Origin of the sequence: uncultured Roseibium sp., from assembly GCF_947496995.1 — a bacterium.
Taxonomy (GTDB): domain Bacteria; phylum Pseudomonadota; class Alphaproteobacteria; order Rhizobiales; family Stappiaceae; genus Roseibium.
Map to the genome: position 1 here is coordinate 57,027 of NZ_CANMFD010000005.1, position 110,446 is coordinate 167,472.

The 110,446-nt window shown below is 60.5% G+C and carries 108 protein-coding genes, 2 tRNA genes and 1 pseudogene (2 of these 111 only partly in view); 48 read left to right on the forward strand and 63 right to left on the reverse strand.

Features of this window, described 5'->3' with window-relative positions; translation table 11 throughout:
• The 3 genes from argC to Q1B40_RS19235 all read left to right on the forward strand — a co-directional run.
• On the forward strand, positions 1-605 hold the 3' portion of the coding sequence (gene argC / locus Q1B40_RS19225; protein ID WP_299817944.1) for an N-acetyl-gamma-glutamyl-phosphate reductase. Its footprint begins 343 nt before the window's first position; 605 of the gene's 948 nt are visible here — the last part of the coding sequence; the start codon falls outside the window, past its left edge; the stop codon is at positions 603-605.
• Between the two features lie 37 nt (positions 606-642).
• A complete protein-coding gene (gene leuD, locus Q1B40_RS19230; protein ID WP_299817947.1) occupies positions 643-1,248 on the forward strand; it encodes a 3-isopropylmalate dehydratase small subunit in 606 nt (201 codons plus the stop codon).
• A gap of 171 nt (positions 1,249-1,419) precedes the next feature.
• Positions 1,420-2,301 carry a sulfite oxidase heme-binding subunit YedZ gene (locus tag Q1B40_RS19235; protein ID WP_299817950.1) on the forward strand — a complete coding sequence of 294 codons (882 nt, stop codon included), beginning with the start codon at positions 1,420-1,422 and terminating at the stop codon, positions 2,299-2,301.
• 9 nt (positions 2,302-2,310) lie between these two features.
• Here Q1B40_RS19235 and Q1B40_RS19240 read toward each other — a convergent pair whose 3' ends face one another.
• The gene (locus Q1B40_RS19240) at positions 2,311-2,775 is read right to left on the reverse strand and encodes a Crp/Fnr family transcriptional regulator (protein WP_299817954.1); all 465 of its coding nucleotides are present in this window, start codon (positions 2,773-2,775) and stop codon (positions 2,311-2,313) included.
• Between the two features lie 67 nt (positions 2,776-2,842).
• Positions 2,843-3,526: a response regulator transcription factor gene (locus tag Q1B40_RS19245; RefSeq protein ID WP_299817957.1), complete on the reverse strand. Its 684-nt coding sequence runs from the start codon at positions 3,524-3,526 to the stop codon at positions 2,843-2,845.
• Positions 3,527-3,839: 313 nt separating this feature from the next.
• On the opposite strand from Q1B40_RS19245, the gene Q1B40_RS19250 reads away from it, so the two are divergent.
• Entirely contained in the window at positions 3,840-4,259 is a 420-nt protein-coding gene (locus tag Q1B40_RS19250; RefSeq protein WP_299817960.1) for a L,D-transpeptidase family protein, read from the forward strand.
• A 21-nt stretch (positions 4,260-4,280) separates the two neighbouring features.
• On the opposite strand, the gene Q1B40_RS19255 is transcribed toward Q1B40_RS19250, so the two are convergent.
• On the reverse strand, positions 4,281-4,760 hold the full coding sequence (locus Q1B40_RS19255; protein ID WP_299817963.1) for a hypothetical protein: 480 nt from the start codon (positions 4,758-4,760) through the stop codon (positions 4,281-4,283).
• 188 nt (positions 4,761-4,948) lie between these two features.
• On the opposite strand from Q1B40_RS19255, the gene Q1B40_RS19260 reads away from it, so the two are divergent.
• The 5 genes from Q1B40_RS19260 (at position 4,949) to Q1B40_RS19280 (ending at position 10,992) form a co-directional block, all read left to right on the forward strand.
• Positions 4,949-5,830: a neutral zinc metallopeptidase gene (locus Q1B40_RS19260; RefSeq protein ID WP_299817966.1), complete on the forward strand. Its 882-nt coding sequence runs from the start codon at positions 4,949-4,951 to the stop codon at positions 5,828-5,830.
• 157 nt (positions 5,831-5,987) lie between these two features.
• Positions 5,988-6,902 carry a diaminopimelate epimerase gene (dapF, locus tag Q1B40_RS19265; RefSeq protein ID WP_299817969.1) on the forward strand — a complete coding sequence of 305 codons (915 nt, stop codon included), beginning with the start codon at positions 5,988-5,990 and terminating at the stop codon, positions 6,900-6,902.
• The gene (gene mtaB / locus Q1B40_RS19270) at positions 6,899-8,167 is read left to right on the forward strand and encodes a tRNA (N(6)-L-threonylcarbamoyladenosine(37)-C(2))-methylthiotransferase MtaB (RefSeq protein WP_299817972.1); all 1,269 of its coding nucleotides are present in this window, start codon (positions 6,899-6,901) and stop codon (positions 8,165-8,167) included. Before dapF ends, mtaB begins: the two co-directional genes overlap by 4 nt.
• A gap of 30 nt (positions 8,168-8,197) precedes the next feature.
• Positions 8,198-9,484 carry a signal recognition particle-docking protein FtsY gene (ftsY, locus tag Q1B40_RS19275; protein ID WP_299817975.1) on the forward strand — a complete coding sequence of 429 codons (1,287 nt, stop codon included), beginning with the start codon at positions 8,198-8,200 and terminating at the stop codon, positions 9,482-9,484.
• Positions 9,485-9,564: 80 nt separating this feature from the next.
• Entirely contained in the window at positions 9,565-10,992 is a 1,428-nt protein-coding gene (locus Q1B40_RS19280) for a mechanosensitive ion channel family protein (protein WP_299817978.1), read from the forward strand.
• A gap of 458 nt (positions 10,993-11,450) precedes the next feature.
• Here Q1B40_RS19280 and Q1B40_RS19285 read toward each other — a convergent pair whose 3' ends face one another.
• From Q1B40_RS19285 to gloB, 3 genes are all read right to left on the reverse strand, one after another.
• Complete coding sequence (locus Q1B40_RS19285; protein WP_299817981.1) at positions 11,451-11,894, reverse strand: cupin domain-containing protein; 444 nt, start codon at positions 11,892-11,894, stop codon at positions 11,451-11,453.
• 44 nt (positions 11,895-11,938) lie between these two features.
• Complete coding sequence (locus Q1B40_RS19290; RefSeq protein WP_299817984.1) at positions 11,939-12,154, reverse strand: hypothetical protein; 216 nt, start codon at positions 12,152-12,154, stop codon at positions 11,939-11,941.
• Positions 12,155-12,271: 117 nt separating this feature from the next.
• Positions 12,272-13,054: a hydroxyacylglutathione hydrolase gene (gloB, locus tag Q1B40_RS19295; protein ID WP_299817987.1), complete on the reverse strand. Its 783-nt coding sequence runs from the start codon at positions 13,052-13,054 to the stop codon at positions 12,272-12,274.
• 150 nt (positions 13,055-13,204) lie between these two features.
• Between gloB and Q1B40_RS19300 the strand changes: the two genes are divergently transcribed.
• Positions 13,205-14,017, forward strand: coding sequence for a class I SAM-dependent methyltransferase (locus tag Q1B40_RS19300; RefSeq protein ID WP_299817990.1), 813 nt, complete (start codon positions 13,205-13,207; stop codon positions 14,015-14,017).
• A gap of 9 nt (positions 14,018-14,026) precedes the next feature.
• Here the strand turns inward: Q1B40_RS19300 and metW are convergent, their stop codons facing one another.
• Both metW and Q1B40_RS19310 read right to left on the reverse strand, forming a co-directional pair.
• Positions 14,027-14,659: a methionine biosynthesis protein MetW gene (gene metW / locus Q1B40_RS19305; protein ID WP_299817994.1), complete on the reverse strand. Its 633-nt coding sequence runs from the start codon at positions 14,657-14,659 to the stop codon at positions 14,027-14,029.
• A complete protein-coding gene (locus tag Q1B40_RS19310; protein ID WP_299817997.1) occupies positions 14,656-15,870 on the reverse strand; it encodes a homoserine O-acetyltransferase in 1,215 nt (404 codons plus the stop codon). The genes metW and Q1B40_RS19310 overlap by 4 nt, the downstream gene beginning before the upstream one ends.
• 197 nt (positions 15,871-16,067) lie before the next feature.
• Between Q1B40_RS19310 and Q1B40_RS19315 the strand changes: the two genes are divergently transcribed.
• The 3 genes from Q1B40_RS19315 to Q1B40_RS19325 are packed head-to-tail and all read left to right on the forward strand — an operon-like array spanning position 16,068 to position 19,032.
• Complete coding sequence (locus Q1B40_RS19315) at positions 16,068-16,958, forward strand: chorismate mutase (protein ID WP_299818000.1); 891 nt, start codon at positions 16,068-16,070, stop codon at positions 16,956-16,958.
• Positions 16,955-18,091 (forward strand): histidinol-phosphate transaminase, encoded by a 1,137-nt coding sequence (hisC, locus tag Q1B40_RS19320; protein WP_299818003.1) that lies wholly within the window; start codon positions 16,955-16,957, stop codon positions 18,089-18,091. Before Q1B40_RS19315 ends, hisC begins: the two co-directional genes overlap by 4 nt.
• A gap of 17 nt (positions 18,092-18,108) precedes the next feature.
• Positions 18,109-19,032 (forward strand): prephenate/arogenate dehydrogenase family protein, encoded by a 924-nt coding sequence (locus tag Q1B40_RS19325; protein WP_299818006.1) that lies wholly within the window; start codon positions 18,109-18,111, stop codon positions 19,030-19,032.
• A gap of 209 nt (positions 19,033-19,241) precedes the next feature.
• Here the strand turns inward: Q1B40_RS19325 and Q1B40_RS19330 are convergent, their stop codons facing one another.
• Positions 19,242-20,102, reverse strand: coding sequence for a polyprenyl synthetase family protein (locus Q1B40_RS19330; protein ID WP_299819104.1), 861 nt, complete (start codon positions 20,100-20,102; stop codon positions 19,242-19,244).
• Positions 20,103-20,296: 194 nt separating this feature from the next.
• Between Q1B40_RS19330 and Q1B40_RS19335 the strand changes: the two genes are divergently transcribed.
• From Q1B40_RS19335 to Q1B40_RS19350, 4 genes are all read left to right on the forward strand, one after another.
• Positions 20,297-21,517, forward strand: a complete 1,221-nt coding sequence (locus tag Q1B40_RS19335) for a cyclopropane-fatty-acyl-phospholipid synthase family protein (RefSeq protein WP_299818009.1) — start codon at positions 20,297-20,299, stop codon at positions 21,515-21,517.
• Complete coding sequence (gene mtgA, locus Q1B40_RS19340; protein WP_299818012.1) at positions 21,504-22,247, forward strand: monofunctional biosynthetic peptidoglycan transglycosylase; 744 nt, start codon at positions 21,504-21,506, stop codon at positions 22,245-22,247. The genes Q1B40_RS19335 and mtgA overlap by 14 nt, the downstream gene beginning before the upstream one ends.
• A 179-nt stretch (positions 22,248-22,426) precedes the next feature.
• Positions 22,427-22,612, forward strand: a complete 186-nt coding sequence (gene rpmF, locus Q1B40_RS19345; RefSeq protein ID WP_068408258.1) for a 50S ribosomal protein L32 — start codon at positions 22,427-22,429, stop codon at positions 22,610-22,612.
• Positions 22,613-22,823: 211 nt separating this feature from the next.
• Positions 22,824-23,246 (forward strand): hypothetical protein, encoded by a 423-nt coding sequence (locus Q1B40_RS19350; RefSeq protein ID WP_299818016.1) that lies wholly within the window; start codon positions 22,824-22,826, stop codon positions 23,244-23,246.
• 48 nt (positions 23,247-23,294) lie between these two features.
• Here Q1B40_RS19350 and Q1B40_RS19355 read toward each other — a convergent pair whose 3' ends face one another.
• From Q1B40_RS19355 to Q1B40_RS19365, 3 genes are all read right to left on the reverse strand, one after another.
• The gene (locus Q1B40_RS19355; protein ID WP_299818019.1) at positions 23,295-23,936 is read right to left on the reverse strand and encodes a septation protein A; all 642 of its coding nucleotides are present in this window, start codon (positions 23,934-23,936) and stop codon (positions 23,295-23,297) included.
• Positions 23,937-24,131: 195 nt separating this feature from the next.
• Positions 24,132-24,860 (reverse strand): acetoacetyl-CoA reductase, encoded by a 729-nt coding sequence (gene phbB / locus Q1B40_RS19360; RefSeq protein WP_299818022.1) that lies wholly within the window; start codon positions 24,858-24,860, stop codon positions 24,132-24,134.
• A 268-nt stretch (positions 24,861-25,128) separates the two neighbouring features.
• Positions 25,129-26,310 (reverse strand): acetyl-CoA C-acetyltransferase, encoded by a 1,182-nt coding sequence (locus tag Q1B40_RS19365; protein ID WP_299818025.1) that lies wholly within the window; start codon positions 26,308-26,310, stop codon positions 25,129-25,131.
• A 297-nt stretch (positions 26,311-26,607) separates the two neighbouring features.
• On the opposite strand from Q1B40_RS19365, the gene phaR reads away from it, so the two are divergent.
• Positions 26,608-27,195: a polyhydroxyalkanoate synthesis repressor PhaR gene (phaR, locus tag Q1B40_RS19370; RefSeq protein WP_299818028.1), complete on the forward strand. Its 588-nt coding sequence runs from the start codon at positions 26,608-26,610 to the stop codon at positions 27,193-27,195.
• 105 nt (positions 27,196-27,300) lie between these two features.
• Here the strand turns inward: phaR and Q1B40_RS19375 are convergent, their stop codons facing one another.
• Positions 27,301-27,732, reverse strand: a complete 432-nt coding sequence (locus Q1B40_RS19375) for a heme-binding protein (protein WP_299818030.1) — start codon at positions 27,730-27,732, stop codon at positions 27,301-27,303.
• A 116-nt stretch (positions 27,733-27,848) separates the two neighbouring features.
• Between Q1B40_RS19375 and ggt the strand changes: the two genes are divergently transcribed.
• On the forward strand, positions 27,849-29,453 hold the full coding sequence (gene ggt, locus Q1B40_RS19380; RefSeq protein ID WP_299818033.1) for a gamma-glutamyltransferase: 1,605 nt from the start codon (positions 27,849-27,851) through the stop codon (positions 29,451-29,453).
• A 103-nt stretch (positions 29,454-29,556) separates the two neighbouring features.
• Positions 29,557-30,942: a multicopper oxidase family protein gene (locus Q1B40_RS19385; protein WP_299818036.1), complete on the forward strand. Its 1,386-nt coding sequence runs from the start codon at positions 29,557-29,559 to the stop codon at positions 30,940-30,942.
• 43 nt (positions 30,943-30,985) lie between these two features.
• On the opposite strand, the gene Q1B40_RS19390 is transcribed toward Q1B40_RS19385, so the two are convergent.
• From Q1B40_RS19390 to rpmI, 7 genes are all read right to left on the reverse strand, one after another.
• Positions 30,986-31,297, reverse strand: a complete 312-nt coding sequence (locus Q1B40_RS19390) for a hypothetical protein (RefSeq protein ID WP_299818039.1) — start codon at positions 31,295-31,297, stop codon at positions 30,986-30,988.
• 207 nt (positions 31,298-31,504) lie between these two features.
• Positions 31,505-31,837 carry a hypothetical protein gene (locus Q1B40_RS19395; RefSeq protein WP_299818042.1) on the reverse strand — a complete coding sequence of 111 codons (333 nt, stop codon included), beginning with the start codon at positions 31,835-31,837 and terminating at the stop codon, positions 31,505-31,507.
• Between the two features lie 247 nt (positions 31,838-32,084).
• Complete coding sequence (locus Q1B40_RS19400; RefSeq protein WP_299818045.1) at positions 32,085-32,741, reverse strand: 3'-5' exonuclease; 657 nt, start codon at positions 32,739-32,741, stop codon at positions 32,085-32,087.
• Positions 32,742-32,746: 5 nt separating this feature from the next.
• A complete protein-coding gene (locus Q1B40_RS19405) occupies positions 32,747-33,301 on the reverse strand; it encodes an MAPEG family protein (protein WP_299818048.1) in 555 nt (184 codons plus the stop codon).
• Positions 33,302-33,391: 90 nt separating this feature from the next.
• Complete coding sequence (locus Q1B40_RS19410) at positions 33,392-34,822, reverse strand: sodium:alanine symporter family protein (protein ID WP_299818051.1); 1,431 nt, start codon at positions 34,820-34,822, stop codon at positions 33,392-33,394.
• Between the two features lie 346 nt (positions 34,823-35,168).
• A complete protein-coding gene (gene rplT, locus Q1B40_RS19415) occupies positions 35,169-35,528 on the reverse strand; it encodes a 50S ribosomal protein L20 (protein ID WP_299818054.1) in 360 nt (119 codons plus the stop codon).
• A 24-nt stretch (positions 35,529-35,552) separates the two neighbouring features.
• Positions 35,553-35,750 carry a 50S ribosomal protein L35 gene (gene rpmI / locus Q1B40_RS19420; RefSeq protein WP_068408237.1) on the reverse strand — a complete coding sequence of 66 codons (198 nt, stop codon included), beginning with the start codon at positions 35,748-35,750 and terminating at the stop codon, positions 35,553-35,555.
• A 336-nt stretch (positions 35,751-36,086) separates the two neighbouring features.
• Between rpmI and Q1B40_RS19425 the strand changes: the two genes are divergently transcribed.
• Positions 36,087-36,986: a LysR family transcriptional regulator gene (locus tag Q1B40_RS19425; protein ID WP_299818079.1), complete on the forward strand. Its 900-nt coding sequence runs from the start codon at positions 36,087-36,089 to the stop codon at positions 36,984-36,986.
• Between the two features lie 14 nt (positions 36,987-37,000).
• Here Q1B40_RS19425 and Q1B40_RS19430 read toward each other — a convergent pair whose 3' ends face one another.
• The 4 genes from Q1B40_RS19430 to Q1B40_RS19445 are packed head-to-tail and all read right to left on the reverse strand — an operon-like array spanning position 37,001 to position 39,762.
• Entirely contained in the window at positions 37,001-37,993 is a 993-nt protein-coding gene (locus Q1B40_RS19430) for an MDR family oxidoreductase (RefSeq protein WP_299818081.1), read from the reverse strand.
• Positions 37,990-38,274 carry a hypothetical protein gene (locus tag Q1B40_RS19435; RefSeq protein WP_299818083.1) on the reverse strand — a complete coding sequence of 95 codons (285 nt, stop codon included), beginning with the start codon at positions 38,272-38,274 and terminating at the stop codon, positions 37,990-37,992. The genes Q1B40_RS19430 and Q1B40_RS19435 overlap by 4 nt, the downstream gene beginning before the upstream one ends.
• An 11-nt stretch (positions 38,275-38,285) precedes the next feature.
• Positions 38,286-38,912: a DUF1326 domain-containing protein gene (locus tag Q1B40_RS19440; protein WP_299818086.1), complete on the reverse strand. Its 627-nt coding sequence runs from the start codon at positions 38,910-38,912 to the stop codon at positions 38,286-38,288.
• 16 nt (positions 38,913-38,928) lie between these two features.
• Entirely contained in the window at positions 38,929-39,762 is an 834-nt protein-coding gene (locus Q1B40_RS19445) for a DUF2182 domain-containing protein (protein ID WP_299818089.1), read from the reverse strand.
• Positions 39,763-40,019: 257 nt separating this feature from the next.
• Between Q1B40_RS19445 and Q1B40_RS19450 the strand changes: the two genes are divergently transcribed.
• Together Q1B40_RS19450 and Q1B40_RS19455 are read left to right on the forward strand one after the other, a co-directional pair.
• Positions 40,020-40,751, forward strand: coding sequence for a GntR family transcriptional regulator (locus Q1B40_RS19450; RefSeq protein WP_299818093.1), 732 nt, complete (start codon positions 40,020-40,022; stop codon positions 40,749-40,751).
• A 254-nt stretch (positions 40,752-41,005) separates the two neighbouring features.
• Complete coding sequence (locus tag Q1B40_RS19455) at positions 41,006-41,152, forward strand: hypothetical protein (protein ID WP_156510395.1); 147 nt, start codon at positions 41,006-41,008, stop codon at positions 41,150-41,152.
• A 153-nt stretch (positions 41,153-41,305) separates the two neighbouring features.
• Here the strand turns inward: Q1B40_RS19455 and Q1B40_RS19460 are convergent, their stop codons facing one another.
• The 4 genes from Q1B40_RS19460 to Q1B40_RS19475 form a co-directional block, all read right to left on the reverse strand.
• The gene (locus tag Q1B40_RS19460) at positions 41,306-41,839 is read right to left on the reverse strand and encodes a 2,4'-dihydroxyacetophenone dioxygenase family protein (RefSeq protein WP_299818102.1); all 534 of its coding nucleotides are present in this window, start codon (positions 41,837-41,839) and stop codon (positions 41,306-41,308) included.
• Positions 41,840-42,135: 296 nt separating this feature from the next.
• Entirely contained in the window at positions 42,136-42,996 is an 861-nt protein-coding gene (locus Q1B40_RS19465) for a dienelactone hydrolase family protein (RefSeq protein ID WP_299818105.1), read from the reverse strand.
• A 12-nt stretch (positions 42,997-43,008) separates the two neighbouring features.
• Positions 43,009-44,673: an alpha/beta-hydrolase family protein gene (locus tag Q1B40_RS19470; protein ID WP_299818108.1), complete on the reverse strand. Its 1,665-nt coding sequence runs from the start codon at positions 44,671-44,673 to the stop codon at positions 43,009-43,011.
• Positions 44,674-44,881: 208 nt separating this feature from the next.
• A tRNA-Arg gene (locus Q1B40_RS19475) sits at positions 44,882-44,958 on the reverse strand.
• Positions 44,959-45,371: 413 nt separating this feature from the next.
• Between Q1B40_RS19475 and Q1B40_RS19480 the strand changes: the two genes are divergently transcribed.
• Both Q1B40_RS19480 and Q1B40_RS19485 read left to right on the forward strand, forming a co-directional pair.
• Positions 45,372-46,193, forward strand: coding sequence for a hypothetical protein (locus tag Q1B40_RS19480; RefSeq protein ID WP_299818111.1), 822 nt, complete (start codon positions 45,372-45,374; stop codon positions 46,191-46,193).
• 201 nt (positions 46,194-46,394) lie between these two features.
• Entirely contained in the window at positions 46,395-47,816 is a 1,422-nt protein-coding gene (locus Q1B40_RS19485; protein ID WP_299819106.1) for a M48 family metalloprotease, read from the forward strand.
• 204 nt (positions 47,817-48,020) lie between these two features.
• On the opposite strand, the gene Q1B40_RS19490 is transcribed toward Q1B40_RS19485, so the two are convergent.
• The 5 genes from Q1B40_RS19490 to Q1B40_RS19510 all read right to left on the reverse strand — a co-directional run bounded on the left by Q1B40_RS19490 (position 48,021) and on the right by Q1B40_RS19510 (position 54,330).
• Entirely contained in the window at positions 48,021-48,887 is an 867-nt protein-coding gene (locus Q1B40_RS19490; RefSeq protein ID WP_299818114.1) for an RNA polymerase factor sigma-32, read from the reverse strand.
• Between the two features lie 202 nt (positions 48,888-49,089).
• Entirely contained in the window at positions 49,090-49,689 is a 600-nt protein-coding gene (locus Q1B40_RS19495) for a CarD family transcriptional regulator (protein WP_068408186.1), read from the reverse strand.
• 458 nt (positions 49,690-50,147) lie between these two features.
• Entirely contained in the window at positions 50,148-50,480 is a 333-nt protein-coding gene (gene fdxA / locus Q1B40_RS19500) for a ferredoxin FdxA (protein WP_299818120.1), read from the reverse strand.
• Between the two features lie 221 nt (positions 50,481-50,701).
• Positions 50,702-51,100, reverse strand: a complete 399-nt coding sequence (locus Q1B40_RS19505; protein WP_299819109.1) for an RNA-binding S4 domain-containing protein — start codon at positions 51,098-51,100, stop codon at positions 50,702-50,704.
• Positions 51,100-54,330: a helicase-related protein gene (locus tag Q1B40_RS19510; protein ID WP_299818123.1), complete on the reverse strand. Its 3,231-nt coding sequence runs from the start codon at positions 54,328-54,330 to the stop codon at positions 51,100-51,102. Before Q1B40_RS19510 ends, Q1B40_RS19505 begins: the two co-directional genes overlap by 1 nt.
• Positions 54,331-55,140: 810 nt before the next feature.
• Here Q1B40_RS19510 and pyc point away from each other — a divergent pair.
• Positions 55,141-58,584, forward strand: a complete 3,444-nt coding sequence (pyc, locus tag Q1B40_RS19515) for a pyruvate carboxylase (protein ID WP_299818126.1) — start codon at positions 55,141-55,143, stop codon at positions 58,582-58,584.
• Positions 58,585-58,947: 363 nt separating this feature from the next.
• Here the strand turns inward: pyc and Q1B40_RS19520 are convergent, their stop codons facing one another.
• Positions 58,948-59,703: a glutamine amidotransferase gene (locus Q1B40_RS19520; protein ID WP_299818129.1), complete on the reverse strand. Its 756-nt coding sequence runs from the start codon at positions 59,701-59,703 to the stop codon at positions 58,948-58,950.
• A 94-nt stretch (positions 59,704-59,797) separates the two neighbouring features.
• A complete protein-coding gene (locus Q1B40_RS19525) occupies positions 59,798-60,274 on the reverse strand; it encodes a TerB family tellurite resistance protein (protein ID WP_299818132.1) in 477 nt (158 codons plus the stop codon).
• A gap of 411 nt (positions 60,275-60,685) precedes the next feature.
• Here Q1B40_RS19525 and Q1B40_RS19530 point away from each other — a divergent pair, with 411 nt between their 5' ends.
• The 5 genes from Q1B40_RS19530 to Q1B40_RS19550 all read left to right on the forward strand — a co-directional run bounded on the left by Q1B40_RS19530 (position 60,686) and on the right by Q1B40_RS19550 (position 68,802).
• On the forward strand, positions 60,686-61,948 hold the full coding sequence (locus Q1B40_RS19530; protein ID WP_299818135.1) for an imelysin family protein: 1,263 nt from the start codon (positions 60,686-60,688) through the stop codon (positions 61,946-61,948).
• An 87-nt stretch (positions 61,949-62,035) separates the two neighbouring features.
• Positions 62,036-63,559: a di-heme oxidoredictase family protein gene (locus tag Q1B40_RS19535; RefSeq protein WP_299818137.1), complete on the forward strand. Its 1,524-nt coding sequence runs from the start codon at positions 62,036-62,038 to the stop codon at positions 63,557-63,559.
• Positions 63,559-64,632: an imelysin family protein gene (locus tag Q1B40_RS19540; RefSeq protein ID WP_299818140.1), complete on the forward strand. Its 1,074-nt coding sequence runs from the start codon at positions 63,559-63,561 to the stop codon at positions 64,630-64,632. The genes Q1B40_RS19535 and Q1B40_RS19540 overlap by 1 nt, the downstream gene beginning before the upstream one ends.
• A 6-nt stretch (positions 64,633-64,638) precedes the next feature.
• Positions 64,639-65,802: a DUF1513 domain-containing protein gene (locus Q1B40_RS19545; RefSeq protein ID WP_299818143.1), complete on the forward strand. Its 1,164-nt coding sequence runs from the start codon at positions 64,639-64,641 to the stop codon at positions 65,800-65,802.
• Between the two features lie 111 nt (positions 65,803-65,913).
• A complete protein-coding gene (locus tag Q1B40_RS19550) occupies positions 65,914-68,802 on the forward strand; it encodes an AsmA family protein (RefSeq protein ID WP_299818146.1) in 2,889 nt (962 codons plus the stop codon).
• Positions 68,803-68,824: 22 nt separating this feature from the next.
• Here Q1B40_RS19550 and phnN read toward each other — a convergent pair whose 3' ends face one another.
• From phnN to phnG, 9 genes are all read right to left on the reverse strand, one after another.
• Positions 68,825-69,391: a phosphonate metabolism protein/1,5-bisphosphokinase (PRPP-forming) PhnN gene (phnN, locus tag Q1B40_RS19555; RefSeq protein WP_299818148.1), complete on the reverse strand. Its 567-nt coding sequence runs from the start codon at positions 69,389-69,391 to the stop codon at positions 68,825-68,827.
• Positions 69,384-70,529 carry an alpha-D-ribose 1-methylphosphonate 5-triphosphate diphosphatase gene (locus tag Q1B40_RS19560; RefSeq protein ID WP_299818150.1) on the reverse strand — a complete coding sequence of 382 codons (1,146 nt, stop codon included), beginning with the start codon at positions 70,527-70,529 and terminating at the stop codon, positions 69,384-69,386. Before Q1B40_RS19560 ends, phnN begins: the two co-directional genes overlap by 8 nt.
• Entirely contained in the window at positions 70,526-71,275 is a 750-nt protein-coding gene (locus tag Q1B40_RS19565; RefSeq protein WP_299818152.1) for a DUF1045 domain-containing protein, read from the reverse strand. Before Q1B40_RS19565 ends, Q1B40_RS19560 begins: the two co-directional genes overlap by 4 nt.
• A 127-nt stretch (positions 71,276-71,402) precedes the next feature.
• Positions 71,403-72,107, reverse strand: coding sequence for a phosphonate C-P lyase system protein PhnL (phnL, locus tag Q1B40_RS19570; protein ID WP_299818155.1), 705 nt, complete (start codon positions 72,105-72,107; stop codon positions 71,403-71,405).
• Between the two features lie 12 nt (positions 72,108-72,119).
• Positions 72,120-72,908 (reverse strand): phosphonate C-P lyase system protein PhnK, encoded by a 789-nt coding sequence (gene phnK / locus Q1B40_RS19575; protein ID WP_299818158.1) that lies wholly within the window; start codon positions 72,906-72,908, stop codon positions 72,120-72,122.
• Positions 72,905-73,846 (reverse strand): alpha-D-ribose 1-methylphosphonate 5-phosphate C-P-lyase PhnJ, encoded by a 942-nt coding sequence (locus Q1B40_RS19580; protein ID WP_299818161.1) that lies wholly within the window; start codon positions 73,844-73,846, stop codon positions 72,905-72,907. Before Q1B40_RS19580 ends, phnK begins: the two co-directional genes overlap by 4 nt.
• Complete coding sequence (locus Q1B40_RS19585) at positions 73,843-74,964, reverse strand: carbon-phosphorus lyase complex subunit PhnI (RefSeq protein WP_299818163.1); 1,122 nt, start codon at positions 74,962-74,964, stop codon at positions 73,843-73,845. The genes Q1B40_RS19580 and Q1B40_RS19585 overlap by 4 nt, the downstream gene beginning before the upstream one ends.
• A gap of 4 nt (positions 74,965-74,968) precedes the next feature.
• Positions 74,969-75,619: a phosphonate C-P lyase system protein PhnH gene (gene phnH / locus Q1B40_RS19590; protein ID WP_299818166.1), complete on the reverse strand. Its 651-nt coding sequence runs from the start codon at positions 75,617-75,619 to the stop codon at positions 74,969-74,971.
• Complete coding sequence (gene phnG, locus Q1B40_RS19595) at positions 75,619-76,032, reverse strand: phosphonate C-P lyase system protein PhnG (RefSeq protein ID WP_299819112.1); 414 nt, start codon at positions 76,030-76,032, stop codon at positions 75,619-75,621. Before phnG ends, phnH begins: the two co-directional genes overlap by 1 nt.
• A 248-nt stretch (positions 76,033-76,280) precedes the next feature.
• Here phnG and phnF point away from each other — a divergent pair, with 248 nt between their 5' ends.
• Both phnF and Q1B40_RS19605 read left to right on the forward strand, forming a co-directional pair.
• A complete protein-coding gene (phnF, locus tag Q1B40_RS19600; protein WP_299818169.1) occupies positions 76,281-77,021 on the forward strand; it encodes a phosphonate metabolism transcriptional regulator PhnF in 741 nt (246 codons plus the stop codon).
• 177 nt (positions 77,022-77,198) lie between these two features.
• Positions 77,199-77,978: a hypothetical protein gene (locus Q1B40_RS19605; RefSeq protein ID WP_299818172.1), complete on the forward strand. Its 780-nt coding sequence runs from the start codon at positions 77,199-77,201 to the stop codon at positions 77,976-77,978.
• A 155-nt stretch (positions 77,979-78,133) separates the two neighbouring features.
• On the opposite strand, the gene Q1B40_RS19610 is transcribed toward Q1B40_RS19605, so the two are convergent.
• Positions 78,134-78,748: a TetR/AcrR family transcriptional regulator gene (locus Q1B40_RS19610; protein ID WP_299818175.1), complete on the reverse strand. Its 615-nt coding sequence runs from the start codon at positions 78,746-78,748 to the stop codon at positions 78,134-78,136.
• 191 nt (positions 78,749-78,939) lie between these two features.
• On the opposite strand from Q1B40_RS19610, the gene Q1B40_RS19615 reads away from it, so the two are divergent.
• Positions 78,940-79,503 carry a carboxymuconolactone decarboxylase family protein gene (locus tag Q1B40_RS19615; RefSeq protein WP_299818178.1) on the forward strand — a complete coding sequence of 188 codons (564 nt, stop codon included), beginning with the start codon at positions 78,940-78,942 and terminating at the stop codon, positions 79,501-79,503.
• 152 nt (positions 79,504-79,655) lie between these two features.
• Here the strand turns inward: Q1B40_RS19615 and Q1B40_RS19620 are convergent, their stop codons facing one another.
• Positions 79,656-81,221 (reverse strand): CYTH and CHAD domain-containing protein, encoded by a 1,566-nt coding sequence (locus tag Q1B40_RS19620; protein WP_299818181.1) that lies wholly within the window; start codon positions 81,219-81,221, stop codon positions 79,656-79,658.
• 122 nt (positions 81,222-81,343) lie between these two features.
• Positions 81,344-81,877, reverse strand: coding sequence for a cupin domain-containing protein (locus Q1B40_RS19625; RefSeq protein WP_299818185.1), 534 nt, complete (start codon positions 81,875-81,877; stop codon positions 81,344-81,346).
• Between the two features lie 275 nt (positions 81,878-82,152).
• On the opposite strand from Q1B40_RS19625, the gene Q1B40_RS19630 reads away from it, so the two are divergent.
• From Q1B40_RS19630 to Q1B40_RS19640, 3 genes and pseudogenes are all read left to right on the forward strand, one after another.
• Positions 82,153-82,237: transfer RNA gene (locus tag Q1B40_RS19630), tRNA-Leu, on the forward strand.
• Between the two features lie 478 nt (positions 82,238-82,715).
• Positions 82,716-83,498, forward strand: coding sequence for an IS5 family transposase (locus Q1B40_RS19635; RefSeq protein WP_299818188.1), 783 nt, complete (start codon positions 82,716-82,718; stop codon positions 83,496-83,498).
• Between the two features lie 43 nt (positions 83,499-83,541).
• Positions 83,542-83,658 (forward strand): annotated as a pseudogene (locus Q1B40_RS19640) (helix-turn-helix domain-containing protein); the annotation flags it as partial.
• 13 nt (positions 83,659-83,671) lie between these two features.
• Here Q1B40_RS19640 and Q1B40_RS19645 read toward each other — a convergent pair.
• Genes Q1B40_RS19645 through Q1B40_RS19660 form a run of 4 tightly spaced genes read right to left on the reverse strand, consistent with a single transcriptional unit; the run spans position 83,672 to position 88,006 of the window.
• A complete protein-coding gene (locus tag Q1B40_RS19645; protein ID WP_299818191.1) occupies positions 83,672-84,541 on the reverse strand; it encodes a hypothetical protein in 870 nt (289 codons plus the stop codon).
• Positions 84,528-86,171: an AAA family ATPase gene (locus tag Q1B40_RS19650; protein ID WP_299818194.1), complete on the reverse strand. Its 1,644-nt coding sequence runs from the start codon at positions 86,169-86,171 to the stop codon at positions 84,528-84,530. The genes Q1B40_RS19645 and Q1B40_RS19650 overlap by 14 nt, the downstream gene beginning before the upstream one ends.
• A gap of 59 nt (positions 86,172-86,230) precedes the next feature.
• Positions 86,231-87,295 (reverse strand): macro domain-containing protein, encoded by a 1,065-nt coding sequence (locus Q1B40_RS19655; protein WP_299818197.1) that lies wholly within the window; start codon positions 87,293-87,295, stop codon positions 86,231-86,233.
• Positions 87,296-88,006 carry a DUF4433 domain-containing protein gene (locus tag Q1B40_RS19660; RefSeq protein WP_299818200.1) on the reverse strand — a complete coding sequence of 237 codons (711 nt, stop codon included), beginning with the start codon at positions 88,004-88,006 and terminating at the stop codon, positions 87,296-87,298.
• A 549-nt stretch (positions 88,007-88,555) separates the two neighbouring features.
• Here Q1B40_RS19660 and Q1B40_RS19665 point away from each other — a divergent pair.
• Genes Q1B40_RS19665 through Q1B40_RS19680 form a run of 4 tightly spaced genes read left to right on the forward strand, consistent with a single transcriptional unit; the run spans position 88,556 to position 90,453 of the window.
• Positions 88,556-89,134, forward strand: a complete 579-nt coding sequence (locus tag Q1B40_RS19665) for a YqaA family protein (RefSeq protein WP_299818203.1) — start codon at positions 88,556-88,558, stop codon at positions 89,132-89,134.
• 15 nt (positions 89,135-89,149) lie between these two features.
• Positions 89,150-89,674, forward strand: a complete 525-nt coding sequence (locus Q1B40_RS19670) for a disulfide bond formation protein B (protein ID WP_299818206.1) — start codon at positions 89,150-89,152, stop codon at positions 89,672-89,674.
• Positions 89,671-89,979: a hypothetical protein gene (locus tag Q1B40_RS19675; protein ID WP_299818209.1), complete on the forward strand. Its 309-nt coding sequence runs from the start codon at positions 89,671-89,673 to the stop codon at positions 89,977-89,979. Before Q1B40_RS19670 ends, Q1B40_RS19675 begins: the two co-directional genes overlap by 4 nt.
• Before the next feature lie 30 nt (positions 89,980-90,009).
• Positions 90,010-90,453, forward strand: a complete 444-nt coding sequence (locus tag Q1B40_RS19680; protein WP_299818212.1) for a metallopeptidase family protein — start codon at positions 90,010-90,012, stop codon at positions 90,451-90,453.
• A gap of 18 nt (positions 90,454-90,471) precedes the next feature.
• On the opposite strand, the gene ppa is transcribed toward Q1B40_RS19680, so the two are convergent.
• On the reverse strand, positions 90,472-91,011 hold the full coding sequence (gene ppa, locus Q1B40_RS19685) for an inorganic diphosphatase (protein WP_299818215.1): 540 nt from the start codon (positions 91,009-91,011) through the stop codon (positions 90,472-90,474).
• A 131-nt stretch (positions 91,012-91,142) separates the two neighbouring features.
• Here ppa and Q1B40_RS19690 point away from each other — a divergent pair, with 131 nt between their 5' ends.
• On the forward strand, positions 91,143-91,727 hold the full coding sequence (locus Q1B40_RS19690; RefSeq protein ID WP_299818218.1) for a hypothetical protein: 585 nt from the start codon (positions 91,143-91,145) through the stop codon (positions 91,725-91,727).
• Between the two features lie 52 nt (positions 91,728-91,779).
• On the opposite strand, the gene Q1B40_RS19695 is transcribed toward Q1B40_RS19690, so the two are convergent.
• The 5 genes from Q1B40_RS19695 to dctP form a co-directional block, all read right to left on the reverse strand.
• A complete protein-coding gene (locus Q1B40_RS19695; RefSeq protein WP_299818221.1) occupies positions 91,780-92,298 on the reverse strand; it encodes a GNAT family N-acetyltransferase in 519 nt (172 codons plus the stop codon).
• A 152-nt stretch (positions 92,299-92,450) separates the two neighbouring features.
• Positions 92,451-93,728, reverse strand: coding sequence for a hydroxymethylglutaryl-CoA reductase, degradative (locus tag Q1B40_RS19700; RefSeq protein WP_299818224.1), 1,278 nt, complete (start codon positions 93,726-93,728; stop codon positions 92,451-92,453).
• Positions 93,729-93,743: 15 nt separating this feature from the next.
• Complete coding sequence (locus Q1B40_RS19705; RefSeq protein WP_299818227.1) at positions 93,744-95,057, reverse strand: TRAP transporter large permease subunit; 1,314 nt, start codon at positions 95,055-95,057, stop codon at positions 93,744-93,746.
• The gene (locus Q1B40_RS19710; protein ID WP_299818230.1) at positions 95,054-95,560 is read right to left on the reverse strand and encodes a TRAP transporter small permease subunit; all 507 of its coding nucleotides are present in this window, start codon (positions 95,558-95,560) and stop codon (positions 95,054-95,056) included. The genes Q1B40_RS19705 and Q1B40_RS19710 overlap by 4 nt, the downstream gene beginning before the upstream one ends.
• A gap of 80 nt (positions 95,561-95,640) precedes the next feature.
• Entirely contained in the window at positions 95,641-96,681 is a 1,041-nt protein-coding gene (dctP, locus tag Q1B40_RS19715) for a TRAP transporter substrate-binding protein DctP (RefSeq protein WP_299818234.1), read from the reverse strand.
• 133 nt (positions 96,682-96,814) lie between these two features.
• On the opposite strand from dctP, the gene Q1B40_RS19720 reads away from it, so the two are divergent.
• Positions 96,815-98,227, forward strand: coding sequence for a PLP-dependent aminotransferase family protein (locus Q1B40_RS19720; RefSeq protein WP_299818237.1), 1,413 nt, complete (start codon positions 96,815-96,817; stop codon positions 98,225-98,227).
• A gap of 499 nt (positions 98,228-98,726) precedes the next feature.
• Positions 98,727-99,116, forward strand: a complete 390-nt coding sequence (locus Q1B40_RS19725; protein WP_299818240.1) for a DUF2794 domain-containing protein — start codon at positions 98,727-98,729, stop codon at positions 99,114-99,116.
• A gap of 10 nt (positions 99,117-99,126) precedes the next feature.
• Here Q1B40_RS19725 and Q1B40_RS19730 read toward each other — a convergent pair whose 3' ends face one another.
• The 5 genes from Q1B40_RS19730 to Q1B40_RS19750 form a co-directional block, all read right to left on the reverse strand.
• Positions 99,127-99,780 (reverse strand): AAA family ATPase, encoded by a 654-nt coding sequence (locus Q1B40_RS19730; RefSeq protein ID WP_299818243.1) that lies wholly within the window; start codon positions 99,778-99,780, stop codon positions 99,127-99,129.
• An 88-nt stretch (positions 99,781-99,868) separates the two neighbouring features.
• Entirely contained in the window at positions 99,869-101,911 is a 2,043-nt protein-coding gene (locus Q1B40_RS19735) for a S8 family serine peptidase (protein WP_299818246.1), read from the reverse strand.
• Between the two features lie 151 nt (positions 101,912-102,062).
• Positions 102,063-102,845, reverse strand: coding sequence for a Bax inhibitor-1/YccA family protein (locus tag Q1B40_RS19740; protein WP_299818249.1), 783 nt, complete (start codon positions 102,843-102,845; stop codon positions 102,063-102,065).
• Between the two features lie 174 nt (positions 102,846-103,019).
• Positions 103,020-105,602, reverse strand: coding sequence for an ABC transporter permease (locus tag Q1B40_RS19745; protein WP_299818252.1), 2,583 nt, complete (start codon positions 105,600-105,602; stop codon positions 103,020-103,022).
• On the reverse strand, positions 105,599-106,315 hold the full coding sequence (locus Q1B40_RS19750; protein ID WP_299818256.1) for an ABC transporter ATP-binding protein: 717 nt from the start codon (positions 106,313-106,315) through the stop codon (positions 105,599-105,601). The genes Q1B40_RS19745 and Q1B40_RS19750 overlap by 4 nt, the downstream gene beginning before the upstream one ends.
• Before the next feature lie 123 nt (positions 106,316-106,438).
• Here Q1B40_RS19750 and Q1B40_RS19755 point away from each other — a divergent pair, with 123 nt between their 5' ends.
• The 3 genes from Q1B40_RS19755 (at position 106,439) to thpR (ending at position 108,930) form a co-directional block, all read left to right on the forward strand.
• On the forward strand, positions 106,439-107,068 hold the full coding sequence (locus tag Q1B40_RS19755; RefSeq protein WP_299818259.1) for an arylesterase: 630 nt from the start codon (positions 106,439-106,441) through the stop codon (positions 107,066-107,068).
• 68 nt (positions 107,069-107,136) lie between these two features.
• Entirely contained in the window at positions 107,137-108,189 is a 1,053-nt protein-coding gene (locus tag Q1B40_RS19760) for an NADP(H)-dependent aldo-keto reductase (protein WP_299818262.1), read from the forward strand.
• A gap of 204 nt (positions 108,190-108,393) precedes the next feature.
• The gene (thpR, locus tag Q1B40_RS19765; protein WP_299818265.1) at positions 108,394-108,930 is read left to right on the forward strand and encodes an RNA 2',3'-cyclic phosphodiesterase; all 537 of its coding nucleotides are present in this window, start codon (positions 108,394-108,396) and stop codon (positions 108,928-108,930) included.
• On the opposite strand, the gene Q1B40_RS19770 is transcribed toward thpR, so the two are convergent.
• On the reverse strand, positions 108,912-110,099 hold the full coding sequence (locus Q1B40_RS19770) for a glycosyltransferase family 4 protein (protein ID WP_299818268.1): 1,188 nt from the start codon (positions 110,097-110,099) through the stop codon (positions 108,912-108,914). The genes thpR and Q1B40_RS19770 overlap by 19 nt on opposite strands.
• Positions 110,100-110,184: 85 nt before the next feature.
• Here Q1B40_RS19770 and Q1B40_RS19775 point away from each other — a divergent pair, with 85 nt between their 5' ends.
• Positions 110,185-110,446, forward strand: partial view of an alpha/beta hydrolase gene (locus tag Q1B40_RS19775; RefSeq protein WP_299818273.1) — the 5' end (the start) only. The gene runs 512 nt beyond the window's last position; 262 of the gene's 774 nt are visible here — the first part of the coding sequence; it begins with the start codon at positions 110,185-110,187; its stop codon lies beyond the right edge, outside the window.

Sequence of the window (110,446 nt, forward strand, 5' to 3'; positions counted from 1 at the left end):
GCTGCTGGCCGCAGGGCCTGATCGCGGCGGCCCGTCCGCTCGTCGCCGCAGGCCTGATTCCGGCCGATTTTCCGCTCAGCTATCACGGCATTTCCGGTTATTCCGGCGGCGGCAAGACGATGATTGCCGATTACGAAGCCGCAGGAAACGGCGCCAGCGCCTACACGCCCTATGCGCTCGGCTTCAATCACAAGCATCTGCCGGAAATGGGCGAATACGCGCTGCTGGACACCGCGCCGCTGTTCACACCGTCGGTCGGCAACTACTACAAGGGCATGCTCACGGTTCTGCCGCTGAATCTCGCGGGATTGGACAAGGTGCCGACCGGTAAACAGCTTCACGATGCGCTGGCCGATCATTTTGCCGGCCCCGACGGGTTTGTCGATGTCGCCCCGCTGGAAGCCCTGGACCGGGCCGAACAGCTCGACCCGCAGGCGCTCAACGACACCAACCGTCTGCGCCTGCACGTGTTCGCCAATGACGCCCGAGCCCAGGCGGCGATCCTTGCGGTCTACGACAATCTGGGCAAGGGCGCGTCCGGCGCAGCGGTCCAGAACCTCAATCTGATGCTCGGCGTTGACCAGGCCACCAGCCTGGCCGCCTGAGCCCCTCTTCGCCTTCCGGCCTTTCAGGAGATACATAATGGAAAAATTCGAGACCCTGACCGGTGTCGCGGCCCCCATGCCGATCGTCAACATCGACACGGACATGATTATCCCGAAGCAGTTTTTGAAGACGATCAAGCGCACGGGTCTTGGAACCGCGCTGTTTCACGAAATGCGCACCAATGACGACGGCTCCGAAAATCCGGACTTCGTGCTCAACAAGCCTGCCTACCGCAACGCCAAGATCCTGATCGCCGGCGACAACTTCGGCTGCGGCTCGTCGCGCGAACACGCTCCGTGGGCGCTTCTTGATTTCGGCATTCGCTGCGTGATCGCGACGTCTTTCGCAGATATTTTCTACAACAACTGCTTCAAGAACGGCATTCTGCCGATCCAGGTGAACGAAGACGAGCTGGACTCGCTGATGCAGGCGTCCGAACGCGGCGCCAATTTCACGCTGACCATCGATCTGGAAAACCAGAAGATCCAGGGCCTGGAAAGCGGCGATATCACCTTCGATATCGACCAGTTCCGCAAGCATTGCCTGATGAACGGCCTCGACGATATCGGCCTGACGATGGCCAAGGCGGAGCAGATCGAAACCTACGAAGGCAAGCTGGACGAAAACCGTCCCTGGGTGTGATCCGGCCGAAAACCAGGATCCCCACATCTTCCTCAGCGCTGTCCCGGCCTCGGGCCGGGATATGCCGGAAGGCCGTCGCTCGTGATCGTCGCCGCTTGCCTTTCTTCACACAGGCTTGAAAAGCTGTGCAGTGAAAGGCGCCGGGCGGCGGGTTAAATCCGGAAGATGGCATTGTCTACCAACAAATCCTTCGTGATTCGGCAATACGCACCCTGGACCGACCGGCGGGGAACGCTCTCCGGTTTGCGGCTGGCTGTCTTTCTGCTGTTGCTGCTTCCGGCCGCGTGGATCCTTTTCGATCTGGCGTTCGGGCCGGTTTATCCGGAGCCCTATGAACTGGCGCTGCATGAGAGCGGCACCTGGGCCGTCCGGTTCCTGCTGCTGACGCTTGCAGTCACCCCGCTCAGGCGGATTTTCCATTGGAACAGGGTCATAGGTCTCCGGCGCATGATCGGCGTCTCGGTTCTCGCCTATGCACTCCTGCATCTGGGACTTTACGCCGCCTCTGAACACTGGAACCTGTCCAAGGTCGTGTCGGAGATCTTTGTCAGGTTCTATCTGATTGTCGGCTTTAGCGCCCTCGCCGGACTTGCGGTGCTGGGGGCAACGTCCTTCGACAGTGCTGTCCGCCGGCTCGGACCCAACTGGAACAGGCTTCACCTGCTGGTTTATCCGGTTGCGGTGCTTGCCCTCTTCCATTTCTTCCTGCAGTCGAAATCCGATGTCAGCCAGGCAACGCTGATGGCGGGGATCTTCGCGCTGCTGATGATATACCGGCTGGCGGTGAAACTCGGTTTCCCGCTGTCGAACTTTCTCGTGCTGGCGGCCTGCGCGCTGCTGGGCGCGGCAGCGACGGCGGCAATTGAATATGCCTGGTATGCGCTTGCGACCGGCATTCCCGCCGAGAGGGTGTTTCAGGCGAATTTCAATGTGGCCGGCAGCATTCGCCCGGCTGTCTGGCTGGGGATCTGCGGATTGGCCGTCAGCGCGGCGGCGCTCCTGCAGACCGCGGGCAAACATGCAGGCAACAGGCTGCGCCTGAAAAAGGTGTAAGGCCGGGACTTACGACTGCGATTCGTCGTTGCGCCGGCGCCGTTCGGCGTTGATCTGTTCCAGTTCCGCCATCTTCTCGCCAATCGGGCGAAGCGCGGCGACAGTCTGCCGGTAGCGGGCGGCATGAACGTCGAGCAGACGCTGAGCGAGCTCGGGATATTCCTGGATCATGCGTTTGAAAAGTGCCCGGCGAATGCGGATGATGCGCACCAGGCCAACGGCCTCGGCACGGCAGGGACGCTTGTTTTCGGCAAGCAGCGCGGTTTCTCCCAGCAGGGTTCCCTCGCTGACGCGATCGACCTCGTCGAAACCGTCCTTGCTCCGTTTCTGAAGGCTGACAGTCCCGCTGGTGATCACCAGCCCGCCGTCGGCCCGCTCGCCCTCGTCGAACAAGCGCTGGCCGTTACCGTAATCCATGCTTTCGGCACTGAAGGCGAGCAGGCGGAGCTGATCGTCAGCGAAGTCCGAAAGCATCGGGATTTGTTTGAGAATCGCTATGTCTTGGGCAAGGCTCATGCCCCAGATTTACGATGATTATCCGCTAGGGCACAAGCTTATATCCACCGGCTTCTGTCACCAGAAGCTCGGCATTGGACGGATCGCGTTCGATTTTCTGCCTGAGACGGTAAATGTGGGTTTCCAGCGTATGGGTGGTCACGCCGGAATTATACCCCCAGACCTCATGCAAGAGCACATCCCGCGTCACCGGTTTTTCACCGGCGCGATACAGGAACTTGAGGATGGAGGTCTCCTTTTCCGTCAGGCGCACCTTGGAGCCGGCATCGTCCTGCATGATCTTTGCCGCCGGGCGGAAGGAATAGCGGCCGATGGCGAATGTGGCGTCCTCGCTCTGCTCGTGCTGGCGCAGATGCGCCCGCACCCGGGCAAGCAACACCGCGAACTTGAACGGCTTGGTAACGTAGTCGTTGGCCCCGGCCTCAAGGCCGAGGATCGTGTCGCTGTCACCGTCGTGCCCGGTCAACATGATGATCGGCGACTTGAAACCGTTCTTGCGCAACAGTTTGACCGCTTCGCGGCCATCGATATCCGGCAGGCCGACATCCATCAGCAGAAGGTCGATGTGCTCGTCCTTCGCCAGGGCTATGCCGGCACTTGCCGAATCCGCCTGAATGGTCTCGAACTCGTCGTAAAGGGAAAGCTGTTCAACCAGCGCCTCGCGCAGTTCGGTATCGTCGTCGACAATCAAGATTGTGCGGGCGGTCATCGTTGCTGTCCTCGCCAAATGCTGAATACTGTTCACGCCGATTTGTGTGAATGACACAAGCGTGTTCCTGACCTCTATGTGCGCGGGAAATACGCACCATACAAGCATTGCTTCGTCAATTCTTCTTCACGCGGGGTTTAGGACCGGTTTATCAATGGGTTCCACGGTGAGGGGCGAATGTGACGGGACCATGATGAGGAAACAGCAAAAATCGGCGGATTGCCTTGAAGTCCGGGCTCTGCCGCGCGACCGTTGCAAGGGTATATTGCGCCTCGGCGGGATCACGGTTCCGTGTGCCCTGGGCCGATCCGGCGTGCTGACTCGCAAAAAGGAAGGCGACGGGGGAACCCCGGCAGGCCGTTTCGGTTTGCTTCATGTCTATTATCGGCCGGACAGGCAGCTGCCTCCGGCAACGCGTTTGCCGGTCGAACCGCTGACGCCCCGCTCGGGCTGGTGCGACGATCCCGGACACGGCCGCTATAACCGCCCGGTCGAGCTGCCTTTCGCCGCCAGTCACGAGAAGATGTGGCGTGAGGACAGGCTCTACGACATTGTCGTGGTTCTGGATTGCAATCTTTATCCCGCGGTGAAGGGCAAGGGCAGCGCCATCTTCTTTCATATCGCACGGGAGGATTACCGCCCGACAGAGGGTTGTGTCGCCGTGGCGCCGGACCACATGCGGCTGATCCTTTCCCGGATCGGGCCGGGCGCGGACATGCTGATCCACGCCTGAGAAACCTGCTGCGATACGGTCTTATTCCGAAATCTGTGGCCGGTAGATCGTGAAGGACCCGCTGACGCGAATGCTTGTCCGCTCGCCGCCTTCCTCGATATCCGCCGTTCTGACGTGGAAGCGGTTGCGCTGGACGTCGAAGCTGTCGTTGACATTGCTTTCCAGGAACGTGGCGAGGCCGTTCGCGTCGATACTTTCCAGTATAGCGGTGTGACGCGGCGCGCCCCGAGCCTCGCTGCTTTCGGTCCAGCTGCCGTCGGAGCTGTCGGACCTGACGGCCACCCGGAAATTGGAGAACTGGAAAACGTCGCCCGGCCGGGCGCTGGACAGCTGTTCCACGACACGTCCCCAGCGATAGGTTGATGAGGGCTTGTGAAAGCCGAGACTGCGAAAGCCATTGTCGACCAGCGTCCAGCACTGACCGTTTCCTTCCACCTGTCCCATCCGCTGGACCGCGAAAGCGATCAAGCGGCCGGCCTGCTGTTCGGTAACGTCGGGCATCTGCATCATCCTTGTTGTGCCTGGTTGGTACCAGCGCCTTTCGAACCTGCCGCAATCCTGGCTCGGAAGCTGTAACCGGCATCACATAACTGCGGATTTCTCTTGCTGCGCGGCGTCTTTTGCGTTGGGTGTTGTCCTTGAGGTCTGCTATTCACAAAATCAGATCGATCAGACGAAATGGACAAGACATGCGCTGGAAAGGCCGTCGCGGCAGCAGCAACATCGATGACAGACGTGGCTCGGGCCGGCGCATGCGCATACCGTCCGGCCGACGGGCGCGTGCCGGTGGCGGACTGGGCCTGACCGGCATTGTCGTCGTCGCCGGGATAGCCTGGTTCCTGGGTATCAATCCGCTGACGCTGCTCGGGCAACTTGACGGTGGCGGTTTCCAGGCTCCGCAGAGCCAGGCGCCACGGTCGGCGGCGGATGACGAGACGGCGCAATTCGTTTCGGTCGTCCTTGCCGACACCGAAAATACCTGGGGACAGCTGCTCGACCGGCACGGAGCTGATTATCCCGAGCCGACGCTTGTGCTGTTTTCCGGCTCGGTGTCTTCCGCCTGCGGCTACGCCAGTTCGGCCACCGGCCCGTTCTATTGCGGCGCGGACAGCAAGCTTTACATCGATCTGGCCTTTTATCAGGAACTTGCCTCGCAGCTGAACGCCCCGGGCGATTTCGCCCAGGCCTATGTTCTGGCGCATGAGGTCGGTCATCATATCCAGAACGTGCTCGGCATTCTGCCGGAGTTCCACAAGGCGAAGCGGACAATGAGCAAGGAGGAAGGCAATGCGCTTTCCGTGCGTGTCGAACTTCAGGCGGACTGCTTTGCCGGAATCTGGGCGCATTATGCGGCCCGCCAGCAAGGGTTCGTCGAGGAGGGGGACATAGACGAGGCGCTGAACGCGGCAAGCCGGATCGGTGACGATACGCTGCAGCGGCAGTCGCAGGGTTACGTGGTCCCCGAAAGCTTCAACCATGGCACATCGGCGCAGCGCGCCAGGTGGTTCAAGAAGGGTTTCCAGTCCGGCCGCATCGAAGCTTGCGACACGTTCAGGGCGGAAAGCCTCTGATCCTCGCCGGATTGGCCGCGTCACATTGCGCGATACGGCCTGGCAATCCGGAATTCGTACCACTGGTAATTTCAGGTGTTTTCCGCCATATAAGGGCGATTGTCCGCCAAGGAGCGGGCTCGCTATCCAACAACCCCAGGAACGAAGTGCACCCGGTATGGCGTCGGACACCAGACCCTTTTTGAAAATGAACGGCCTCGGCAACGATTTCGTGGTCTGGGACGCGCGCGAAAAGCCGCTGCGTCTTGCCAGGGAAGCGATTGCCGGGCTGGGCGACCGGGCGGGCGGCATCGGCTTCGACCAGATGATCACCGTGGAACGCTCGTCCCTCGGGGTCGATGCATTCATGCGCATTCACAACCGGGATGGCGGCGAAGTGTCCGCCTGCGGCAACGCCACGCGCTGCATCGGGCGTCTCCTGATGGAGGAAACCGGCAAGGACGTGGTGACGATCGAGACAAGCGCCGGGCTTCTTCATGCCTTCGATGCTGCCGGGGTGCACAACGTCACGGTGGACATGGGCGTGCCGCGCCTTGAGTGGGATCAGATTCCGCTGGCGGAGCAATTTGCCGACACGCGCGCAATCGAACTGCAGATCGGTCCGATCGACGAGCCGATCCTGCACACGCCTGCAGTTGCCAACATGGGAAATCCCCATGCGATCTTCTGGGTGGACGACGTGGAGGCCTATGACCTCGAACGGGCAGGTCCGCTGCTCGAGCATCATCCGATCTTCCCGGAAGGCGCCAATATCTCGCTTGCGCATGTCTTTGGCGAGGACGAGATCCGCGTCAAAGTGTGGGAACGCGGCGTCGGGCTGACGCTTGCCTGCGGTACGGCGGCCTGCGCCGTCGGGGTTGCTGCAGCGCGCGACGGCAAGACGGGCCGCAAGAGCACGATCCACCTGCCGGGCGGTCCGCTGGTCATCGAGTGGCGCGAAACCGACGGTCACGTCCTGATGACCGGCCCGACGGAAGTGGAATTCGAAGGCGAGGTCGATCTTGAAACTCTTTCCTGGCGCAGGACCGCCGGGGGCGATGTGGCGCCGGAAACTGCCGGAGCCGCGTCATGAGCATCGATGTGGTCACATTCGGTTGCCGGCTCAATTCCTACGAGTCGGAAGTCATGAAACGCGAGGCGGAAGCGGCCGGTCTCAAGGACGCGATCCTCATCAACACCTGCGCGGTGACCAGCGAAGCCGTGCGTCAGGCGCGTCAGGCTGTGCGCAGGGCCCGGCGCGACAATCCGCAGGCCAGGGTCATCGTGACGGGCTGCGCCGCCCAGACCGAGGCCGAGACTTTCTCTTCGATGGAGGAAGTCGACCTGGTGCTCGGCAACACGGAGAAGCTGGAGCGCAAGTCCTATCAGGATGTTGCCGCCTTCGGCATCTCGGAAACCGAGAAGGTACGCGTCAACGACATCATGAGCGTCGAGGAGACGGCGGGTCATCTGATCGACGGACTGGCCGGGCGCGCCCGCGCCTTCGTTCAGGTGCAGAACGGCTGCGACCACCGTTGCACTTTCTGCATCATTCCCTTTGGTCGTGGAAACTCCCGTTCGGTGCCGATGGGCGTGGTGATCGACCAGATCTCGCGTCTCGTCGCCAACGGCTACAATGAAATCGTTCTGACCGGCGTCGATATTACCTCCTACGGCGCCGATCTGCCGGGGACGCCGAAGCTGGGCACCTTGAGCGCCAAGATCTTGAAAATGGTGCCGGAGCTGAAGCGGCTGCGGCTTTCCTCCATCGATTCCATCGAGGCGGATGACGATCTGATGCGGGTGATCGCCGAAGACGAGCGCCTGATGCCGCATTTCCATCTGTCGCTGCAGGCGGGTGACGACATGATCCTCAAGCGGATGAAGCGGCGGCACCTGCGCGCCGATACCATCCGCTTTTGCGAGGATGTGCGCCGCATGCGGCCGGATGTGGTTTTCGGGGCCGATATCATTGCCGGGTTCCCGACGGAAACCGAGGAAATGTTCAAGAATTCCCTGAAGATCGTTGATGAATGCGGTCTGACGCATCTGCACGTGTTTCCGTTCTCTCCGCGCCCGGGCACGCCAGCCGCGCGCATGCCGCAACTTGACCGTTCCATCGTCAAGGAACGCGGCGCGCGTCTGAGGGCCAAGGGCGAAGACGCGCTTGGCCGGCATCTGGCGGGCGAGGTCGGCAAGATCCGGCCGGTGCTGATCGAAAAGGAAGGTCTCGGCCGCACGGAGCAGTTCACACAGGTGGAACTGAGTGACGGACAGGCCGGCGAGATTGTCGAAACCCGGATTATCGGCCATACCGGACGCCACCTTCTGGGCGAAGCCCTTTCCAAAGCCGCCTGAGCGGCTGAGTCGAATTCTAGAGGCGATTTCATGAGCGAGAAAAAGCGCGGGTTTCTGGGTCGGCTCTTCGGCGGCAAAGAGACAGCGGACGGACAGGAACAGGCGCCAGTTGAACCGACCGCGGCCGAGACCAGCTCTCTTGAGTCCTCCGGGGATGAACCCGAACTAGATGTGCAAATGGACGTCAGGCCGGCTGCTGCCATCAATGATCCTTTCCGGCCGATCCAGATGGACGCAGGTCTCGGCCATATGCCGGACGTTCCGCCGCCGGTTCCGGTCCCTATCAAGGAACCGGTCTCGACCGATCTGGCGCCTGAACCCGTGGCCGAGCCGGAAAATGAGCCGGACAAGCCGGGCGGCGAAACTGTGCCGAACCTGGCACCCGCAAAAGAAGAACCGAAAATCTCCTGGGTGCAGCGGCTGAAGAAGGGCCTTTCCCGGTCCTCGTCGTCGCTGACGGAGGGAATTTCGTCGATCTTCACCAAGCGCAAGCTGGATGCCTCCATGCTGGAGGAACTGGAAGATGTGCTGATCCAGGCGGATCTCGGTGTCGATACGGCGATGGCAATCACGGAACGACTGTCGCAAGGCCGGTTCGACAAGGAAATCTCGACAGAGGAAGTGCGGATCGTTCTCGCTGAGGAAGTCGAGAAGGTTCTGGAACCGGTGGCCCGACCGCTGGATCTTGGCACCGGCAAGAAGCCGCATGTGGTGCTGATGGTCGGGGTGAACGGCACCGGCAAGACCACCACCATCGGCAAGCTGTCGCAGAAACTGCGCTCGGAAGGCAAGAAGGTGATGATGGCGGCGGGAGACACATTCCGCGCGGCCGCCGTCGAACAGCTCAGGATCTGGGCGGAGCGGACCGGTGCGCTCGTCGTTTCGCGGGATACTGGCGCCGATGCTGCCGGGCTTGCCTATGATGCCATGAAGGAGGCCGTGGAAAAGGACATCGATGTCCTCCTGATCGACACGGCCGGGCGTCTGCAGAACAGGGCCGAACTGATGGATGAGCTGGAAAAGGTCATCCGCGTGATCCGCAAACTCGACCCGGACGCCCCGCATACGGTTCTTCTCACCCTGGATGCAACGACCGGCCAGAACGCCCTCAACCAGGTCGAGATCTTCGGCAAGGTCGCCGGTGTCACAGGTCTGGTGATGACCAAGCTCGACGGCACCGCGCGCGGTGGCATCCTGGTGGCGATTGCCGCCAAACACGGCCTGCCGGTGCATTTCATCGGTGTCGGAGAAGGGGTTGCCGATCTGGAAGCGTTTTCCGCAAAGGATTTCGCCGGCGCGATCGCCGGCATGGCGTGAGGATTTCCGTCGGCGGTCTGCGCTCGCACCCCTCCCGGTTCTCGGTTAACGTCATGCGGATCGTTCAGGAGCTGCAATTGATGTTTTCAAAAAAGGCATTTTCGACCGGACGTGTTGAAACCCCTGCGGTCGGCAAGTTGCTCATGCTGGCGGTGGTGACGTGCTGTCTCGCTGCCGTCCCGCGGCAAGCAGCGGCCCAGTCGGAGACGCAGCCGGCACCGATCGCCGCGGAAACGAATGCGTCCGACGACCGTGCCATTCAGCGCCGCATCCACGGCATATTCGAGGAGCTGGAAGGTCTGGAGAAAATCACGGTTTCCGTCAAATCAGGCGTTGTGACCCTGCAGGGAACCGTCGCGGAGGCCTCGCTGGCCAATCAGGCGAGGGAACTGGCCGAACGTGTCGACGGTGTGGTGGCCATCAGGAACGAACTGCAGGAGGAAACCGCGCTCGAGGAGCGGCTGGTTCCCGCGTACGAGCGCCTGCAGGCGCGCGCGTTTCAAGCGCTCAATTACATTCCGCTCGTGCTGGTTTCAGGAGCCTTGTGGTTTCTCGTCAGCTTTGTCGGCTATCTGGTCGCCGGACTGCAATGGCCGTGGAACCGGCTGGCGCCGAACGCCTTCATTGCCGATCTGCTCAGACAGATCATCCGGATTGTGTTTTTCATCATCGGTATCGTTCTGGCGCTCGACGTGCTGGGAGCAACGGCTGTAATCGGAACATTGCTCGGCGCAGCCGGCATCGTGGGTCTGGCGGTGGGGTTTGCGGTCCGCGATACGGTGGAAAATTATATCGCCAGTATCATGCTGAGTATCCGGCAGCCTTTCAGCCCGAAGGATTTCGTGAAAATCGAAAATTTCGAAGGAAGCGTGATCCGGCTTACGTCGCGGGCAACCATCCTGATGGAAATGGACGGCAATCACATTCGCATTCCGAATGCGATCGTCTTCAAGAGCACGATCATCAACTACACGGTAAACCCGCAGCGCCGCTTCACTTTCGAGCTTGGCGTCGATGCGGACAGCGAGTTGGACAGGGCTCTGCAGATCGGTCTGGAAACCGTCGCCTTGCAGGATTTCGTGCTGAAAGACCCCTCGCCGGACGCCTGGATCGACAGGGTTGGGGATTCGAACGTGCTTCTGACGTTCGCCGGATGGATCGACCAGAACAAAACCGATTTTCTGAGAGCCCGTTCCGAGGCGATGCGGCTGGTCAAGCAGGCGCTTGAATCCAGTGGCTTTTCATTGCCGGAGCCGATTTATCGCCTGCGCTTCGACAGCGATGCTGCTCTCCCGCACACTCTGCAAGAAGCGGGAAAACAAGCTGTGCCGGACCGGAAAAAGCAGCCGAAAAGACCACTTACGCCGAAAGCGGGCAAGGCGAAGGCTACGGATGCCGACAAGGATCTGGAAAAGCGCATCGATGAAGAACGCATGGCTTCGGGATCCGAAGATCTTCTCGACGAAGCTGCGCCGAAGGAATTCGGATCCAATTCTCCGCAATCATGACGGGTTTTGATCCTTTGAGCCCGGGCACGACAGTGCGGGTCGCAGGCGCAGTGCGTTCGTATTCGTGAAAGCTGGAATGTATTGAAGAAATCTCAGGCCGGGTGCTGATTTTACGGTTGGGAGGAAACCGTTGGATTTTTTTGTTCAGCACCCGGCCAGGCGGTCGCGGGGCAGGTAGAGGGATAACGCGATCAGGCCAGTCCGATGAAGGACAGGATCGCACCGACGACGACGATGAGGCCGACGAGATAAATGATGTTGTGCATTTCTGTCTCCTTGTTCCGAGAAGTGAACGTGCCAGCCGGAAATTGGTTCCACGGCGGCAGGTTTTTTTTCCGAAAAAAGAAGATTGGTGACCTTCGGCGGGTCAATACGAGCGGAAAGAGCTCTCGAGCATGCCGGGTTGAATTGAGTTCAGGAAATCGCCTGAACCCATCAATCCGCTTGTACGCGACAGGCTAGCTTCCCGGTTCCCAGCCTTCCGGAGCCATTTCAAATCCTTCAAACTGAAAACCCGGCGCCACGGTGCAGCCTACGAGTGTCCAGGATCCGAGCGAACGCGCCTGCTGCCAGGCGTCACGGGGGACCACGCCTTGCGGGCGTTGCCCGGCTGCGAGATCGTTTCCGACGGCAAGGACCTGTTTTGCCCGGCCATCCGTGCTGATGGAGAGCTCCAGGGGAGCGCCCGCGTACCAGTGCCAGGTCTCGACCGCATCGACCTTGTGCCAGCGGGAGAGCACACCTTCCGGCAGCAGGAAATAGATCAGCGTCGAAGCCGCGCGGCCGTTCTCGTCACTTACCTCGTCGCGGAAGGTCTCGGCATAAAAGCCGCCCTCGGGATGAGGCTGCATTTGCAGAAGGGCGACAATCTGCTCGGCGGTCAAATCTGGGCTGACGGGCATCTGGCCTCCTTGAATCGGAGAGCGGGCTTCGGGTCGCGCTCCGCTCAACTGGATTTGTTTTCGCTGCAAAAGGCGAGATCGTCAATGGTTTCGCGCAAGGCCGCGACCACTTCCTCGTAGAGCAGTTGCATGTCCAGCTTGTGTCCGCCGCCCTGTTGAAGCGGGATCGGTTCAGCCTGGTGAACGATGCGGCTGACCACGTCCTTCGCCCGTTGTTCGGCCGATCGCGAAAGATGATTTTCGCTGGTCGAAAGTGTCATGGTATCTGCCCCTTCATGATCACGATAACAGTGCATATGGGGGCAAAGACCGGGGTTTTAAGACTCAGGTTGCATAAAAGATGCCTTCGCGGTCCGGCTGATAACAGCCGGGGATGATCAGGCGTTGTCCTTGCGGGTGCGGATTTCGGCGAAGATCTCGGCGGCGGACTTGCCTGTCATGCCAAGTGCGGCAGCCACGGAAGGCTCGGCAGCGCGCAAAAAGGGGTTGGTTGCTTTTTCCCGGCCCATCGTGGTCGGCAGCGTCGCCGCGCTTCTGGAGCGCAATTCCGCGACTTCCTGTGCGCGTGCCTTCAGGTCTGCATTTTCAGGTTCGATGGTAAGGGCGAACCTGGCATTGGCCTCGGTATATTCATGGCCGCAGTAGATGACGGTGTCGTCCGGCAGTTTTCGGGCCAGCTTGGAAAGCGACGACCACATCATCTCCATGTCGCCTTCGAAGACCCGGCCGCAGCCCAGCGAGAACAACGTGTCGCCGGTATGGGCGAAGCCGAGGGCGGGGATATACCAGGAGATCTGGTCGAGCGTGTGCCCGGGTGTCGCAAGCGCCATCACCTCATAGGGACCGCACAACACACCGTCTCCGTCTTCAACGGTGCGGTCGAGTTCAGCGATCTTCTGGCGGGAGCGCTCGGGCCCGATCACTCGCGCCCCGGTTTTTTGCTTGAGCTCTCCAAGTCCCTGCACATGATCCCAATGGTGATGGGTGATGAGAATGTGGGTAAGTTTCCAGCCCTTCTCCTCCAGCGCCTTCTCATAGGCGCCCGCATCGGGCACGTCGAACGCGATGGTCGTGCCGCTGTCCGTGTCATGAAGGAGCACGCCGAAATTTGCCTCCAGGCAGGTGAACTGATGGATTTGCGTGGTGTCGTTCACGGCCATGAGAAGGCTCCTGCAATGGTTGGCTTGTTGAAACCTACAGTGTCAAAGAGATGCCTGCAGGGCAAGGCGAGAGAGCTTGCGCTTTTGCCTCGTTCCCTGTTCAATCGCGACCGGCTGTAACCTCAAGGGCATGGATAGGTCCACGACCTGATGTATCTCGACGTTGTCCACCTGCGCGCTTTTTACGATTTGCCTCTTGGACGGCTGCTGCGGGGCCTGATCGGGACGCCTATTCGCAAGATGTGGCCCGACCTGAAGGGGCAGAGCGTTCTGGGCATCGGTTACGCCGGACCGTTCATGCGGCCCTATCTCGACAAGGCCGAGCGGGTGATTGCAGCGATGCCCGCGCCACAGGGCGCCGTTCCATGGCCCCGTGAAAAGAACAGCAGCGCCTGCGCGCTTGTCGAAGACGACGCCCTGCCGTTTCCCGATGCCTATTTCGACCGGATCATGCTGGTACATGCGCTCGACCACTGTGCGGATCCGGCGGCTCTCCTGCGAGAGGCCTGGCGGGTACTCGCGCCCGGCGGGCGGCTGATCGCCGTCGTTCCGAACCGGCGCGGGCTGTGGGCACAGTCGGAGCTGTCGCCGTTCGGCTACGGACGCCCTTATTCGGGCAGCCAGCTCAAGGAGCTTCTGAAGACCAGCCAGTTCAATGTCTTGCAGGACAGGGAAGCCCTGTTCATGCCGCCTTCCAGAGCCCGGTTCATTTTGCGGGCGGCGCGGACATGGGAAGGTATCGGACGCCGGATCTGGCCCGCCTTTGGCGGCATATTAATCATGGAAGCGGAAAAGCTGGTGTTCAAGAGCTTGCCCGCGGACGGCAAGAAGAGCCGGTTGAGGGTGCTGCGGCCGGTCTTCCTTCCCGAAGGCGTCGCCACCGGGCTGAAACCCGTCCGCGCCCTGCAGCGGCCGGCCGGCACAACGCAGTACGTCGGCTCACAGATCCTTACGGACAAGTAAGGCCGTACCCTAGCGCTTCAGCAGAAAGACGGCCTGTTCGGCAACGATGTTCCAAACCCACCAGGGGGCGTTGACCGGGATCTTGTTGCCCTTGCCGCTGAGGGCGACGGCCTTCTCGACCTTGGCATCCAGCTCGTGGCAGAGCGCGACGAAATCCCTGAGCGAACAGAAATGAATGTTCGGCGTATCGTACCATTCGTAGGGCAGATATTTGGTCACCGGCATGCTGCCGCGAAACAGGAGCTGTGCCCGGTTGCGCCAATGGGCGAAATTCGGGATCGAGACGATCACTTCCTTGCCGATGCGCAGAAGTTCACTCATCACCCGTTTCGGTTCGCGGGTCGCCTGCAGGGTCTGGCTGAGAATGACGACATCGAAAGCCCGGTCGGGATAGTCGGACAGATCCGTGTCCGCATCCCCCTGGATGACCGAAAGACCGCGTGCGACACAGCGGTTGACGCCTTCCTGGGAAAGTTCGATGCCGCGTCCGTCCACCTGCCGCTCCCGGGCAAGCAGATCGAGCAGCGCACCGTCTTCCGACCCGATGTCGAGCACGCGGGCGCCTTGCGGCACCAGGGAAGCCACCACCTTGTGATCGCCGCGGATCTCGCCGGGTCCGGTCTTTATCGGGGACAGGTTCATGGCCGTGTCTCCACCTCTTCGCCCGGCGCCGGAAGACCTCGGGCGCGGGCCGCTCCGGTTATGAAGCCGCCGATGGTCTGAAACATTTCCGGCACGTCGAGAAGAAAGGAGTCGTGCCCGCGGTCGCTTTCGATCTCGACAAAGGAGACGTTCGCGGCGGCGGCGTTCAGGGCCTTGACGACCTGACGGCTCTCGGATGTCGGGAACAGCCAGTCGGACGTGAAAGACATGACGCAGAAACGGGTCCTGGTGTCCTTGAAGGCGTTCGCCAGCGATCCGCCGAATTCCTGGGCCAGATCGAAATAGTCCATGGCCCGGGTCACATAGAGATAGGAATTCGCGTCAAACCGGTCGACGAATGTCATTCCCTGATGACGCAGGTAGCTCTCGATCTGGAAATCGGCGTCGAACCCGAATGTCAGGTGTTCCCGGTCCTGAAGGTTGCGGCCGAATTTCTGATGCAGGGACTCATCGGACATATAGGTGACGTGGGCAGCCATGCGCGCCACCGCGAGACCCTTGGTCGGGCGGACGCCCTCTTGGATGTATCTGCCGGCGCGCCAGTCCGGGTCGGCCATGATCGCCTGGCGGCCGACCTCGTGAAAGGCGATGTTCTGGGAGGTATGGCGTGCGGCCGCGGCGATCGGAACGGCGGCAAAGACCCGTTCCGGATAGCTCACCGCCCATTGCAGCACCTGCATGCCGCCCATGGACCCGCCGATCACGGCGAACAGCGTGTCGATCTCCAGATAATCCAGCAGCCGGGCCTGGGCGCGGACCATGTCGCGGATCGTGACCACCGGAAGATCCAGTCCGTAAGGGGCACCGGTCTTCTGGTTCAGCGATGCCGGCCCGGTCGTGCCGAGGCAACCGCCCAGCACGTTGGCGCAGATGACGAAATAGTGGTTTGTGTCTATCGGCCTGCCCGGACCGACCATGAGGCTCCACCAGCCGGGCTTGCCGGTCACCGGATTGGTCGAAGCGGCATACTGGTCGCCGGTGAGCGCATGGCAGACCACGACGGCGTTGGTCTTGTCGGCGTTCAGCTCGCCATAGGTCTCGTAGGCAATCTGCCAGGGGCCGAGCCTGACACCCGAATCCAGTTCCAGCGCTTCGTCCGCCGAAAAGCGCACAAGCTTGCTGGAAGGTGTTTCGACTTCGCTCGCCTTGAGATCTTCGGTGGCAGCGGAATTGGCTTTGTCGGCGGACATGTCTTCTTGAATCTGCTCTTTATCGTTCCGGGTGAGTTTCCTGACCGATTGCAAAGATCCGGGCCTGACGGGTGCGCCAGCCAGACTGGCGACCTAGCCGCGCGAAGTCGCCGGAGTCAATGTTTTCTTTTGCGTTCCAACGATCACATGCCTATGACTATCCGCCGCTGAACTGAAAAAGAAGGCCGGAGCCTCACATGTCTCAATTGCCGGACAGCGGACTGGCGCTGGACGATCTTCGAACCCGGATCGATGCCATAGACGCGCGCATCCATGCCGCTTTGATGGAGCGCGCGCAAGCCGAATCCGGGATCGCAGCCGCTTCTGTTTCCGCAGGCGGAACCGGTGCCCTGTTTCATCCCGAACGTGACGCGGACATGATGCGCCAGATGGTGGAACGGCACGAGGGCGATCTGCCGCTGGTGACCGTGGAGCATCTGTGGCGCGACATTATCTGCGCATGCACCAATCTTCAGTCGCAGGCGGCCGTACATCTGGACGGCAGCGCCGAACTGATCGACATGCTGGATCTGGCCCGGTTCTACTTCGGATTTTCGGTCGAACTGGTTCCCGGCAGCGATGCGGTCGATGTCGTCGGTGCCGTCGCCGCCTCAAAGGGTGATCTGGGTCTTGTCGCGCTGACCGACCGGGCGGAGATGCCCTGGTGGCGGGAACTGGGCGAGGCCGGAGCCCTGGTGCGGGCGCGCCTTCCTTTCCTGGTCCTGGACGAAAGGCCTGCGGATCTTCCGGCGCTGGTCCTGGCTCAGGCGGACGGTCTGGTCGAGACAGCGGATATCGCCGTCTACGACGCGCGCTGGACGGATCTTCTGCCCGGCAAGCTGATGGACCAGGGTATCGAGGTGTTGAGCTTCTTCCGCTCCGCCAGTGGCGTCGATGCGCTGATCGCGATCTCGGCCGATGTGCCGGAAGAAGATGTTATCAAGGCCTGCGCCGCGGCGGGGGCCGAACCTGAAGTCTTGAGACGTGTGGGCGGATACGCCGCGCCGATCGACGGCAACGGCGATCCGGACGAAACATTCGAGCCGGAAGATGATGCCGGACTAGTGAAAGAGGGCGTTCTGGAATGAACGACATGGCAACAGTGAAACAAGCCGGAGAAACGGCGACACGGCGTCCCCGGCCGAGAGCTGGCGTGCTGGATATTGCGGCATATGTGCCTGGGAAATCCAAGGGTTCGCACGGCAAAACCGTGCACAAGCTTTCCTCCAACGAGACACCCCTTGGTTTCAGTGCAGCCGCCAGGGCGGCTCTTGAGGATGTTGCGCGGCATCTGGAACTCTACCCGGATGGGTCCGCGTCCGAATTGCGCGCCGCGATTGGCGAAGTCTACGGGCTTAATCCGGAGCGTATCATCTGCGGCGCCGGATCGGATGAAGTGCTGAGCATGCTCGCCTATGCCTATCTGGGGCCGGGCGATGAGGCGATTTATTGCGAACACGGCTTTCTGGTTTACGACATTGCCATTCGGGCCGCGGGAGCGACCCCCGTGGTTGCCCCGGAAACCGACCTGACCACGGATGTCGACGCGATCCTTGCCCGGGTGACGGACAAGACGCGTATGGTGTTCATCGCCAACCCGAACAATCCCACCGGGACCTATCTGCCTTTCTCGGAAGTCCGGCGCCTGCATGAAGGCCTGCCGGCCGATGTCCTGCTGGTGCTGGATGCCGCCTATGGCGAGTATGTCCGCCGCAACGACTATGAAAGCGGGATCGAACTTGCCGCGACCGCCGACAACGTCTTCATGACCCGAACCTTTTCGAAGATCTACGGCCTTGCCAACCTGCGCCTCGGCTGGGGTTTCGGCCCGGCGCATGTCATCGACGCTCTCAATCGCATCCGGGGGCCGTTCAATGTCTCCGGCGTGGCTATAGCTGCGGGTATTGCGGCTGTCAGGGATCGTGAGTTTGTGGAGCTGTCCGTCGATCACAACGAAAAATGGCTTCCCTGGCTGACGTCGGAGCTGGAGGCACTCGGTCTGACGGTTACTCCAAGTGTCGGCAATTTCGTGCTGATCCACTTTCCGGATGAAGACGGCAAGCGGGCGGTGGACGCGGATGGCTATCTCCTGGAGCGCGGCTGCGTGTTGCGTCTTGTCGGAAACTACGGCCTGCCGAACGCGCTGCGCATGTCCGTCGGCTCGGAAGACGCCAACCGGACGGTCGTTGCGCATCTGAAAGACTTCCTGGGATCAGCCTGAAAGCAATACGAGACACAATGACCGGTACTCCCCTTTTTGAACGCATGGCCCTGATCGGGATCGGCCTGATCGGGTCTTCTCTCGCGCTGGCCGCCCGCGAGCGTGGCCTGGTCGGGGAAATAGCGATCTCCACACGGTCGCCGGACACCTTGAGACGGGCCGAGGAACTGAACCTCGGGGACATCTATTGTCTGGACGCTGCCGTCGCGGTGGAAGGCGCCGATCTGGTTATCCTGTGCGTGCCGGTGGGAGCGAATGAAGCCGTTGCGAAATGGATCGCGCCGGCCCTGAAGAAGGGCGCCATCCTGACGGACGTCGGCTCGACCAAGGGGTCGGTGATGGAGCAGGTCAGCCCGCATGTGCCCGATGGTGTGCATTTTATTCCCGGGCACCCGATCGCCGGAACGGAACAATCCGGTCCGGATGCCGGGTTTGCAACGCTGTTCGATCAACGCTGGTGCATCCTGACCCCTCCAGCGGGCGTGAATGAGCAGGCGCTGGAGAAGCTGGCGGCCTTCTGGCGCGGATGTGGCTCCGATGTCGACCAGATGGACGCCAAGCACCACGATCTGGTACTGGCCATCGTCTCGCATCTTCCGCATCTGATCGCCTACAACATCGTCGGCACGGCCGATGATCTGGAAACCGTCACCAAGTCGGAAGTGATCAAGTATTCCGCGTCGGGCTTTCGTGACTTTACCCGTCTGGCGGCTTCCGACCCGACCATGTGGCGCGACGTCTGCCTGAACAACAAGGACGCGATCCTGGAGATGCTGTCGCGGTTCTCCGAGGACCTGTCCGCCATGCAGAGGGCCATCCGCTGGGGCGACGGCGAGATGCTGTTCGATCTCTTCACCCGCACCCGGGGCATCCGCCGGTCGATCATCGAGGCTGGTCAGGAAACCGACGCGCCGGACTTCGGGCGGCACGCGAAGGACTGACCGACGGTTGGTCGAGATGCTGACAGAGTCGTGGCTTTACCGTCGTCATCCCGGCCAAGCGAAGCGCGAGCCGGGACCGGTGAGCCGTAAGGCCTGATAGAGCCGAGGCTTTTCTATTGAATATCCTTGGCTCACCGATCCCGGATCTTCGCTACGCTGCGTCCGGGAGGACGACCTGAAGGGGTGTCAGCAGGCTGGCTGACCTAAGGTCAGTTCGTGCGGCTGACGATGAATTCGGCGATGGCCGTCAGGGTCTGTGCCTTTGCGCCATAGGGCTTCAGCAGGGTTTCGGCTTCCTGCAGCAGACGGCCGAGTTCCTGGCGTGTTTTTTCCGCTCCCCACAGCCCGACCAGCGTCGCCTTGCCCGCTTCGGCGTCCTTGCCGGTTGCCTTGCCCGTTGCTTCCGGGCTTGCCTCGACATCGAGCAGATCGTCGGCCAGCTGGAATGCCAGCCCGATGACTTCGCCAAAGCGTGTCAGGCGATCGATATCTACGGGTGGTGCGCCCGCCAGCAGACCACCCGCGCGGCAGGCATAACGCAACAGCGCGCCGGTTTTCATCGATTGCAGTTGGCGGATCTCCGCGTCGGTCCGCTGTCTGTGCTCCGATTCCAGATCGAGCATCTGTCCGCCGGCCATGCCGCCGATGCCGGCGGCGCGCGCCAGGTCGCGGGAGAGGCGCAGACGGATCGCGGCATCGGAGTGCACGGCGTCATCGGCGATCACGTCGAAGGCGAGCGTCAGCAGCGCGTCCCCGGCCAGAATGGCGGCCGCCTCGTCGAAGGCCTTGTGCACCGTCGGCTGGCCGCGGCGCAGGTCGTCGTCGTCCATTGCGGGCAGGTCGTCATGCACCAGCGAATAACAATGGATGAGTTCCAGGGCACAGGCAGCCTTGAGCACACCGTCATCTTCGCGGCCGAACAGTCCTGCCGTTTCCCATACGAGGATCGGACGCAGGCGTTTGCCGCCGTTGAGAGCGCCATGGCGCATTGCCGCCATCAGTTTCCGCGGGCGGGTGGTTTCCCCATCGGAGGCGGCATCGCTCAAAATGCGATCCAGAACCGTCTCGATACGTTCGGCCCGCGTTGCCAGATGCTGTTTCAGGTCAAATGTCACCAATGTGCTCCAGGACGTCGATCGATAACTGTTGCAAGGACCGGGTTTCCCTGAGACCAATTGCCTGTATCGTCAAGACTCGAATTTGAAAAAGACCGTTTGATTGTCCGTTTGACGCCTGGAAACCACTCTGTTTGGAGAATTTTCTCATGAAATTGCTGTCGAGCCTGCTGCGATCCTTCATCAAGCGTGGGCGAATGCGCGTGATCGACGTTGCCGGGACTGTGCATGAATTCGGGTCCGGCGAAGACGGGCCGACGGTCACGATCCGCCTGCATGACAAGGCGCTCTACAGATCGTTGTTCCTGAACCCTGAGCTGGCGGCCGGTGAAGCCTATATGGACGGCACGCTGACCATGGAGGAAGGCTCCACCTGCTACGACTTCATGTTCCTGTTTTCCATCAACAGGGCACCGCTCGGAGCCAATCCGGTTCAGGGACTGCTGCGCAAGGGCTGGAAGCTCTTCAGACGACATCAGCAGAAGAACAACGTGGAGCGGGCGAAGTCCCAGGCACGCCATCACTATGATCTGTCGACGGAGCTCTACAGGCTGTTCCTGGACGACGGACTGAACTACTCCTGCGCCTATTACCGGGACCCGGACGAGCCGCTGGAATCGGCCCAGGCGGCGAAACTGAACCATCTCGTCGCCAAGCTCGATCTCAAGCCGGGCATGGAGGTGCTGGAGATCGGCGGCGGCTGGGGATCCCTGGCAATCCGCATGGCCGAGGCAGGGGCGCGGGTCACCTCCCTGAACGTGTCTCCCGAGCAGATGAAAATCGCCGAGGAGCGCGTCCGGGCTGCCGGCCTTGAGGACCGTGTCACATTCGTGCTGAAGGACTACAGGGAATTCAACGGCCAGTTCGACCGGATCGTTTCGGTCGGCATGATGGAACACGTGGGCATCGGTCATCTGGACGCCTATTTCGGCCAGATCCGCAGCTGTCTGACGCAGAAGGGCTATGCGGTCGTGCATTCCATCGGGCGCATGACGCCGCCGGGAACCACAGGTCCCTTTATCCGCAAACATATTTTTCCCGGGGGCTATGTGCCGGCCCTGTCGGAAGTCTTTGCATCGACCGAGCGGCTTGGACTATGGGTCTGCGATGCGGAGATCCTGCGGCTGCACTACTATTACACCATTCGCGACTGGCGCCGGCGTTTCGAGGAAAACCGCGCGGCGGCCGCGGACCTCTACGATGAAACCTTCTGCAGGATGTGGGAGTTTTACCTCTGTGCGGTCGAATTGGGTTTCCTGCACGGATCCAATATGGTCTTCCAGCTTCTGCTGTCAAAAGAACGCGATGCCGTGCCGATTGTCCGGGATTTCATCGTCGACAACGAACGGGAACTGAATGGCGAAGGTTAAGCCGGCAAGAGGCGGAGCATCGGGGGCGGGCGGAACATCCGGGCGCAATCGCAGTCTTTGGAAATCCATCCGCATCCGGATCTTCCAGATACTGCTGGTTCTGATTCTGCTGCCGCCGGTGCTGACGGTGATCTATTCGGTGGTGCCGCCGGTGAGCACGCTGATGATCGGCCGTTATGTGCAGTTTCTCTGGGTCGATCGGCAATGGGTGCCTCTCGACCAGATTTCGCCCAACCTGATCAAATCCGTGATTACCTCCGAGGACAGCGGCTTTTGTGAAAATCACGGCGTGGAATGGGATGCCCTGCAGGATCAGGTCGAGGCCCTGAGCGAGGGAGAAAAGCCGCGTGGCGCCAGCACGCTTACCATGCAGACCGCGAAAAACCTGTTTCTCTGGGGTGACCGCTCCTATTTCCGCAAGGCTCTGGAATTGCCGCTGGCGTTGATGATCAATGCCATTCTCTCCAAGAAACGAGTCCTGGAAATCTATCTGAACATCGCCGAATGGGGCGAAGGTGTTTTTGGAGCTGAAGCCGCCGCCCAGGCCTGGTTCGGCAAACCGGCGAAGGATCTCACGCGGGTGGAGGCGGCCCGGCTCGCCACGGCGCTCCCCAATCCGCTTGCCCGCAATTCGGCAAAGCCGGCGCCCGGGCACCGGCGGCTGGCCGCGACCAATCTTGCCAGAGTCAATGCGGCAGGGTCGATTTTCGGGTGCGTTCTGGAGAAATAAGACAAAGGTTTTGCCGCTTGAAACGGCTTGTTTGCTTGGGAAAAAGAATTTTTTGTCTTTGGGGTGGCAAAACACCGGCGTTGCCTGTATAACGCCGCCCATTCCAACACGTTGCGTGCTACCACGCCCCGGGCAACCCGGTCCGGGCCGCGCGGTTATGGACCACGGAGAAAAACAAAATGGCCGTTCCAAAGAGAAAAACGTCGCGTTCCAAGCGCGGTTTTCGTCGTTCCACGGACGCCCTGAAGCAGCCGACTTACGTCGAGGACAAGGATTCGGGCGAACTTCGCCGTCCGCATCACGTTGACCTGAAGACCGGCATGTACCGGGGCCGTCAGATCCTGACTGCGAAAGAAGAGGCGTAAAGCCCCGACTTTTTCGATCCGGATCGCCGCATGGCACAACAGGATTGAGGCTGGCTTGCATGACAGGCCGGCCTTTTTCTTGTGCGGAGTTCCTTAGGACGAACGTTCTCTGCAGTCCTGGAATGACAGAACGTCTTGAATTGGCCCTCAAGATCGTGTCAGCTCCCGGCATTCCGCCCAATCGGGGTTCATTCATTCCGGGAGCCGCAGCATGCGTCTTTTCTCCGCCATTCCTTTCACGCTGTTCGCGCTTCTGATCTACAACGGGTTCGCCTTCACGGCGGGGGCGGCCGATCCTGCCTTCTGGGCCCGGCCCGTGATCAATATCGGGATGGTCTCCGGCGCGACTTTCGAGCTTCTGGCCAGCGACCTGCTTATTACCGCCGGCCTGTTCTTTCTGTTCATAGAAATTCTGAAAGCCACGCGCATCGGCACGACCGCGCTGCTCGACCACATGTTCTCGGTTCTGGTTTTTGTCGCCTACCTGGTGGAGTTTCTGGTGGTGCAGGAGGCCGCGACATCCGTATTCTTCATCCTGATGGCGATTGCCCTGATCGATGTGATCGCCGGCTTTTCCATCTCCATCACCGGCGCCCGCCGGGACGTGTCCTTTGGACACGGCGAGATGCATTAGAGCATGTCACTGATACTCAGCTGAAAAACTCTACCGGAAACGGCTGCTTCAAGCGTCGCCGGGCTTGTCCGGGAGCGCGTACTTCTGAATCAGCGGCAGTTGGGTCAGGGTGAAGAGAAGGGTGATCGGCAGGATGCCGAAGACCTTGAAACTGACCCAGAAATCGGTCGAGAAGCTGCGCCAGACAATCTCATTGATCGCGGCCAGCACGAAAAAGAACACACCCCAGCGGAATGTCAGCTTGCGCCAGCCCTCGTCGGTCAGCTGGAAGGCGCTGTCGAAGACATAACCGAGCAGGGCCTTGCCGAACAGCAGGCCGCCCAGGAGTATGGTGCCGAACAGGCAGTTGACGATGGTCGGCTTCAGCTTGATGAACAGGTCATCGTGGAGCCAGAGCGTCAGGGCGCCGAAGACCAGCACGACGACGCCGGACACCAGCGGCATGATCGGCAGGCGCCGGGTCAACACCAACGAGACGACAAGCGAAATGGCGATGGCCACCATGAAGGCGGCTGTTGCCAGGAAGATCGGCTTGCCGACCGCTTGCAGCACGGGAAACGCGGCCGCGATCTGCTCGCCCCTGGCATTGAACAGGAAGAATACTCCGAGCGGACCGAGCTCCAGCGCCAGCTTCAGAAGCGGCGACATTTCCTTGCGGGTCGGGTCGTTCGGGCCGTGTTCGAATTCCATCTTGGTGTCTCATCCCGTTACTGGATTTCACTGCACCGGACATAGGTGATGCCATGTGCCGGGGTCAAGCTTTGCGGCCCGGGTTTGGGCAGGAGCCGGGCAGGCTGCCCGGCTTTTCACGAATGCTACCGGTGCTGCCGCTCATAAAAAAGGCGCCCGAGGGGGCGCCTTTTCGAAATCTGTTTCCGCAGCCGTTCAACCGTTGGCGATATACTGGCCACCATTGATGGTCATGACGGCGCCGGTCATGAAGGCGGCTGCATCGGAGGCCAGGTAAACCACCGTCTGGGCGATTTCCTCCGGATGGCCGAGACGGCCGACCGGGATGTTGGCGACAATCGATGCCAGCACCTTTTCCGGCATGGCCGCGACCATGTCGGTGTTGATGTAGCCCGGACAGATGCAGTTGACGGTGATGCCCTTGAAGGCATTTTCCTGCGCCAGCGCCTTGGTAAAGCCGATGACACCGGCCTTGGCGGCGGAATAATTGGTCTGACCCATCTGGCCTTTCTGGCCGTTGATGGACGAAATGTTGATGATGCGCCCGGCGCTGCGTCCGCGCATGCCGTTGATCACCGGATGCGTCATGGTGAACATGCTGTCGAGGTTGGTCGACATAACCGCGCGCCACTGCTCGAAGTCCATCTTGTGGAACATGCCGTCGCGGGTGATGCCGGCGTTGTTGACGAGAACGTCGACGGGACCCAGATCCGCTTCCACCTTGGCGACGCCGGCGGCGCAGGCTTCAGGATCACCGACATCCCATTTGTAAACGTGAATGCCGGTTTCGGCCTTGAAGGCCTCCGCTTTTTCAGTGTTGCCGGCATATGTGGCCGCGACAGTGTAGCCTGCGTCCTTCAGGCCACGCGAAATAGCTTCGCCGATGCCCCGTGTCCCACCAGTGACCAATGCGACCTTGCTCATTCCCTTCCCTCCTCAACTTCCGGTTCGGGCCCTGTCGGGCTCTCTGACCAACCTGCTTTCATGTGGAGCCACATGAACGTGGCGTTGATCGAATTCAGTCTTCTTGAGCCGCCTGTCCGCGTTCACGGATAGCTGCCAGGGTTTGCAGGCCAGGTTCTGCCTGACTTCTGTTCTTGAGCCATGGCCGGCGGAAACCGGCCATGATCCACGTCAATTCGATCAGCGGAAGTTCCGTCGGGATCGACGAAACCTCCGATGCTTCAGCCGATTACCGTTCCAGGCACATGGCGACACCCATGCCGCCGCCGATGCACAGGGTGGCGAGGCCCTTCTTGGCGTCGCGCCGGCCCATCTCGTGCAGCAGGGTGGTGAGGACGCGGGCGCCGGAAGCGCCGATCGGGTGGCCGATGGCAATCGCGCCGCCGTTGACGTTGACGATGTCCGGGTTCCAGCCCATGTCCTTGTTGACGGCACATGCCTGCGCAGCAAAAGCTTCGTTGGCTTCGACAAGGTCAAGATCGGCGGCGGACCAGCCGGCCTTTTCCAGGGCCTTGCGCGAAGACGGGATCGGGCCGGAGCCCATGATCGCCGGGTCGACGCCGGCCGTTGCCCAGGAAGCGATACGGGCGAGCGGGGTCAGGCCGCGCCTTTCGGCTTCCGCCGCGCTCATGACCACCAGCGCAGCAGCGCCGTCATTGAGGCCGGATGCGTTCGCCGCGGTGACCGAGCCGTCCTTGGTGAAGGCCGGGCGCAGCTTGGCAACGCTTTCCAGCGTCGCGCCGTGACGGATGTATTCATCGTCCTCAACCACACGCTCGGCCCTGCGTTCGGTAACGGTGACCGGTGTGATCTCGTCCTTGAACTTGCCGGCCTTCTGGGCGGCTTCGGCCTTGTTCTGGGATGCGACGGCGAATTCGTCCTGCTGCTCGCGGCTGATCTGCCATTTCTGGGCGACATTCTCGGCGGTCTGACCCATGTGGTAGCCGTTGAAGGCATCCCAGAGGCCGTCCTTGATCATGGTGTCGATCATCTTGTAGTCGCCCATCTTGTACCCGGCGCGCATATGGGCGCAGTGGGGGGACAGCGACATGCTTTCCTGGCCGCCGGCCATCATGATCGTGGCGTCGCCGGCCATGATCTGCTGCGCGGCGATCGCAACGGTGCGCAGGCCGGAGCCGCACACCTGGTTGAGGGTCCATGCGGTGGAGCTGGCGGGGATGCCGGCGTGGATGGCCGCCTGGCGTGCCGGGTTCTGTCCCTGCCCTGCCGTCAGCACCTGACCGAAGACAACCTCGTCGATGTCGCCCGCTTCGATGCCGGCCTTTTCCAGGGCGGCTTTCATGACGACGGTGCCCAGATCATGCGCCGGGGTGTTGGCAAAAGCTCCATTGAAGGACCCGACAGGCGTGCGGGTCGCGCTGACAATGACAATATCGGTGGAAGCGCTCATCATACTCTCCAGAACTTGAGGTCTATTGGCCGTAGAAGGCTGGTAGCTCTACGGAAACTTGTGACCCTTGACGATGGATGGACTAGAAACCGCACCAGCATTCGTGTCAACCGTAACACCCCTTATCGGCGGGTTGTTTTCGCATTTGCGGCATCATCCTTTTGGTGGCGTCTATAAAAAGAGTGGCACGATCCGATATGATTGGCTTAGTCTCATGTACGGAGGTGACGGCAGAAGGGCGAAGGCCTTGTCGTCAAATGGGAAACAAGCCGTAAGGCTGACAGGCGGAAGTAACGAATGGCCAAGACCAACGAGCCGACAATCATCAAGAAATACGCCAACCGGCGGCTCTACAATACGGGCACCAGCACCTATGTGACGCTTGAGGATCTGGCGGTGATGGTGAAGGGAGAAGAGGATTTTGTGGTCTTCGATGCAAAAAGCGGCGACGACATCACACGGTCCGTGCTGACGCAGATCATTTTCGAGCAGGAAGGCAAGGGGCAGAACCTGCTTCCGGTGACGTTCCTGCGCCAGCTGATCCGCTTTTACGGCGACAGCATGCAGGGGATCGTGCCGAGCTTCCTGGAATATTCGATGACGTCCCTGACGAAGGAACAGGAAAAGCTGCGCGAGCAGATGAGCGGAGCGTTCGGCGTCACTGCCTTCGATGCCATCGAGGATCAGGTCAAGCGCAACACCGAGATGTTCGAACGGGCGATGAAGATGTTCATGCCGTTCCCGACCGGTGAAGGCGCGGCGACTTCGGAAACGTCGTCCGACGAGGCAAAGTCCGGCAAGGCGGGCGCGTCGGATCTGGACGACATGAAGCGCCAGCTTGAGGAAATGCAGAAGAAGATCAGTCAGCTTTCCGACAAAAGCTGACACGTTCGGGCATCTTGGCGGGCCTTGACGCAGACCCGATCACACCTCGGCCCTGATCGAACACCAGTCGGGCGCCGCTGTTGCGCGCGCTCAACCGGCATCCTCTTAACCGCAGTCCGAAACGAGATTCACCGCCTCGATACCGGCAACCGCGCAGGCTTCGTCATTGTCCGAGCTGTCGCCGGTGATGCCGACAGCGCCGAGCGTTTCGCCCTCAGCATTCCTGATCAGCACACCGCCGGGCACCGGAACGATGGCACCGCCGGAGACCCCGTTCAGGGCGTTGACGAAATGCGGCCGCGACTCCGCGTTGGCATTCAGCCATCTGGTTCCGGTTCCGACCGCCAGCGCTCCGATGGCCTTGCCGGTGGCGATCTGCGGGCGCATGATCGAGGAACCGTCCTGGCGCTTGACGACGATGGTGTGGCCGCCGGCGTCCAGAACCGCGACCGTCAACGGCTTCAATTTCAGCTCAGCGGCTTTTTCAAACGCGGCGGAAGTGATTGTCTCTGCTATTGAAAGTGTGAGTTTGCGCATTTCGCCGCTTCTCCTTAAGGTGCTGTCGCAAAGAAGGTTTGCTACCAGAACCGCGCGTTGCAGGCTAGGCGTATTCGCCGACAAGCAATTAGCGCAAAACGGAAAAGATGGGCGGGATGAATTCAGTGAATCGGGATTTTCAGGTACCGGGCCGGTCTCCGGTCCATGCGCGCGAAGCGATGGCGTCCACATCGCATCCGCTGGCGACGAGCGCGGCGCTTGAAGTTCTTCAGGGTGGAGGCAACGCGGTCGATGCGGCCATCGCCGCCGTTGCGGTGCAGTGTGTCGTCGAACCGCATATGACGGGCATCGGCGGCGATTGTTTCGCAATCGTCATGGAGCCCGATGGCCGCCTGACCGGTTTCAACGGCTCGGGAGCAGCGCCACGTGCGGCGACGCCGCAGAAGCTGGCCGAGCTCGGAGTTACACAAATCACCGATACCTCGCCCCATGCCGTGACGGTGCCCGGGGCGATCCGGGCGTGGGAAACCCTGCTCAAAGCCCATGGCACGCGGGATTTCAAATCCCTGTTCAGCCGCGCGGTACGCTATGCCCGTGATGGTTTTCCGGTCGCCCCGCGCGTCGCCCACGACTGGGTGGGTGAGGTCGACAAACTTGCCGGCGACCCGCTGTCGGCCGCCAGATACCTGGTTGACGGGAAAGCGCCCAAGGTCGGCACGATCCTGAAATATCCGCGCCTGGCCGATACGCTGGAGAAGATCGCCGAAGGCGGCGCCGATGCCTTCTATGGCGGGGACATCGCCGACGACATTGTCGCCGCGCTTCGCTCGCGCGGCGGACTGATGACCCGGGACGACCTGGCCGCCTGTCACACGACCGCGGTCGCGCCGGTGCTGCGCGATTACAAGGGGCACACGGTCGCCGAACTGCCGCCCAACGGCCAGGGCATCATCGCGCTGGTCATGCTCGGAATTCTGGAGCGGTTCGACCTGGAGAAGCTGGATCCCATCGGGGCGGAACGCTTTCATCTGGAAATGGAGGCGGCCCGGCTTGCCTATGGGGTACGGGACAGGTTCGTCACCGATCCGGGTTACATGGATGTCTGTCATTCCCATCTGATCGGCGAAGACTATCTTGACCAGCTCGCCAAGCAGATCACCACCGGCGGGCGCATGGCCTCCGTGCCGCATGCGCAGCTGGCGCCGCAGACCGACACCGTCTATCTCACGGTGGTGGACAAGGACGGCCTTGCCGTCTCCTTCATCAACTCGCTGTTCAGCAGCTTCGGCAGCGGCATTGTCGCGCCGGACAGCGGCGTCCTGCTGCATTGCCGGGGCAAGTCCTTCAAGGCGGAGCCAGGTCATGCGAATTCGATCGACGGCGGCAAACGGCCAATGCACACGATCATTCCGGCCATGGTTCTGAAAGGCGGCGCTCCGTGGCTGTCCTTTGGCGTGATGGGCGGTCAGTATCAGGCCTGCGGTCATGCCCATGTGCTGACCAACATCATCGATTACGGCATGGATGTGCAGGCGGCGATCGATTTCCCGCGCATGTTCTTCAACATGGACACCCATGAGCTGGAGGCGGAACACCGGATACCCTCCTCGACCCTCGACGGATTGAAAGCGCTGGGGCACTCCGTGGTTCCGGCCCCTGAACCGATCGGCGGCAGCCAGGCAATCATGATCGACAAGGCCCGCCGCCTGCTGACGGCCGGTTCCGATCCGCGCAAGGACGGTCACGCGGCCGGTTATTGACCGACCGGTCTCCTGTCCCATCCGCGTCAATTTGAACCTTGAGTCATCAGTCCTCCGGGTGTTGAGTGCGGCCGGACGCGCCCGCACGAGATGAGGTCTTCAGATGCCCGGTCCTTCGAGGCGAGAATTTCTGCTTGGCGGCACCGCAAGCCTTGCGGCTTTTGCCGCCGGAAGCTTCGGTGCCAGTCAGGCGCAGGCCGCCGACCATGCTCTTACCCTTGCCGGCCTCGATCATCGCATTCTGCCGGAGACGCTTACCCGGGGCATGATGAGTTTCTCCCCGGACGGACCGCCGCCTGTCTTGCGGTTCAAACAGGGTGTGAAAACGACAATCGACGTCACGAATGCACTTCAGGAAGCTTCGGTTGTTCACTGGCACGGATTGAGGATCGCCAACCGGATGGATGGCGTGCCCTATCTGACGCAATACCCCATAGAAGCCGGGCAGACGTTCCGCTACGCGTTCACCCCGCCGGATGCGGGAACGTTCTGGTATCACCCCCATTGCAACACGCTGGAGCAGATGGCCCGTGGGCTGACGGGCGTTCTTGTCGTGGAAGAGGCGCAGGATCCGGGGTTCGACCGCGATCTGCCCCTGAATATCCGCGATTTCCGTCTGGGCGGAGACGGCCAGTTCATCGATTTCTTCAAACCCCGCAACGCCGCCCGCGGCGGAACCTACGGCACGGTCTCGACCGTCAACTGGCAGGTTGACCCGGTCTACGATCTGGAAGCGGGCAGTCTGGTGCGGCTGCGCCTTGCGGTGACCGATGTCACCCGCGTGGGCAGCTTTGAGATTGCCGGAGCCGAGGCGCAGGTGATTGCGCTCGATTCCAATCCCCTGCCCATGCCGTTGCCGGCGTCGGACATGCTCCTGGCGCCCGGTCAGCGCGCCGATATCGCCTTGCGGGTGCCGGACGATGAGAGCGAAGAGGTCCACCTGGTGTTGAACCGGCCGAACGGCGCGAAGGTCATGGCCCGGTTTCGACCCAGGGGACCAAGCCTTCAACGGGATCTGCGCGAGCTGACAGCTTTGCCGCCCAATCCTGTTGCCGAACCCGATCTTGAAAATGCGGAAGTCCTGGATTTCGTCTTCGGATGGTCGCCGGAAGGCGATGCGCCGCAATCGAGCCTGTGCGGGTCGCTCGGCTATACGTTCTGGTCAATCAACCGGGTTGCCTGGCCCGGCGACCTGCCCGGCCCCTTCGATCCACTGGCGCGGCTGAAACGGGGCAAGTCCTATATTCTCCGGCTGCGCAACGAGACGCCGAACGATCATCCGATCCATCTGCACGGCGTGTCGTTCAAACTGCTGCGGTCCAACAAGCGCAAGCTGCCGCCGCTCGTGACGGACACGGCGTTGCTGCGCTCGCAGGAAACGATGGAAGTCGCGCTTGTCGCAGACAATCCCGGTGATTGGGCGTTCCATTGCCATGTGATCGAACATCAGAAAACCGGTCTGGCTGGTTTCCTGAGGATCGAAGATTAGAGCTTCGGGTGCGGGAGCCGGACGTATTGCGCAGGCTGGGACGTCACACCGAAACGGACCAGGAATGAAATTTCCGCTCGTTATCGGCCGCCGATGCATATTGTGCCAGATGCTGTTGCCGCTCCAGATGGGTTTCATCGGAGGCATGGCGGCCTGCCAGAAGCTGCGTGGCGTATTCGGAGTGAGCGCCGTAACGGGCGGTGCGCTGCAGGGCGGCCGATGCGATATGGGCGGGGAGTGTCGCGATCTCACCGGGCCAGACGCCGGCGGCAGATGTGTTGTCCCGACCTGATGCGGCGACCGGCTTTTGCCGGATGCGCAAGGGACGGATTGCGGAAACAGGGTTCACTTGCATTTCAAGCTCCGTGGCGGGCCAGTCCGTGGCCAATCTTTCGGAGTCCGGAAGTATCCCGGATCTGAGGAGGAGCTTAGGTGTCGCGGGGTGGGAAAACTGTGCTGCCTGTCACAAATAGGCAGATTTCACGAGGATGTCCGGGCATCCCATGAAGCAACCGGTCCGGATATGCGGATCAGGCGGAAGGTTGCCGGAACTGCTGTCGGATCAACGTTCGGTCTTGAGAAGATGACCGGCGGCGCGCTGGCGCGGCAGGGCAGCGGTGGCGCGGTAGCTGTCGACGCCGCGCAGAGGTTCGGTCCGCCTGAAGGTACGTGTCTGCGGGTCGTTGTCCCTTGTGGCGATCAGATGCGCGAGGAAAACCGAGTTCGGATAGTAGCGGGTTGCGAAAGCCGCCTGTTCCTGCTCCAGGACCGGCTGCACGGGGACCGGAAGATTGGACGCAAAATCCGGCTGGTGCTCGCTCGCGGTCTCTCCCGTTGGGGGACGCTTGCGCCTCACATTGGCACGGTCTGCCGAAGTTACCGGGTTCACTCGCACGTTTAAACGCCTCGTTGTTTCAGAATGGGACGCATTCCGCGGCCTTGCCTGAAACGTCGCAATCACCATGCCAATATAGGGAGGCGTTAACCTTTTGTCCCGGAAATCTGCCGATCTTTCTTCAAAAAGTTAACAAGACGCCGCGAAACGGCACAAAAATTAATGCATTTCGGGGATAGCGGTGAGAACTTCCGGAGGGTGGTTGCGGGCGGGTGCCGACTCGCCTGAACGGACAATCACCCGGGCGCTACGGAGCTGAGGGCAGCCTTCGGCGCAAGTCCGCTTCATCCAGCGGGAGGCGGAAATCGGGCGGCGCGAGCCTGCCGGTCCGGAGCAGGTGCTGCAGGCTGACGGCGATCGACATGGCATCGTCGAGGGCGTCATGCTCGCGCCTTTTCTCACGGTCGAGCTGAAAATACCTCGCCAGCTGGCCGCTGGTCGTTTTGACCAGGTCCTCATAGGGCATGCCGGCCAGAAGGGCGAGGCCCGCGGCATTGCCGAACCGCTGTATCGGCATTTTGGGAGCGCGGCCTTCGACAAAACAACTGATGGCAAAGAGGTTCAGTTCGTCCTTGCCCCAGGACCACAGGGTTGCTTCTCCGCAGAAGGTCTCAAAGCCGTTGAGGGCCTCGGCCAGACCGACGCCGGCCCGGTCGAAAGAAGCCTGGTCTATCCCTGTCAGCTCTGTGAAAAATGGGTCCGGTTTGGTTTTTCGGCCATATCTGTCCTTCGGGCTGATGAGAACCTGAAATGTCTCCAGGATCTCATGACCGGGATCGAGCGAGAGCTTGACCGCACCGATCTGGGCCACGGATGGGTCCGGATCGAGCGGGCCGCCCCACATACGTCTCATGGCACCTGGAGCCGTGAGATATTCGCAATCGAAGATGACGGCGTTGGGCATGCCGGTCACACCAACGCGAGAAACATGCTGGCTAGAAACAGCAACACGGTGGAATAGAACGTCAGCGCGAAACCGAAGGCACGCGAACCGGCCCCATGGACATAGCCGTGCCAGAACAGGGCGCGTCCGCAAAAGAACAGCAGCGCTGCCACCGGCAGAGCGCCAAGCCACTGCGACGGTGCGAGAGCGGCGAAGCTGCCATAGACAAGAGCGGCCAGAACGGTCTGTTCAAGCGTGTTCTGCAGCACCGCCTGAAGTATTTTGGCTTTGTCCGTACCCGCAGTGAGTCCGCTGCCGTCGATGTCCGCCGGGGTAAAGAAGCGATGCCGGGCGAGTGCGCCGATACATATGAGCAGCCATACGCTGATCACCAGAATGCATCTGGCCGCGAAGCCCAGCCGTTCGCCGGGCGTGTCATCCGGAAGCCAGTTTGCAGGTGGTAGCACTGCCCCGGCGCTGAGCGCCAGTCCACATATGACGATGGCCGTGATCATGCCCTTGAGGACAGGGAGCTGTTTTGGGGAAAGTGAAATGGGCGGACACCGACGGGTTGCATTCAATCCATGTCCTAAAGGAAACACATGTTGGCGCAAAAGAAAAGCGCGGCGAGGGGGCCGCGCTTTTGCGTTTTCAATTGGCGTTCACCCCGCTCAGTCAGGGGCCTTGCCGGTCCACGCCGTGCGGTCGAGATCCAGATCGGCGAACTTGTCGGGATCCAGAACCGGGCGGGCGATGCCGTCCCGGAGCTGACCCTTGAAGTCGTCGAGGATCCGCTTTGCGGTCGGAAACAGCATCATCAGGGCCAGAAGGTTCACCAGGGCCAGAACGCCCATCAGCGGGTCGGAGAAGAAGAAGACGGATGTGGCGTTCGGCGCCGTTGCTCCGAGAAACACGACCCCCATGACCACCACACGCAGGATCTGCGGTGCGGCGGCGTTTTCTGTCATCGAACTCAGGGCGTTTTCGCCGAGATAGTAGTTGTAGATGATGGAACTGAAGGCGAAGAGCAGGATCGCAAGCGCGAGGAAGTAGCTGGTCCATTCTCCGAGATGGGAAACCAGCGACTGCTGGGTCAGAACGATGCCGTCCACGCCTTCTGCGCCCGGTGAATAGACGTCACCCATCAGAATGACCATCGCGGTACAGGTGCAGATGATCATCGTGTCGATGAAGACGGAGAAGGACTGGGTGATCCCCTGGCTGACGGGGTGGCGCACTTCCGCGGTTGCCGCAACGTTCGGCGCGGAGCCGAGGCCGGCCTCGTTGGAGAACAGCCCGCGGCGCAATCCCTGTGCGATCGCAGCTCCCATGCCGCCACCGACAGCTTCCTCGAAACCGAAGGCATTAGCGACGATCGTGTAGAGAACCGCCGGGATTTCGGTAAAGTTCAGGAGGATGATGATCAGAGCCATGGCGATGTAGCCGATCGCCATGATGGGAACGATCACATCGGCGACCTTGGCAATGCGGTGAATGCCGCCGAAGATGATGATGCCGGTGACGATGGTGAGCGCAATTCCCGTCCAGAGCCGCCCGATGCCCAGACTTTCCTCGACAGCGCCCGCGACGGTGTTGCCCTGGAAAGCGTTGAAACCGAGGGCGAAGGACGCGATCAGGCAGACCGCATAGAGAATTGCCAGCCACTGGTATTGCCTGCCCAACCCGTAAAGGATCGAGCGGGCGGGGCCGCCATGGTAGGTGCCGTCTCCGGCGGAGCGCTTGTAAAGCTGGGCGAGAGAACATTCGATCAGGCTGGTCGCCATGCCGACAAGGGCGATGGCCCACATCCAGAAGACCGCTCCCGGCCCGCCGAGAGTGATCGCGACCGCGACACCCGCGATATTGCCGCCGCCGACACGGCCGCCGACGGACAGGAGCAGGGCTTCACGCGCCGAAATCGCATTGGGGTCGCCGGACTGGTTCTTCGAAGACAGAACCCGGAACATGCGCAGGAAAAACCGGAACTGTACGAAGCCGGTGACGACCGTGAAAAAGATACCGATGACGACAAGAAACGGGATGAGTGCCCATCCCCAGGTGAAATCACCGATCAGCGCGAAAAACGACTCGACAAACTGCATGGCTCCAGCCTCCCTTTGTTTTTCTTCCAGGTTCCGACGGAGCGTGGGACCCTGGTCGAAATCAGAAGGTAGGCTTCAAATCAGGGAGAAGGCAACAGAAAAGGGGAGGCACTTGAATATACAATCTGAGGCTGTGCGAGCCTCAGCTCAGGGGGCGGGATCAGGCCTGGACGGCCGTCGACAGGTCACCAGTCTGAAGCGATCAAAGAGTTGAAAATTCAGTGATTTCAAAGTGTTGTGGCATCGTGACCATGTTCAATCATCGCTGGGTGGCCGTAACGAAAAAACGCGGCCCCTGGGGACCGCGTTCCTTGAAATCAGATCCGGCCGGACTGGCCGGAAAAACTCAGGCGGCAAGAGCGCCTTCTGCCTGATCGACCAGGAGCTTGAAGGCATCCGGCTGGTTGATGGCGAGGTCAGACAGAACCTTGCGGTCGACTTCGATGCCGGCCTTGCTCAGGCCGTTGATGAAGCGGCCATAGGTCATGCCGTGCTGGCGGGTTGCCGCGTTGATGCGCTGGATCCAGAGCGAACGGAACGTGCGCTTCTTGGCCTTGCGGTCGCGGTAGGCGTATTGTCCTGCCTTCTCGACGGCCTGCTTGGCAATGCGGATGGTGTTCTTGCGGCGGCCATAATAGCCTTTTGCAGCCTTCAGAACTTTCTTGTGGCGAGCGTGGGCGGTTACGCCCCGTTTGACGCGTGACATCTGGTAATCTCCTTGGGGCTGGCGTTATGCGTAGGGCAGGAACTGCTTCACGATCTTTGCATCCTGGTCGCTCAACGTGGTTGTGCCACGTGCGTTGCGGATGAACTTGGTCGTGCGCTTGATCATGCCGTGACGCTTGCCTGCCTGGCCGGATTTCACTTTACCGGTCGCAGTCAACTTGAAGCGCTTCTTGGCGCCTGACTTGGTCTTCAGCTTGGGCATTTTGCATCCTTTCGTTTGTGCGACCGCGTTAAAACGGCCACTCTTTGTTGGTGCATTCAGAGCCGACACGGCATGCCCTTGGTTTGTCACGGGAAACGGCCTGCATCGGGATACAGGAAACCGGCCCACGACGAGCCGGACGACTCTGGACCGGGCGCTTATATGGGAGCTTCCCGCCGAATGCAACCGGATTCCGCGCCGCCCGCCCGCCTTTCATGGCTTCAGGTGCCGAAACAGGAAGACTGCCAAAAGCCGACTGTTTCACTCAATTGCTGTGACTGAAGGTGGTGAATTTATCATTCTAAGCTCATTCCTGTGTAATATGCATGAATGGACATGCAAGGATTCAGAACACTTCTGCTCGTGCGGGACCTCGGCAGCATAGCCGCTGCGGCGCGGGCGCTCGATATCGACGCTTCGAACGTTTCCCGAACAGTGGCTGCCGTCGAGCGGGAGCTGGGTGCAAGACTGTTCCAGCGCAGCACCCGAAAGCTTGCCCTCACTGAAGAGGGAGACCGTTATCTGCGCCGCATTGCGCCGCTGCTGGAGGAGATGGACGCGGCCCGCGAAGAGATCTCCGAAAAGAGCTGTCTTGCGCGCGGCACCTTGCGGCTGACAGCGTCCGTCGCCTTCACCCTGGAGATCTTGATACCGCTTCTGCCCGGCTTTCAGGAGCGCTATCCGGAGATCTCGGTCGAGCTGTTTCCGTCCGACAGCAACCTGGATCTTCTTGCCGAAGGGCTGGATCTGGCGGTGCGTCTTGCCGCAGCCCCGAAGGGCGACATGATCTCCACGCGGCTTCTGAGGACGCGGTACCGGGTCGTTGCCGCGCCCGGATATCTGCAACGTTTCGGCGCGCCGGCCCGTCCGGAAGATCTTGCGGGGCGGGATTGCCTGCGTTTCGACCTGCCGGAGTTCAAGAGTGTCTGGCGGTTCCGCAGGCCGGGCGAAATGCCTTCTGCGGTTGCGGTCTCTGGCCGGACGGTGATTTCCAACGCCCTTGCGCTGCGGGAGGCGGCCCGGCTGGGGATGGGGCCGGCGCTTCTGGCCGACTGGCTGATCGACAAGGACCTGGCCGACGGCCTCCTCGTCGATCTCTTCCCGGAGCATGACTGCGCCGCGGGCGACTTCGATACCGGCGCCTGGATACTCTATCCGAGCCGGATCTACCTGCCGCGCAAGGTGCGGGTCATGATCGACTTTCTGAAATCGGAGCTGGGGCGGGCGTCTAAGTAACCCGCCCCGATCCGTCAGGCGTTCACGTCGACGACGACGCGGCCCTTCACCTGTCCTTTCAGGATATCGGCGCCAAGCCGCGGCAGGTCTTCCAGCGTCGCGGTCTGGATGACGGTTTCGAGCTTGTCCATCGGCAGGTCCTTCGCCAGCCGTTCCCAGGCCTTCAGGCGGGCGTCATAGGGCTTCATGACACTGTCGATGCCGAGCAGGTTGACCCCGCGCAGCAGGAAAGGGACCACGGTTGCCGGCAGAGCCGCGCCGCCGGCCAGGCCCACGGCGGCGACAGAGGCGCCGTATTTCATCTGGCCGAGAATACGCGCCAGCATGGAGCCGCCGACCGCGTCGATGCAGCCGGCCCAGGTTTCGCTTTCCAGCGGCCGCTTGACTGTTTCGCTGACATCGTCGCGCGGCACGATCCGGCTGGCACCGAGGGCTTTCAGGTACTCCCAGGTGCTTTCGCGGCCGGTCACGGCGGCGACCTCATAGCCGAGATTGGAGAGGATTGCTGTGGCGACCGAGCCGACTCCCCCCGCCGCGCCGGTGACCAGAACCGGGCCGTTTTCCGGCTTCAGGCCATGGTCCTCAAGCGCCATGATGGCAAGCATGGCGGTAAAGCCCGCCGTGCCGACAGCCATGGCATCGCGCGTGGTCAGGCCCTGGGGCAGGGGAACGAGCCACTCCCCCTTGACGCGGGCCCTCTGGGCGTAGCCGCCCCACCAGGCTTCGCCGACCCGCCAGCCGGTGAGGACGACCTTGTCGCCGGGCTGGTACCAGTCGTCCGAGGATTCATCGACCGTGCCGGCAAAATCGATGCCCGGCACGTGCGGATAGGTCCTGACGAGACCGCCGCCCGGGCCGAGACACAGCCCGTCCTTGTAGTTCAGCGTCGAGTATTCGACATTGACGGTCACGTCGCCTTCCGGCAGACGTGTTTCTTCGATCTGCTGGATCGAGGCACTGGTTTTTCCGTCCTCGTCCTTGTCGACAATAAGCGCTTTGAAGGTCATGCGGCTGGGTCCTGCTGGTTGGTTTTGCTCGAATTGGCTCTGGCCTGCCGGCGCAGGCCATATTTCCGGATCTTGCCGGTCGAAGTGGTCGGCAAGTCCTTGAAGACGATCTTCCCGGGCCGCTTGAAGCCCGCCATGTGTTCCTTGGTGAACGCAATGAGGCCGTTCCCGGTTGCAGTGGCGATTTCTTTCAGGTCGATAAAGGCGCAGGGGACTTCGCCCCATTTTTGGTCCGGCAAGGCGATCACGTCGATCGTTTCGGTGAGACTGTGGACCTGCATGGTTTGTCCTCCTAGGCGGCGGCTTCAGCCGGAGGACCGGACCAGTCGATCTGACAGATCTCGGCGCTGCGGCCATCGAAATCCCAGACGCGGCCATAGGCGCGCACCCGCCCTTGCGTGGCGGTGGCGACGGTTATGTCCGGCCCCATCCAGTAGGCGGTGTTGGTGACGACGATGTCCTCGTCGGGGTTTCCGCCCTTCACAGGCTCCACCTCGCCCTTGATGGCCTTGCCGACAATCAGGCGGCGTTTCTTGCCTTCGTTGGTATAGGAGACCGGTGCCCGTTCCGCTCCCAGAAACTCGCTGACCAGAACCCGGAACAGTCCGGTCGTGCCCTTGGCCTGGCCGGAGAAGATCTTGATCAGACTGTCATAGGCCGCGTCGCTGGCCCGTTCGTCGATATAGGCGGCCGCCTTCCAGTTGCCGCGCGCCATCAGGCCGGGAATCTCCAGGACCAGGCCGACATTGAGGCCGGAAAGATCCGTGTCCTCGTAGTGGCCCTCGTCGATGCGAACGCCCGCCCAGGCCTGGCAATAGCCTTCGGTCGGCGGATGCTGGCCGAGGGAAACCACACAGGGACAGAAAACCGTGCAGTTGCAGTTCAGGATCAGTTCGCCGCGAATGGCCCAGCCGGACATGCGTTTCTCCTTGGCGTCAGTTTGGCAGGAAAGGCAGGACAATCACGGTTGTGCCTGCAAGGATGAGGAAGACGCCGAGCGGCGCGTTTATTATCGCGCCGATATCCGGCAGTTTTTCAAGCGTCATCAGCACCATGGCGAGCGCCATGATTGCCAGATTCATGGTGCCGGCGACAAAGGCCAGCAGCATCAGGGCCCAGCAGCACCCGAGGCATACGGCGCCGAGCCGCAGACCGAGCCTGTAGGCGCCGCGATTGCCCGGTTGCCAGTGTGTGAGGAAAAAGGCCATCGGGCTCTGGCAGGCTTTCAGGCAGGCGGCCTTCAGGGCGCTGAACTGATAGAGCCCGGCGGAGACAAGCAGCGCGCCGCTGAGGACATGAGAGGTCGACCGGCCAAGAGGGTCGACCAGGCCAAGGGAGGCCAGCCTGACCTGCACAAAGGCGGCGGCAACGGAAAATCCCAGCCAGACGGAAAGATATCCCGCGACCAGAACGGCAAGGGAGAGGCTGTTCGCGGCAGCCGTGTGGGTCAGGTCGGCATAGGTGCGGAAAGCGGGGAAGGCCGTGGGCGCCATCATCGCCAGGGTCATCAGGACCCACATCAGAAAAGTGGTGCCATAGCCCGTTACTGCAACGGTGTTCGAGCACAGCCACAGGAGAGCGCCGACGCCGGACCGACCCGCGAAAGAAGTCCCTCCGGGAAAGGCCTGCATGGTGAACAGGATGCTCCAGGCTGTCAGAACAGCGGTAAAAAACAGCAGCGCCAGAACGCCATGACCCGGCAGCAGCCGTGCAAGTGCCCTCACCTCGTCCTCCCAGGATCGGCCTTTCAGCCGCGTATTTGCGGGCATGACGGCCGGTTTCTGCCGATTTTCTCCCGCTGCCTTTCGAAGTCAGGGGCTCGGCTTCTTGCCCTTAACGCTGCTCCTGCCGATGTTAAAAGTCAAACATTTAATTGTCAGACATTTATATCTTTGCGATTGACGCTGTGGCGGGCGATAGCTAATTTTGGCGGGCTTCCGGACTGTCCGCCGGAAAATCCGGGCGACAATGCGCTGGGCTACAGCAGGCTGGACGACAGCGGGCCGGGCGGAAACTGGAGTGGAATGTGGCGATCGAGTTCAACACCATACAAAAAGAGGGCCTGTCGGTTCAGATCGCCAACGCCATCCGCGATGCGATCCTCGACGGGCGGCTCACCGGTGAGGAACGCTTGCCGAGTGAGGCGGAGCTGGCGGACCGTTTCGGCGTTTCCAGATCGACGGTTCGCGAGGCGCTGAAGCGGCTTGCGGCGCAGAACCTGATCCGCAGCGAACGCGGCTCTGCGGGGGGCGCTTTCGTCAACCGCATTACCTGGTCCGAGGCGACGGACAATCTGGTCACCACCACCCGGCTTCTCATCGGCATGAACGATATTCCGCTGGAGGATGCGATCGAGGCGCGGTTCGCGCTGGAAGCTGCCGCCTTGCCGCTGGCGGCCACGCATCGTACGGAGGCCCAACTGAGCGAGCTCAGGCAGGAAATCCGCCGCCAGCGCGATCCGCTGACAAGCGACGAGGCGTTTTGCGCCTCGGATGTCACCTTTCATTCCGTGATCGCCGGTGCGACAGCCAATCCGCTGCTGGCGTTTCAGCTTTCGGCTGCCTTTGAAGCCATGCAGCCCCTGATGAACATGCTGGTCTATCGTCTTCGCGACCGGGAGCGGATAGCCGACTTTCATGACGCTCTGGCATCGGCCCTGGAGGCGAAGGATAGCGCCAAGGCGTCCGCGAGCCTTGATGCCCTGTCGGCCTATACACGGGAACTGGCCGCCCAGCGCCGTAAGCCCAAGACCGGCTGACCGTTTGCTTGTCGCACCTGACGCCCGGCGCTGCAGTCTTCGTTTCACCAAAAAGCCGCGGAATGCCGATGCATGTCGAGGCTTGAAAAGCACCAGTCAGTACACGCCTTGCGTGTAGATATCGCCTGCGTCATACCCTTCCGTTGCGTTTCCTTCGTCTAAAGTATAATATAGACGAAAGTCGAATATCGAATCGGCTTGGCGAAAGCGGTGCCGCAGTGCCGCAGTGCCGCGCGGTCGAAGGAGCGAAGAAGATGAAGTACTGGAGCCTCGCCATTGTTGCGCTGATGATTGTAGGTGTCGCCGCAGTCCGGCACACCAATCCGAACAGTCAACTGACCGGAGAAACCACCAATTCCGGTGTCCCTGTCACGACGTTGCACACGCCTGTCACGCCGTAAGGCACGAGCACGCGCGTTGGCACCGGGGTCGGGGTTGATTTTGCCGGATCGCCCCCGCCGGCCGGGCAAGCTGATGCTTGCGGACAGGCCATGTCTAATATCAGCCTGTCCGCGGGAAAACTTCCTTGAGCTACCCGGATGCCGGGGTGTGCGTCAGCGGAAGAGTTTGTCGATAGCGTCTGCACCCAGGCCGACGCTTTCATAGTGTTTTCTGCAAAGGTCGATGTACATGTGGACGTCGAAATAGCCGTCCGGCTCACCCGTTTCATCGAGCCAGATCAAGGGGCCGTGGACCTGAAAGAACACCTTCATCGGGTCCTCGTGCTCATAAGCGACAAGCGTGTGCCCCTCACCCGGCGTCTCGTAAACGAAGTCGCCGGCGGTGGCGATCCAGTCATGCTCCAGGTAACCCCATTTGCCGGAAATCGTGTAGGCGAACACCTCGTGCGGGTGATAGTGCCGGTTCACCAGCCCGGGGCCTTTCGCCATCAGGATGTCGCACCACTTGTTCTGTGACGGCGAAATCCACAAGGGGCGCGACGATACCGTTTCAGTGAAAGGCACATAGTATCTTTCATCCTCCGTCGCCGCATTGGCCATATAGACCTCGGGCAGCGCATCGGGTTGAAACACCTTGTCTATCGGCTTGATGTCCCGCCAGAATTCCTTCGTATTTTCGTTCGACATGTCTCCCCCTCCAGGTCGTTTGATTCTGTAGTGTCGTTCCTCAAGTCTAGACTAGAGCAAAACCTGGTCACACCGAACCATTCCGATTCGGTGTAACCAGCTAAATTTGTGCGATTTTTTTCCTGGAGCATTGCCATTGTCACGCTGGTCCTTTCCAACTTTCAAAGACCTTGTCCGCTTGATCATTCGTGTTTGGCTGTGTCCGCAAGCGTGTGCCCTGGTGCTGCGGTCATGCGCAAAGGCCAGGATCGACGATGCTCATCTCGATCGTTGTCAGGCACTCTCCAGGACGGGCCTTACGGGGTGCCCAGGAACTCGATGGTCGCCACGATCGCGGCATCCGTGGTTTCGGCGTCGAACTCAAGAGTGCTCAGGAAGGACTTTTCTTCTGCGTCGAAGCTATGCGTGACCCCCTGGTAGATGGAGACCTCCACATCGGCGTTGACAGAAAGCAAGCGGCCCGCAACCTCAAGGCAGTGGTGCTCATTTACGATCGTGTCGCCGTCGACAAGAAGAAAAAGGTAGGATGGATCGGACGGCAGTTCGTTGACGGACCCCACGCTTGCAGGGCCGCAATAGGGATAGAAAAAGACGGCTTTCCCAATTCCGGCAAGGGGGTCTGCGGCGATGGCCTCAGGCCAGTTTGTCAGCAGGGGCGGTACTGTTCCGGCCAGGGCCATGGCGAGATAGTCGAGGCTCGCCCAACCGCCATGCGATAGGCCGATCAGCGCCACGCGACTGCTGTCGATCTGCGGACGGTTGCGCAACTCTGCGAGCGTGACCGCGATGTCGGCTGCGCGCTCGGCTCCGTTCAGAATCTGCCCCGCACACACCAGCCGCCAGAGTTCCACCTCATCGAGCCCGCGGGGCCCGTGACTGTCGACGATGACCGAGGCCCAGCCCGCTGCGGCAAGGTCGCCAGCCAGCCGATCGAGGTTCGATTTCGGGCCATCACACCCCGACAAAAGCAGTGCGACCGGGTGCGGGCCCTCCGCTTCGGGCAGTGTCCAGCGGAGGGCTGGCTCGATCAGGGATGCGGTCATTTCCGGCGATTGCGGGTTGGCCGACCAGCCGAGGCGACCGCGTAGGCCGTTGACTGTGAAAAGTGTCACCAACAGCACCGCGACAATGCCGATCCAGAGGAACCAGCGTCTCATGACACGACGTCGTCAGTCATTGCTGCAGCCGTTCTGGAAACCATTGTCGCAATGGGCCTTGAGCCGGGCGGTGTCGTCTTCGCTCCAGTCTTCCGGGGCACTTACCTGAACCCATGGGACAATGTAATCCTGGGCGTAGTAGGCGTGGCCGTGTCCCGGTGGAGCGCCGAAGGAAAGCGCCATATCGAGAGCCAGCTGGAATTGAGTCACGATGGGCATGAAGGTCATATGCGCCGAGGCGTCCGGCGCCGGTGGGTCTCTCATCCAGGGAGGCGCGCGCCAGACCGAGAGCGGCTCGTAAAACACGATCGGATCACTGGAATATTGCAGGAAGACGATGCGCATGTCGCCCCAGGGGGCGCCTGCCGAAGCATCGTCAAAGTGGCCGGCGTGACGGATGAAAGAGCCGTCGCCGATCTGCGGCAATATCCAGAGGCTGCCGTCTTCCCGGGCGTTCTGGACGTATCTCCAGAAACCGGAGGGAAACGGCGGTCCGGCCCAGAAGGCGCCGTCGATGGGATCGTTGACCAGGCGAAAGAGGTTTGTGGCATACATCGACGACCATGCCCCGAGGCTCAGGCCATGGACATAGAGGCGTGGCCGCGCATCCGCCGGCAGCGTCTGCCAATAGCGGTGGACGGTCTCCAGAAGCGCTGTTGCCTGATCGAGCCCGGTGTCTGTTTCCAGGATCAGGGCCAGCGGCGATTGCAGATAGGAATATTGCGCGGCGACGGTCGCGATGTTGCCGCCATGCATGTATTCCAGCGGATCGTGACTGCCGGGGTCGAGCCAACCGGTCCCCGTGGGGCTTGCGACCACCAGCACCTTGCGCTCAAAGGCGCCGGTCCGGATCAGTTCGGCCAGGGCAAGGTCGGCACGTTCCTGGGCTGTTTTTGCGTTGGCGCGTCCCACATAGACACGAATGGGGTCGAGTGCCGGATTGCCGGTGAACGCCGCGATGTCTTCGGCGTCCGGACCACCGAGGACGAAGTTGCGTCCGGGCGTGCCAAGAGCGCCCCAGTCGATCAGCGAATTGGCGCCGCCGGTGAGTTCCGGGTTTTCAGGTGGTGGCGGTGCGGTGTCGAAAAGTTCCTGGGCCGCTTCGTAGCTTGAATCGAGGCCCGTCACCACCTGGTCATAGAGCCCGTCCCGGGTGACGACAAAGAGGGCGAGGCCGACGACAACGAGGGCCAGCACATTGGCGCGGCGTTCCGGCATAACCCGCAGAAGGCGGGATCGGACAAGGCGCACCAGCCAGCCCACCAGGGCGCCCAACGCAAAACAGACCGCAAAGGTCAGGAGCGCGACGAGCATCAAAAAGATCAGATCGGGATTGTCGACGAACGGCATGTCCATCTTTACACGCAGGTCGTTCTGCCAGGTAAGGCTTGAAACCAGTGTCCAGCCGAAGAACGACAGCGTTCCGATTGCAAGAAGCGAGAGCAGCCAGCGCTTCGCTGCGCCGTGAAGCTCCGGCATGGCCGCCACACGCCATAGCAGCAGCAGGATCCACCAGGTAAGGTACCCCAATGCCATGACCAGCCCGCCCAGGACACCCTGCACAAGGGGGCCACGCGGAATGAGAGAGGGGGTCAGTGAGACGGCGAAAAAGAGAAGACCGAGCAGCAGTCCGGCGATCGAAATCCTCTTCAGACCAACCACAGCGGCATCTCCCATTCTCCGGTTCCTGCAAACAGCGACGTCCCCTTATCCGTGTCACCTGCCCGGGACGAGGCAAGCGTAAACCAAGCAAGGGAGCAGGCCAAACGCCTATTTCGCCCGGAAAAGCAGGATACCTGCCACCGGTCAGCTTGCCGGTCGTCGCGAACAGCATCCAGCAGGCGGTGCCGGTATTCGACAAGCAACGGCTCGTTTTTCGAGAAATTGGTGACCCCGACGCGATTCGAACGCGTGACCCTCAGATTAGGAATCTGATGCTCTATCCTGCTGAGCTACGGGGCCCCAAAGCGGTCGCTTAGCATGATTTTCCGGTCTTTGCGAGCCCTCCGGCAAAGGCCGGCCCGGAAAGGTGTTTCGCAGTGTCCGGCGGAGGACCACGCCTCGGCCCGATGCCTGCGTCCGGGCTTTTTTCCGCCGTGTCTTCGGCTTGCCTTAATCGCTGCTTAGCAAGTCTTTCCTGAAACTGCCTTTTTTCGGCTATGGGCGGAACGATCCGAGCGTGACAGCATTCTCGTTTCGACGAGCAAGTCTGACGGACGGATCCCGGGAAAAGGTCAGGGTAAGTTGTCTGTCTTGTTGCGATTGCAGCAAGGCAGGGTGATCCGGAGAATCGGTTGAGAGGGCAGCGGGTGTCGAGTGGACGCTTGAGCGGCAGGACGAGGACGGAACACAGCGGCCGCGGGCGGATAAATCCGGTGCGGGCGCTCTGTCTTGCCGGGCTGGTGCTTGCCGCCGGATACGCCCGGGCGGATGAGAAGGATCAGCCGCTTGTCCGGGCCGCCTATGATGCCTGTGTGCCAGCAGACATTTCTCCGGTAGCTGTTGAAAAGTCGGCGGAAGACGGTGTGTTTGTCGCTCCGTCGGGGCAGCGTTATCTGGCCAGCGAGCTGCATGTTCCGGATTCTCAACCTGGAGGGACACTCTCCGCAGCCGGTTTGGCGGCGGGCGTGGCGTCCGGACTTGAAGCTGTTGCGAGCGGACCGGAAAACCGCTGGGGTTTGACGCCGGCCTGGATCGTTCTGAGAGACGGAGATGCCGGCGAGCTTGTGCAGGCCGTCCGGCTGATGGAAGGGGCGGCGGTCTATGCGCCCGATCAGGAGGACAGTGCCTGTGCGGGTCTCCTGCGGCTGGCGGAAACGGCAGCGCGCCGCGAACAGCGCGGCCTGTGGGGAGACAAGACGGCGGCGCCGGTCTATTCTGCGGCGAGGCCGGGTCAGCTTGAAGAAGAGACCGGAAACTATGTGATAGTGAAGGGGCGCGTTGTTTCCCTTGGAAAAACCGAAAGCACCCGCTATCTGAATTTCGGAAAATACTGGAAAACAGACTTCACCGTCACGTTGAAGGCGTCCGACGAGGCGATCTTTGACGCGGCCCTCGGCCGTTCGGGCTGGCAGGTGGAGAAACTGGCGGGAAAGTTCGTCGAACTGCGCGGCTTCGTGCAGGTGAGGGACGGTCCGCATATGGCGCTCCGTCATCCGGAGCAACTGGTGGTGCTGGAGCATCCCGCGTTCGAGTGATCGCGGGGAATGCTTCTTAAGATTTTGAAATCGATCAGCTTTTCTGCTTTCATGCGCGACAGCATGAAAGCAGGGTGATCCCTGAAGGCAAAAGGGCAGGACGTGGCGGCCAGGACGGAAACTGATTATCGTCAGTTGTCTCTCGTCGAGACGCGGAAAACGGCAGGTCGCGCGGCTGCGCGCCGCTGGCTGCGAAGCGTCATGGCCTGCAGTCTGGCGCTGCTGGTCGGCTCCTGCCAGCTTCTGGGCGACGGCACGAGCGTGGGGGCGGTGTCGCCGGGCACCCTGCGGCCCAATCTTGCCAACGATATCGGTGAGCGGGAACATCCGCGTGTTGTTGCCACCTATGGCGGCGTCTACAACGATCCGGGCGCGGAGCGGGCTGTCGCCAGTGTGGTCGGCCGTCTCGTGGCCGCCTCGGAAGATCCGTCGCAAAGCTACAAGATCACGATCCTGAACTCCCCGGCGATCAACGCATTTGCCCTGCCGGGTGGGTATCTCTATGTGACGCGCGGCCTGCTGGCTCTGGCGAACGACACGTCGGAAGTCGCGGCGGTGCTGTCCCATGAGATGGCGCATGTGACCGCCAATCACGCCATCAAGCGCCAGGAGAGGGCGGAAGCCAAGCAGCTTGCGAACAAGATCCTCACCGACGTGGTTCAGGATTCCGAGGAAGCCCGCAAGGCGATCATCTCCTCGCAGTTGTCCTTCGCCCGGTTCAGCCAGGTGCAGGAGCTGGAAGCGGATGCGATCGGCGTCAAGACGCTCGCCAAGGCCGGCTTCGATCCCTATGCCGCCGCCAGGTTCCTGCGCTCCATGGCCGCCTTCGCGCGCTACCAGTCGGCGGACAAGTCGGGCTCTTCCGCGCCGGACTTCCTGTCCTCGCATCCTTCGACGCCGGAACGCCTGCAGATCGCCGTCCGCTCGGCCCGCCAGATCGGCGCGCCGGGGATCGGCGAACGCGACAGGGACCGCTATCTCGGCCAGATCGACGGGATGCTGTTCGGCGACGATCCGCTGGAAGGCTTCGTCCGCGGCCGGTCGTTCCTGCACAAGGCGCTGGGCATCGGGTTTACCGTACCGTCAGGCTATATTCTTGAAAACTCGCCGGAAGCCGTGCTTGCCAGCAACGGCGACGGAACCGCGATCCGCTTCGACGGCGCGGATGTCAGCGGCTATTCCGATCTTGTCCAATACATGAATTCGGGCTGGATCAACGGGCTGCTGCCGGAAAGCGTCCGCCAGACCACCATCAACGGGCTGCCGGGGGTCACGGGCGCGGCGATCACGCAGGGCTGGTCCTTCCGGATCGCGGTTCTGCGCATCGGCCGGACCGGCTACCGCTTCATTTTCGCCAGCCGTTCGCCGAACGACACGTTCGACAGGGACTTCCGTGAAACGATCGAGAGTTTCTCGCAGCTGACGCCGACAGAACGGGCGCGCCTGCGGTCCCTGCGGATCAAGGTCATCAAGACCAAAGCCGGGGATACGCCGCGCAAACTTGCTATCGGCATGAGCGGTGTCGAACCCTCGCGGCGCCTGGAGTTCTTCTCGATTCTGAACGACCTGCCGGCGGACGACCCGGTTCCGGTAGGAACCGCGGTGAAGCTGGTGGTCGACTAGGATCTTTGGGGAACGTCGGGGCTTCGCTAAATCCACCTGCCCGTCAACAGCTCGGGCTGCCGTACTGCTGCCTGGCGGTACGCAACACGCTTCAGAGCATGTCGCGTTAAATTGAATTCAGGAAATCGCCCGAAAGCATCTGCAATGCAAACGCTGGCGCGAGCGTCTTCCTGAACCCATCAATTCGCTCAAACGCGATACGCTCTAAAAAGCGTTGTAGACTGCCTGATCCGGCTGGGCGGCGAGCAGGGCGGACTTGAGTTTTTCCATGGCCCGACTCTCGATCTGGCGCACACGTTCCTTGGAAATGCCGAGTTTCACCCCGAGCGCCTCCAGTGTGGCGCCTTCTTCCGACAGCCGCCGCTCGCGGACGATCTTCAGCTCCCGCTCGCTGAGGACTTCCAGTGCGGAGGAAAGCCAGCGGTTGCGGCGCTCGGTATCAATCTGTCCGGTGACGATTTCATCGGGCAACGGATCGTCCGAGACGAGAAAGTCCTGCCTGTCGGCGCTGGAGCCTTCGCTGTCGGTGATCGGTGCGTTCAGCGAGGTGTCCGGTCCGGACAGCCGGGCGTTCATCAGCGCCACGTCGGACTGTTTGACGCCGATGGCATCGGCGATCTTGCGATGCAGTTCGCTGTCGGTGAGCGGGGTCTGGCTGTTGGAGAGCTTCGCCCGCAGACGGCGCAGGTTGAAGAACAGCGATTTTTGGGTGGAAGACGTCCCGCCGCGCACGATGGACCAGTTGCGCAGGATGTAATCCTGTATCGAGGCGCGGATCCACCATGTGGCGTAGGTGGAGAACCGCACTTCCCTTTCCGGCTCGAAACGCGCGGCGGCTTCAAGCAGACCGACATGCCCTTCCTGGATCAGGTCGCCCAGCGGCAGACCGAAGTTTCGGAAGCGGGCGGCAACGGCGATCACGAGACGCATGTGAGACAGGGAAAGCTTTTCAAGAGCCTTCTCGTCCCGATCGTCCCGCCATCGGTAGGCAAGTTGCAGCTCCTCTTCGCGGCTGAGGTAGGGGGCCTTCATCGCCGCCCGCACAAGCTGCCGTTTTTCGCTAAAGGACATGACCGACACTCCGATATGTTATCGGGGGAGATTACGTAGCGATGGTCAGGTTAGATCACTTCTGCCCTCTGTTGGGGCCGAAAATGTGCACTTCTGCGTGATATCCGCGCGACCGGAACAGGTATAATGTCCTGAAAAGAAAGAAGGGTCCGGAAATATCCGGACCCTTCTTCATTCGTTCAAAGTGAGAACCGCCAATCGGTCAGGCAGCTTCTTCCTTGCCGTCATCTTCCTCGGCTTCGGCAGCTTCTGCTTCAGCCGCTGCCGCCGCCTTCAGGCGGCTCGGAGATTTCGCCAGGTTCTGTTCGATCTGCTTGACCGCCTCGGTTTCCGAGCACTTGTTCACGGCTGCGATCTCGCGAGCCATGCGGTCGAGGGCAGCTTCATAGAGCTGGCGTTCGGAATAGGACTGCTCCGGCTGGGTATCGGACCGGAAGAGATCGCGGACAACTTCGGAGATCGAGTTGAGATCGCCCGAATTGATCTTCGCTTCGTATTCCTGCGCACGACGGCTCCACATGGTGCGCTTGACGCGCGGCCGGCCGCGGACGGTTTCGAAGGCTTTCTTGACCGCTGCCGGATCGCCGAGCTTGCGCATGCCGACGGACACGATCTTGGCGACCGGGACACGCAGGGTCATCTTGTCCTGTTCGAAAACGATGACGAGCAACTCCAAAGAGTGACCGGCAACGTTCTGTTCTTCAATGGCGGTAATCTGGCCGACGCCGTGGGACGGATAAACGATGTACTCGCCGGTTTTGAAACCTTGACGCTGCGCGGTCTTTTTGGGATTCGTTGCCATATTTGTATTCTCTCCTGCGCAGTTGATCGGTCCGGTCAGGACCGGGAACGGACCGCGGTGCGGTCCCCTGTTCTTTTGTGACACGCATCCCGTCGAGGCGATCCGAAGTGGAACGCCTGGGGATGTACGGCGTGTCAGGGCTGGTCAGTCGTCAAATTCCACATTAAAACCTTGTTCACTCGTAAGAGCTGCCGGGACCTCACGCTGTCCGGTAACTTTGCGGACCGGGACGCGTTTCGAAGACTCCGTTTTATGGGGTTATTCTCGTGGTTGGCGACTGTTTCTGTTTATAACATACTTTTGTGGAAAATTAAAGTGTTGCGCTTTTGTGGTGCGCAAAGGGCACAGATCGCCATCTTGGGGCGATCTTCCAGGTGCCTGAAACATCTCGCGGAATCGCTGTGTTTCCGCAATCCCGTCGGGCTTGTGTCATTGCGTGGCGGCAAGCACCGCGCGAATCACTTCGGGGCTTCCGGCGAGAAATACTGCTCGAGTTTGTTTTCCTTGCCGTCAAACTCTTCCGCCTCGGGAAGTGCATCTTTCTTTTCGGTAATGTTCGGCCACTTTTCCGAGTATTCGGCGTTGAGCTCGATCCACTTTTCCAGGCCGGGCTCGGTGTCGGGCAGAATGGCCTCGGCCGGGCATTCCGGCTCACAGACACCGCAGTCGATGCATTCGTCCGGATTGATGACGAGCATGTTCTCGCCTTCGTAGAAGCAATCCACGGGACAGACTTCAACACAGTCGGTGTATTTGCACTTGATGCAGTTGTCTGTGACGACGTAGGTCATCGGTATCCTCACTCGGTGCCGGTCCCGGGGGACAGGTTCGGCCTTTCAGCTCCGGTCCGGCAGTTCCTGGCGCGGCCTGCTCGCACGTGGAGCCGCAACGTTAAATTTCTTGTCGATGTTGGGTATCGTTTTTGGAAAGCGCGTGCAAGCGCACAGGATGACGCAATCCGCGATGATATGAGAAAGTTATTCTGTTTTGGCGCGCATTCAGAGATTTAGGCTCAATTGTCGCCGCGCCAGGCGTCGATCTTGCGTCTGTCGCGCTTGGTCGGGCGGCCCGCACCGGCCTCGCGCAGCGCCGGATGGGAAGGTTGTTCCTCTTTGGGCGGCGGCGGTGGAGACATGTCCTCGTAGAGCTTGCGGGCCTCTTCGAAAGGGCCGCGGCGGGAGCCGAGCGCAGCCACCTTCAGAACGAGGATCCGCCTGTCCAGGGCAATGGTCAGAACGTCGCCAACCTTGACGGTCTTGCTGGGGGTGACGACCTTGTCGCTGTTTAGCCTCACATGCCTGGAGGAAATCAGCTTCTGGGCAAGAGATCGGGATTTGGTGACCCTGGCGTACCAGAGCCACTTGTCAATGCGCAGTCCGCCACCGGCGGCTTGTGGGTCGGGCGCCGGAATTACTTCTTGTCCTTGTTATCCATGTTCGCCTTCAGCGCCAGCAGTGCCGCAAAGGGAGAATTGGGATCAATCGGCTTTTCCCTGGGGGCCTTGTCACGCCGGTTGCCGCCGTCGGACCCTCTCTGGCCGCCATGCTTGCCTCCGTGCCGGCCATCGGACTGGCCGCCGCCGCGATTGCGGTTGGGGCCGCCCTTGCCATGGCGCTTTTCGCCGGCGCCGGCCTTGGGGTCCTGTCCCTTGCGGTCTCCACCACGGCGCTGGTCCTGGCGGCCGCGGGGCCGGCGGTCCTGCCGGCCGGGTCGCCAGACTTCAATGGTGACGGTTTCCGTCGCAGCGTCAGCCTCAGCAGTCCCGGAAGAGGCCTCGGCGTCCGCTGCTTCATTCTGTGCTTCGGCAGATGCCTCGACAGGTGCTTCACCTGGCGTTTCGGTCGCTGCTTCCGAAGGAGCCGTTTCGCTGGAAGCTTCGGATGAAGCCGGTTCTTCCACCACTTCAGCTGCTGCTTCGGCAGCCGGTTCGCTTGCCTGCGGTTCTGCAGGCTCGGATTCCGGTGTGTCCGTCGCGGATGGCGCAGGTTCCGTGGTTTCCGGTTCTGCGGCAGGGGTCTCGGTCTCTTCGGTCCCGGCCGTGCTTTCGGCAGGAGATGCGGCCTGCGCTTCCGCAGCAGGTTCGGCAACGCTTTCCGGCGTTGTTTCCGCTGCTGCTTCCGCAGCCGGTGTCTTGTCCTGCTCCGCCGCCGGTTTCGCGGCCACCGGACGCTGCACCTCTTTTGTTTCCACCCGGTAGCCGAGGGATTTGAGAACGGCGGTGAAATCCTCGCCGGCGCAGCCGAGCAGGGACGTCATGGCAACGGTAACCGTGAACCCGCCGCCCTGGGCGATCGCTCCCTCCGGGGGGCTGACGTCCGCATCGAGCGGCTTCCAGGCGATCAGGGGCCGGATGAGATCCGCCAGGCGTTCCAGAATGTCGACACGCACGGCTCTGGGGCCGCAGACGCGGAAGCCGACGACCTTGTAAAGCGCCTTGTCGATGGTTTCGTCGACCGGGATGGACGTGCGGCCGGAGGCGGAAAGCTGCGGCAGCTCGGCCATGCCGTTCATGTCCAGGGAGCCGTGCTTGAGCGCCCAGAGCTGGGCAAGAAGCTGGCTCGGGGCCGGTTTCAGCAAGGCAGGCACGAAGATCGTGTAGGCGCCGAAACGCACACCGAACTTGCGCAGGGACGCGCGCATGTCCTGGTCGAGCTGGCGGATTTCGTCGGAGGCGTCCTGGCGCTCCAGAATGCCGAGGCCCTCGACGATCCGGAAGGCGATGCCGCGGGCAAGGCCTTCAAGGCCTTCTCCGGCCTTCAGATCGGCCAGCGGCTTCAGCAGCGTATCGACCTGTGCCTTGATCCACTGATCGATGCGCGCCTGCACCGCGTCGCGGGCGGGGCCGGTCAGATGTTCATCGGCAAGCAGCAGAACCGTTGGAGACAACACGTCCTCGCCGGCGACCAGTTTGGCGACCGGTTCACCGCGCCAGCGAACTGCGCCTTCCGACGTCAGCACGAAGTCGCTGTTTTCCGACTTGCCCAGCTTTTCAGCGCGGGATTCGATCTCGGTCGTCAAGGCCTTTTGCGCGGCAGCACGAACCGTCTTGCCGTCGGGGCCTTCGGCCGCCGAGTCGGGGGCAAACCGGAAGCCAAGCAGATTTCCGATGTGCTGACCTTCGACGAGCACATCACCGCTCGAGGTAATTTCCGCTTCCAGCATTGCATTCTCTCTCAGACGTCGCATCAATACACTTGTCCGCCGATCCACGAACCGCTGGGTCAGCCGTTCATGAAGGGCGTCAGATAGTTTGTCTTCAATGGCGCTTGTCTCGCCTTGCCAGTGGGCCGGATCGGCCAGCCAGTCAGGGCGATTGGCGACATAAGTCCACGTCCGGATGTGTGCAATCCGGTTCGCGAGAGTGTCGATATCACCATCTGTGCGGTCTGCGAAGGCCAATTGACGTTTAAACCAGTCGTCGGCGATGGCGTTGTCCTGCATCAAATGCGTGTAAATCGTGTTCAGCAGGTCTGCGTGGTTCGCCGGCGCGATCTTACGGTAGTCCGGAACCTGACACACGTCCCATAACAATTCGACCGCTTTTTCACCCCTGACCATGTCGGATATTGCGAGATCGCGCAATAAATGTTCAAGAGCGGTGATATCGTCCCCCGTCGGCGTTCTTGCCAGACCGTCTTCCGTGGGGACCGTATCGAGGCTCCGGCGCAATGTCGCCGCGGATGAAAAATCCAGCGCACTGTTGCGCCATTGCAGCACTTTCAGGCTGTCGAAGTGGTGACTTTCGATCTGTTCGACCAGGTCGTCGCTCAACGGATCGACGCGGCCGGTCACCCCGAAGGTGCCGTCCCGTGTGTGCCGGCCGGCGCGTCCGGCGATCTGTCCCATCTCCGAGGGCGTGAGCTGGCGGTACTGATATCCGTCATATTTGCGGTTGCCGGCGAAGGCGATGTGGTGGAGGTCGAGGTTCAGGCCCATGCCGATTGCGTCGGTGGCGACCAGGTGATCGACATCGCCGTTCTGAAAGAGCTCCACCTGGGCATTCCGGGTGCGCGGGCTCAGGGAGCCCAGAACGACAGCCGCACCGCCGCGCTGACGGCGGAGCAGTTCGGCGATGGAATAGACCTCGTCCGAGGAGAAGGCGACCACGGCGGAACGCGCCGGCAGCCGCGATACCTTTTTCGAGCCCGCATATTCCAGAACGGACATGCGCGGTCTCGTGACGACATTGAGACCCGGCACCAGTCTTTCAAGAAGCGGACGGATGGTGGCCGCGCCGAGCAGTAGGGTTTCCGATCTGCCGCGCAGGTTCAGTATCCGGTCTGTGAAGACATGGCCGCGATCCAGGTTTCCGGCGAGCTGCACCTCGTCGATGGCGACGAATTCCGTATTCAGGTCAAGCGGCATCGCCTCGACCGTAGATACCCAGAAGCGCGGGTTTTTCGGAATGATTTTTTCTTCGCCGGTGATCAGCGCCACCGCATCCGTGCCGGCCCGTTCGGCAACCCGGCCGTAAACCTCGCGCGCCAGAAGGCGCAGAGGCAATCCGATCAGCCCGGACGATTGCGCAAGCATGCGCTCGATCGCAAGGTGGGTTTTTCCGGTATTGGTGGGTCCCAGGACCGCCGTGACGGTGCGGGACCGTGCTGATGGCGGCAGCGGCAAGGTTTGAGGACGGAGCATGGAAATAGTCGTGACCGGCTTTCTTGGGGCGCGTCGCCTATATCTGGTGCAGGGTGTCTACCACAGGCGGGAGGGACGTGTCCCCTTTCTTTTCGGGTGCGGGAAGGGATTTTCCGGGGTGAAAATAAGCTGTGGAGAACGACTCTGGAACAAACCGTAACCGAATCGGCGACTCCGGGAGATTCAGGATTTGTTCCCTACGAGATGTGGTTTGTGAAGCGCAGTACGCCACGAAATCGTGAATCGGGTCAAGGATTTGAGTCTGAGTTGCAGCTTCGTGGTGATTTGTTCCAGCGCCCTGTCAAGCCTTAATTTCATGATAACCGGCAAACCTGCAGATGTGTCGATGGTATTAACGTTCGGACACAGGGTGAACGAAAGCCGGACGAATCGCTGATTCAAAGGTGTTTTGGTTCTGTTCTCACAATATGTGGTAGGGCGTGGCCACTCCACGCATAGCCGAACGCCCGGTCCCACACGGAGTGCGTGTCGCCTGAGCGGGCGGGGTCGCAAATTTGTGCTGAAATGAACCAGGTCTTGATGCGTTCGCCTCTTCGGGGGAGGGGGCGGAAGCTGCGTGAATTTATTGTTGCACCGCAAATTTTTCAAAAGCTCAGTTGCTGCGGGAACTTCGACCGAATAACCTCACGGTTTCCGGGAGTTGCCGGAGCAGGTGCAAAAATTGGCTGTCGGCCGGGCCGCGCGGTCCAGGCAGCGGTATGTCTCACGCCCCTTTTCAATTGCATCGGTCCAAAGTAGTAATCTTGCCGATACAGGCGTCATTTTAAGATAAGATCAGGGAGAGGTCGTTTGGCGATAGCTAAAATTCTCGTTGCGAACAGGTCCGAAATTGCGATCCGGGTTTTCAGGGCCGCCAACGAGCTCGGTCTGAAGACCGTGGCGATCTACGCCGAACAGGACAAATTGGCGCTTCACCGGTTCAAGTCGGACGAAGCCTATCAGGTCGGCAAGGGTCTCGGTCCGATCGAAGCCTATCTGTCGATCGACGAGATTATCCGTGTAGCCAAGCTTTCCGGCGCCGATGCGATTCATCCGGGATACGGCCTCCTGTCGGAAAGCCCGGAATTCGTCGACGCCTGCGAAGAGGCGGGCATTATCTTCATCGGGCCGAAATCCGAAACCATGCGCCGGCTCGGCAACAAGGTCGCCGCGCGCAATCTGGCGATCGAGGCCGGCGTGCCGGTGATGCCGGCCACCGAGCCGCTGCCCGACGACATGAACGAAATCAAGCGGCTTGCAGCAGGGGTCGGCTATCCGGTGATGCTGAAGGCGTCCTGGGGCGGCGGCGGACGCGGCATGCGCGTGATCCCGGACGAAGCCACGCTGGAAAAGGAAGTTCTGGCGGCCAAGCGCGAAGCCATGGCGGCTTTCGGCAAGGACGAGATCTACCTGGAAAAACTGGTGCAGCGCGCGCGGCATGTGGAAGTGCAGATCCTGGGGGACGGCCAGGGCGGGCTTGTCCACCTGTTCGAGCGGGATTGCTCCATTCAACGCCGCCACCAGAAGGTGGTCGAACGTGCGCCGGCGCCGTATCTTGACGCGGAAAAACGCGCCGAACTGTGCGCATACGGTCTGAAGATCGGCCGGGCGGTGAATTACCGCGGTGCGGGTACGGTCGAGTTCCTGATGGATGCCGATACCGGCTCGGTCTATTTCATCGAGGTCAATCCGCGCGTTCAGGTGGAGCACACGGTGACCGAGGAAGTCACCGGTATCGACATCGTCCAGGCGCAGATCAAGATCGCCGAAGGGTCAAGAATAGGCACGCCGGAAAGCGGTGTCCCGGACCAGGAGGATATCCACCTTCACGGCAATGCCCTGCAGTGCCGTATCACAACCGAGGATCCGGACCAGAACTTCATTCCCGACTACGGCCGTATCACCGCCTATCGCGGCGCGACAGGCTTCGGCATCCGTCTGGATGGAGGCACCGCCTATTCGGGCGCGGTGATCACGCGTTTTTACGACCCGCTCCTGGAAAAGATCACCGCCTGGGCACCGACCGCGGAAGACGCCCGCAAGCGCATGGACCGCGCGCTGCGCGAATTCCGTATTCGCGGCGTGGCGACCAACCTGGTGTTTCTGGAAAACATCATCGGTCACCCGGATTTCAAGGCCAACAATTATACGACCCGGTTCATCGATGACACGCCAGCGCTGTTTCAGCAGACCCGGCGCCAGGATCGGGCCACCAAGCTGCTGACCTACATCGCCGATGTCTCGGTCAACGGTCATCCGGAAACCAAGAACCGGGCCCGGCCGCCGCAGGACGTGGCGGCTCCGGTGGTGCCCGATTTCGGCGATGTCAAACCGTCCGGAACGCGGCAACTGCTCGACGAGCTCGGGCCGAAAGGCTTTGCCGACTGGATGAAGGATCAAAGCAGGGCCCTGATCACCGATACGACCATGCGCGATGCACATCAGTCGCTGCTGGCCACCCGCATGCGCAGCCATGACATCGTCAGTGTGGCCGAAGCTTATGCTTCTGGTCTGCCGAGCCTGTTCTCGCTGGAATGCTGGGGCGGCGCGACCTTTGACGTTGCCATGCGCTTCCTGACCGAAAGTCCGTGGGAGCGCCTGCACAAGATCCGTGAAAAAGCCCCCAACATTCTGCTTCAGATGCTGCTGCGCGGCTCCAACGGGGTCGGTTACACCAATTATCCGGACAATGTGGTCCGGTTCTTCGTTGCCCAGGCGGCGGAAAACGGCATCGACCTCTTCCGTGTCTTCGACTGCCTGAACTGGGTGGAGAACATGCGCGTGTCGATGGATGCGGTCCAGGAAGCCGGCAAGTTGTGCGAAGGCGTGCTGTGCTACACCGGCGACCTCATGGACAGCGCCCGGCCGAAATACGACCTGAAATACTATGTCGGGCTCGCAAAGGAACTGGAAGCCGCCGGCGCACATATCCTCGGCCTGAAGGACATGGCCGGCCTCATGAAGCCTGAAGCGGCGAAGATCCTGATCCGGACGCTGAAGGAAGAGGTCGATCTGCCGATCCACTTCCACACCCACGATACGTCCGGCATCGCTGCGGCGACCGTGCTGGCGGCTGTTGAAGCGGGTGCGGACGCGGTCGATGCGGCGATGGACGCGCTTTCCGGCCTGACTTCCCAGCCATGTCTCGGTTCCATCGTGGAAGCCTTGCGCGGCGGCGAACGGGACACCGGCCTCGACGCCAGGGTGATCCGCCAGATTTCCTTCTACTGGGAGGCCGTGCGCACCCAGTACAGGGCCTTCGAGAGCGATCTTCGCTTTGGGGCCTCCGAAGTCTATCTGCACGAAATGCCCGGGGGCCAGTTCACCAACCTCAAGGAACAGGCCCGTTCGCTCGGCCTCGAAACCCGCTGGCACGAAGTCGCCCAGGCCTATGCGGACGTCAACATGATGTTCGGGGATATCGTCAAGGTGACGCCGTCATCAAAGGTGGTCGGCGACATGGCGCTGATGATGGTCAGCCAGGGTTTGAGCGTGGCCGAGGTCGAGGATCCGGCCAAGGATGTCGCTTTCCCGGACAGTGTCGTGCAGATGCTGCACGGCGATCTCGGGCAATCTCCCGGCGGCTGGCCGCAGGCCCTGCAGAAGAAGGTCCTGAAAGGCGAAAAGCCGATCACGGTCCGGCCCGGTTCGCTGCTGAAGGAGGCCGATCTGGACGCGGAACGCAAGGAGGCGGCGGAAAAGACCGGGCGCGAGATCAGCGACACGGAGCTGGCGTCCTATCTGATGTATCCGAAGGTGTTTACGGATTTCGACAAGGCGCAGCAGCAATACGGCCCGACATCCGTCCTGCCGACGCCGGTCTATTTCTACGGCCTGGAACAGGGCCAGGAGATTTTTGTCGACCTGGAACCCGGCAAGACCCTGGTCCTGCGCTGTCAGGCCATCGGCGAGACGGACGAACAGGGTGAAAAGAAGGTCTTTTTCGAACTCAACGGTCAGCCGCGCAGCGTCAAGGTTCCGGACCGGGCGCACGGCGGGACCGGCGCGGCAGCGATGCGCAAGGCGGAAGACGGCAATGCCGCCCATGTCGGCGCGCCGATGCCGGGCGTGATTTCCACCGTTGCGATCGCCGCAGGGCAGGACGTGAAGGCCGGTGACGTGCTGGTCTCCATCGAAGCCATGAAGATGGAAACCGCGCTGCATGCGGAACGCGACGGCAAGGTCAAGGAGGTCCTGGTCTCGCCGGGCTCCCAGATCGACGCCAAGGATCTTCTGGTGGTCTTCGAGGCCTGACAACAAAAAGGCCGCCCAAGGGTGGCCTAAAACTGTCGAAAACCCTCAGCACGTCATTCCGGACAAGTGCAGCATCGCTGCACGCTGATCCGGAATCCAGCGTTTCAGCGCGAGCGCAAGCGAGCACTCAACCAGTCAAGCCTTTGAAATCATGAAATAAGACCCGCCTGTGGCGCGAAATATGTCTGGATCCCGGATCTGGCCATGCAGCTAGCGCTGCAGACCCTCCGGGAAGACAGCCGAGGGTGGTACTCAGCCTCTTCTTCATTCAACAGAGTTGATGACGCCGGGGTTGGGCAGCAGCCTAAGGCCGCTCAAGAGCGGCCTTGAACCGGGGGACCCGGTTGGAAACGCTGCTTGTGCCTATTCCGCTGCTTTCAGCATGCCGTGCTGCACGGGGGCTTCTGCGGTGCCGATCCACAGATCCAGAAACCGGTCGAGCCATTGGCGGACGGCGGGATCGTAGACAAAGCGGCCGGCGAAATGATCGCGTCGTTTCTGGGCGCCGGGAAGGTCCATGCGCGGTGCGCCCTTGGTGGTCCAGCGGACCATCATCTGATGGGTGAGTTCCGGATGGAACTGGATGCCATAGGCGCAGGGGCCGATGCGGATCGCCTGGTTCGGATAGGTCGGGCCTCCGGCAAGCAGGTCCGCGCCTCGGGGCAGGTCGAAGCCCTCCCGGTGCCACTGATAGACTTTCTTGGGCCAGTCCATAAGCGCCTTGCCCGCTGCGGTCGGCTGCAGCGGATAATAGCCGATTTCAACCAGGGCGTCGTCATGCCCGGCGACCTGGCCGCCAAGATGCCTGACCATCATTTGCGCGCCCAGGCATATGCCGAGAAACGGCTTTTGCTCCTTGAGCGGGACCTTGATCCAGTCGATTTCCTTTTGAATGAAGGCGTCGGGATCGTTGGCGCTCATCGGGCCGCCGAAAATGACGGCGCCCGCATGTCCGTCCATGGTGTCCGGAAGCACGTCTCCAAAGCGCGGTTTGCGAACGTCGAGCGCAAAGCCACGGTTCACCAGTTCACGGCCGACGCGGCCCGGCGAGGAGTGTTCCTGGTGGAGAACGACCAGTATCCTGGGTCTGGTCCCCGTGTGATCAGTCTGGAAATGCATCGCTCTAATATGCTGCAGGCACGCCTGAAAATCGAGTCCCGTTGTCTGTGCAAGCTGTGCAAATGATTGCCACGGGCGTTTTTCGGTCCAGACGTCAGTCGAGCTCGTTCAGCTCCGGAGCCGTCTTGGCGACCTTGTGACGAAGGGTCATGCGGTCCCGCGTCGAGACACCGAGCAGTTCGGCCACCCGCCAGATGGTGTTGTCCTCGAATTCATGGACCTGACCGTCCGCATAGACGATTTCCCACATCATCTCGACGATGGCGAGGCGCTCGGCTTCGTCAGTGGTCCGCTTCAGAATGGATGTGAAGCCATAAAGGTCCACGGCTTCTTCGTCGCGCTGCCTGGCGATGTCGATGAGCTCCGTGGTTTCCTTGTCGGTCAGATCGTAGTGCTGCTGCAGGATCTGGCGGAGCTTTGCGCTCTCGCTCTCCTCAATCACGCCGTCGATATCGATCAGGTGAAACAACAAGGCAGCCGCCGCCAGACGCTTGTCGTCCTCGGCGAAGGTCTTTTCCCCACTGTCGCCAAAAGTCAGTTCGCGAACAAAGCTTTTCAGCGAATCCAGCATGTTTTTTGTCCCTTTTTCCCGGCTGCGCCCCCGGCAGCCTGAAGTATCTTGCTCTCATTCAAACCAAGCGAAGATGCTTCTGCCCGTCCAATCTCATTCAACTCTTCCGCTCTGCTGTGGTTCCCCAACAAAGCGGACCGACACAGATAGCCACAACAAAGTTTCTTTAGCATCAAAGAGTTGATGATGACTTTAAACGAATGACATGGGAATTGAATCCGGCATTTCAAAATCAGGTTTTTTGAATTATTCTAAACTATTGATTTTTTTGGATTTTTAACTTGACTTCAAGTCTCATAAAATGTTTTCACCGACCTCTGTAAAGCGCGATCGGCGCTCCGAAATCATATCAGTTTCCGCCCGTGGGCCGACATTTACTGCCGCGGGCGGCGTTTAAATCGGGATGGACAAATGAATTCTTTCAAACTCGGCCTTCTGGCTGCCACCTCTCTCTTCGTCACCCCGGTATTGGCTGCGGGCCCCGCGGACGTCCTGTCGACCTACGGCGATATCGCCCAGGCGAAATACGAAGATTCCCTGGAAAGTGCCAAGACGCTCAAGGCCGCAATCGATACGCTGGTTGGCGAGCCGACCGAAGCCAATCTGACGGCTGCACGCGCCGCCTGGATCGAAGCCCGCAATCCTTACCAGCAGACCGAAGCCTACCGCTTCGGGAATGCCATCGTGGATGACTGGGAAGGAAAGGTGAATGCCTGGCCGCTGGACGAGGGTCTGATCGACTATGTCGACACATCCTACGGGGAAGATTCCGAAGAGAACGTCTTCTACACCGCGAATGTCATCGCCAATCCGAGCCTGAAGGTTGGCGGCGAGACGATCGACGCCACCGTCATCACGCCTGAGCTGCTTGCCGAGACCCTTCAGGAAGCCGGCGAAGTGGAAGCGAATGTCGCGACCGGCTACCATGCCATCGAATTCCTTCTGTGGGGCCAGGACCTCAACGGTACCGATGCGGGTGCGGGCAGCCGTCCGGCAACGGACTTCGATCCGGCCAACTGCACCGGCGGTAACTGCGAGCGCCGCGTCCAGTATCTTCAGGCTGCGACCGACCTGCTGATTTCCGACCTTGAAGAAATGGTTTCGGCCTGGGCTCCGGACGGAGCGGCCCGTGAAGACCTTGCAGGCAAGGGTGAAGACGGCGGTCTGGCAACGATCCTGACCGGCATGGGGTCTCTCTCCTACGGAGAACTGGCTGGAGAACGCATCAAGCTCGGCCTGATGCTGCACGATCCGGAAGAAGAGCACGATTGCTTCTCCGACAACACGCATATGTCTCACTACAACGACGTGGTCGGCATCCGGAACGTCTATTTCGGCGAGTACAAGAGCCCGCTCGGCAATGATGTCTCCGGCGCTTCGCTGGCGGATCTGGTGGCCGAGAAGGATCCGGCCCTGGCGGAAGAGATGAAGGCAAAACTGGATGCCACGCTTGCCGCATTCGAGGCCATGAAGGCCCGCGCCGAAGCCGGCGAAGCCTATGACCAGATGATCGGCGAAGGCAATGACGAGGGCAACGCCGTCGTTCAGGCAGCCGTCGATGCCCTGGTCGATCAGACAGCGTCAATCGAGCGCGTTGTCAAAGTGCTCGAGCTGGACGAGATTGCCTTTGAAGGTTCCGACAGCCTGGACAATCCGACGGCTGTTTTCCAGTAAGAAATCAAGGGTCGGGCGGTGACGGTAACCGCCTGACCCGACACTTTCGCGGGAATGGGGGCCGCGGAAGAAAATCAGGATGCAAAAATGGGATTACTCCCGATACTGGGTGCCGCTGCTGCGGCGCTTGTCTGTTTTTCGGCCGGACCCCTGTCGGCGAAAGAGCCCCTGGCGCATCGGACCGACCTGACGGCGGCAGACCGCGCGAAGGTGGCAGACGTGCTTCGGCCGCCGGATGCATTCGACCGGCCCGAACGGTTCGAACCCATGCAGGGCGGGGCCGGAACCTCTACCCGCCAACCGGGGCGGGATGCCTATTCCCAGTCAAATGCCAATCTCAGCTTCGAAGAAGAACAGACCTTCAAGGTCGGCAACGGTCTTTTCAAGAAACTCTGGGCATCGTCGCCTTCCTCGACGCAGGCTTCCGACGGTCTCGGACCGCTGTTCAATGCCCGGTCCTGCCAGGGATGCCATCTGAAGGACGGGCGCGGCCGTCCGCCGCGGCCCGGAGAGGAAGCCGTTTCGCTTTTCCTGCGCCTTTCGGTTCCGCCGCAAACGGAAGAGCAGCGCCGGATGCTCGCGGCCGGAGAGATCCTGAGGGTTCCCGAACCCACCTACGGCGGCCAGTTCCAGACGTTCGCGGTCCCCGGACTTCAGGCGGAAGGGCGGTTCGATATCGAGCATGAGGATATCGAGGTGCCGCTGAACGGCGGCGAGACCGCCGTTCTTCAAAAGCCGATCTACAGGATCCGGGATCTCGGATACGGCGAGATGCACCCTGACACGATGATTTCACCGCGCGTTGCGCCGCCGATGATCGGTCTTGGTCTTCTGCAGGCAATCCATCCGGGCGATCTGGAAGCCCTTGCCGACCCGCAGGATCTCGACGGGGACGGAATTTCCGGCAGGATCAGTCGTGTTCCCGATCCGCATACCGGTGAACGCACCCTCGGCCGCTTCGGCTGGAAGGCGTCCAAGCCGACGATCCGTGCGCAATCCGCAGCGGCATTTTCTGGTGACATCGGCCTGAGTTCGCCTGACTTTCCGGACAATTACGGCGATTGCACAGCAGCCCAGACGGACTGCCGGGCGCTTCCACATGGCGAACAGGCCCGGCTCGGCGCGACGGAAACCCCCGATCCGGTGATGGATCTGGTGACGTTCTATTCTGAAAACCTGGCAGTGCCGGTGCGGCGCGATGTCGACGACCCGGATGTCCTGAGGGGCAAGCAGATCTTTCATGACGCAGGCTGCGCGTCCTGCCATCGACCGAAATACGTGACCAGCCGCGACGCGGAAAATCCGGCTCACAGGTTTCAGCTGATCTGGCCCTATACCGACCTGCTGCTGCACGACATGGGAGAGGGTCTGGCCGACGGGCGGCCCGTGGGCGATGCGCACGGGCGTGAATGGCGCACACCGCCGCTCTGGGGGATAGGTCTGACCCGGACCGTCAATGGTCATACGCGTTTTCTGCATGACGGACGGGCGCGCAACCTTCTTGAAGCGGTGTTGTGGCATGGCGGCGAAGCGACGCAGGCACGTGACGCCGTGATTGCGTTAAGTCCCGGGGACCGTCAGTCTCTGATCAGGTTTCTGGAGTCCTTGTGATGCGCCTTTGGGTTTTTCTTGCTGCCGCCGTCTTTTTTGCCACGCCGTCTCCGGCTGCGGATTTCAACCCGCCGCTGGAACGGCTGATTGCAAACTATATCCGTCCGGCCACTGCGGAATTTGCGGCATCGGTCGAGAAGCTGCCCGGCGCGGTGACAGGCATTTGCGCGGACAACAGGCCGGAGACGGCCGAGGCGTTCAGGTCAGCCTATTCCGGCAGCCTTCAGGCCTTTTCAAGAATTCAGTTTCTGAGGTTCGGTCCGCTTCTCGAAGATGACAGGCTCAGCCGGCTTGCCTTTCTTCCCGACCCGCGCGGCATCGTTCAGCGTCAGATCCGCAAGATCTACGCGCAAAAAGATCCGGGCGTCGGGTCCGCGGAAAGTCTGAAGGACAAGAGTGTTGCGGTTCAGGGGTTTCCGGCACTGCAGCTGATCGCCTTTGACAAGGACAGCGACGTGGTTCTCGGCCGGCCTGGCGCCGACAAGGATTACACGTGCGGCTATGCGCTGGCGATTGCCCTGAACCTTGCCGCGATTGCGGTCGAAGTTGATGCCGATTGGGCGGACCCGGATGGATATTCGGCGCTGTTGTTGTCGGGTGGACCGCAGAACGAGCGGTACAGGACGTCCCAGGAAGCGATGGAAGATGTTTTCAATGCGCTGGTCACCGGCCTGATCATCGTCCGTGACCAGGACCTTCTGCCGGCGCTTGGGGCCTCCGCGACCAAGGCCAAGGCGAACCGCCTGCCGTTTTCCCGATCCGGCAATTCCATCCTATATCTTTCGGGCGAATTGCAGAGCATCCAGAATGCGGTCGCCAGCCTCGGGCTGGAAGCCGTGACGCCGTCGGATTTTCAATGGATCTTCAATGCGCTCGGCTTCGAATTCGGGAACGCGCAGACGCTTTTGAGCGAATTGACCCCGCCGCTGCGGCAGACCTTTAAGGACGACGACGCTTATTCGCGGATATCGGTGCTGGCGATCACGGTGAAATCCATCCGGGACACCATGGCGCTCGAACTTGCCGGGGCGCTGGAACTTGCCGGTGGTTTCAACGCTCTGGACGGTGACTAGAATACGATGACCGAGGCAATCAGGACCGTTTCCAGAAGAGGTTTTCTTGCCGCCATGGGCAGTCTGGCGGCGGCGCCGGTCTTTTCCGGATCGACGCTTGCGGCAAGTCTTCTGAACCGGGAGGCCGCTGACGGTGTGCCGCTGTTCGCCAGCGCCTACCGGAAAGCCGATGGCGAATTCGGCGTCGGTATCGTGGACGAGCTTGGCCAGATGCTCGCAGAGATCGCGTTGCCGGGCCGGGGCCACGGCATCGCGGTTGCTCGGGACGGCTCCCGGTTCGTGGCCTTTGCAAGACGACCGGGAACCTTCGCTGTCGTGGTGAGGCCTTTCGAGGACGCCCAACCGGAGCTGATCACCTCCGATCCCGGCCGGCATTTCTACGGCCATGGATGTTTTTCGGCCGATGGCCGGCTGCTCTATGCGGTGGAGAACGATTTTGCCGCCGCACGCGGTGTTGTCGGCATCTACGATATGAGCGGCGGTGCAACACGGCGCATCGGCGAGTTCGAAACCAACGGCATCGGACCGCATGACATTCTTCTTGGACCGGATCATCGCACGCTGATCGTTGCCAACGGCGGAATCGAAACCCATCCGGATAATGGCCGCGAGAAGCTCAATCTCGATACAATGGCACCCTCCGTCGCGTTCATGGACAGCCACACCGGGGATATTCTTTCCCAGCATGGGCTGGAAAAGGATTTGCACCAGCTTTCGCTCCGCCACATGGCGCTGGATGCAAAAGGCCGGGTCTGGGTGGGCGGCCAGTTCGAAGGGTCGCCGGACGAGGTGCCGCCGCTGGTCGGGGTTTTTTCCCGCGATGCTGAGCCGGAAACGACCGTCATTCCAGAGGCTGTCGCTTCCGGCCTGCAGAATTATATCGGCTCGGTTGCCGCCAATGCGGGTGGTGACGTCATTGCGGCTTCGGCACCGCGCGGCGGGCAGACGCTGTTCTGGAGTGCGTCCTCAGGCGCATATCTCGGCGCGCGGGCGATCCCGGACGGCTGCGGTGTTGCCCGGATCGATCAGGGCAGCTTTCTGATTTCGGATGGAAACGGCGCGCTGTCCCTGGTGACAGACCCGGACGACCCGGCAGAAATACTCGCCCGGCCTCCAGGTATTTCCTGGGACAATCACCTGTTCAATCTCGCGAAAATCGACGCTGCGTAACAATTAGACGGCCTCAAACCCGCACTTTTCCTGCTTTTGTCAAATTCAACGGGCACTTTTGCGTTCTGATTGGTCTACATTGGGGCCGAATCGCGAATGGGAGACGTTGAAATGCGGCGGCTTTTGATCGGACTGGGCAGTCTGGTATTCATGTTTGTGACCATCATTCTGGTGGTTCCACTGTTCCTGCCCAAGGACGAAATCAAGCATCAGGTTGTCGAGGAAGTGGACAAACGCCTCGGCTGGCGTGTCCGTCTCGACGGGCCTGTGTCCCTCTCCCTGTTCCCGGGTTTTACCCTTTCTGCAGAAAATATCGGGCTTTCCGGTGAGGCAGGCGCGGACGGGATTGAGTTTGCCAAGGCTGAGCGGGTCGAGTTCGGGCTGGCCTGGGCCGGGCTGATCTCGGGCAATGTTCAGGTGACCGGCATTGCGCTGGTCAAGCCGGACATCTACCTGGAAATCGGCCCGGACGGCGCCACGAGCTGGGAGCCGCGCCGCGATCTCGAAGGCGAAACGGCGACGGCCGACGAGGAAACCGCTACGCCTCGCGTTGTCGAGAACGCCGGACAGGATACGTCCGTTGCCCAGGACAGCCAGCCTGAAAGCTCCTCGGAAGGTTATCTGAAAAGCATCGGCATCGACAGTCTGACAATTACCGGTGGAACGCTGACCTACAAGGATCAATCCACCGAACAACCGTTCAAGGTCGGTAATCTGGATCTTGAGTTGCAGGCTCCGGATCTTGGCGGTGATGCGGAACTTGCCGCGAGTTTTACATTGAAGGACATGCCGATCGATGTCGCCGGTACAGTGTCCGATCCCCTCGGCCTGAGTGCGGGCGAACAGAGGCCTGTTTCCCTGACGGTCTCTTCCGGCGAGAACACGGTGAAGGTTGCGGGCGAAGCGGGCCTGGATCCGCTGCGGGCGGAGCTGGCGCTTGACGGCGGCGGACCTTCGCTGAAGGCGCTTGCCGCGCTGGCGGGGCAGGAAATCGCCACCGATCTGGGCGCCTACAAACTGGACGCGAAGGTAAGCGGCAGCGAGGCGGCCGTTTCGGTCGCCGACCTTCATCTGATGCTGGGCCAGCTTTCCCTGGGCGGAGCCGCAGATGCGGATCTTTCCGGCCTGGTGCCGGAAGTTTCCGGCCGGCTTGTCCTGAAAGACGGATCGATATCTGACCTTCTGCTTCTGGCGGGACAGGATATGCCCGCCAGCGGCAAGTTGAGCGCGGATCTGGCGTTTGAAACTGTCGGCATGACCGGTGAGGAACTGGTGGCAGGTCTTGACCTCAACGGATCTGTCTCGATTGCCGAAGGCGAGATCGGCGGTCTCGGCCTGTCGTCCGCCATGGGCGGCGATCCTGAAGCCGACAGACTGACAAATCTCGCCATGGATGTGGAACTGCAGGGCCTTGAAAAGCCGATTGCCCTGAGTGGTGCCCTGTCCTGGCGCGGTGAAGCGTTCAGCCTGACGGGGCGGGCGGATACGGCGAAGTTGCTCGCAGGAAATGCCGCGCCGGTATCGGTGACCGTGAAGGGCAACCGGGTGAGCGCCGGGTTTGACGGCAAGGCGTCGACGTCAGGTGCGCTTGACGGTGCTGTGAACGTGGAAACCGCCGACCTGCGCGGACTGATGGCCTGGATGGGCCAGCCGATCGGTGCAGGAAACGGCCTGAAGACATTCAAGGCCTCCGGCATTTTCGGCATGCAGGGCGATACGCTGACATTCGAGGAAACACGCTTCACGCTGGATGCGACCTCCGGAGAGGCAAACGGCAAAATCCGGCTGGGCGGCAAGCCGAGCGTCACGGCGCGCCTTGCGCTCCGCGAACTGGTGCTCGATCCTTATCTGGGCGGATCGTCCGGGTCGGGTGGCGGTGCATCGGGGTCTTCCGGCAGCGGCCAGAGCAGTGGCAACGGCGGTAAAAAAGGCAGCACATCCGGCTGGAGTTCGGCGCAGATCGACTTTTCCGGCCTGCAGGCGGTGGATGCCGATTTTCAGCTCACGACCAGCGAAATCCGCTGGCACAAGATCAAGATCGACGAAAGTGCGCTGACGACCAAGATCAAGAACGGCGTCCTGACCGCCAATCTGGAGAAGCTCTCGCTCTATGGCGGCTCGGGAAGCGGAACGGTGACGCTGAACGGTGCATCGGACACGCCGCAGATCGCTGCCAAGGTGTCGCTCGCCAAGCTGAATGCCTATCCTCTGCTGCGTGACGCGGTGGATTTTGACTGGATCGAGGGCAAGGCGGCGATCAGCCTGGACGTGACCTCAAAGGGGGGAAGCGAACAGGCGCTTGTCCAGGGGTTGAACGGCACGGCAAGCTACCAGTTCGCCGACGGTGCGATCCGCGGCATCAACATTCCGCAAATGGTGCGGGGCCTGTCCCTCGAGACCCTGCTCGGCTGGCAGGAGGCTTCGTCCGCGAAAACCGATTTCAGCTCTCTCGGGGCGACGTTCCAGATCAAGAACGGTATCGCAACGACAACAGATCTTTCGCTGGTTGGCCCGCTGGTGCGCATGAGCGGCAAAGGCACGACCGACATGCCGAAGCAGACGCTTGCCTGGCGGGTGGAGCCGAAAATCGTGCCGACACTCGAAGGCCAGGCGCCGCAGCCGCGTCGCAAGGGCGAGGACAAGAAGCTCGCAGGGTTGGGTGTACCGATCGTGATCGAAGGATCCTGGAACGATCCGCGCATCTATCCGGATATCAAAGGCATTCTGGAAAACCCCGAAGCGGCCTACAAACAGTTGCAGAAATCCGGCGGTGAGCTGATTTCGATCCTTCAGGGCAAGAAAGACCCCTCCGAGGCGCTGGTCGATACGGCCAACAAGGCTATCGAGAAAGCAACGGGCGGCCGCACGCAGATTGATGTGCAGAAGGTTATCGAGGGCGACGTCAACGACGAGGAAATTCTGAAAGCCGTCGAGGAAGGCTTCGGTCTGCCGTCCGGCCTGCTTGGCAACGTGTTCGGGAACAAGAAAAAGAAGAATTGAGGACAGGGCGGGTCTGTTCGGATCAGAGATCCAGTGCCGTCATCATCTTCTCCACGGCATCTTCAACCGTGCCGGTGTTTTCGATACGGATGAGACTGGTGACATTTTCCGGTTCAAGGTCCGCACGTTCCAGCCGCTTGCGGATTTCGTCCCGGGTTTCGCGGCCGCGGGCAGCGAGGCGGTCGGCGAGGATTTCGACCGGAGCCGTGATCAGAAGCACGACGGCGTTTTCGTATTTCTGTTCGGCCTGCTTCAAGACCCGCCGCGAGCCGTTGGCAATGACGGTACCACCTGAGCGGATGATCTCGTCACAGGTCTTCGGGATGACGTAGCCGAGACCATGAGCTTCCCAGGCAAGCGCCACCTCTTTGGTGGCAACCAGATGCTCGAAGCCGGCCCGGTCCAGCGTGTCGTGGTCCTCAGCGTCTACATCCGCCTGCCGGGTAATTGCCCTGCGGGCGAAGTGCACATCGCTTCGGCTGCGGAGCCGATCCTTCAGCGCCGCCATCAACGTATCCTTGCCGGCTCCGCTCGGGCCGACGACCAGCACCATGCGACCGGGGCCGAGTTTGGCGGCGGCGTCAGGCAACGCGTCGTCCCTCGCGCCAGACGCCGCGTACGATGGGGACGTCACCGGCCAGCTTCACCTGAATGAGATCCGCTCTCAGTCCGGGCTGCAGCACACCGCGATCCTTCAGCCCAATGGCCCTTGCCGGGGTTGAGGTGACCATGGCGACAGCCTGTGGCAGGGAAATCGCCTCGACTTCATCGGCGAGCTGGAAAGCCGCCTGCACCAGCGACACCGGGACATAATCGGAAGACAGAACGTCGAGGCAGCCGGCTTCGGCCAGCTCTCTCGCGGAAACATTGCCGGAGTGGGACCCGCCGCGCACCACGTTCGGCGCCCCCATCAGCACGGCCATGCCGGCCTGATGCGACGCCCTGGCGGCCTCGACGGTGGTCGGAAATTCAGCGATTTTCGTGTGCAGACCGATCGCCTCGTCAACATGATCGCGGGTGGCATCGTCATGGCTGGCGATGGTGATGCCGCGCTTTTGCGCTATCGCGGACAGCTGCTTGCGGTTCTCCGGCGCCAGTCCGCTGGCGCGTTCCTTCCGCTGGCGGATGAACTCTTCCATTTCGGCGTCGGAAAAGCCCTTCTTGCCCTGGTAATAGATCTTGTAGGCGTCCAGCGAAACGAACTGGCGCTGCCCGGGGGTGTGGTCCATCAGGGAAATCAGCCGGATGCTTTCATCGTCCTTGAACACCTCGAAGGCTTCCAGGACGTCGGGGGCGGAGACCTCGCAGCGCAGGTGAATAAAGTGATCGGCCCTGAGGCGATTTTCCTTCTGACCGGTTTCGATGGCGTCGGCGAGAATGCGCATGTCCGGATAGCGCAGGTCCGCATCCTCATCCATGCCGACCCTGAGGGCGTCGAACACAGTGGTGATGCCCGCGCAGGCGATCTGCGCGTCATGAGCCTGGACGGCTGAAATGGCGTTCCAGCGGACTTTGGGACGCGGCGCGTAATGGGACTCAAGGTGATCGGTGTGCAGCTCGACGAGGCCCGGCAGCAGGTAATCGCCGTCACAATCGTGCCCGTCTGCCGTCGTCGGAGACCCGATTGTTTCGATCAATCCATTGCCGTCGAGCGAAAGAGACCCGTCGATGACTTCATCCGCAAGAACAAGCCTTGCGTTCCGGAAGACTTTCGGATGTGTGCTCATGCGTTCTCCTTGCGGGTCGAGCCGCCTGTCTGTTCTTCCGCAGCCCGGGGTGTGAGGGTGCCGGTCAGGGTGAAGATTTTCAGAACCTGAAACGGGCCACCGGCTTCCGGCTCGACATAAAGCCCGAACGTGTGGCAGGTGCGCGGCCTGCCGGTGAGTTCGGCGAAAAAGGATCGTGCAGCCTGTGCCAGTGCGTCCGCTTCCGTTTCGTTGTCGAGCTTGTTGGAAAGCGTCATGTGAAAGCGGAATTCGTCGAAAATATAGGGATAGCCCCAGTCGCTCAGATAGGCGTCCTGCCTAAGAGTAAGACCACTCTTGCGACGCCGCTCCAGGTCGGCAGAGCTCAGCGGGGCGCGAAACGGTTCGAAGGCGCGCAGGCACTGGGCGGCGAAGGCCTGCAGGTCCGGTTCGGAGCCGTTCGGGGTCAGGGCCAGGAACTTGCCGAGCCGGTTGACGTCGAGCCCCCGGATTTCGAATGGTGCGATCCGGCCCGCAAACGCCGCGCAGGCTTCCAGGAGAGTTGCTTCGTTTTCTCCCTCGCGGAGGAAGAACGGCGCTTTCAGGGTGCCGTGGAAGCCGTAACGGCGCGGGTCGGCGGTGAGTTCGCGAACAGTCTCGGGCGACAACCCGGCAATCTCCGGCTGCCGGAGGTCCTCACCCGAAAACGGATCGCGCCCGAGCCAGGCATTGCCGAGCTGCATCAGGCGGTCGTCGGCCTCTGCGGCGAAATAGATTGCGTAGCGCATGTCCGGAATCACGAACTCATGTTGGGGAAGGTCAAGACCTAAAGAGGGGCGGTGACTTTTCTGTGACAGTTTTGATCTGCTCGCAAGGCTTTCCTCGATTTCCTTTTCATTCACCTGACGGTTTGTTTCAGGCGGCAGCCTCCGAGCCGAATTTGGTGACGTCCACGATCCGGTCGGCAATCTGGTCGCGGACATCCTGATCGTGCAGGATGCCGACCATGGCGACGCCCTTGGCCTTCTTTTCCTCCACCAGCCGGACGACCACCGCCCGGTTGGCGGCGTCAAGCGAAGCGGTCGGCTCGTCCAGAAGCAGGATCGGATAATGAGCGATGAAGCCGCGGGCGATGTTGACCCGCTGCTGTTCGCCGCCGGAAAAGGTCGCCGGCGGCAGGGTCCACAGGCGTTCCGGAACGTTGAGCCGTGAAAGCAGGGCGCGGGCGACGTCCCGGCCTTCCGTCTCGCTTGTGCCTTGCGCGATCAGCGGCTCGGCGACCACATCCTCGGCGGAAACGCGCGGGATGGTGCGCAGGAACTGGCTGACATAGCCAATGGTGCTGTCACGCAGGCCGAGAATTTTGCGCGGTTCGGCGCCTGCCACGTTGATGATCTCGTCATCGATGGTGACCAGGATCTGGCCCTCGTCGCAGCGATAATTGCCGTAGATCATCTTCAGGATCGAGCTCTTGCCCGCACCGGAGGGGCCGCCAAGCACGACACACTCGCCGGCACTGACGGAAAATTCCACGTTTTCGACCACGGGAATGACGGCGCCGCCCTGCAGATGCATGGTGAAGGCCTTGCCGACATTGTTGAGGTAGAGACGGACTGGCATCTGAAGCCTCCTTTACACCTGGAGAATGGAAGAGACGAGAAGCTGGGTGTAGGGCTCGCGCGGATCGTCCAGCACCTGATCGGTCAAGCCGGCCTCGATGACATTGCCGTGGCGCATCACCATGATCCGGTGCGAGAGCAGCCGAGCAACGGCGAGATCGTGGGTGACGATCACCACCGACAGGCCGAGATCGGCGACCAGACGGCGCAGCAGATCCAGCAGGCGCGCCTGCACGGAGACGTCGAGCCCGCCGGTAGGTTCGTCCATGAAGACGAGCCGTGGCTGGGTGACGAGGTTGCGGGCGATCTGCAACCGCTGGCGCATGCCGCCGGAAAAGGAACGCGGATCGTCGTCGATCCGCTCGTTGTCGATCTCGACCCGGCCCAGCCAATCGTCGGCCGTGGAACGGATGTTGCCGTAGTGGCGCGCGCCGACCGCCATCAGGCGCTCGCCGACATTTGCCCCGGCGGAGACATTCATACGCAGGCCGTCGGCGGCGTTCTGGTGCACGAAGCCCCAGTCCGTGCGCATCAGCAGGCGGCGCTCTGCTTCGGTAAGCTGATAGAGATTGCGCATGGCGCCGTCGCGCATGCGGTATTCAATGGCGCCGGCCGTCGGCGCGAGACGGGTGGAGAGACAGTTGAGCAAGGTGGTCTTGCCGGAGCCGCTTTCCCCGACAATCGCCAGAACCTCTCCCGGCCAGAGGTCGAAGGAGACCTCCGAACAGCCGATGCGGTCGCCGTAGTAACGGGTAACATTGTGGACCTGCAGCAGCGGGTCTTCTGCGTGAAACAGGTTCATCGGACCGTCTCCCCGGTTTTGGTGTTGCCGACCCGCGCGGCAGCCGGATCCGCCGCCATCGGACCGAGATGACCGTCCGCACGGCGTTCTTCGCAATAGTCGCTGTCCGAGCAGACGAACATGCGCCCGCCCTTGTCATCGAGGATGACCTCGTCGAGATAGACGTTTTCCGCGCCGCAGAGGCCGCAGGGCTTGTCGAATTGCTGGATCTCGAAGGGATAATCCTCGAAATCGAGGCTCTTGACCTTGGTATAGGGCGGGATGGCGTAGATGCGTTTTTCCCGGCCCGCGCCATAGAGCTGTAGCGCGGCCATCCGGTCGATTTTCGGATTGTCGAATTTCGGCGTCGGCGAGGGGTCCATCACATAGCGGTCGTTGACCTTGACCGGATAGGCGTAGGTCGTGGCGATATGGCCGTTTTTGGCGATGTCCTCGTAGAGCTTCACATGCATGAGGCCGTAGTCTTCCAGCGCATGCATCTTGCGGGTTTCGGTTTCACGCGGTTCCAGATAGCGCAGGGGCTCGGGGATCGGCACCTGAAACACCAGGATCTGGTCCTCGCGCAGGGTCTTTTCCGGAATGCGGTGGCGGGTCTGGATGATGGTCGCCTCCGCCGTCTCGCAAGTCGTCCTGACCCCGGCGGTCTTTTCGAAAAAACCGCGCAGGGAGACGGCATTGGTTGTGTCGTCGGAGCCCTGGTCGATCATCTTCAGGCAATCGCTTTTGCCGAGGATCGCCGCCGTCACCTGGACACCGCCGGTTCCCCAGCCATAGGGCATCGGCATTTCGCGGGAGGCGAAAGGCACCTGGTAGCCGGGGATGGCGATGCCTTTCAGGATCGCGCGGCGGATCATGCGCTTGGTCTGTTCGTCCAGATAGGCGAAATTGTATTCGCCCTGCTCGTGGACGCTGTCCGGGATCTGTGCCGTATCGGTCATTGTGCGGCCTCCGGGGCGGCTTCGCCCTGTTCCTGCTGTTGGCGTTTTTCGAACCATTCGGCACGCATGCGGCGCACCAGGTCGAGCTCGGCCTGAAAATCAACGTAGTGGGGCAGCTTCAGGTGTTCGACGAAGCCGGTCGCCTGGATGTTGTCGGAGTGGGACAGGACAAATTCGACGTCCTGGGCCGGGGCCATCGGTTCCTCGCCCAGCTCCTGCCAGCGCAACGACCGGTCGACCATCGACATCGACATTGCCTTGCGTTCCGCCTGACCAAAGACAAGCCCGTATCCGCGTGTGAACGTCGGCGCGGCCTGGGCGGAGCCAGCGAACTGGTTGACCATCTGGCATTCGGTGACCTTGATGGTGCCGAGCGTGACCGCGAACCCGAGTTCCTCGGCGAAGAATTCCACCTCGATTTCGCCGTAACGGATCTCGCCGGCAAAAGGATGGGTGCGGCCATAACCGCGTTGGGTGGAATAGGCGAGCGCCAGCAGGAAGCCCTCGTCGCCACGGGCAAGGTTCTGCAGCCGCAGGTCGCGGTCGGCCGGAAAGGACAGCGGCTCGCGTGTCAGGTCGCCGACGGGCGTCTCCTCGTCGGAGACGGGATCCGGTTCCATCAAGCCTTCGTCGCCCAAGAGGTCGGTGACCCGCGGCATGGCCTGATCGTCGTTTTCCGCCATCTCGACAGGCTGCTCCGCGCCGTCATCTTCCGCCGCAAGGGCAAAATCCAGCAGGCGGTGGCTGTAATCGAAGGTCGGGCCCAGAACCTGGCCGCCGGGCAGATCCTTATAGGTGGCGGAGATCCGGCGCTCGACCAGCATGGCACCGGTGTCGACCGGCGTGCTGTAGCCGAAGCGTGGCAGTGTCGTGCGGTAGGCGCGCATCAGGAAGGCGGCCTCGATCAGATCGCCGCGCGCCTGCTTGATTGCCAGTGCGGCCAGCGTTTCGTCGTAGAGCGAACCTTCGCCCATCACCCGCGCGACCGAATGGGCTAGCTGCTGCGCGATCTGTTCCAGTGTCAGCGCGGGAACGGAGGTGTCGCCCCTGCGGCGCTTCGCCGTAAGCTTGTGGGCGTTGCGGATGGCCTTTTCACCACCCTTGACGGCAACATACATGGCGTCAGACCTCCGTCGGCAGGATGCGTGTGGACCGGGGGAGTGCGGCAATCCCCGCGGTGCCGGCAAAAATCAGGTCGATGCCGCGCGGGAACTGCCGGCTGTTGGCGGTAACCTGTTCCCAGAACACCGGTGGAACCGGGCCGACCGGAAACGTCGTGCTGTCCTGAATGCCGGGGCCTGTCAGGGTCACCGCCGGCGTTGCCGTCTGTGCCGCGGCAAAATCCTGACCGAGCAGGATGACGGTTGCCGAGCGGTCCGGATATTCGGCCGAGCCCTGGTTGAAGCTCGCCAGGGGGATCATCTGTCCCGGATTGGCGACCAGCGCGAAGGCGGCCTCCACAGGCTCGCTGACGATCGGCGCTCCGGTGTGAAAGCGCAGGAAGGCCTTGACCGCCTCGGACGTCATCAGCGGCTTGTCGAGCCAGACGGGTGTGTCGTAGTCGAAGAGGGTCAGCGCAAGCGCCGCCGCGACGGGCGTCAGTGGCGCGGGCGGCTTCAGGCCGGCAGTGTCCAGCGACTGCCGGGTGCCCGGACGGGCCATGGCGTTCATCACGGCCCGGAAACAGGCCTGGGCATCGTGAACCGGGTCATGAAACCCGGCGGCAAGCGGCGTCATCGCCTGCGAGTGTTGCGTTTCCTGCGTTGCGGTCATCAGTCGTCTCCCCGCACCATGGTGAAGAAGTCTACCTTCGTTGCCGCTGTTTCCTGCCGGACCGTCTCTTTGGCGGTTTGCTGCGCGGCGGCAAGCGGGGCGATGATGTCATTTTCGATCAGCGCGCGCGTTTCCAGGCGCTGCCAGAGGGCGTCGATCACCGCCGAATGCAATGCCTTCTTCTTGCTGCGGCCAAGGCTGTAGGCGCTGCCGGTCTCGCCGGTTTCCAGACGCACGACGCAGCGGGTCACGGTGATCTCGCCCAGATTGAACGGGCTGCCGGTGCCACCCATGCGGCCACGCACCATCACCAGCCCGGTTTCCGGCTGGCGGACGAGATCGAAGGAAGGCACGGCGAGGTTTTCATATTTCCCGGCAACGGCTTCCGGCGTGGCTGCGGCCAGTGTGGCCATGATCTTCTTCCGGACGCCGGAGGCATTTTCCGGGAATGCGTCAGGGACCTTTCCGGTCCGGTCTTTGACTGTGGTTTCGCTCATGAAGGGTGCCTTCTGAAGCTGGGCGGCTGTCCGGACCTCTGGAGTTCCGGGGACAACCGCCTGAAGGGGTCGTGATATTTTCAAAATCTCTAGTCTTGATTCGTCTATTTGTCTATACAAATAATCCGATTGACTCTTTGGTAGCGAACTTTGATGACGGATGCATGACGACCAACAGCACACTCGACCGCGGCGCGGGCATCGCCGTCTGGCGGCAGATCATGGAAACGCTCAAGGCCGAGATCGTCAGCGGTGTGTTTGAAAGAGGCAGCCGGCTGCCGCCGGAATCCGAGCTGGCCAGCAGATTTGGCGTCAACCGCCACACCGTACGCCGCGCCATCGCCGCGCTGACGGGTGAAGGCATCCTGCGCGCCGATCAGGGCCGGGGCACCTTCGTCGCCTCGACGCCGCTCACCTATCCGATCGGCCCACGGACGCGGTATTCGGAAATCGTCTCTGGCCAGGACCGGGCGCCGGACGGCCGCATCATCGGCTCGGCGACCGAGGAAGCCGACGGGCTGCTGGCCAACCGCCTCGACGTGCCGCTCGGCACGGTGCTGACCCGGGTGGAAGCCCTGCGGGTCGCCGACGGCGTGCCGATGATCATTGCCACAAGCTGGTTCGAGCAGGCGCGGGTGCCGAATTTCGTTGCCGACTACGCCGACAGCGGTTCCATCACCACGGCCCTGGCCCGCGCCGGGATCACCGATTACCGGCGCAAGGAAACCCGCATTACGGCTGACCTCGTCGAGGCGAGGGACGCCCGCCAGCTCGGCATGGCGCTGGGGCAGCCCGTCATGATCATGGAAAGCGTCAACCTCGACATGGAAGGCCGCCCGATACAGTACACGCGGGCACGGGTGGCGGCTGACCGGGTGCAGCTTGTGGTGAATGAGGCGGAGTGAGGGCGCCACCTACCTGCCAGTACAAGTTAGTGAAAGCGGTGAGCGATGTGCGCGGCCGGTGTCGAGGGGCCAGTTATTGAAAATTACCGTAGCGTTATATTGGCAATGCATAATCGACAGCGTATAAATTTCATCAGGGCGTGAAATCAGACTTGAAAAATACGGAAAGAGAGCAGGGTGAGGGACATCATCTCAAAGCTGCTGATTGCGGCTGGTCTCGCAGTCGGCTCCTGGTCAGCCGCGATTGCGCAGGATGCTTCCGGCGGAAATCCAACGTCTTTTCAGTCTGATCATGGCTGGAAATTCAATGCCGATATCTATGGATGGCTCCCCCAGATCAACCTTGAAACCATCAGGCGAGACGAAATGGAGCTGCCGCTCTGGCAGATCCTGCAGAACCTGAACTTCACTGCAATGGCGGGTCTTACGGCCCAGAACGGAAGATGGACCGGGTTTTCGGACTTCATTTACATGAACCTCCAGGGAACCCGCACGTCCACGGCCAATATCATCGGCCGGTCGGTGGAGACCGGTGTCGGCATCAAGATGCAGGCGTTGATCAACACGACTGCCGTCGGGTATTCCGTCCTGCAAACCGATAACACCGAACTCAAGGCATTTGCCGGTACGCGCTATCTTTGGCTCAAGTCCGACCTGAGTTTCAATATCGGTCGGGCCGGCGGCGAGGTTGTCGGCCAGGGGCATGTCTGGGACGGCATTGTCGGCCTTCGCGGCCAGACGAATTTCGCCGACCGGTATTTTGTCACCTATTATGGCGATGTCGGTACCGGACAAAGCGACCTGACCTGGCAGGCGCTCGGCGGCCTCGGCTACCGCTTCGACAGGTTCGACGCGGTCGTGGGGTGGCGCTATCTGGACTGGAATTTTTCCGATACCGCCAAAATGGACGATCTGACCGTCAATGGCCCCTTCGCGGGCATCAAGGTTCATTTCTGAGGGCTTTGGACATCACGCTGGGGTCCGGACTACCGGCGCCCGTCTGATCGTGCCTCCCGCCCGAAGGCGGCGCCCAGTCCCTCGGCGGCGTCATCCGCTCACACGGATGCCGACGCCTGACGCCCGCCAGGGCGGGAGGCCGTGCCCTTGCTCTTTCAGTGCTGATGCGTTCCGCCGCCAACCTGCAGGTTCTCCACATCCCGCGCCATGCTGGCGGCCAGGTCCTTCACGCCGGCAGGGTCGCCGCCGAGATGTGCCTCCACCCTGAGGGCGGTGATATTGGCCTGGTATCGGCGGGCGAGGCGGTCAGGGTCGGCGTCGGGAGGGAGTTCGCCGTTGTCCCGGGCCTTGCGGAAGAACCGGGCGAATTCGTCGCGCATGGCCTCGAAATAGGCGCGGGCCCTGTCGGAGACCGCGCCGTCGTCGTCGGTGGTGTCCAGAAGGGTCTTGACGATCATGCAGGCTCGGCCGTCGGACGTCTCGCCGGTCATGTTGCCGTGGCTTCTCAGGTGATCCGCCAGCCCGCCCAGAACGGTGCCTGCACCGGCCATCTGCTCCCGCAGGGCATGGCGGCCACTGAGGAAATAGCGCTCCAGGCTTGCCAGATAGAGCGCCTCCTTGCTCTTGAACGCGGCATAGATGCTGCCCGGCTTCATGGCCAGCGCAGCTTCCAGATCTTTCAGGGACGTGGCGTGATAGCCCTTGCGCCAGAACAGGTCCTGCGCCGCGTCCAGCGCTTTCTCGCGGTCATAGGGGTGAGCTCGTTTCATGGGAAAAAAATAGGGTCCTCCGCCCGGAATGTCCCGTCCGGAAATCGTGGGTCGGGCTCACATTTGAGTGATCGCTCAAGTAATCTATTGAGCAATCACTCAAACACACCTATCTGCTGATCGCAAGCCCGGCCTGCCGCCGGATACTTCTGGGGTTTCGGCCCCGGAGCAACTTAAAGGGATCAACAGACATGACCGACTTCACGCTTTACGACGAGACCAACGCTCCGGAAGAGTCCCGTCCGCTGCTGGCGAAATCCAAGGCAGCCTTTGGCATGGTGCCGGGGCTTCATGCGGTGATGGCCGAGGCGCCGGGTCTGCTGGAGGCCTATCAGCGCGTGCATGAGCTGTTTGCGAATTCGAGCTTCGACAAGGACGAGCTGACCGTGGTCTGGCAGACCGTGAACGTGGAGAACGCATGTCATTACTGCGTGCCCGCGCATACAGGCATCGCCAAGAGCATGAATGTCGACGATGCCATCACCGAGGCGCTGCGCAACAAGACGCCGCTGCCGACACCGCGCCTGGAAGCGCTGCGTGATTTCACCCTGAAACTCATTCGCTCCCATGGCAACCTGTCCGAGGGTGACGTGCAGGCTTTCCTGGATGCGGGTTTCACCAAGCGCAACATTCTGGAGGTGATCCTGGGTTACAGCCAGAAGATCATGTCCAACTACACCAACCATGTCGCCCACACGCCCGTGGATGCGCCTTTCCGGAAATTTGCCTGGGAACCCGCCGACAAGGCCGCCTGACGGCCGAACTTTCCGGGGCGGTTTTGTGGCCGCCCCGGAGCGGATGCTGCCGGGCGAAAGGGAAAAGGCCTCCGGCACATGGCTGGCCAGGCGGGAGAGATCGTCAGTGGCCTCGTTCTTCTGGCGCAGGCGTCCGGTTTCCTGCAGGGGCTTCAGGTCCAGAACTTCGGCGTTTCCCGCGTGGCGTCCCAATAGCCCCTGGCGTGCTGCCACATGGTCTGGCAGCGGCATTCGTGCCAGCCTATGACGAAGCCGACGGCCTGATGAGCCGCTTCCGCCTGCGGCCCGGAAGCGGTGCAGGTCTGCGGCAGCTTCTCGGCCATGGCGACGTCATTCAGATAACCGAAAATATCCTGAAGCCTCTTCATGCGCTTGAGGAACGGCTTGACCGTGCCCTTCGGATAGAGGCAGCCGAAGAATTCGACGCCGTAGCGCATCTTCTTCATGGCCTTGCGCATCTCATGGCGTTCTGGAATCGACAGATCCTCAATGCGGCTGCCGAATTTCAGAACCTTCTTCCACTGCCTGGCGAGGGCCTTGTCCGCGAATTTTTCGACCGGCTGCGCCAGCTTTTTCGTCTGTCTGAAATTCTCGGGGTCCAGCCAGCCACGGCCTTCCGTGTAGGCGGCCAGGTCGAGCAGGAAACCGTTCACTTCGGCTGATCTCAAATGCTTTACCAGCGTGTGGCGTGTGTCCTGGCTCCGGGTCGCGTTCAGGTTTTCAAGCAGCGCGTCGAAGGACAGGCTTTCCGGCGCCCTGGCGGCCAATGGCGCGACGATCTCTTCAATCAGCACGTCGAGGTCCCGCAAGGCGCCGGCTTCTGCGGCGATGGTCTGCGCCATATCATCCAGGGGGATCAGCGTCGCAGGATTGAGGATCGGTCTGAACAGCCGGAAGGCGCTGCGCAGCCGGCGCAGGCCGATGCGAAGCTGGTGCGGTCCTTCCGGGTCATCGGAAGACAGAACCACCAGCCGGTTTTCAGCAATCTGGGTAAGGCAGGAGCGCAGAACGTCCCGGAAAGCAAGCTCGGCGCTGATCCCGGAGGCGAATTCGACCGGCTCGGCGAAATAGGGGGCGCCCTCCGCTGCGGTGACGCCTTCGGCGAAGCGGTAGCCCCGTTCGGCTTTGCTGTAGGGGGAAAACCGGAATGGCGTATCCCTGAGCAAAGCCTTGGCCGCCTCGAAGACCGCAAGGCCCGGCCCGGATTTCAGCTCCATCTCCAGTTCGGTCAGCGGCTGGCTTCCCGCGCCCGCCAGGATGTTGCCGGTGTCGAGCGCCAGTTCGATCTGCGCGCCGTCGCTGTCGCGGGTCAGCTGACGGGTTGTCCGCTTCATCACCGTCTCGAAACACTCGCCAAGAGGGGCGTCGCCAATGATTTCCGCCAGTTTTTTCCGGACGTCGGCATCCTCTATGACCGAAAAATCCAGCGCCCGGGTGCTGACCGGATGTTCGGCTTCCACGGCGGTGGACAATCCGGCCATGACACCGGTGCCAATCTTGGCCGTCTGCACCCAGCTCCGGCCGGTCTTGCGCACCCGCAGGGAGATCTTCGCCTTGCGCAGCGCCTGGTCCGGCGTGTCGAAATAAATCGACTGCAAGGTCCTGGTGACCGGGCGTCCAGCGGTAAAGCCTTCAATGGTGCCGGCGCTTTTCAGCGCATCCTGCGCCGTCGGATCCAGTTCGAGCTTGAGCTCGATTTCACGTCCTGATTTGCTCATGCAAAATTTCTAGACAAGCCAAATGCACTTGTCCAGAAAAAGCGCACAATTTGCGCTTTTGTGAGCCGTCTAAGCGTTTCCGGCCGAGGCTTCGGCCGCCGTGCTTCCGGCGGTCCGGAGGCTCAGGTGAAGATGTTACGATGGATCTTGTTGATCAGCCGGCAGAGTTTGTGAAGGTAAGACGGCACGGACTTCTGGTTAAAGGCGACCTTGCGGATATAGGACGGGACTTCCCAGATCGCGGCGGAGCCGTCAGGGAATGAAAGCGTTGTGCCCGGCACCGCATGATATGTCACGCCGTCGTCATCGGTGATGAACGCTTCGCCTTCGAGGATGAGAATGGTTTCGTCGAAAAAATATTGCCAGCGGAACTTTCCGGAGGTGCAGGACCAGTGATCGACGGAGGTCCAGTTGTCTGCGATCCTGAAAAGATTATGGCACCGCGCTTGCGGGTTGCCCTCCAGGATCCAGCTCTGGTCGATGGGCGAGGGCTTGAGCGTGTCCTTGTTCAGATGCGAAAGGGAGAACAGGGTGGTTTCCGGCGCGGCGACTGCACCCGGGCCCATGGCGGGAGCCGCCTGTCCAAGCGGTTTTACGTTCGCAATACGCGCTGCGGTGGCCGTTCTTGCGGCCATCGAATTGTTGCGGAATACCATGATCTGTCGCTCCCCCACTGTCGGGACACTCTAGGAAGCGGTCTTTGACGGAGTCTTAAGCCAGGCTGAATCCTGCTCACCTGTTGGGAAAAATCGCGATTTGAATCGAGTCAGGGTAAACGGTGGGTTTGCAGAGCTGGTAAAATTGAAGGTATTGCCGCCTGCCGGGCGGGCGAGCGGGCGGGCCAGCAGATCCGCCGGATTGCCGGATCCGGCCGCTCTAACCGCTTGCATCGCTCAAATGCTCATGATAGGCACCCTTCCCGGTGCCGGTCGCCCCTCTGGCGGAATTGGTAGACGCGCGGGATTCAAAATCCCGTTTCTTCGGAAGTGCCGGTTCGATTCCGGCGGGGGGCACCACTTCAATATTTTTTTCAATAAATTCAGCTGCCCATGTTTCGAAATTGTCCCACTTTGAAGGGCGTTTCGAAAAAGTGGGACATTTCCACCTCGATGAGAGGATCCTCTAGAGGGTTGAATTTCGAGAGTTGCTAGCTGTTGTGAGATACCTAAAGTCAATTTTCTGGTGCAAAACTTAGGTCCTTTCATGAGAAGAGGACGCTGGAGCCTCTGCGTGTAAAGAGAATGAAGATGGGCAAAATTGTATTCATGCAATGCGTCCTCATTCCAGAAATCAGAGAAAATTATTATTTTCCAGCATGCTTGAGCACAAGCGCAGAGCGGTACACTACTCCTTTAGTAAGATTTTATTTTGACACGCTAAGTATACAACTATGCACTAGTCCGTGTGGACGAATTGACTCAGGTATAAGTTTTGGGATTCCGGATTTGATTTCAAAGTGATTCATTGGTTGCCGACGTGATTTGGAGGTCGGCGATGTGTACCAAGATGACAGAACGGGATTTCGAACTGGCACTGGAGGTTTTCCGGGCTTGCTTGCCACGGGTTGGCGCGAAGGCAAAGAATGACCGTCTGTTTCTCGAGGCACTGCATTATTTCACGCTTCACAACATCTCCTGGCGCGCTTTGCCCGAGCGGTTCGGCAACTGGAACAGCGTCTGGAAACGCTTCGACCGTCTTGGCAGGGCCGGTGTGTTCGAGGACTATTTTTCCATTCTGGCCGGGCTTGATGAAGGCGCGCATCTGATCGCCATGTTCGACAGTACCGTCATTCGCGCCCATGTCTCGGCGGCCGGCGCCAAAAGGGGGCAGGAAGGTCAAGCGCTCGGGCGTTCGCGCGGCGGGTTCGGAACAAAAATCCATCTGAAAACGGATCGGAACGGCCTGACGCTTGGCTTTGAACTGACCGGTGGCGAAGCCTCTGACAGCAAGCAGTTTACGGATCTCATGGAAACCGGCCCCGACATCAAGCACCGGGCCATCGTTGCCGACAAGGGCTATGACAGCAATGCCAATCGAGAGGCTGCGCGAAAGGCAGGGGCTGTCCCGGTCATTCCATACAAATCAAACCGGCGCGAGATTCCCAGGCACTTCGCCAAAGCGCTCTACCGCGGCCGCGCACGCATCGAACAAATGATGGGGAAGATCAAACGCTTTAAACGCGTCGCCCTGCGTTGCGAGAAAACCGCCAGAAACTTCCGGTCCATCGTCGCAATTGCCGCAGCCTTCATCTTGATCAAATCCGTCCACACGGCCTAGGGCGAAGGCAAAACATCCTGAGAAGTATAGGGGCCGCCCACAGGCGATTGATCCATCACGAGTCAGGGAGCTCAAAGAAGCTGGATTTGGCGCTTCCGAGATCGCAAAGCGTCTCGGGATTGGGCGGGCGAGCGTATACCGACTGCTTTCAGTGAGGTGAAACTGTGTGAGCTCTATTTTGCTCTATTATTTAGAATTCTGAGAATGGCCGTGCGTTTATAGTTGAGAAAGAGCCAGTCAGAAATCCTTTGTTCAGCAACAGAACGGTACAGAATAGCTTTCCAAGAGTTTACACCGTCATCTTCTGCCGCAGTGTTATACAAGTTGATTAAATATTCGTTGAACTGCTTGTTGTTGCTGCAGTAGTCGTCAAAAAGTGGCAGAGTCCTCCTAGGAGTGTCCCTTATTTTGGACCATTTTTTTGCAGCAAATTCTAAGAAGCTCGTCCTTAATAAGACATTCTTAACGTGAAAATCCAAGTTAATGTAATGCGGATTCGAAGTGTGGAGTAAGTATTGAATTTTAAATCTTGGTGGACGGGCGCTAGGGTCAAATTCAAGTCTTATAAGAGGTATAGATAATACGCTGTCGTAGAATGGATGAAGAACACGTGCTCCAGTGCAGTGATCTATTGTCCTATCCCCTCGCTTTTGGTTGCAATCGCAGGCAGGGACCAAGTTATACGGCAATAAAGCGTAATCAGAGTACTTCTTCTTTGGAAGAAAGTGATCCAGCGTTGTGGGAAAATAACCGCCACACATAGGGCAGGTCTCCCCTGCCTCAGAATTTCTTTGCTCTCCAATATAGGACAAGCAGTTAGGCGGATTATCGTATAGATAGACTAATTCGTCCTTTTCTTCTTTTGAATTTTTTGATTCAAAAATGATATTTGGGCTTCCAGAGCAGGAGTCATAATACTTTTCAATTCTTTCGGCGCGAAGAGAGAACTTTAGGAGCTTGGGATATGATTTCAACTTGCTATTCGTGCAAGCCTCTTTAATATAATCAGTTCTTGGGTCTATTGGTTTGTCAATATTCTTCATTTTTATTAACAAGTTTAGAAATCAAATCTTCAGAGGCGACCGAGCGGAGAATCTTCTCAATTGGCTCGCCGTGGTCATCAAAGCTTTCAGCATACTCTAAAGCCCGTCTGCGAGTTGTGGCCAATTCATCTTCCCCGAACACGAATAGCGAGAGCATTCCGATGTCGGCGCCGAATGTTTTCATGCGTGGCTTTTGTATTTCTACCCGTTTTTCAAATTCGTTTCGAATAATATGAACCATATTCTCTTCCACACATCGTACCACGTAAGCAGAGTGAGTAGCGATGACTGAGATTGATCCGGAAAGTTCGCAAATCTTATGCAGAGAGCCCATTAAAGCATCAATGTATTGAGGGTGTAGAAACACCTCTGGTTCGTCAAAGAGTAATAAAGATCCATTTTCAACACTTTCTGCCGAATAGGTGCAAAAACGTACATAGGCTTCTTCTCCAGAACTTAAGTCATCAGGGGTATCGTGAAAAATACCTTTCGTTGCATCTATATTTTCGACTAATTCTTCCGGAGTTGTTTCGACTATGTTTTCTGATTTTGTTTGGAAGATAAGACTGTCTGAATTAAAGTATGGCGTTTGGATGGAGAGAATATTTATTGGTCCATAGTGATTGTGTAGTATACAGATCGGCCTCTTTGAACCCGATTCTTTGAGAGACTGCTTTAGTATTTCAAAGCGGCTCTGATCAGCGATAAGTCTTCTATTGCTTATCAAATCAAGGATAATTTCGGCTACACTTGTGGACGATGTAGCGTCGTCGTGTGCAAGACTTAGCACCCTATAACCTGAGGTTCGGCGCTTCAGTGTCTGGATAGGAAAAATCTTCGAAGCTCGAGTTCCAGAATAAAAAGCGACAACTCTGCTTGGGTGAAAATTACCAGTCCAGCTTCCGAACGAACTATCAAGCGCCTGTTTTGCAATATGCCTTAACGTTTGACTTTTTCCGCAACCATTCTTTCCTATTAGAACTACGATGCGTCTGCCGAGATCGTGTGTGCGACCAAACTGGAAGAAAAAAGAATAGTCTCTTCCGTCTTCTATCTCAAAATGACACGTAAATTCAGGTTCGGCTGTATCTATCGCCCTTCTTTCGTTTTCTTTTATTATTTCAATGCCATTCTCTAAAAGAAAACGCTGCTCAGTGCTTCTAATTAAGTTCTTTTTTATTCTGTTGCGGTGTCTAAGATTCTTTAATTTGCTATTGTTTGGTCCGTATTCTTGTGTGACTATCAGGTCATTGATTGATAGAAGAAGTTCGATTGCTTGAGAGGTATCCATTTCTTCAAGCAAATTTCGATAGGTGTCCGCACGCGTTGCCATAGTGATAAAGGTAAACTTGAACTCAGCAGACTCGACCTCAACAAATGGGCGGTCAGCGAAGTTCTCATTAATTTGTTGAATGACATCAGAGAATTTCACTATTCCAGAACCACTTTTGGGTTCAAAATGAATGGTTAGCGGACCAAATTCATGTCGGCGCCTTCCAAAATAGGCATAGCAAGTCTGGTCGTCTCTAAGAATAATTAAAGTGTAATTTCGACCACGAAACTCATTCTCTGCATAGCCATAAATTTTGTCGCGACTCTCCGTAGAGATGAAAACCGAAGATTTAGCCATATTTATTTGTTAGTTCCTGTAACAAGAGCAGGATTTGAAGACTTCTTCGCCAAATATTTTTAGGTTTGTGAGTTTTCAGTTTGCTGATGAATGAGTCCATCAGCTTTCAGTCGATCCAACGCTGCCGTGACTGCTGCTCTCGGAAAACTGTCCCGCTTATGGTCGTTCCATGCCTCCAATGCTTCTGACATTTCTGGCTGGGTCGTAATGCCCTCGGATACAGATAGGAAGTGAACGCTCGACAGTAGCTCCATACCGTAGGGCGTTTCATAGCCATCGATCAGAAGTGAAAGCTTTGAGACTATGTGGCTTGTATCGATGCCTTTCGATTTCAAAAACTCGTCGGCAGCAGCATAAGTTGCTGGTGTTACGACTACGGTTTTTTCCTCGCTGCTATAACCATGGATATAGCGTTTGTTCTCCATCGCTTTGAAAGCGTTGTGCAGTGTTTCGGAGTATGGTCCGAACTGTTGTTTTGAGAACTTCAGCCCAAAGTCGCTCCCAAAGACCTGAAGGAAGTATGCAAGTTTTTGCGCGGTAAGGCGCGTGAGGTGGCCGCCGAAAAATTTCTCAAGTTCAGCAAACGCTACCATCATCGTTGCACGTCCCACAGTTAAATCATTAGGGACGGACACCTGCTCCGGTTTCATTGTGTCAGCCACGGGGGCAAACACGACGAACTTCACCTCAGGTAGTTCTGAAAGGCTCTGCTCGATAAGAGGTCTAACCTCCGACCAATCCAAACCACCATTGCCGCACCCCAGCGGCGGCAGTGCGACTGACTGGATTCCAAGCGCCCTGACTTGGCATACAAAATCTTTCAATCCATCCTGAACATATTCGATTTTGGATTTTGCTCGCCAATGCTGTTTGGTTGGAAAATTGATTAGGTATCGATGTTTTCCATCGCCGAGAAAGTCGTTGTTCTCAAAAACAAACATGCGCCCCGGCGAAATTTTGTTTTCGTCGCAGAGCTTTTTGTATGCCTTGAAGTTTTCTGGCCAGCGCCGTTTGAATTCCAACGCTACGCCTTTGCCCATCACACCAACGCAGTTGACTGTGTTCACAATCGCCTCGGTAGGCTCTTCGAACATGTCGCCGTTTTTATATTCGATGGTCATCATTCAAAAATAACATCCGGGTTTGACATACACAGGGATGTTTGCACCTGACTCGTTGATCCAGCCTTGAACGGTTGCAAGGTGTGCGTCGTTTTTCAGTATGATGCACAAAACCTCATCCATACTCAAATAGTCCTTCACCATAAACTCTGCCATGCGACGTTTGCTGCGCATCTGGTGCTCTACCGGTTCATCGCGGTCGTGTTGCCATTTGCATACGCCGGTGTAGCCAATCTCTGTGATGATGGCTTTCTTTGGCGTATCGTCAAAAAGTGTCCACTGGATGTGTGTCGAGAGTTTTTCTGGCTGATTTTCGTAGACCGGCGGGATGCCAGAATTACAGGCGATATCAGTAAACCAGCAGGTGCGCCCGCCTTCAAAAAGAGTCGCAGGTTTCACGACAAGATATGCGACATCTTGCATCTGTGCAGTCCCAAGATCCTTACCTTCGGGATCTATCAGCCGAACATTTCCAGCGTGGATCGTGTAAGCCATTTTTGTGACCGGCGAGAAATAGAAAGGCACAAAATCATTGACGTTCGAATTGCATGGTGTCGTGAACAGAGCTGTTCCGCGACGTTGTACAATGTCGTTGAATGATATCCGAAAGCCGGGCTGCATATCTTTATGATTTTTGGCAAAAGCCCTGCCATCCGCGAGATATCTCTGCAGATTTTGAAAATACGTCATTCTAAAAAGAAAACGGTCGGGCACAGCCAAATATCGCCTTTGATCTTAGATGCTATCCGGTAGCATCAACGAAAAATTGTGTCTACGCTTCCGACCTCCGCTTGACTACAGATGCAGCTAAGTCGCTGAATCATTTGACTTTTGCCAAATTACGCTTATTTTCAGACGGGATTTGGCAAAAATGAATGATATCAATAGGTTGTATTGTGTTCGGGGTCATGGATGGCAATAGGCTGTTTTGGCGTCATATCACTTTGGCTGCGCTGGTGAATTTCCAACGAAATCGCTCAAATCGGTGGGACACTGATCCCGAAAAATAGCGGAAACAGTGGGACAATTTCCTGTCCCACTTTGAGCTAAGTCCTTGTATTAATTAAATGCGCGTGGTCCGGCGGGGGGCACCATTATTCCGGCGCTATCGCCCTTCGGGCTACTTGAGCGCTGGGTTTCGCGCCACTGCCCTCCGGGCAGTTCGAGCGCGCGAATGACCAAAACCGGCTCAATTCCAGCTCCATGTTCCTTTCAGAAAATCGTCAGGTGACTTTTTCCGCCGCGCCCGCTATGGGAAGCGCCATGATCAGACGTCTTTATGACTGGACCTTGTCCCTTGCCGCCGGACCGCGTGCGCCTGTTGCGCTGGGGTCGGTCTCCTTTATCGAAAGCTCGGTGTTTCCGATCCCGCCGGATCTCCTGCTGATCCCCATGGTGATCGCGCGGCGGGAGCGGGCGTGGTGGTATGCCGCCCTGTGCACCCTCACGTCGGTTCTGGGCGGTATTCTGGGCTATCTGATCGGCATGTTCCTGTTCGAGCAGGTGGCCGTGCCGGTGCTGACCTTCTACGGCAAGATGGACTGGCTGAGCGAATTCACGGCGGTCTTCAACCAGTATGGCTGGTGGTTCGTGTTTATCGCCGGGCTGACACCGTTTCCCTACAAGGTGATCACCATCGCCTCCGGGGTCGCCGGGCTCAGCCTGCCGGTGTTCATCTTCGCCAGCATCGTCTCGCGGGGACTGCGGTTTTTCGCCGTCGCCGCGTTGCTGTATCTGTTCGGCCCGCCCATCAAGACCTTCATCGAAAAGCGCCTCGGTCTCATGTTCACCTTGTTCGTGGTGCTGCTGGTCGGCGGGTTCATACTGCTTCGCTATATCTGAATTCAGGAGGGCACGATGTCCGCAGAGCGACTGGCGAGAAACTTGACGGGACTGGCGCTGATCGGCGGACTGGCGGTTATTTCGACGGCCTGGGGTTTTCAGCTGATCGGTGGCTATGTGCCCTGCAAACTCTGCCTGGAACAGCGGTTTCCCTTTTATGCCGGCCTGCCCCTGCTGGCCGTGGCGTTGACGCTGATGGGCCGGGAGAAGCGGGGGCTTGCGATGCTGCTCCTGCTGGCGGCTACGGCGGTGTTCGCCTATGGCGCGGGTCTCGGGGCCTATCAGGCCGGAGCGGAGTGGCAGTTCTGGGCGGGTCCCAGCGATTGCGGCGGCGGCAGCGCGGCTCCGGCGAAGGCCGCCGACATGCTGCAGGCGCTGCAGTCCACACGGGTGGTCAGTTGCACGGAAGCCAGCTGGCGGATGTTCGGTCTGTCCTTCGCGGGCTGGAATGCCGTCGCCTCTGGCGGGATTGCCCTGCTTGCGCTGATTTCGGCCGCGCTGTTGAAACGGCGCCCGAACAGGGTAAGTGTAGGGGCATGAGCGGATCAGAGCATCACAACGACGGGCACATGAAAGACGGGCGTACGAAAGAAAAGCACCCGAAAGAAAAGCAGCGCGAAGAGGCGCTGCGGGTGCTGGACCGGGTCGAGGCGGAAAGCGAAACCATCGGCGGGTCGACGTTCGTGCGCATGGCCGACCGGGCCAGGAACCACATGAGCGCCGCCGACAAGGACGCGGACGACCTGGTCGAGGTCTGGGCGACGCGGGTCGGGCGCGGCCTGGGACTTGTTTTCGCGATAGGTCTGGCCGTTTATCTTTTTGTTACTTACGTATTAGGCCGATAACGACAAGTTTGAGCGGCCAGAGGAATGAGTATGGCGTCGATCCATCCGGTCAGCCGGAGTGACTGGTCCGAGCTGAAGGCTCCCGACCTTGGTGATTTCGAAGCCATGGCGAGTGAAACGCTTGCCGGCCTTCCGGATGACCTTCTGCTGCGCTGCGGGCATGTCCAGATCAACATGGCGGAATATGCGCCGGACGACGTTCTCGATGCGCTGTCCATCGAGGACCCGCATGATCTTCTGGGACTGTTTGAAGGAAACGGCCTGATCGACGGCGACGATGCGGCCGGGACCGGCCGGCTGCCCAACCGGATCTGGCTTTTCAGAAGGCCCATCCTGGATTACTGGGCGGCCATGGACGAGACGTTGGGAGATGTCGTCGCCCATGTGCTGATCCATGAGATCGGCCACCATTTCGGGCTTTCTGATCAGGACATGGAACGCATCGAGGCCGCTGCGGATTGCGGCCTCGACTGAACTCTCGAAAAAGGCGCCTTATTCGGCGCCTTCCATGCGGGCGCGTTCGATCGACTCGGTGATCATCCGCTTGGCCGCTTCGGTTCCCTCGACACCGGTGATCTTCACCCATTTGCCGGGCTCGAGATCCTTGTAGTGCTCGAAGAAGTGCCTGACCTGGGCCATGGTGATGTCCGGCAGGTCGGAGATGTCGTTGATGTTGTCGTAGCGCTTGCTGAGCTTGTGAGTCGGCACGGCGATGATCTTCTCGTCCTGGCCGGACTCGTCTTCCATCAGGAGCACACCGATCGGGCGGCAGTTCATGATCGCACCCGGCACGACCGGCCGCTGGTTGACGACGATCACGTCGATCGGGTCGCCATCGCCGCACAGGGTGTGCGGTACGAAGCCGTAATTGCCCGGATAGCGCATCGGGGTGTAGAGAAAGCGGTCGACGTACATCGCCCCGGCTTCCTTATCCATTTCGTATTTGATCGGTTCGCCGCCAACGGACACCTCGATGATGACGTTGACGTCTTCCGGCGGGTTCTTGCCAATCGGCACGGCGTCGATACGCATTGCACACTCCTGTTTTTCGTTGCAGGGTCTATCGCAATCCCGCCGGAGAAGTTCAAGTCCTTTATTTTGCATTGCACCCAAAGGATGACTGTAGCTTTCTCCGGCAAGCCAATTCGTCCGGAGGAGTACAGATGCTGCAGTTCGCCTTTAAACTGGTGGGAGCTTTGGCTCTCGTCGTCCTTGCCACGGCCCTTCCCGTGGCGCCTGAAGCAGTTGCGGCAGGTATCACCAGCGACTATACCAAGATCCGGCTTGAGGCCTGCAAGCAAATCGCCGCGGCCGACACGGAAGAGGGCACTTTCGGCGGTGCCTGGCAATGCGCCGGATACAAGGGCCTGCCGGTCTATGTTGCAGAAGGCGACCTGCGCATGTTCGTCTCCTTCGGACCGACCGCGGAGGACGAGCCGGCCGCCGGGCAAACACTGCCGAATTTCAACACCGTCAACGAGACGCTCGAGTGGCGGCTGCGCGACGGCGTGCCTTTCGCGACCATCCTGCGGTGGTTTCCGAGTGTGGATGACAGCGGCAAGACCGGCAGCGTGCTGATCGTCACCCAGCTTCTTCCCGGCGGAGGCACCTGCCAGATCGCGCGGGTCGACGCGCAGGCCAACAAGAACGCCAATGTCCTGGCCCGTCAGGCGGCGGACAGCATGGCCGGGTCTTTCGATTGTTCCAATCCGCCGGTTATCATCGGAGCTCCGGGCATTCTCTACTGAGGCCCGGCCGGATCAGCCCCGAAACGTATCGTCGCTTCGGAAATCGTTGGTTTCAGGTCTTCTTTTCCGGCCAGGCGTAGATGGACAATTCCATACGTTTGCCGCCCAGACGGTACCAGGATTTCGCTGCCAGTCTTCCGCCGAGTGCGTTGTAAAACGCACGGGCGGGCCGATTGTCGCTGAGGACCTGAACCGCGAGGCCTGAGAGGTTTTTCGCGGACAGCGTCTCCCTGACATTTCCGAACAGGGTTCGACCGAAGCCCAGGCCCTGATATTCGGGCTTCAGGTAGAGTTCGTATATCTCGCCCTCCATGCCGGTATCGCGCAGGCGGCAAGAGCCGTAGGTCGCGTAGCCGGCCGGGACGTCGGCAATGCTGAGGATCTTGATGTCCACACCGCGCGCAAGGGCGCCGTGCCACCAGCTTGTGCCCCGGCGGGAGACCATCTTCTGCAGGTCGACGCCATGCAGCACGCCGCGATAGGCGCCGAGCCAGGCTTCGCAGTGAATGCCGGCTAGCGCCTCGCAATCCGCGGTCCGGGCCGCGCGCAGATCGATCAGGTCCGTTGTCATCCTGCAAAAAGGATACAACAAGCAACCAATTGGAAAAGAGGCAATCTCATCCAAAGCAGAGAAAATCGGCGGCTGCCGGGCCGGGCACAAGTCTGAAATGCGCACTCAGGGCCACGGCCTCGGCAATTTTACGGAAGAGTTTGCCCTCTCCGTCAGGCTTCGCTGCGCAGACGCGCCAGAATGCCTTCGGCGAGGTCCTGACGTACCTTGCCGAGCGCCTTCAACTCCTCCGCCACCTTGTCGATTTCCGCGCCGACGGCACCGACCATCAGGGCGACGTTCTGGGCATGCAGGGCCATGTGGCCTTTCTGGATACCGGTGGTCGCCAGGGCGCGCATAGCTCCGAAGTTCTGGGCAAGGCCGACGGAAACGATGATGCGGGCCAGTTCATCGGCGGTCTTGACGCCGAGGATCTTCAGGTTGGCCTGCGCCGTCGGGTGGATCTTCGTGGCGCCGCCGATCAGCCCGACCGCCAGCGGCATTTCAAGGATGCCGACGAGATTGCCGTCGCCGTCCTTTTCCCAGCGGGTCATGGAGCGGTACCAGCCGTCCTTTGCCGCATAGGCGTGGGCGCCCGCCTCGATGGCGCGGGTGTCGTTGCCCGTCGCCAGCACCACCGCGCTGATGCCGTTCATGATGCCCTTGTTGTGGGTGGCGGCCCGATAGGGGTCGGCATCGGCGAAATGATAGGCCGACAGCATGTCGTCACGCACCTGCTCGCCGCCGATTTCCTCGACCGGCCAGACAGCGCGTACGCGGGCGAGACGGCGGTCGGCCAGATTGGTCAGGATGCGCAGCAGGCTGCGGGCGCCGGTCCATTCCTCCAGCTTCGGGGCCAGGGCCTCCGCCATGCTGTTGACGGCGTTGGCGCCCATGGCGTCGCGGGTGTCGACAATGATGTGCACCACGGTCATCGGGCCTTCGGCCGTGTCGATCACGCGAATGTCGAGATCCCGGAACCCGCCGCCGAATTTCAGCAGGAGCGGATCGGTCTCGTCGCAGATCGCCTTGATTTCGCCGATGCGTTCCAGAACCTTCAGGCGGACGTTTTCCGGATCGCTGGCGCCCAGTAGCTGGATCTGGGCGGCCATCACAGGGCCGCTTGTGGAGGTCCTGAAACCGCCGGTGGACCGGCAGCGCTTGGCGGAATTGCAGACCGCGGCAATGACGGAGGATTCTTCCGTCGCCATCGGCACCAGCACGTCCCGTCCGTCGACGGTGACGTTGGTGGCAATCCCGACCGGAATGGCCATGCTGGTGATGGCATTTTCGACAAGGCGGTCGGCTAGCTCTATCTGGCCGGAGGCGGCATCCGCGAGAACGGCGACGGCTTCGTTGCCGAGCTTCGCCTGGCGCGCCACGGCCTGGAGCCGGGCATCCGGAGCCATTTTGTGAAAGCCTTCAATTCGGGACGATGTGTCGTCGCTCATCGGATGTCCTGCATGTTAGTTGATCATTGAATTGGGAAGCCACAGCACCAGCTCCGGGAAGAGAGCGCAGATGAAGATGCCGAGGGCCTGGAGAAGGATGAAGGGAATGATGGCCCGGTAGACGGTCCCCATGCCGATCCCGGCCGGGAGAACGCCTTTCATGTAGAAGAGCGTGTAGCCGAAGGGCGGCGAGATATAGGCCATCTGGGCGGAGACCAGGAAGAGGATGCCGAACCAGAGCCGGTCGAAACCGAGGAAGTCGATCACCGGCAGGAAAACCGGTACGCACAGAAGAATGATGCCGATCTCGTCCAGGAACATGCCGAGCAGGAAGAGAATTCCCAGCATTACCGCCAGTACGACCCAGCGGTTGGCGTCCAGGTTCTGGATGAAGTCCAGCAGGAAATCGGCGCCGCCGGTTCCGGTGAAGATCGCCACGAATGCCCTTGCGCCGATGGTGATCCAGAGGATCATCGCCGTGACTTTCACAACGTCGAGCGCGACGCCGGAGACGAGTTCCCAGCCGAGGCGCCGCTCGACCAGGGCCGAGATGAAGGCGAGGAACACGCCGACCGCGGCAGCTTCCGTCGGTGTGGCGATGCCCATGTAGATCGTGCCGAGAACGCCGACGATGATCAGCAGCGGCAGAACCAGGGATTTCAGCGAGGCAATCCGTTCGTCCCACGTGGCGGCCTCGTCGGCGTCCGGACGCGGCGCGACGGAAGGATTGAACGTGGCGCGCAGGACGATGTAGCCGATATAGAGCGAAGCCAGCAGCAGGCCGGGAACGACGCCGGCGATGAACATCTGGCCGATGGAGGCCTGCGCGGTGACCGCATAAACGATGGTGATGACCGACGGGGGAATGAGAATGCCCAGAGTTCCGCCGGCGCAGATCGTGCCGATCGCCAGTTCGGGACTGTATTTGCGCTTCAGCATGGAAGGCAGCGCCAGCATGCCCATTGCCGCGACGGCGGCGCCTACGATGCCGGTCATGGCGGCGATGATGGTGCAGATGACAATGGTACCGACCGCCAGTCCGCCCGGAAGGCGGCGCGACCACAGTTCCATTGCCCGGTAAAGGCTTTCAATAACGCCGGAGCGCTGCAGCGTGCTGGCCATCATGACGTAGAGCGGTATGGCGAGCAGCGCCTCCGAAGTCATGGTGGAATAGAGATTGAGGATCGTCACCGACAGGGCGGCGGAGCCCCACAAGAGCAAGGTGAAGAGCAGGGCCAGAGCGCCGAGCGTGAAGGCGAGCGGGACACCGGTCAGAAGCAGGCCGATGAGGCTTGCGAACATGATGGCAAGAACGAATTCGGAGCTCATGCGTCCGCTCCGATCTCATTTTCGGAGAAAAACACTGCCTGGAGGATCTCTGCGATCGCCTGGGCGAAAAGCATGGCGAACGACAGCGGGACGACGAATTTCAGCCACCAGATCGGCGGGTTCCAGGCGGAAAAGCTCGTTTCGGCCATGCCGAAGGAATTCATGGCCAGCGGCCAGCTCACCATGGCGAAGACGCCAGCGAAGATGGCAACGACAAGATAGGAAAACACCTCTGAGGCGATTTTCGCTCTGCCGTGCAGTTTCTCGCTGAAAATGTCGACGGCGACATGGCCCTTGAGATGCAGCAGGTAGGGGCCTGCAAACAGGAAGTGGGGACCGAAGACAAGCGTGCTGGCCTCCATCGCCCAGACCGTGGGGGAATCGAACGCGTAGCGGGCGACGACCTCGAAGAGCAGCATGGGAACCACGGCGAAAATCAGCGCGGCGGCTGCGAGGAAAAGCACCCGGTTGATACCGGTGATGAGTGAACAGATCTGTTTCATGAAGCTGCGGAGCCAGGATAAAAGCTGCCGGACGGCGACCGGTGCCGAAGCACCGATCGCCGCCCTGCGGGAGGAAGGTCTTAAAGCAGACCCAGAGCAGTCATGAAGTTAATCTGACTTTCAAGGACACGGTTGGCGAGATCGTCATCCTTGGTGGCTTTTTTCCAGGATTCGACGGCATTGGCGCGATTGCTGGCAATGTCGGCTTCGTCCAGGTAGATCACCTCAACGCCTTTTTCCTTGTACTTTTCGAGAACCTCGGCGTTCTGCGTCATGATGTGCTGGCGCAGGGAGCCGGAGATTTCACGCGCGGCCACCGCAAGAGCGGCCTTGTAGGAATCGGGCAGGGCTTCATAGGCCGCCTTGTTGGCGACATAGCTCGTGGCCGTTGTCGGCTGGTGCACGCCCGGAAGGATGATGAACTTGGCGACTTCCGCCAGGCCTGCCTCGTAATTGGCCGTCAGGTCGCCCCGGTCGGCAAAGTCGATGAGGCCCTTTTCGAGCGCCGTATAGATCTCGCCCGTCGCCATCGGCGTGACCGCGACACCCATGTCTCCCATCACAGCCGAGGCAAGGCCGACGAACCGGCCCTTCTTGTCAGCCATGTCGGCAATGGTTTCCATCCTTACAGTGGAATGGATCGGCTCTTCGCCGTAGACGGTGGGGGCGATATAGAACAGGCCCGCCTTGTCGTAGGCTTCGCGCGCAAGTTCCAGCCCGCCGAGCTCGTAGAACCAGGCTTCGTACTGGTCGGATTCCGGAAAGCCGAAGGGGATGGACGACGTAAAGGCGAAGGCCGGGATCTTGCCGGCTTCGTAGCCGTCATAGGTTTTCATCAATTCGAAGGCGCCGGCACGAACGGCGTCAAATGCCTGGTTCGCCGGGACGAGCTGTCCTGCCGAAAACAGCTTGATGTCGAATTTGCCGTCGGTCAGCTCGCTGACGCGCTCAACGAATTTCTTTTCATATTCGAACGGGGTCGTGCCTGCGTCCCAAAGGGCCTGCATGCGCCATTCTACGGCGTCCTGAGCCTGTGCCGTGCCCGGTACTGCCAATGCCGCCAGTGCAGCCGCGCCGAAGGCAGCGCCCGCAATAAGTCCGCGTCTATTCAATCTGGTCATGTTTTCCTCCCTAGGAAGCTCTCGCTTTCTGGTTTAATGGTCGTGACTGTCATAAAAAATTTTGGGACAATCAAGGGACGGATAGCGGCAAAACTGAGGTCACTGTCCCAGTAAGAAAGCAGGGACAATCACGATGAGCGATGGCAGCCGACGGCTTTCCCGTGTCGACCAGATCGTTGAAAAGGTTGCTCTAATGGTTGAGGCCGGGGCTTACAAGACCTTTGAGCGGTTGCCCTCCATCCGTCAGGCTGCGCGCGAGAACGGTGTTTCCAAGAACACAATGGCCGAAGCCTATGACCGGCTTGTGGCCCGCGGGCTTCTCGAAGCCCGTGCCGGGTCGGGTTACTACATGGCCCAGGTGAGGATCTCTCCGCCCTTGGCGCCGGCGCCGCATGTCGCTGCCGCGGTTGATGGCGTGTCGCTGCTGCGCGAGCAACTTGAAAAGCACTACGAGGTGCGGCCGGGAGACGGACGGCCACCACCCTTGTGGATGGAAGGCTCGGAACTCAGGCGCCATTTCGCCAATGCCAAGTCCCCCTATCCGGAAGCCATTCAGTTCGGTTACGGCAGTTGCTGGGGCTATGGTCCGTTGCGGGAGCGCCTGCGGGTTCAACTGCTCGAACGTTCCATCCCCGTTCAGCCGGACGGGCTGCTGCTGACCCATGGGGTCAATCACGGGCTGGACCTGATCATCCGTCATCTGACCGAGCCGGGCGATACGGTCTTCGTCGACGAACCCGGATATTACCCGCTGTTCTCCAAACTGACCTTCGCCAAGGTGCAGATCGTCGGCATTCGCCGGGACCGGGACGGGCCGGACCTGGAAGACCTGACGGCAAAGCTCGCGCTGCATCGTCCGAAGATGTTCGTCACCCAGTCGCACGGACACAATCCCACGGGCGGGTCCCTGTCACCATCCCGGTCCTTCGGGTTGATGCAGCTCGCTGAACGCTGGGGCTTTCTGCTGGTGGAAAACGATGCGCTGGCCGATATCCTGCCTTCCACGCTGCCACGGCTCGCAGCGCTCGACCAGTTGAACCGTGTGCTTTATCTCGGCTCCTTTTCGAAGACGCTGTCGGCAAGTCTCCGGTGCGGCTATGTCGCCGGGGCGCCCGAGATTGTCCGCCGCCTGGCGGATATCAAGATGGTCACGCTGGTCAATTCTTCCGAACATGTCGAACGGTTCGTCTTCAATCTTATCCAGGCAGGACATTACTTGCGGCACCTCAGGCGATTGAGAGGACGGGTCGAGGAGGCCTGCAAGGCGACTTTCGAAGAGATGGAAAGGCTCGGGCTTTCGCTGATGGAAAGCTCCATTCCCGGGTTTTATCTGTGGGTCGAGTTTCCCGAGCACGTCGACGAGCAGGAGCTGTGCGCGCAGGCAAGCAAGCAAAGCATTTTCATTTCCCCGGGCTCCGTCTTTTACCCGAACCGCAAAAGCCGCGGGCGGGCCGCCATGCGCGTCAACGTGGCTCATGGAACGGATCCGAGGTTCATAAATTTTCTGCAGGAATTTCTGGGCAGGCCGATACGCGATAGCGCTTAAATCGGGATGTCTGCGGGCCGCAATATTGTTGGCGTAGACAGAGTGACCGATATATCGTGGAACACGCCGCACAAATGAAAAGGGCCGGCATGGCGCCGGCCCTTCAGTTGCCCTGATGTTTGACTCATAAAATCTGGCTGGCCGGTAAGAAACCACGGGGGGCTGGGGGGCTAATGCATTCCGCAGCTTCCACTGACCATACCCATCAGGGTATGAACCTAATATGGTAAGTTAAAATGGCTCGCCAAGGGCTGGATTGCGGCAAAAACAAGGAAATATCGGCATTCTTTCTGGGCAAAGTTCCGTTACGTCCTTTTTGGCGTTGTCCGCAGGAAATTTCATGGCAAGTTTACCTATATCGGCGCCGGAAAGGGCCGTTTCGGATTTGCGGACTTGCCATGGGGGCAAAAGCCGACGCATCATGACAGCAAGGTAACAGGAGACTGTTCCGGCGGGACGTTCCTGATCATTGCCAAACCGCAAACGGAATGGAGGCGGAATGAGCGAAGCCGATGATAGCGCGTTTCATCGCGGTGCGGGTGTCAACCCGTTGCCGCAAAGCCAACCGGCTCCCCCTCCAAAACCCGTCGTCGCCTTCAACCGGCGCGAACTCGATACGATCCTCAGGCTTTACGGCCGCATGGTCGCGGATGGCGAGTGGCGGGACTATGCCATCGACCTTCTGAACGACAGGGCTGTTTTCTCGGTGTTCCGGCGGTCTTCGGAAATGCCGCTCTACCGCATCGAAAAAGATCCGAAACTGGCCAAGCGTCAGGGCGCCTATTCGGTTGTCGCCACGGGCGGTGTAATCCTCAAGCGCGGCCGGGACCTTGCGCAGGTTCTCAAGGTTCTCGAGAAAAAGAAACACTTGCGGGTCGTGCGCGCCTGATGTCCGCCTCTCAAGGTGAAGCATCACTCTTGTAAACATCATCCGCGCATGATGAGAACTCCCGGAAGTAAGGCTCACAATACGTCCGCTCCAGGTGCATCATATAGGCATGCCGTTCCGGATCCTTGGCTCTTTGCAGGCCGCGGGAATGCCGAAGCGGTGCGGGGCAGTCGACATATATGGTTGCGTCGAACCAGTCCCTGACGGGCTCGTGCAACAGAAAGATGCCGTCGCAGAGCACGAGGTCCGGTTCATCCTCCCCGAGATGTAACGCGTAATGCGCGTTCAACTCCCCCGATGCCGGGTTCCACGCGCGGCAGAAATCGAAACGCCGCTGCTTGCGCAGGCCATCGAGGGCCTTTTCGATTTCGTTCCAGTCGTACCAGTGCCGCGGGTTTTCCTCATCGGCGCAGGTGTCGATGTCGGCAATTTGCTCTGCGATGCGTTTTTCGCGTTCCTTGAAGCTGTAGCGGGAAAACCGGTCGCATTCGAAATGATACGCCGTATCGGAAAGTGCTTCCAGGATCGATCGGCACAGCGTGGTTTTTCCAGCTCCGGCAAAGCCGCAGACCGCCACTATCGTGATGTCGTTGTGCCGTGTCTTTTCGCGCAGCCGCGCTGTCAACGTATCGAGGTCTGTGATCTGCTTCGGAGTGTTGTGCATCAGGTCTTGAGTGTCGCTTGCAGAAGAGGGGACGCGACCTGATCCGGCGTGATGAGACCTGTCGGATCGTCGCCACCGGCGGCGGAAATCAGAATTGCAGCGAGAGCTTGAAGTTGACCATATGGCTGCTGGCGTTTTCGCGAAAGGCGCCCGAATACCCAAGGGAGCTGCTGAGGCCCGTGTCCTTGAAATCCAGTTCCATCCCGGCGCCGACCAGCGCGATGTCGCGGCCGAGTTCAGCCGTGCTGCCCGTCAGTTGGGAGCCGAGCAGTTCGACGTCACGGGTATAGGCGTCCGGCCCGATGGCGCGGGCGTAGGCGACATCAAGCTGGGCATGGAGCGTCGCGAAGCTGAGGTCGGCGGCATGCGGGCGCAGGTTCAGCCCTATTCCGGCCGTCGTCCCCGTGACGCTGTCTGCCGATGCGGAAAGATTGAACACTCCGGCGCCGCTCTCGTCGTAGGATCCCATCCACTGGTGGACGAGGCGGCCGTGGAGATAGGGTCTGAGCGCACCGGCACGCGTCTCGATGCTGGAGCCGGCCCTTGCCGCCAGCCAGCCGCCGAGATCCGTGCTTTCACTGCTTGCTGTCAGGCCCGAGGCGCCCAGAATGGTTCCGCCCGTGCCCGAGATGTCCTTTCGCGTCTGATGTGTGCGAAACGCGCTGAACCCGGCGGCCGCGTCCGCGAAAAAGCTTTCATCGTCATAGGCGCCGAAGATCGCCAGGTGGTACCCGGTCACATCCGCCCGGTTGCTGCCCGCGTCAACCCGGGATCCGGTGAACCCGAGGGCCGCACCGAGCGTGCCGGTGTCGTTTCGAAGCAGCTCCATGCTGGCGAGCACGCCGCCCGACCAGGATGTCGCGCTGCTTTGCGACCCGCTTCCCGAAATCCGGGAGTTCGCGACGATCGGTTGAACCACGATCCTCTTTTCCAGCGGCTGCGCTTCGTTCGCTCCGTGGGTGGAGATCAGAACGTTGTCGCCATTGCCGCCGCCGACACCGGGAAGGCCCTGACCGCGGCGGGTCAGGTCAATGATCTGATTGAGTATATCCGCCTGCGCCCAGACGTTCTGGGCCGGGAAGGATGCGGTCTCGGTCTGTCTGGTTGCGACCAGATTGCCGATGTTGAGCAAGCCCCATCCGTAGACCTTGTCTATTCCTTCGGCACCGATGTCGGTTGAAGTTTGCAGGACCAGATCGGCCAGATCGGTTGCCGCCGCGTTCGGATACATTTCCCGGGCAATGGCCAGGGCGCCGGTGACATGCGGTGCGGCCATCGAGGTGCCGGAGTAACGGACATAACCACCGTCGTTGGCGGTGGAATAAATCCCGTCCTCATCTTCGTCGTCACCGCCGCCGGGAGCCGCCAGGCACCAGTTGGCGGCAACACCGCACCAGTTCGCATAGTCGGTGATCTTGCCATCGCGTCCGACCGCTGTGACGGCAAGCCAGCTTGATGTCAGCTCGGAAAAATAGACCGGCAACTGGGATTCCAGGGACGGGTCTGTTTCGCTGTCATTCCCGGTGGCCCAGACAAGCACTGCACCCTGGTTCGCGGCATTGCGAAAAGCGCCCAGCTGCTTCGGCGCGTTTTTCAGGATGTAGGCGCGGCCTTCCTCGATATCTTCCTCGTCTTCAGGATCGGCAGACTCTCCTCCCCAGGAGTTGTTGAAGAATTCGATGCCCTTGCCGAGGCCGTATTCGTAGACGCGCGGAACGGCGATCTCCAGTTCCTCGTCCTCGGCATCGCCGTCCTCGTCGAATATTGCGAGTGCCGTCAGCTTTGCGTCCGGAGCGACGCCCATCATGCCGGTGCCGTTTTTTGCCGCGCCGATGATGCCGGACACATGGGTGCCGTGACCGTTCGGGTCAGAGGTGACCGGGTCGAGCGTATTTCCGTCGAGGGAGAAGCCGCTCAGGTTCGGTGAAAGATCGGGATGCCCGGGGGTGATGCCGCTATCGACCACACCGATATTGACGCTCTTGCCCGTGTAGCCGGCCTGAAAAGCCGCCTCGGCATAAATCAGTGCGAGGCCGAACTGATTGGAAAACTCGTCGGCGAAACCCGTTCCCGGCACGAGGCAGGCGACGGCCGGCACAATGGCTGCCAGATGGAACAGGGGTTTGTGCATCTAAAGTCCGGAAAATTTGCAGGGTAAAATTTATTGAAAGGGATGCTAACCAGACATTGTCCTTTTAGTCAAAGCAGCTTTTGCATGTAATGAAAAAGGCCCGGCAAATGCCGGGCCTTTCCACGATACCTGATGTGATGCGTCTGCCGGATCAGTTACGGTTTCCGAACAGCTGCAGCATGAACAGGAACATGTTGATGAAGTCGAGGTAGAGACGCAGAGCGCCCATCACGGACTTCTTGGTGGCAACTTCGCTGCTGTCACCTTCGTAGTACATTTCCTTGATCTGCTGCGTGTCATAGGCAGTCAGGCCGGCAAAAACCAGAACGCCGATCACCGAGATCGCGAACTGGAGGGCGGCGGACGCCATGAACCAGTTGACGACCATCGCGATGATAATGCCGATCAGGCCCATGAAAAGGAACTTGCCCATGGCGGACAGGTCCTTCTTCGTGGTGTAGCCGTAAAGGCTCAGCGCGCCGAAAGATGCAGCGGTGATGAAGAAAACCTGTGCGATCGAGCCCGGCGTGTAGACCAGGAAGATCGAGGACAGGGAAATACCCATCACTGCGGAATAGACCAGGAACATGGTCCGGGCGGCAGAGGCGCTCATGGACTGAATCCGGAAGGACAGCCACATCACCATACCGAGCGGGGCAAGCATCACGAGCCATTTCAGCGGGCTGCCGTAGATGGCGACGCCGAGCTGGGTCAGCATGCGTCCGTTGCCGAGGCTGGCGACGGCGGCGCTCTGATCGGTGGTCGTGGCCATCATTGCGGTCAGCAACGCCAGGAAGCCGGTCAGCGCGAGGCCGATGGTCATGTAGTTGTAGACGCCCAGCATGTAGGTCCGCAGGCCCTGGTCGATGCCGGCCTCTGCGCGTGTGCCGGCGACCTGGTAGGCGCCTTGAGGTTGACGGTCAAAGGTCGACATGGTCGGTAAGATCCCCTCTTAGATAGACATTGCTTGCGACATCGCAGGCAACACAACTCCCTCAACATATGGGAAATTGCGGAGCCGAGCACAAGCCGGGAATTCTGAAATTTTCGTTATTCCGGCCCGCTTACCGCAAGAAATACCAATATACTTAAGATTCTTGTTCCAATTTCAGAGATTCCGGAGGACCGGAGCCGGTTTTTCGCCGAGGATCCGCCAGGTCCCGACAAGGCCGAAACCGACCGTCAGGATCAGCGCGATCAGGGCGGCGCTCGCGGCTGTCACCGGCATCAGCACAAAGGACCCACCCATGATCTGCGTGATCACGTACAAGGCGGCGATGCCGCCCGCGACCAGCGCGAACAGTGCGGTCACCAGCCCCAATATGGCGTATTCCAGTCCATAGGCAACGATCAGCCGTGTTCTGGTTGCTCCGAGGGTCTTCAGGATGACGGCATCATAGATGCGGCTGCGGTGCCCGGCGGCGAGCGCTCCGGCGAGCACCAGAACGCTGGCGATCAGGGTGATCGAGCTCGCGCCACGGATGGCCCAGGCCAGTTGGGCCACCAGATCGTTCACCTGGGAAATGGCATCCTTGACGCGAATGGCGGTGACTGTCGGGAAGGCGCCGGAGACGGCCTTCAGAATCTCCAGTTCGGTTTCCTGCGGAACGTCTTTGTCCCAGCCGAGGGTCATCAGATGGGCATGCGGGGCGCCTGCAAAGGTGTTCGGTGAGAACACCATGACGAAGTTGATTGCCAGCGACTGCCATTCCACGTCCCGGAAATTGGCAATTTCGGCGGTCAGTTCGCGTCCGAGCACATTGACGGTGATCATGTCGCCGATGCTGAGGCCGAGATCCGCGGCGGCTTCGGCGTCGAAGGACAACAGGGGAGGTCCGGTATAGTCCTCAGGCCACCATGATCCTGCCACCAGTTTCGAGTTTTCCGGTATTTCGGCCTGATAGGTGATGCCGCGGTCGCCGCGCAACACCCAGCCGGAGCCGTCCCGCGCAGGGGTGAACTCGTCTGCGGGAACCCCATTCAGGTCGACGATCCGCCCGCGCAGCATGGGAACGCTCTGCAGTGTCCCATCCGGGGCTTCCTCCGTCAGGAGCGCCTCGAAGGCATCTCGTTCGTGACTTTGAATGTCGACGAAGAAGAAGCTTGGGGCCTCATCGGCAATCGTCGCGGTCAGTTCGCGGCGCAGGTTGCCGTCGATCAGCGCAAGGGCCACCAGCAGCGACAGGCCGAGGCCGAGAGACAGCACCACCGAAGGCGTCAGCGCTCCGGGCCGGTAGATGTTGGCGATGGCCAGCCGCAGTTCCGTCGAGCGGACGGTGGGCAGCCGCCGTGCGGTGAACATGATGACCCGGGCAACAACGACCAGAAGGACAAAGGCCCCGCCAGTGGCGGCGATATAGATGCCCGCCATGCGCTGGTCGTGAGACAGGCCGATGGCGATGGTGGCAAGAACCAGCACGGTGACCAGGGTCGCGGCGAGGTAGCGCTTGCGCGGAAACTTCGGCCCGCCGGAAACGATGTCGCGGAACAGGGCGGTTGGCGGCACGTCATGTGCCCGGCCGAGGGGCCACAGCGCGAAGGCGAGCGCCGTCAACAGGCCATAGGCAAGCCCGAGGCCCAGTTCCGCCGGATAGATGTTCGCCGCGAGCTCTATCGGCAGGACGCCGGACAGGGCTGCGGCGGCCGCGAAAGGAAGCAGTGCGCCCACGACAAGGCCGATGCCTATACCGATCAGGGCCAGGATCAGCATCTGCACCAGGTATATCTGGAAGACGAAACCGCCGGTGGCGCCGAGGCATTTGAAACTGGCGATGACTTCGCGCTTGGTTTCCAGGTAGGCGCGGATGGCATTTGCCACGCCAACGCCGCCAACCACCAGTGCCGTCAGGCCGACAAGGGTCAGGAACTGCGCGAAACGTCCGATGCTGCGCTGCAGGCCGGGGGAGGCGTTGGCGCGCGAGCGCACCCGCCAGCCCGCGTCGGGATATTCGCTCTCGGCGTCTTCAACGATTGCGTCGAGGTCCTGAATATCCGGGGCCGGGTTCATGCGGACGCGGTAATGCCAGCGGACCAGGCTGCCGGGCTGGATGAGTCCGGTGTCGGCAATCGCCGCGTCGGAAATCATCAGGCGCGGACCGAATTCCAGTCCGCCTGAAAGCTTGTCAGGCTCGGCTTCGATGACGTCGGTGATACGCACATTTGTCCGGCCGAGGGCCAGGGTGTCGCCGACGGAGACATCGAGACGCGCAAGCAGCGCCAGGTCCGCTGTGGCACCCCAGACGCCGTCCTGTTTGGACAGCGCGGCCTCCAGCGGCTGGCCGGAGGCGAGATCGAGCGAGCCGTAGAGCGGATAAGCGCCGTCGACAGCCTTCAGTTCCACCAGCGCCTGATCGCTGCTGTCGGCATTGCGGGACATGGCGCGCAAGGTGGCTGCGCGCGACACGGTGCCCAGAGATTTCAGAAAATCGACCTGCTCAGGTTCGGCTTCCCGGTGGATCAGAGAGAAGGAAAGGTCGCCGCCCAGAATGGACTGGCCTTCTCTCGATATTCCTTCCGTCAGGGCGCGGGAAACCGAGGTTACCCCGGCAATGGCGGCAACGCCGAGGGCGATACAGGCGATGAATATGTAGAACCCCTTGAGGCCGCCGCGCAGTTCGCGAAGGGCGAAGCGGGTCGCCAGGGCGAAGGTCTGGTTGCCGGCACGGGCATGCCCCGGAACGAAGCCGCTCATGCGGAGACCTCTTGCTGAGCACCGGCGCCGGTGGTCCCGGCCTCGTCGATTTCACCGGAACGGACGCGGATCACGCGGTCGCATCTCGTCGCAAGGGCCGGATCATGGGTCACCAGAACGAGCGTTGTCTTGCGTTCGCGCTGGGCGGTGAACATGAGATCGACGATCTGGCTGCCGGTGGAGTCGTCCAGATTGCCCGTCGGCTCGTCGGCGATGAGGATTTCCGGTTCCACCACAAGGGCGCGGGCAACCGCGACGCGCTGCTGCTCACCGCCCGACATCTGCGCGGGATAATGATGCATCCGGTGGCCGAGCCCGACCGCGTCGAGTTCGGATTTGGCCTTGTCGAAGGCCTGCGGATCTCCGGCGAGCTCCAGCGGCACGGCGACGTTTTCAAGGGCGGTCATGTTGGGAACAAGGTGGAAGGACTGGAATATGATGCCAACATTGCGGCCCCTGAACTGGGCTAGCCTATCTTCGGAAAGCGGTCCGAGTTCGGAGCCGGCAACCTGAACCGTGCCTTCATCGGCCCGCTCAAGACCGGCCATTACCATCAGGAGAGTCGACTTTCCCGAGCCGGACGGGCCGACAAGGCCGACGGACGTTCCTTTTTCGATCCGCAGGTCGATCCCCTTGAGGATATGTACCCGACCGGCTCCGTCTCCGAGGGTCAGGTGAACGTTTTTCAAGGCGATCGCGGGCGAATTTGTCATCATCTGACCTTTACAACAGGCGTGCGATCGTCTTCCTGACAGATGCGTGCCCTCGACAATGGGAAGCTTTGCGACCATATGGGCCTGATGTGACGCGTCTTCCAGTCCTGAAAGAGGGTTAGTGTGAACCGGTTAATTCCCCTTCTATGTGCGGTGGCTTTTTTTCTGGTCCCCGTTGCGGCTCATTCAGCGGATCTGAAGCTGGTGGTTCTGGGCGACAGCCTGTCCGCAGGATACCGGCTCGCACCCGAAGAAGGGTTTCCCGAACAGCTTCAAAAAGTGCTGGATGCGCGCGGGCATTCGGTGGAGGTCATCAATGCGGGCGTGTCCGGCGATACGACGTCCGGCGGTCTTTCGCGGCTCGACTGGTCGGTCGGTCCCGACACGGACGCGGTGATCGTGGAACTGGGGGCGAATGATGCGCTCAGAGGCATTTCGCCTGAAATTACCCGTAAAAACCTTGAGGAAATCACCAGACGCCTGAAAGAGCGGGGCATAGCGGTGCTGCTGGCCGGCATGCTGGCACCCCGTAATCTGGGACCTGAATACGCAGATGCTTTCGATCCGATATATTCGGATATTGCAACGACCCAGCATACTCTGCTTTATCCCTTCTTTCTGGACGGGGTAGCTCTCGATCCGGATCTCAATCTTTCAGATGGCATGCACCCCAATGCGGAGGGGGTTGCCGTCATTGTCGAAAACATTCTGCTGAAAGTGGAAGAACTTTTGGCCAGAGCCCAGTCGTCTTGAGGGGTGAAAGCCAAGGCTAACGGCCTTTTTGCTTCCGCACCGCCCTTTTCAAATCAAAGGAATTCATGATGGAACAACGCCGTCTCGGCCGCACGGATGTGCAGGTAAGCGCCCTGTGCCTTGGAACCATGACCTTCGGAGAACAAAATTCGGAAGCCGAAGGCCACGCGCAGATGGATTACGCCCTGGACAAGGGCATCAACTTTTTCGACGCCGCCGAACTTTATCCCATCCCGCCAAACAGGGAGACCCAGGGGCGCACGGAGCGCATCATCGGGACCTGGCTTGCGAAAACCGGCAACCGCGACAAGGTGGTTGTCGCGACCAAGATTGTCGGGCGCACCGACATGGACTGGTTTCGGGAAAACGGTGAGTACGGCAGGCTCACCCGGCCGCAGATCGAATTCGCGGTCGACCGCAGTCTGAAAAATCTCCAGACCGACCATATCGACCTCTACCAGATCCACTGGCCGGATAGGCGCACCTCCGGGTTCGGCTCGAACCCGACGCGCTGGAGCGACGTGGAGCCGGCGGAGGATGAAAACAGCATCGATTCCACGCTGGAAGTTCTGGCCGACCTGGTAAAGGCGGGCAAGATCCGGCACATCGGCATTTCCAACGAAAGCTCCTGGGGCGCGATGCGGTATATCGCTGCCGCAGAGCGTTACGGTCTGCCGCGCATCGTCTCGATCCAGAACGCCTATTCACTGGTCAACCGGACCTTCGAGACCAACCTGGCGGAGGTCGCGCGCAGGGAAGATGTCGGCCTTCTGGCCTATTCGGCGCTGGCGCAGGGATATCTCACCGGCAAGTACCGTGACGGAGCGCTGCCGGCCGGTTCCAGGAAAGCCCTTTTCAACCGTCTTCAACGCTACGAAGACCCGCGCGCGATCCAGGCGTTCGATGCCTATGTCAACCTTGCGAAGGAAGCAGGGCTGGACCCTTCACAGATGGCACTTGCCTTCGCGATGTCGCGCAGCTTCATGACCTCGGTGATCCTCGGGGCGACCCGGATGGATCAGCTCGAGACGGATATCGCGGCAGCCGAGCTGAAGCTGAGCGAAGATGTTCTGGAAAAAATCGATGCGCTGCATCAGGAGTTCGGCAATCCGGCTCCATAAGGCTTCAATCCGGAGCTGCAGGGAAATCGGTTCAGACGAGAATCAATTTGCATGAAAAATGCCGGATGGGTTGCTCGCCGATCCGGCATTTTTGTCTGTCCAAAAGGAAAACCGGCGCGAATTCAGAAACTTGCAATTTTGTCTTGCGAATTTCATGAAGTTGATTCCTCATGGGTTTCATCAGCGACAGCGGAGGGAAAACCCATGCCGCGCCTATTTACAGGCCTTGAGATTCCGTCCCAGACGGGACTCATGCTTTCGATGCTCCGGGGAGGCCTTCGGGGCGCCCGCTGGATCGACCCGGAAAACTATCATCTCACCTTGCGTTTCATCGGCGACATAGACGACCGCACGGCCGATGAGGTCGTGGCGGCGCTTGACCGGATCCGCCGGGATCCCATCGAAATCCGCCTGAACGGGCTGGGCTCTTTCGGCAATGGCAGGCCGCATGCGGTGTGGGCCCGCGTAGAGCCGACCGCGCAGTTGGCCGAGCTGCAGGCTGAGCAGGAGCGTATTCTCCAGCGGATTCATCTACCGCCCGAACGGCGCAAATACATTCCGCATGTAACCGTGGCGCGTTGCAAGACCTCGACCAACGAGGATGTAGCGAAATGGCTGAGCGAGCGGGGAAATTTTCAGGCGCCGCCGTTCATTGCCGGCCGCTTCGTGCTGTTCTCCGCCAAAGCCAGCGTCGGCGGCGGACCCTATCTTGTCGAAGAGGCCTATCCGCTCGCAGCCTGACTCAGGAGCCCGGCGTATACAGCCAGGGTCTTCGCGCACATGGTTTCGACGGAAAAGTTCTGCCGGACATGGTTCAGTGCCCGCTCCGTCAGCTGCTTGCGGTTTTCCGGGCCCTGGCGCAGCGCCATGGAGATCGCATCGGCCAGCGCGTCCGGGTCTGCCGGCGGAACACGCCAGCCGGTCCGCTGATTTTCGGCAACCTCGGGCGGGGCCAATACGGTTTCCGGAACCGCTCCAAGGTCCGAGACGATGACGGGAACCGATGCTGCCTGAGCCTCGACCGCGGCCCGGCCGAAGGCTTCCGGTTCCGTCGAGGCGACAATTGCCAGGTCTGCCAGCGCCATGGCCGCGGGCACATCCGCGCAATGTCCGACCAGCCGCACCCGGTCATGCAGATCGTTGTCGGCAATCAGTTTCTTCAACTCGGCGACATAGTTCTCGCGGCCCTGGTGATCGCCTGCCAATATCGCGATGGGATCGCTGCCGCCGGTGTCCTTCAGCCGCGCCATCGCCTCAATGACGATCTTCTGGCCCTTCCAGGCGGTCAGCCGGGCAATGTTCACGATAATCGGATGTCCCGCCGGGATACCCCACTGGTCTTTCAGCGCCTGCTGGCGAAGGGCGCTGACATTGGCGGGGTCAAGGCCGTTCAGGTCCGAGCCGCGCTGGATCACGGTGACCCGGTCCCTGGCAAACGGATGCCTGTCGGCAATGAGCCGGGCAATGAAGTGGGAGTTGGCGATGACCGCGTCGCCGCGCGCCATGACGGAGTTGTAAAACGCTTTCAGGGTGTTCGACTGATTATAGGTGCCGTGGTAGGTCGTGACGAAGGGAACCTTCGCGCTGCGGGCAGCTTGAAGGGCAGACCAGGCCGGAGCGCGGCTTCGGGCATGAACGATGCTGACATTGCGCTCGGCAATCAGGGCGGCAAGCCGCCCGGCGTTTTTCCACAGTGTCAGCGGGTTCTTGGATTTGACCGGCATGAGGATATGTTCCGCGCCGACCTCGGTGAGACCGCTTTCCATCTGACCGCCCTGGCTGACCACCAGAGCGGTTCCCCCGGCGTCCACGATGGCCCGCGCCACATCCAGCGTCGTCTGCTCCGCGCCGCCGGAATTCAGGTCCGGGATGACTTGAAGGATTGTTGTGGCTGGGGGCAATCGATCCAAGTCTTCCCTCCGGGTGGCCTTTTGGATGCAAGGCCGGTATCAGCTGAATATGCAAAGATGAAGATAGCAGAACGAGAGCCATAATATGGGCGCGTGCGAACCGCAATTCATCCAGGTCGGAAAAAACGCTGAACAGCGCCGGATAGCGGTGCTGGAAACGCCGGGCAAGGCGCCGGCTCTTCTGTGGCTCTCGGGGTTCAAGTCGGACATGTCCGGAACGAAGGCCGTAGAACTTGCCGTGTTCGGTGCGGCGCGCGGGCAGGCGGTTGTCCGGTTCGATTATTCCGGTCACGGTCAATCCGGCGGCGATTTCGAGGACGCCTGCGTTTCCGACTGGCTGGAGGAGG

What these genes read in the sequence shown, in the direction of transcription:
- Q1B40_RS19520 (WP_299818129.1), bottom strand. Translation starts at nt 59,703, where the DNA reads ATGCATTTCCAGACTGATCACACGGGGACCAGACCCAGGATACTGGTC.
- phnF (WP_299818169.1), top strand. Translation starts at nt 76,281, where the DNA reads ATGACGACCAACAGCACACTCGACCGCGGCGCGGGCATCGCCGTCTGG.
- Q1B40_RS19355 (WP_299818019.1), bottom strand. Translation starts at nt 23,936, where the DNA reads ATGGAATTCGAACACGGCCCGAACGACCCGACCCGCAAGGAAATGTCG.
- Q1B40_RS19465 (WP_299818105.1), bottom strand. Translation starts at nt 42,996, where the DNA reads ATGAGACGCTGGTTCCTCTGGATCGGCATTGTCGCGGTGCTGTTGGTG.
- Q1B40_RS19690 (WP_299818218.1), top strand. Translation starts at nt 91,143, where the DNA reads ATGCTGCAGTTCGCCTTTAAACTGGTGGGAGCTTTGGCTCTCGTCGTC.
- Q1B40_RS19750 (WP_299818256.1), bottom strand. Translation starts at nt 106,315, where the DNA reads ATGACAAATTCGCCCGCGATCGCCTTGAAAAACGTTCACCTGACCCTC.
- Q1B40_RS19485 (WP_299819106.1), top strand. Translation starts at nt 46,395, where the DNA reads ATGGCCTGCAGTCTGGCGCTGCTGGTCGGCTCCTGCCAGCTTCTGGGC.
- Q1B40_RS19550 (WP_299818146.1), top strand. Translation starts at nt 65,914, where the DNA reads ATGCGGCGGCTTTTGATCGGACTGGGCAGTCTGGTATTCATGTTTGTG.
- Q1B40_RS19425 (WP_299818079.1), top strand. Translation starts at nt 36,087, where the DNA reads ATGCAAGGATTCAGAACACTTCTGCTCGTGCGGGACCTCGGCAGCATA.
- Q1B40_RS19445 (WP_299818089.1), bottom strand. Translation starts at nt 39,762, where the DNA reads ATGCCCGCAAATACGCGGCTGAAAGGCCGATCCTGGGAGGACGAGGTG.
- Q1B40_RS19290 (WP_299817984.1), bottom strand. Translation starts at nt 12,154, where the DNA reads ATGACACTTTCGACCAGCGAAAATCATCTTTCGCGATCGGCCGAACAA.
- dctP (WP_299818234.1), bottom strand. Translation starts at nt 96,681, where the DNA reads ATGACCAGATTGAATAGACGCGGACTTATTGCGGGCGCTGCCTTCGGC.
- Q1B40_RS19745 (WP_299818252.1), bottom strand. Translation starts at nt 105,602, where the DNA reads ATGAGCGGCTTCGTTCCGGGGCATGCCCGTGCCGGCAACCAGACCTTC.
- Q1B40_RS19710 (WP_299818230.1), bottom strand. Translation starts at nt 95,560, where the DNA reads ATGAAACAGATCTGTTCACTCATCACCGGTATCAACCGGGTGCTTTTC.
- Q1B40_RS19560 (WP_299818150.1), bottom strand. Translation starts at nt 70,529, where the DNA reads ATGAGCACACATCCGAAAGTCTTCCGGAACGCAAGGCTTGTTCTTGCG.
- Q1B40_RS19650 (WP_299818194.1), bottom strand. Translation starts at nt 86,171, where the DNA reads ATGGCTAAATCTTCGGTTTTCATCTCTACGGAGAGTCGCGACAAAATT.
- Q1B40_RS19545 (WP_299818143.1), top strand. Translation starts at nt 64,639, where the DNA reads ATGACCGAGGCAATCAGGACCGTTTCCAGAAGAGGTTTTCTTGCCGCC.
- dapF (WP_299817969.1), top strand. Translation starts at nt 5,988, where the DNA reads ATGGCGTCGGACACCAGACCCTTTTTGAAAATGAACGGCCTCGGCAAC.
- Q1B40_RS19335 (WP_299818009.1), top strand. Translation starts at nt 20,297, where the DNA reads ATGAAATTGCTGTCGAGCCTGCTGCGATCCTTCATCAAGCGTGGGCGA.
- mtgA (WP_299818012.1), top strand. Translation starts at nt 21,504, where the DNA reads ATGGCGAAGGTTAAGCCGGCAAGAGGCGGAGCATCGGGGGCGGGCGGA.
- Q1B40_RS19365 (WP_299818025.1), bottom strand. Translation starts at nt 26,310, where the DNA reads ATGAGCGCTTCCACCGATATTGTCATTGTCAGCGCGACCCGCACGCCT.
- phaR (WP_299818028.1), top strand. Translation starts at nt 26,608, where the DNA reads ATGGCCAAGACCAACGAGCCGACAATCATCAAGAAATACGCCAACCGG.
- phnL (WP_299818155.1), bottom strand. Translation starts at nt 72,107, where the DNA reads ATGCCAGTCCGTCTCTACCTCAACAATGTCGGCAAGGCCTTCACCATG.
- ggt (WP_299818033.1), top strand. Translation starts at nt 27,849, where the DNA reads ATGAATTCAGTGAATCGGGATTTTCAGGTACCGGGCCGGTCTCCGGTC.
- Q1B40_RS19455 (WP_156510395.1), top strand. Translation starts at nt 41,006, where the DNA reads ATGAAGTACTGGAGCCTCGCCATTGTTGCGCTGATGATTGTAGGTGTC.
- Q1B40_RS19635 (WP_299818188.1), top strand. Translation starts at nt 82,716, where the DNA reads ATGTGTACCAAGATGACAGAACGGGATTTCGAACTGGCACTGGAGGTT.
- Q1B40_RS19280 (WP_299817978.1), top strand. Translation starts at nt 9,565, where the DNA reads ATGTTTTCAAAAAAGGCATTTTCGACCGGACGTGTTGAAACCCCTGCG.
- Q1B40_RS19400 (WP_299818045.1), bottom strand. Translation starts at nt 32,741, where the DNA reads ATGCCCAACGCCGTCATCTTCGATTGCGAATATCTCACGGCTCCAGGT.
- leuD (WP_299817947.1), top strand. Translation starts at nt 643, where the DNA reads ATGGAAAAATTCGAGACCCTGACCGGTGTCGCGGCCCCCATGCCGATC.
- Q1B40_RS19720 (WP_299818237.1), top strand. Translation starts at nt 96,815, where the DNA reads ATGAGCGATGGCAGCCGACGGCTTTCCCGTGTCGACCAGATCGTTGAA.
- Q1B40_RS19540 (WP_299818140.1), top strand. Translation starts at nt 63,559, where the DNA reads ATGCGCCTTTGGGTTTTTCTTGCTGCCGCCGTCTTTTTTGCCACGCCG.
- thpR (WP_299818265.1), top strand. Translation starts at nt 108,394, where the DNA reads ATGCCGCGCCTATTTACAGGCCTTGAGATTCCGTCCCAGACGGGACTC.
- Q1B40_RS19495 (WP_068408186.1), bottom strand. Translation starts at nt 49,689, where the DNA reads ATGGCAACGAATCCCAAAAAGACCGCGCAGCGTCAAGGTTTCAAAACC.
- Q1B40_RS19535 (WP_299818137.1), top strand. Translation starts at nt 62,036, where the DNA reads ATGGGATTACTCCCGATACTGGGTGCCGCTGCTGCGGCGCTTGTCTGT.
- Q1B40_RS19680 (WP_299818212.1), top strand. Translation starts at nt 90,010, where the DNA reads ATGGCGTCGATCCATCCGGTCAGCCGGAGTGACTGGTCCGAGCTGAAG.
- Q1B40_RS19285 (WP_299817981.1), bottom strand. Translation starts at nt 11,894, where the DNA reads ATGCCCGTCAGCCCAGATTTGACCGCCGAGCAGATTGTCGCCCTTCTG.
- phnH (WP_299818166.1), bottom strand. Translation starts at nt 75,619, where the DNA reads ATGACCGCAACGCAGGAAACGCAACACTCGCAGGCGATGACGCCGCTT.
- Q1B40_RS19490 (WP_299818114.1), bottom strand. Translation starts at nt 48,887, where the DNA reads ATGTCCTTTAGCGAAAAACGGCAGCTTGTGCGGGCGGCGATGAAGGCC.
- Q1B40_RS19695 (WP_299818221.1), bottom strand. Translation starts at nt 92,298, where the DNA reads ATGACAACGGACCTGATCGATCTGCGCGCGGCCCGGACCGCGGATTGC.
- Q1B40_RS19245 (WP_299817957.1), bottom strand. Translation starts at nt 3,526, where the DNA reads ATGACCGCCCGCACAATCTTGATTGTCGACGACGATACCGAACTGCGC.
- ftsY (WP_299817975.1), top strand. Translation starts at nt 8,198, where the DNA reads ATGAGCGAGAAAAAGCGCGGGTTTCTGGGTCGGCTCTTCGGCGGCAAA.
- mtaB (WP_299817972.1), top strand. Translation starts at nt 6,899, where the DNA reads ATGAGCATCGATGTGGTCACATTCGGTTGCCGGCTCAATTCCTACGAG.
- Q1B40_RS19350 (WP_299818016.1), top strand. Translation starts at nt 22,824, where the DNA reads ATGCGTCTTTTCTCCGCCATTCCTTTCACGCTGTTCGCGCTTCTGATC.
- rpmI (WP_068408237.1), bottom strand. Translation starts at nt 35,750, where the DNA reads ATGCCCAAGCTGAAGACCAAGTCAGGCGCCAAGAAGCGCTTCAAGTTG.
- Q1B40_RS19460 (WP_299818102.1), bottom strand. Translation starts at nt 41,839, where the DNA reads ATGTCGAACGAAAATACGAAGGAATTCTGGCGGGACATCAAGCCGATA.
- Q1B40_RS19730 (WP_299818243.1), bottom strand. Translation starts at nt 99,780, where the DNA reads ATGCACAACACTCCGAAGCAGATCACAGACCTCGATACGTTGACAGCG.
- Q1B40_RS19435 (WP_299818083.1), bottom strand. Translation starts at nt 38,274, where the DNA reads ATGCAGGTCCACAGTCTCACCGAAACGATCGACGTGATCGCCTTGCCG.
- rpmF (WP_068408258.1), top strand. Translation starts at nt 22,427, where the DNA reads ATGGCCGTTCCAAAGAGAAAAACGTCGCGTTCCAAGCGCGGTTTTCGT.
- fdxA (WP_299818120.1), bottom strand. Translation starts at nt 50,480, where the DNA reads ATGACCTACGTCGTCACAGACAACTGCATCAAGTGCAAATACACCGAC.
- Q1B40_RS19615 (WP_299818178.1), top strand. Translation starts at nt 78,940, where the DNA reads ATGACCGACTTCACGCTTTACGACGAGACCAACGCTCCGGAAGAGTCC.
- phnK (WP_299818158.1), bottom strand. Translation starts at nt 72,908, where the DNA reads ATGAACCTGTTTCACGCAGAAGACCCGCTGCTGCAGGTCCACAATGTT.
- Q1B40_RS19530 (WP_299818135.1), top strand. Translation starts at nt 60,686, where the DNA reads ATGAATTCTTTCAAACTCGGCCTTCTGGCTGCCACCTCTCTCTTCGTC.
- hisC (WP_299818003.1), top strand. Translation starts at nt 16,955, where the DNA reads ATGAACGACATGGCAACAGTGAAACAAGCCGGAGAAACGGCGACACGG.
- Q1B40_RS19580 (WP_299818161.1), bottom strand. Translation starts at nt 73,846, where the DNA reads ATGACCGATACGGCACAGATCCCGGACAGCGTCCACGAGCAGGGCGAA.
- Q1B40_RS19390 (WP_299818039.1), bottom strand. Translation starts at nt 31,297, where the DNA reads ATGCAAGTGAACCCTGTTTCCGCAATCCGTCCCTTGCGCATCCGGCAA.
- rplT (WP_299818054.1), bottom strand. Translation starts at nt 35,528, where the DNA reads ATGTCACGCGTCAAACGGGGCGTAACCGCCCACGCTCGCCACAAGAAA.
- Q1B40_RS19260 (WP_299817966.1), top strand. Translation starts at nt 4,949, where the DNA reads ATGCGCTGGAAAGGCCGTCGCGGCAGCAGCAACATCGATGACAGACGT.
- Q1B40_RS19705 (WP_299818227.1), bottom strand. Translation starts at nt 95,057, where the DNA reads ATGAGCTCCGAATTCGTTCTTGCCATCATGTTCGCAAGCCTCATCGGC.
- Q1B40_RS19675 (WP_299818209.1), top strand. Translation starts at nt 89,671, where the DNA reads ATGAGCGGATCAGAGCATCACAACGACGGGCACATGAAAGACGGGCGT.
- Q1B40_RS19670 (WP_299818206.1), top strand. Translation starts at nt 89,150, where the DNA reads ATGTCCGCAGAGCGACTGGCGAGAAACTTGACGGGACTGGCGCTGATC.
- Q1B40_RS19385 (WP_299818036.1), top strand. Translation starts at nt 29,557, where the DNA reads ATGCCCGGTCCTTCGAGGCGAGAATTTCTGCTTGGCGGCACCGCAAGC.
- Q1B40_RS19375 (WP_299818030.1), bottom strand. Translation starts at nt 27,732, where the DNA reads ATGCGCAAACTCACACTTTCAATAGCAGAGACAATCACTTCCGCCGCG.
- phnG (WP_299819112.1), bottom strand. Translation starts at nt 76,032, where the DNA reads ATGGCCACACTGGCCGCAGCCACGCCGGAAGCCGTTGCCGGGAAATAT.
- Q1B40_RS19310 (WP_299817997.1), bottom strand. Translation starts at nt 15,870, where the DNA reads ATGTCCGCCGACAAAGCCAATTCCGCTGCCACCGAAGATCTCAAGGCG.
- Q1B40_RS19565 (WP_299818152.1), bottom strand. Translation starts at nt 71,275, where the DNA reads ATGCGCTACGCAATCTATTTCGCCGCAGAGGCCGACGACCGCCTGATG.
- Q1B40_RS19760 (WP_299818262.1), top strand. Translation starts at nt 107,137, where the DNA reads ATGGAACAACGCCGTCTCGGCCGCACGGATGTGCAGGTAAGCGCCCTG.
- Q1B40_RS19585 (WP_299818163.1), bottom strand. Translation starts at nt 74,964, where the DNA reads ATGTATGTTGCCGTCAAGGGTGGTGAAAAGGCCATCCGCAACGCCCAC.
- Q1B40_RS19700 (WP_299818224.1), bottom strand. Translation starts at nt 93,728, where the DNA reads ATGAGCGACGACACATCGTCCCGAATTGAAGGCTTTCACAAAATGGCT.
- Q1B40_RS19255 (WP_299817963.1), bottom strand. Translation starts at nt 4,760, where the DNA reads ATGCCCGACGTTACCGAACAGCAGGCCGGCCGCTTGATCGCTTTCGCG.
- Q1B40_RS19240 (WP_299817954.1), bottom strand. Translation starts at nt 2,775, where the DNA reads ATGCTTTCGGACTTCGCTGACGATCAGCTCCGCCTGCTCGCCTTCAGT.
- Q1B40_RS19510 (WP_299818123.1), bottom strand. Translation starts at nt 54,330, where the DNA reads ATGCTCCGTCCTCAAACCTTGCCGCTGCCGCCATCAGCACGGTCCCGC.
- Q1B40_RS19645 (WP_299818191.1), bottom strand. Translation starts at nt 84,541, where the DNA reads ATGAAGAATATTGACAAACCAATAGACCCAAGAACTGATTATATTAAA.
- Q1B40_RS19740 (WP_299818249.1), bottom strand. Translation starts at nt 102,845, where the DNA reads ATGTCGACCTTTGACCGTCAACCTCAAGGCGCCTACCAGGTCGCCGGC.
- Q1B40_RS19430 (WP_299818081.1), bottom strand. Translation starts at nt 37,993, where the DNA reads ATGACCTTCAAAGCGCTTATTGTCGACAAGGACGAGGACGGAAAAACC.
- phbB (WP_299818022.1), bottom strand. Translation starts at nt 24,860, where the DNA reads ATGAGCAAGGTCGCATTGGTCACTGGTGGGACACGGGGCATCGGCGAA.
- metW (WP_299817994.1), bottom strand. Translation starts at nt 14,659, where the DNA reads ATGAACCTGTCCCCGATAAAGACCGGACCCGGCGAGATCCGCGGCGAT.
- Q1B40_RS19440 (WP_299818086.1), bottom strand. Translation starts at nt 38,912, where the DNA reads ATGTCCGGCTGGGCCATTCGCGGCGAACTGATCCTGAACTGCAACTGC.
- Q1B40_RS19470 (WP_299818108.1), bottom strand. Translation starts at nt 44,673, where the DNA reads ATGGGAGATGCCGCTGTGGTTGGTCTGAAGAGGATTTCGATCGCCGGA.
- Q1B40_RS19325 (WP_299818006.1), top strand. Translation starts at nt 18,109, where the DNA reads ATGACCGGTACTCCCCTTTTTGAACGCATGGCCCTGATCGGGATCGGC.
- Q1B40_RS19315 (WP_299818000.1), top strand. Translation starts at nt 16,068, where the DNA reads ATGTCTCAATTGCCGGACAGCGGACTGGCGCTGGACGATCTTCGAACC.
- Q1B40_RS19410 (WP_299818051.1), bottom strand. Translation starts at nt 34,822, where the DNA reads ATGCAGTTTGTCGAGTCGTTTTTCGCGCTGATCGGTGATTTCACCTGG.
- Q1B40_RS19300 (WP_299817990.1), top strand. Translation starts at nt 13,205, where the DNA reads ATGTATCTCGACGTTGTCCACCTGCGCGCTTTTTACGATTTGCCTCTT.
- Q1B40_RS19665 (WP_299818203.1), top strand. Translation starts at nt 88,556, where the DNA reads ATGATCAGACGTCTTTATGACTGGACCTTGTCCCTTGCCGCCGGACCG.
- Q1B40_RS19610 (WP_299818175.1), bottom strand. Translation starts at nt 78,748, where the DNA reads ATGAAACGAGCTCACCCCTATGACCGCGAGAAAGCGCTGGACGCGGCG.
- Q1B40_RS19620 (WP_299818181.1), bottom strand. Translation starts at nt 81,221, where the DNA reads ATGAGCAAATCAGGACGTGAAATCGAGCTCAAGCTCGAACTGGATCCG.
- Q1B40_RS19525 (WP_299818132.1), bottom strand. Translation starts at nt 60,274, where the DNA reads ATGCTGGATTCGCTGAAAAGCTTTGTTCGCGAACTGACTTTTGGCGAC.
- Q1B40_RS19735 (WP_299818246.1), bottom strand. Translation starts at nt 101,911, where the DNA reads ATGCACAAACCCCTGTTCCATCTGGCAGCCATTGTGCCGGCCGTCGCC.
- Q1B40_RS19725 (WP_299818240.1), top strand. Translation starts at nt 98,727, where the DNA reads ATGAGCGAAGCCGATGATAGCGCGTTTCATCGCGGTGCGGGTGTCAAC.
- gloB (WP_299817987.1), bottom strand. Translation starts at nt 13,054, where the DNA reads ATGGCCGTGAACGACACCACGCAAATCCATCAGTTCACCTGCCTGGAG.
- Q1B40_RS19655 (WP_299818197.1), bottom strand. Translation starts at nt 87,295, where the DNA reads ATGATGACCATCGAATATAAAAACGGCGACATGTTCGAAGAGCCTACC.
- Q1B40_RS19625 (WP_299818185.1), bottom strand. Translation starts at nt 81,877, where the DNA reads ATGGTATTCCGCAACAATTCGATGGCCGCAAGAACGGCCACCGCAGCG.
- ppa (WP_299818215.1), bottom strand. Translation starts at nt 91,011, where the DNA reads ATGCGTATCGACGCCGTGCCGATTGGCAAGAACCCGCCGGAAGACGTC.